This window comes from Bradyrhizobium sp. 18BD, assembly GCF_054185225.1.
Map to the genome: position 1 here is coordinate 388,892 of NZ_JAVAYL010000003.1, position 102,387 is coordinate 491,278.

The 102,387-nt window shown below is 64.7% G+C and carries 92 protein-coding genes, 1 tRNA gene and 1 pseudogene; 27 read left to right on the plus strand and 67 right to left on the minus strand.

What is annotated here, in order from left to right:
* Positions 1-154 precede the first annotated feature (154 nt).
* A complete protein-coding gene (locus tag RAD16_RS07995; RefSeq protein ID WP_025035676.1) occupies positions 155-394 on the minus strand; it encodes a hypothetical protein in 240 nt (79 codons plus the stop codon).
* A 398-nt stretch (positions 395-792) separates the two neighbouring features.
* Between RAD16_RS07995 and RAD16_RS08000 the strand changes: the two genes are divergently transcribed.
* The 3 genes from RAD16_RS08000 to RAD16_RS08010 all read left to right on the plus strand — a co-directional run bounded on the left by RAD16_RS08000 (position 793) and on the right by RAD16_RS08010 (position 5,745).
* Complete coding sequence (locus RAD16_RS08000) at positions 793-1,965, plus strand: efflux RND transporter periplasmic adaptor subunit (protein ID WP_458157316.1); 1,173 nt, start codon at positions 793-795, stop codon at positions 1,963-1,965.
* Positions 1,962-5,108 carry an efflux RND transporter permease subunit gene (locus tag RAD16_RS08005; protein ID WP_458157317.1) on the plus strand — a complete coding sequence of 1,049 codons (3,147 nt, stop codon included), beginning with the start codon at positions 1,962-1,964 and terminating at the stop codon, positions 5,106-5,108. Before RAD16_RS08000 ends, RAD16_RS08005 begins: the two co-directional genes overlap by 4 nt.
* A gap of 64 nt (positions 5,109-5,172) precedes the next feature.
* Positions 5,173-5,745: an invasion associated locus B family protein gene (locus RAD16_RS08010; RefSeq protein WP_458157318.1), complete on the plus strand. Its 573-nt coding sequence runs from the start codon at positions 5,173-5,175 to the stop codon at positions 5,743-5,745.
* Between the two features lie 356 nt (positions 5,746-6,101).
* Here the strand turns inward: RAD16_RS08010 and RAD16_RS08015 are convergent, their stop codons facing one another.
* From RAD16_RS08015 to RAD16_RS08040, 6 genes are all read right to left on the minus strand, one after another.
* The gene (locus RAD16_RS08015) at positions 6,102-6,821 is read right to left on the minus strand and encodes an ABC transporter ATP-binding protein (protein ID WP_458157319.1); all 720 of its coding nucleotides are present in this window, start codon (positions 6,819-6,821) and stop codon (positions 6,102-6,104) included.
* Positions 6,818-7,585, minus strand: a complete 768-nt coding sequence (locus RAD16_RS08020; RefSeq protein WP_326901966.1) for an ABC transporter ATP-binding protein — start codon at positions 7,583-7,585, stop codon at positions 6,818-6,820. Before RAD16_RS08020 ends, RAD16_RS08015 begins: the two co-directional genes overlap by 4 nt.
* The gene (locus RAD16_RS08025) at positions 7,575-8,546 is read right to left on the minus strand and encodes a branched-chain amino acid ABC transporter permease (protein ID WP_458157320.1); all 972 of its coding nucleotides are present in this window, start codon (positions 8,544-8,546) and stop codon (positions 7,575-7,577) included. The genes RAD16_RS08020 and RAD16_RS08025 overlap by 11 nt, the downstream gene beginning before the upstream one ends.
* Entirely contained in the window at positions 8,546-9,409 is an 864-nt protein-coding gene (locus RAD16_RS08030; protein ID WP_458157321.1) for a branched-chain amino acid ABC transporter permease, read from the minus strand. Before RAD16_RS08030 ends, RAD16_RS08025 begins: the two co-directional genes overlap by 1 nt.
* Before the next feature lie 66 nt (positions 9,410-9,475).
* A complete protein-coding gene (locus RAD16_RS08035; RefSeq protein ID WP_458157322.1) occupies positions 9,476-10,729 on the minus strand; it encodes an ABC transporter substrate-binding protein in 1,254 nt (417 codons plus the stop codon).
* Between the two features lie 337 nt (positions 10,730-11,066).
* A complete protein-coding gene (locus RAD16_RS08040; RefSeq protein WP_458157419.1) occupies positions 11,067-11,429 on the minus strand; it encodes a DUF1428 domain-containing protein in 363 nt (120 codons plus the stop codon).
* Positions 11,430-11,642: 213 nt separating this feature from the next.
* On the opposite strand from RAD16_RS08040, the gene RAD16_RS08045 reads away from it, so the two are divergent.
* Positions 11,643-12,728, plus strand: a complete 1,086-nt coding sequence (locus tag RAD16_RS08045; RefSeq protein WP_458157323.1) for a DUF3616 domain-containing protein — start codon at positions 11,643-11,645, stop codon at positions 12,726-12,728.
* Positions 12,729-12,819: 91 nt separating this feature from the next.
* Here the strand turns inward: RAD16_RS08045 and RAD16_RS08050 are convergent.
* From RAD16_RS08050 to RAD16_RS08090, 9 genes are all read right to left on the minus strand, one after another.
* Positions 12,820-12,893, minus strand: a tRNA-Gln gene (locus RAD16_RS08050).
* Between the two features lie 169 nt (positions 12,894-13,062).
* Positions 13,063-13,266, minus strand: a complete 204-nt coding sequence (locus RAD16_RS08055) for a hypothetical protein (RefSeq protein WP_458157324.1) — start codon at positions 13,264-13,266, stop codon at positions 13,063-13,065.
* A gap of 154 nt (positions 13,267-13,420) precedes the next feature.
* Positions 13,421-13,741, minus strand: a complete 321-nt coding sequence (locus RAD16_RS08060; RefSeq protein WP_458157325.1) for a hypothetical protein — start codon at positions 13,739-13,741, stop codon at positions 13,421-13,423.
* Positions 13,742-14,080: 339 nt separating this feature from the next.
* The gene (locus tag RAD16_RS08065) at positions 14,081-15,052 is read right to left on the minus strand and encodes a Bug family tripartite tricarboxylate transporter substrate binding protein (RefSeq protein ID WP_458157326.1); all 972 of its coding nucleotides are present in this window, start codon (positions 15,050-15,052) and stop codon (positions 14,081-14,083) included.
* Between the two features lie 57 nt (positions 15,053-15,109).
* Positions 15,110-16,240: an iron-containing alcohol dehydrogenase gene (locus RAD16_RS08070; protein WP_458157327.1), complete on the minus strand. Its 1,131-nt coding sequence runs from the start codon at positions 16,238-16,240 to the stop codon at positions 15,110-15,112.
* Positions 16,241-16,256: 16 nt separating this feature from the next.
* Positions 16,257-17,291, minus strand: coding sequence for a 4-hydroxythreonine-4-phosphate dehydrogenase PdxA (gene pdxA, locus RAD16_RS08075; RefSeq protein ID WP_458157328.1), 1,035 nt, complete (start codon positions 17,289-17,291; stop codon positions 16,257-16,259).
* On the minus strand, positions 17,288-18,394 hold the full coding sequence (locus tag RAD16_RS08080; RefSeq protein ID WP_458157329.1) for a four-carbon acid sugar kinase family protein: 1,107 nt from the start codon (positions 18,392-18,394) through the stop codon (positions 17,288-17,290). Before RAD16_RS08080 ends, pdxA begins: the two co-directional genes overlap by 4 nt.
* Positions 18,391-19,836: an FAD-binding oxidoreductase gene (locus tag RAD16_RS08085; protein WP_458157330.1), complete on the minus strand. Its 1,446-nt coding sequence runs from the start codon at positions 19,834-19,836 to the stop codon at positions 18,391-18,393. The genes RAD16_RS08080 and RAD16_RS08085 overlap by 4 nt, the downstream gene beginning before the upstream one ends.
* A gap of 27 nt (positions 19,837-19,863) precedes the next feature.
* Complete coding sequence (locus RAD16_RS08090) at positions 19,864-20,784, minus strand: dihydrodipicolinate synthase family protein (RefSeq protein ID WP_458157331.1); 921 nt, start codon at positions 20,782-20,784, stop codon at positions 19,864-19,866.
* Between the two features lie 122 nt (positions 20,785-20,906).
* On the opposite strand from RAD16_RS08090, the gene RAD16_RS08095 reads away from it, so the two are divergent.
* A complete protein-coding gene (locus tag RAD16_RS08095; RefSeq protein WP_458157332.1) occupies positions 20,907-21,740 on the plus strand; it encodes an IclR family transcriptional regulator in 834 nt (277 codons plus the stop codon).
* Positions 21,741-21,755: 15 nt separating this feature from the next.
* On the opposite strand, the gene RAD16_RS08100 is transcribed toward RAD16_RS08095, so the two are convergent.
* From RAD16_RS08100 to RAD16_RS08120, 5 genes are all read right to left on the minus strand, one after another.
* On the minus strand, positions 21,756-22,658 hold the full coding sequence (locus tag RAD16_RS08100; protein ID WP_458157333.1) for an MBL fold metallo-hydrolase: 903 nt from the start codon (positions 22,656-22,658) through the stop codon (positions 21,756-21,758).
* 52 nt (positions 22,659-22,710) lie between these two features.
* Complete coding sequence (locus RAD16_RS08105; protein WP_458157334.1) at positions 22,711-23,694, minus strand: antibiotic biosynthesis monooxygenase; 984 nt, start codon at positions 23,692-23,694, stop codon at positions 22,711-22,713.
* Between the two features lie 10 nt (positions 23,695-23,704).
* Positions 23,705-25,102 carry a guanine deaminase gene (gene guaD, locus RAD16_RS08110; RefSeq protein ID WP_458157335.1) on the minus strand — a complete coding sequence of 466 codons (1,398 nt, stop codon included), beginning with the start codon at positions 25,100-25,102 and terminating at the stop codon, positions 23,705-23,707.
* A gap of 15 nt (positions 25,103-25,117) precedes the next feature.
* Positions 25,118-26,335: a multidrug effflux MFS transporter gene (locus RAD16_RS08115; RefSeq protein WP_458157336.1), complete on the minus strand. Its 1,218-nt coding sequence runs from the start codon at positions 26,333-26,335 to the stop codon at positions 25,118-25,120.
* 387 nt (positions 26,336-26,722) lie between these two features.
* Positions 26,723-27,496, minus strand: a complete 774-nt coding sequence (locus tag RAD16_RS08120) for an alpha/beta fold hydrolase (protein ID WP_458157337.1) — start codon at positions 27,494-27,496, stop codon at positions 26,723-26,725.
* A gap of 158 nt (positions 27,497-27,654) precedes the next feature.
* On the opposite strand from RAD16_RS08120, the gene RAD16_RS08125 reads away from it, so the two are divergent.
* The 4 genes from RAD16_RS08125 to RAD16_RS08140 all read left to right on the plus strand — a co-directional run bounded on the left by RAD16_RS08125 (position 27,655) and on the right by RAD16_RS08140 (position 32,945).
* A complete protein-coding gene (locus RAD16_RS08125) occupies positions 27,655-28,305 on the plus strand; it encodes a GntR family transcriptional regulator (RefSeq protein WP_458157420.1) in 651 nt (216 codons plus the stop codon).
* The gene (locus tag RAD16_RS08130) at positions 28,302-29,831 is read left to right on the plus strand and encodes an aldehyde dehydrogenase (protein ID WP_458157338.1); all 1,530 of its coding nucleotides are present in this window, start codon (positions 28,302-28,304) and stop codon (positions 29,829-29,831) included. The genes RAD16_RS08125 and RAD16_RS08130 overlap by 4 nt, the downstream gene beginning before the upstream one ends.
* Before the next feature lie 75 nt (positions 29,832-29,906).
* The gene (locus tag RAD16_RS08135; RefSeq protein ID WP_458157339.1) at positions 29,907-31,274 is read left to right on the plus strand and encodes an MFS transporter; all 1,368 of its coding nucleotides are present in this window, start codon (positions 29,907-29,909) and stop codon (positions 31,272-31,274) included.
* Positions 31,275-31,460: 186 nt separating this feature from the next.
* Positions 31,461-32,945 carry an amidase gene (locus RAD16_RS08140; RefSeq protein ID WP_458157340.1) on the plus strand — a complete coding sequence of 495 codons (1,485 nt, stop codon included), beginning with the start codon at positions 31,461-31,463 and terminating at the stop codon, positions 32,943-32,945.
* 22 nt (positions 32,946-32,967) lie between these two features.
* Here RAD16_RS08140 and RAD16_RS08145 read toward each other — a convergent pair whose 3' ends face one another.
* Complete coding sequence (locus RAD16_RS08145) at positions 32,968-33,573, minus strand: TetR/AcrR family transcriptional regulator (RefSeq protein WP_458157341.1); 606 nt, start codon at positions 33,571-33,573, stop codon at positions 32,968-32,970.
* A gap of 202 nt (positions 33,574-33,775) precedes the next feature.
* On the opposite strand from RAD16_RS08145, the gene RAD16_RS08150 reads away from it, so the two are divergent.
* Both RAD16_RS08150 and RAD16_RS08155 read left to right on the plus strand, forming a co-directional pair.
* On the plus strand, positions 33,776-35,020 hold the full coding sequence (locus tag RAD16_RS08150; RefSeq protein WP_458157342.1) for an efflux RND transporter periplasmic adaptor subunit: 1,245 nt from the start codon (positions 33,776-33,778) through the stop codon (positions 35,018-35,020).
* Between the two features lie 140 nt (positions 35,021-35,160).
* A complete protein-coding gene (locus RAD16_RS08155; RefSeq protein WP_458157343.1) occupies positions 35,161-38,352 on the plus strand; it encodes an efflux RND transporter permease subunit in 3,192 nt (1,063 codons plus the stop codon).
* On the opposite strand, the gene RAD16_RS08160 is transcribed toward RAD16_RS08155, so the two are convergent.
* Positions 38,349-39,077 carry a sulfite exporter TauE/SafE family protein gene (locus tag RAD16_RS08160; protein WP_458157344.1) on the minus strand — a complete coding sequence of 243 codons (729 nt, stop codon included), beginning with the start codon at positions 39,075-39,077 and terminating at the stop codon, positions 38,349-38,351. The two genes, RAD16_RS08155 and RAD16_RS08160, sit on opposite strands and share 4 nt — an antisense overlap.
* A gap of 173 nt (positions 39,078-39,250) precedes the next feature.
* On the opposite strand from RAD16_RS08160, the gene RAD16_RS08165 reads away from it, so the two are divergent.
* Positions 39,251-39,502, plus strand: coding sequence for a hypothetical protein (locus tag RAD16_RS08165; protein WP_458157345.1), 252 nt, complete (start codon positions 39,251-39,253; stop codon positions 39,500-39,502).
* 247 nt (positions 39,503-39,749) lie between these two features.
* Here RAD16_RS08165 and RAD16_RS08170 read toward each other — a convergent pair whose 3' ends face one another.
* The 13 genes from RAD16_RS08170 to RAD16_RS08230 all read right to left on the minus strand — a co-directional run bounded on the left by RAD16_RS08170 (position 39,750) and on the right by RAD16_RS08230 (position 51,364).
* On the minus strand, positions 39,750-40,868 hold the full coding sequence (locus RAD16_RS08170) for a helix-turn-helix transcriptional regulator (RefSeq protein ID WP_458157346.1): 1,119 nt from the start codon (positions 40,866-40,868) through the stop codon (positions 39,750-39,752).
* A 113-nt stretch (positions 40,869-40,981) separates the two neighbouring features.
* Positions 40,982-42,100: a helix-turn-helix transcriptional regulator gene (locus RAD16_RS08175; RefSeq protein ID WP_458157347.1), complete on the minus strand. Its 1,119-nt coding sequence runs from the start codon at positions 42,098-42,100 to the stop codon at positions 40,982-40,984.
* Positions 42,101-42,329: 229 nt separating this feature from the next.
* Entirely contained in the window at positions 42,330-42,578 is a 249-nt protein-coding gene (locus RAD16_RS08180) for a DUF6894 family protein (protein ID WP_458157348.1), read from the minus strand.
* 41 nt (positions 42,579-42,619) lie between these two features.
* On the minus strand, positions 42,620-42,796 hold the full coding sequence (locus tag RAD16_RS08185; RefSeq protein ID WP_458157349.1) for a DUF3455 domain-containing protein: 177 nt from the start codon (positions 42,794-42,796) through the stop codon (positions 42,620-42,622).
* A gap of 88 nt (positions 42,797-42,884) precedes the next feature.
* Positions 42,885-43,856, minus strand: a complete 972-nt coding sequence (locus RAD16_RS08190) for a helix-turn-helix transcriptional regulator (protein ID WP_458157350.1) — start codon at positions 43,854-43,856, stop codon at positions 42,885-42,887.
* 233 nt (positions 43,857-44,089) lie between these two features.
* On the minus strand, positions 44,090-45,247 hold the full coding sequence (locus tag RAD16_RS08195; RefSeq protein ID WP_458157351.1) for a helix-turn-helix transcriptional regulator: 1,158 nt from the start codon (positions 45,245-45,247) through the stop codon (positions 44,090-44,092).
* A 298-nt stretch (positions 45,248-45,545) separates the two neighbouring features.
* A complete protein-coding gene (locus RAD16_RS08200) occupies positions 45,546-46,058 on the minus strand; it encodes a hypothetical protein (protein ID WP_458157353.1) in 513 nt (170 codons plus the stop codon).
* Between the two features lie 99 nt (positions 46,059-46,157).
* Positions 46,158-46,565: a MaoC family dehydratase gene (locus RAD16_RS08205; protein WP_458157421.1), complete on the minus strand. Its 408-nt coding sequence runs from the start codon at positions 46,563-46,565 to the stop codon at positions 46,158-46,160.
* A 456-nt stretch (positions 46,566-47,021) separates the two neighbouring features.
* Positions 47,022-47,444, minus strand: coding sequence for a hypothetical protein (locus RAD16_RS08210; protein WP_458157354.1), 423 nt, complete (start codon positions 47,442-47,444; stop codon positions 47,022-47,024).
* A gap of 12 nt (positions 47,445-47,456) precedes the next feature.
* Positions 47,457-47,678 carry a hypothetical protein gene (locus tag RAD16_RS08215; protein WP_008137329.1) on the minus strand — a complete coding sequence of 74 codons (222 nt, stop codon included), beginning with the start codon at positions 47,676-47,678 and terminating at the stop codon, positions 47,457-47,459.
* A gap of 111 nt (positions 47,679-47,789) precedes the next feature.
* Positions 47,790-48,602 carry a lytic murein transglycosylase gene (locus RAD16_RS08220; protein WP_458157355.1) on the minus strand — a complete coding sequence of 271 codons (813 nt, stop codon included), beginning with the start codon at positions 48,600-48,602 and terminating at the stop codon, positions 47,790-47,792.
* A 120-nt stretch (positions 48,603-48,722) separates the two neighbouring features.
* The gene (locus RAD16_RS08225; RefSeq protein WP_458157422.1) at positions 48,723-49,526 is read right to left on the minus strand and encodes a shikimate dehydrogenase family protein; all 804 of its coding nucleotides are present in this window, start codon (positions 49,524-49,526) and stop codon (positions 48,723-48,725) included.
* A 5-nt stretch (positions 49,527-49,531) separates the two neighbouring features.
* Complete coding sequence (locus tag RAD16_RS08230; RefSeq protein WP_458157356.1) at positions 49,532-51,364, minus strand: flavin-containing monooxygenase; 1,833 nt, start codon at positions 51,362-51,364, stop codon at positions 49,532-49,534.
* A gap of 178 nt (positions 51,365-51,542) precedes the next feature.
* Here RAD16_RS08230 and RAD16_RS08235 point away from each other — a divergent pair.
* The 3 genes and pseudogenes from RAD16_RS08235 to RAD16_RS08245 all read left to right on the plus strand — a co-directional run bounded on the left by RAD16_RS08235 (position 51,543) and on the right by RAD16_RS08245 (position 55,798).
* Positions 51,543-53,167, plus strand: a pseudogene (locus RAD16_RS08235) (long-chain fatty acid--CoA ligase).
* A 220-nt stretch (positions 53,168-53,387) separates the two neighbouring features.
* Positions 53,388-54,506 (plus strand): glycoside hydrolase family 172 protein, encoded by a 1,119-nt coding sequence (locus RAD16_RS08240; protein WP_458157357.1) that lies wholly within the window; start codon positions 53,388-53,390, stop codon positions 54,504-54,506.
* Between the two features lie 80 nt (positions 54,507-54,586).
* Positions 54,587-55,798 (plus strand): acyl-CoA dehydrogenase family protein, encoded by a 1,212-nt coding sequence (locus RAD16_RS08245; protein ID WP_458157358.1) that lies wholly within the window; start codon positions 54,587-54,589, stop codon positions 55,796-55,798.
* Between the two features lie 670 nt (positions 55,799-56,468).
* Here RAD16_RS08245 and RAD16_RS08250 read toward each other — a convergent pair.
* The 4 genes from RAD16_RS08250 to RAD16_RS08265 are packed head-to-tail and all read right to left on the minus strand — an operon-like array spanning position 56,469 to position 60,059.
* Positions 56,469-57,335, minus strand: coding sequence for an efflux RND transporter periplasmic adaptor subunit (locus tag RAD16_RS08250; RefSeq protein ID WP_458157359.1), 867 nt, complete (start codon positions 57,333-57,335; stop codon positions 56,469-56,471).
* On the minus strand, positions 57,332-57,538 hold the full coding sequence (locus RAD16_RS08255; RefSeq protein WP_458157360.1) for a DUF1656 domain-containing protein: 207 nt from the start codon (positions 57,536-57,538) through the stop codon (positions 57,332-57,334). Before RAD16_RS08255 ends, RAD16_RS08250 begins: the two co-directional genes overlap by 4 nt.
* Positions 57,535-59,583 (minus strand): FUSC family protein, encoded by a 2,049-nt coding sequence (locus RAD16_RS08260; protein ID WP_458157361.1) that lies wholly within the window; start codon positions 59,581-59,583, stop codon positions 57,535-57,537. The genes RAD16_RS08255 and RAD16_RS08260 overlap by 4 nt, the downstream gene beginning before the upstream one ends.
* A gap of 2 nt (positions 59,584-59,585) precedes the next feature.
* Entirely contained in the window at positions 59,586-60,059 is a 474-nt protein-coding gene (locus RAD16_RS08265; protein ID WP_458157362.1) for a MarR family winged helix-turn-helix transcriptional regulator, read from the minus strand.
* A gap of 90 nt (positions 60,060-60,149) precedes the next feature.
* Here RAD16_RS08265 and RAD16_RS08270 point away from each other — a divergent pair, with 90 nt between their 5' ends.
* Positions 60,150-61,376, plus strand: a complete 1,227-nt coding sequence (locus tag RAD16_RS08270) for an MFS transporter (RefSeq protein WP_458157363.1) — start codon at positions 60,150-60,152, stop codon at positions 61,374-61,376.
* A 71-nt stretch (positions 61,377-61,447) separates the two neighbouring features.
* On the opposite strand, the gene RAD16_RS08275 is transcribed toward RAD16_RS08270, so the two are convergent.
* The 5 genes from RAD16_RS08275 to RAD16_RS08295 form a co-directional block, all read right to left on the minus strand.
* Positions 61,448-62,356 carry an amino acid ABC transporter substrate-binding protein gene (locus tag RAD16_RS08275; protein ID WP_458157364.1) on the minus strand — a complete coding sequence of 303 codons (909 nt, stop codon included), beginning with the start codon at positions 62,354-62,356 and terminating at the stop codon, positions 61,448-61,450.
* 146 nt (positions 62,357-62,502) lie between these two features.
* Positions 62,503-63,942 (minus strand): amidohydrolase family protein, encoded by a 1,440-nt coding sequence (locus RAD16_RS08280; RefSeq protein ID WP_458157365.1) that lies wholly within the window; start codon positions 63,940-63,942, stop codon positions 62,503-62,505.
* A 16-nt stretch (positions 63,943-63,958) separates the two neighbouring features.
* Positions 63,959-64,984 carry an ABC transporter substrate-binding protein gene (locus tag RAD16_RS08285; RefSeq protein WP_458157366.1) on the minus strand — a complete coding sequence of 342 codons (1,026 nt, stop codon included), beginning with the start codon at positions 64,982-64,984 and terminating at the stop codon, positions 63,959-63,961.
* A gap of 40 nt (positions 64,985-65,024) precedes the next feature.
* Positions 65,025-65,801 (minus strand): ABC transporter permease, encoded by a 777-nt coding sequence (locus tag RAD16_RS08290; protein ID WP_458157367.1) that lies wholly within the window; start codon positions 65,799-65,801, stop codon positions 65,025-65,027.
* Positions 65,801-66,658 (minus strand): ABC transporter ATP-binding protein, encoded by an 858-nt coding sequence (locus tag RAD16_RS08295; protein ID WP_458157368.1) that lies wholly within the window; start codon positions 66,656-66,658, stop codon positions 65,801-65,803. The genes RAD16_RS08290 and RAD16_RS08295 overlap by 1 nt, the downstream gene beginning before the upstream one ends.
* 198 nt (positions 66,659-66,856) lie before the next feature.
* On the opposite strand from RAD16_RS08295, the gene RAD16_RS08300 reads away from it, so the two are divergent.
* Positions 66,857-67,612: a GntR family transcriptional regulator gene (locus tag RAD16_RS08300; RefSeq protein ID WP_458157369.1), complete on the plus strand. Its 756-nt coding sequence runs from the start codon at positions 66,857-66,859 to the stop codon at positions 67,610-67,612.
* Between the two features lie 85 nt (positions 67,613-67,697).
* Here RAD16_RS08300 and RAD16_RS08305 read toward each other — a convergent pair whose 3' ends face one another.
* Positions 67,698-68,114: a nuclear transport factor 2 family protein gene (locus RAD16_RS08305; protein ID WP_458157370.1), complete on the minus strand. Its 417-nt coding sequence runs from the start codon at positions 68,112-68,114 to the stop codon at positions 67,698-67,700.
* Positions 68,115-68,262: 148 nt separating this feature from the next.
* Between RAD16_RS08305 and RAD16_RS08310 the strand changes: the two genes are divergently transcribed.
* The 3 genes from RAD16_RS08310 to RAD16_RS08320 all read left to right on the plus strand — a co-directional run bounded on the left by RAD16_RS08310 (position 68,263) and on the right by RAD16_RS08320 (position 71,262).
* Positions 68,263-69,504, plus strand: a complete 1,242-nt coding sequence (locus tag RAD16_RS08310) for an amidohydrolase family protein (protein ID WP_458157371.1) — start codon at positions 68,263-68,265, stop codon at positions 69,502-69,504.
* An 80-nt stretch (positions 69,505-69,584) separates the two neighbouring features.
* Positions 69,585-70,790, plus strand: a complete 1,206-nt coding sequence (locus RAD16_RS08315) for an amidohydrolase family protein (RefSeq protein ID WP_458157372.1) — start codon at positions 69,585-69,587, stop codon at positions 70,788-70,790.
* A 115-nt stretch (positions 70,791-70,905) separates the two neighbouring features.
* Positions 70,906-71,262, plus strand: coding sequence for a hypothetical protein (locus RAD16_RS08320; RefSeq protein ID WP_458157373.1), 357 nt, complete (start codon positions 70,906-70,908; stop codon positions 71,260-71,262).
* 7 nt (positions 71,263-71,269) lie between these two features.
* On the opposite strand, the gene RAD16_RS08325 is transcribed toward RAD16_RS08320, so the two are convergent.
* From RAD16_RS08325 to RAD16_RS08355, 7 genes are all read right to left on the minus strand, one after another.
* On the minus strand, positions 71,270-72,190 hold the full coding sequence (locus RAD16_RS08325) for a DUF1932 domain-containing protein (RefSeq protein ID WP_458157374.1): 921 nt from the start codon (positions 72,188-72,190) through the stop codon (positions 71,270-71,272).
* Positions 72,190-73,059: an ABC transporter substrate-binding protein gene (locus RAD16_RS08330; RefSeq protein ID WP_458157375.1), complete on the minus strand. Its 870-nt coding sequence runs from the start codon at positions 73,057-73,059 to the stop codon at positions 72,190-72,192. The genes RAD16_RS08325 and RAD16_RS08330 overlap by 1 nt, the downstream gene beginning before the upstream one ends.
* A 21-nt stretch (positions 73,060-73,080) precedes the next feature.
* Positions 73,081-73,764 (minus strand): 4-carboxy-4-hydroxy-2-oxoadipate aldolase/oxaloacetate decarboxylase, encoded by a 684-nt coding sequence (locus tag RAD16_RS08335; RefSeq protein ID WP_458157376.1) that lies wholly within the window; start codon positions 73,762-73,764, stop codon positions 73,081-73,083.
* Entirely contained in the window at positions 73,761-74,474 is a 714-nt protein-coding gene (locus RAD16_RS08340) for a PIG-L deacetylase family protein (RefSeq protein WP_011086622.1), read from the minus strand. Before RAD16_RS08340 ends, RAD16_RS08335 begins: the two co-directional genes overlap by 4 nt.
* A gap of 66 nt (positions 74,475-74,540) precedes the next feature.
* Positions 74,541-75,839, minus strand: coding sequence for a C4-dicarboxylate transporter DctA (gene dctA, locus RAD16_RS08345; protein WP_458157377.1), 1,299 nt, complete (start codon positions 75,837-75,839; stop codon positions 74,541-74,543).
* Positions 75,836-76,720 (minus strand): amidohydrolase family protein, encoded by an 885-nt coding sequence (locus RAD16_RS08350; protein ID WP_458157378.1) that lies wholly within the window; start codon positions 76,718-76,720, stop codon positions 75,836-75,838. Before RAD16_RS08350 ends, dctA begins: the two co-directional genes overlap by 4 nt.
* A 30-nt stretch (positions 76,721-76,750) precedes the next feature.
* Positions 76,751-77,461 carry a TetR/AcrR family transcriptional regulator gene (locus RAD16_RS08355; RefSeq protein ID WP_458157379.1) on the minus strand — a complete coding sequence of 237 codons (711 nt, stop codon included), beginning with the start codon at positions 77,459-77,461 and terminating at the stop codon, positions 76,751-76,753.
* 116 nt (positions 77,462-77,577) lie between these two features.
* Here RAD16_RS08355 and RAD16_RS08360 point away from each other — a divergent pair, with 116 nt between their 5' ends.
* The gene (locus tag RAD16_RS08360; RefSeq protein WP_458157380.1) at positions 77,578-78,558 is read left to right on the plus strand and encodes a tripartite tricarboxylate transporter substrate binding protein; all 981 of its coding nucleotides are present in this window, start codon (positions 77,578-77,580) and stop codon (positions 78,556-78,558) included.
* A gap of 10 nt (positions 78,559-78,568) precedes the next feature.
* Positions 78,569-79,363 (plus strand): ABC transporter substrate-binding protein, encoded by a 795-nt coding sequence (locus tag RAD16_RS08365; protein WP_458157381.1) that lies wholly within the window; start codon positions 78,569-78,571, stop codon positions 79,361-79,363.
* Between the two features lie 17 nt (positions 79,364-79,380).
* Here the strand turns inward: RAD16_RS08365 and RAD16_RS08370 are convergent, their stop codons facing one another.
* Positions 79,381-80,526, minus strand: coding sequence for a mechanosensitive ion channel family protein (locus RAD16_RS08370; protein WP_458157382.1), 1,146 nt, complete (start codon positions 80,524-80,526; stop codon positions 79,381-79,383).
* A gap of 124 nt (positions 80,527-80,650) precedes the next feature.
* Here RAD16_RS08370 and RAD16_RS08375 point away from each other — a divergent pair, with 124 nt between their 5' ends.
* The gene (locus tag RAD16_RS08375; RefSeq protein ID WP_458157383.1) at positions 80,651-81,904 is read left to right on the plus strand and encodes a DUF763 domain-containing protein; all 1,254 of its coding nucleotides are present in this window, start codon (positions 80,651-80,653) and stop codon (positions 81,902-81,904) included.
* A gap of 6 nt (positions 81,905-81,910) precedes the next feature.
* Here the strand turns inward: RAD16_RS08375 and RAD16_RS08380 are convergent, their stop codons facing one another.
* From RAD16_RS08380 to RAD16_RS08395, 4 genes are all read right to left on the minus strand, one after another.
* On the minus strand, positions 81,911-82,144 hold the full coding sequence (locus RAD16_RS08380) for a hypothetical protein (protein ID WP_458157384.1): 234 nt from the start codon (positions 82,142-82,144) through the stop codon (positions 81,911-81,913).
* A gap of 95 nt (positions 82,145-82,239) precedes the next feature.
* Complete coding sequence (locus tag RAD16_RS08385; protein WP_458157385.1) at positions 82,240-83,493, minus strand: cytochrome P450 family protein; 1,254 nt, start codon at positions 83,491-83,493, stop codon at positions 82,240-82,242.
* 97 nt (positions 83,494-83,590) lie between these two features.
* Positions 83,591-83,917, minus strand: coding sequence for a hypothetical protein (locus RAD16_RS08390; RefSeq protein WP_458157386.1), 327 nt, complete (start codon positions 83,915-83,917; stop codon positions 83,591-83,593).
* A gap of 106 nt (positions 83,918-84,023) precedes the next feature.
* Positions 84,024-84,797: a ferredoxin--NADP reductase gene (locus RAD16_RS08395; protein ID WP_458157387.1), complete on the minus strand. Its 774-nt coding sequence runs from the start codon at positions 84,795-84,797 to the stop codon at positions 84,024-84,026.
* A 157-nt stretch (positions 84,798-84,954) separates the two neighbouring features.
* Here RAD16_RS08395 and RAD16_RS08400 point away from each other — a divergent pair, with 157 nt between their 5' ends.
* Positions 84,955-86,151, plus strand: a complete 1,197-nt coding sequence (locus RAD16_RS08400; RefSeq protein ID WP_458157388.1) for an amidohydrolase family protein — start codon at positions 84,955-84,957, stop codon at positions 86,149-86,151.
* Between the two features lie 280 nt (positions 86,152-86,431).
* Here the strand turns inward: RAD16_RS08400 and RAD16_RS08405 are convergent, their stop codons facing one another.
* From RAD16_RS08405 to RAD16_RS08440, 8 genes are all read right to left on the minus strand, one after another.
* A complete protein-coding gene (locus RAD16_RS08405; RefSeq protein WP_458157389.1) occupies positions 86,432-86,887 on the minus strand; it encodes a MarR family winged helix-turn-helix transcriptional regulator in 456 nt (151 codons plus the stop codon).
* A 24-nt stretch (positions 86,888-86,911) separates the two neighbouring features.
* A complete protein-coding gene (locus RAD16_RS08410; RefSeq protein ID WP_458157390.1) occupies positions 86,912-87,616 on the minus strand; it encodes an ABC transporter ATP-binding protein in 705 nt (234 codons plus the stop codon).
* Positions 87,613-88,404 (minus strand): ABC transporter ATP-binding protein, encoded by a 792-nt coding sequence (locus tag RAD16_RS08415; RefSeq protein WP_458157391.1) that lies wholly within the window; start codon positions 88,402-88,404, stop codon positions 87,613-87,615. Before RAD16_RS08415 ends, RAD16_RS08410 begins: the two co-directional genes overlap by 4 nt.
* Positions 88,401-90,290 carry an ABC transporter permease gene (locus RAD16_RS08420; RefSeq protein ID WP_458157392.1) on the minus strand — a complete coding sequence of 630 codons (1,890 nt, stop codon included), beginning with the start codon at positions 90,288-90,290 and terminating at the stop codon, positions 88,401-88,403. The genes RAD16_RS08415 and RAD16_RS08420 overlap by 4 nt, the downstream gene beginning before the upstream one ends.
* Before the next feature lie 70 nt (positions 90,291-90,360).
* On the minus strand, positions 90,361-91,563 hold the full coding sequence (locus RAD16_RS08425) for an ABC transporter substrate-binding protein (protein ID WP_458157393.1): 1,203 nt from the start codon (positions 91,561-91,563) through the stop codon (positions 90,361-90,363).
* Positions 91,564-91,644: 81 nt separating this feature from the next.
* Positions 91,645-92,229: an amino acid synthesis family protein gene (locus RAD16_RS08430; protein WP_195798716.1), complete on the minus strand. Its 585-nt coding sequence runs from the start codon at positions 92,227-92,229 to the stop codon at positions 91,645-91,647.
* Positions 92,230-92,244: 15 nt separating this feature from the next.
* On the minus strand, positions 92,245-93,141 hold the full coding sequence (locus RAD16_RS08435; RefSeq protein ID WP_458157394.1) for a UPF0280 family protein: 897 nt from the start codon (positions 93,139-93,141) through the stop codon (positions 92,245-92,247).
* Positions 93,138-94,595: a 6-hydroxynicotinate reductase gene (locus RAD16_RS08440; RefSeq protein ID WP_458157423.1), complete on the minus strand. Its 1,458-nt coding sequence runs from the start codon at positions 94,593-94,595 to the stop codon at positions 93,138-93,140. The genes RAD16_RS08435 and RAD16_RS08440 overlap by 4 nt, the downstream gene beginning before the upstream one ends.
* Before the next feature lie 270 nt (positions 94,596-94,865).
* On the opposite strand from RAD16_RS08440, the gene RAD16_RS08445 reads away from it, so the two are divergent.
* A complete protein-coding gene (locus tag RAD16_RS08445) occupies positions 94,866-95,348 on the plus strand; it encodes a (2Fe-2S)-binding protein (RefSeq protein WP_458157395.1) in 483 nt (160 codons plus the stop codon).
* Entirely contained in the window at positions 95,348-98,860 is a 3,513-nt protein-coding gene (locus tag RAD16_RS08450) for a molybdopterin cofactor-binding domain-containing protein (RefSeq protein ID WP_458157396.1), read from the plus strand. Before RAD16_RS08445 ends, RAD16_RS08450 begins: the two co-directional genes overlap by 1 nt.
* Positions 98,861-98,873: 13 nt before the next feature.
* On the opposite strand, the gene RAD16_RS08455 is transcribed toward RAD16_RS08450, so the two are convergent.
* On the minus strand, positions 98,874-99,842 hold the full coding sequence (locus RAD16_RS08455) for a catechol 2,3-dioxygenase (protein ID WP_458157397.1): 969 nt from the start codon (positions 99,840-99,842) through the stop codon (positions 98,874-98,876).
* 439 nt (positions 99,843-100,281) lie between these two features.
* On the opposite strand from RAD16_RS08455, the gene RAD16_RS08460 reads away from it, so the two are divergent.
* Positions 100,282-102,021 (plus strand): ATP-binding protein, encoded by a 1,740-nt coding sequence (locus tag RAD16_RS08460; RefSeq protein ID WP_458157398.1) that lies wholly within the window; start codon positions 100,282-100,284, stop codon positions 102,019-102,021.
* The last annotated feature ends 366 nt before the right edge of the window (positions 102,022-102,387 follow it).

The following is a 102,387-nucleotide window of genomic DNA, read 5'->3' on the forward strand; positions in this document are numbered from 1 at the left end:
ATAGTGGGTCAATCCGCGCAGGCCGCGAGAACACCGGAATAGGTCCAGTTCAAAACGATTCTAAATTTCAGTTTGAAACAGTTCTAAATCGTTGTTTGGACTCGTTCTAAAACACGCGCAAAAATATCGAGAAATCCCGCTTCGCAGAACAATCTCAATCGCTGCTCGGCGGCTTCATCAGCGAGAACAATTCATCGACGGTCTTCTGCGCGACCGCGCGCACGCGATCGGTGTTGTCCATGCCGGCGATGTTGACGCCGTTGACGACGGCTTTGATCTCGTCGCGGAAGTCGGTGAGGAAGCGCAAGGGATCACGCTGTTCGTTGGCAACGCGCGCGATCAATCCCGTGATCAGAATCTGACACGCAATCAGCTTGCCGTTCAGCTCGTCCATTCCTGCGCTCCCCCTTTTGGCGGGGCCGATATGACCGATGCCGATTTTCCTGACAACCGAAACGCCATGCGCGCGATTTAGAACCGTTCTCATCGGCGCCAATCCGGACGTTCAGTCCCGCTGTCGTCGCAACACCTACGGCACGGCTCCGCTTCCGCCCACACCGGTTCCGAGCAGTGCCTGAAGTTTGCACGCAGATCGTTCGCGCCGGGAAAATGCAGCACTGCACACCGTAGTGACACGGAGCTGCCTAGGCAGTGCAAAGCTTTCCAATTGTTTAGGATTCTCAACCCATAGTGCTGTTTACACTGGAACTTGGCGTGTATTATACAAGCTCGCTGGAACCCTATGATTGCCCCACAATTCGTAGTTTTGGGCATACGAGCCAACGAGCCGATATGAAAAAATCACGGCCGATATTTTGGATTGTCGTCATCGCGGCCGTGGCCACCGCGGGTTACTATGGTTGGCAGAAATACGGCTCAGCAGATGCCGGAAAGGCCCAGACAGCACAAAAGGGTCCGCCCCGCCCGTCCGCCATCCCGGTCAGCGTTGCGCCGGTCCAGAAGGTCGATTTTCCGGTCTATCTGACCGGTCTCGGCACGGTTCAGGGGTTCAACACCGTCCAGGTCCGCTCCCGGGTTGACGGCCAGATCGACAAGATCGCCTTCACGGAAGGGCAGATCACCAAAGAGGGCGAGCTTCTCGCCTCGATCGATCCCCGCCCCTATCAAGCCACGCTCGACCAGGCCAAGGCCAAGAAGGCGCAGGACGAGGCGAATCTGGCCAATGCCAATCTCGAGCTCCAGCGCGCCATGAAGCTCGGTGAATTCGCGACCGTGCAGCGGGTCGACACCCAGCGCTCCACCGTCGCCCAGCTCACCGCGCAGATCGCTGCCGACGAGGCCGCGATTTCCAATGCGCAGACCCAGCTCGACTACACCCAGATCAAGACGCCGATCACCGGCGTCGCCGGCCTGCGTCTGGTCGACGTTGGCAACATCGTCAACGCCTCGACGCAGACGGGCATCGTCACGATCACGCAGGTCGAGCCGATCACGGTGATCTTCACCGCGCCCGAGGATCAGCTCCCTTATATCAGCGAAGGTCAGAAGGACGCCGCCCTCAAGGTGATCGCCTTCAGCACCGACGGCAAGAAGACGCTGGCCGAGGGCAAGCTCTCGGTCATCAACAACCAGGTCGACACGACCAGCGGAACTATTCGCCTCAAGGCGGTGTTCGACAACAAGGAACACACGCTGTGGCCGGGCCAGTCGGTTTCGACGCGGCTTCTGGTGCGCACGTTGAAAGACGCCACCGTGGTTCCCGATGACGCGGTTCAGCATTCGACCAACGGCCTCTACGCCTATACCGTCAATCAGGACAACAAGGCCGAGGTGCACAAGATCAAGGTCAGCTACGCCATCGACGGACGTTCGGTCGTCGATGAAGGCTTGACCCCTGGCCAGCAGGTGATCACCGGCGGTCAATTCAAGGTTCAGCCCGGAAGCCTCGTCTCGACGGCGGTGGCAAGTTCGGATCCGGCCCAGAGCAAGGTACGACAGGAATGACCGAGGGCGGGATTTCGGCACCTTTCATCCGTTATCCCATCGGCACCTCGCTGCTGATGGCCGGCATTCTCTTTGTCGGTCTCGTTGCCTATCCCCTGCTGCCGGTCGCACCGCTGCCGCAGGTGGACTTCCCGACCATCCAGATCACGGCCAATCTGCCGGGCGGCAGCCCGGAAACGATGGCCTCGTCGGTGGCGCAGCCGCTGGAACGCCAGTTCGCGCAGATTCCCGGCATCGCGCAGATGACGTCGACGAGTTACCTGGGCACCGCGTCGATCACCATCCAGTTCGACCTCAACCGCAGCATCGACGGCGCGGCCAACGACGTGCAGGGCGCGATCAACGCCGCCAGCGGCCAGCTGCCGAAGAACCTGCCCTCGCCGCCGACCTACCGTAAGGTCAACCCGGCTGACGCGCCGATCCTGCTGCTGTCGGCGACGTCGGAGACGCTGCCGCTGACCAGCGTCAGCGACGCGGTCGACGCCCAGCTCGCCCAGCAGATCAGCCAGCTCTCGGGCGTGGCGCAGGTCTTCATCGGCGGCCAGCAGAAACCCTCCATCCGGATTCAGATCGACCCGGCGAAGCTCGTCGCCAAGGGCCTGTCGATGGAGGACGTGCGCAGCCAGATCGCGATCACCACGGTCGACAGCCCCAAGGGCAATATCGACGGGCCGAAGCGCGCCTACACGATCTACGCCAACGACCAGCTCACCCAGTCCAAGGACTGGAACGACGTCATCATCGCCTATCGAAACGGCGGTCCCTTAAGAATTCGCGACATCGGCCAGGCGGTCAGCGGCGCCGAGGACGCCAAACAGGCGGCGTGGGCCAACGGCAAGCGCGGCGTGTTCCTGGTCATATTCAAGCAGCCGGGTGCCAACGTCATCGAGACGGTCGACCGGATCAAGGCGACCCTGCCCCGCCTCGTCGCGGCGATTCCGCCGGCGATCAAGATCGAGCTGATCAGCGACCGCACCACGACCATCCGCGCCGCGGTCGAGGACGTCCAGTTCACGCTGCTGCTGACCATTGCCCTCGTGGTCATGGTCATCTTCATCTTCCTGCGCAGTTTCTGGGCAACCGTCATTCCCACGGTCACGGTTCCATTGGCGCTGCTCGGCGCATGCGCCCTGATGTGGGTGGCCGGCTATTCGCTCGACAATCTGTCGCTGATGGCGCTCACCATCGCGGTCGGTTTCGTGGTCGACGACGCCATCGTGATGCTCGAAAACATCACGCGCTACATCGAGGAAGGCGAATCCCCGATGGCGGCGGCCTTCCGGGGTTCCAAGGAAATCGGCTTCACCATCATCTCGATCAGCGTCTCGCTTGTCGCGGTGCTGATCCCGCTGCTGCTGATGGGCGGCATCATCGGCCGCCTGTTCCGCGAATTCGCGGTCGTGCTGGCGATGACCATCTTCGTCTCGATGTTCGTGTCGCTGACGCTGACGCCGATGATGGCGTCACGCTTCCTGCGCGCCCACGGCGAGGTCACCCACGGCAAGTTCTACCAGTGGAGCGAAGCCGCCTTCGACGGTATGCTGCGCGGCTACGAACATGTGCTCGACCTTGCCCTGTCCTGGCGGCGCACCACGCTGGCGATCTTCTTCGCTACGCTCGCTTTGTCGGTCTATCTGTTCGTCCTGATCCCGAAGGGCTTTTTCCCGCAGCAGGACGTCGGCCTGATCACCGCGACCTCGGAGGCTTCCCAGGACATCTCCTTCGCGGAAATGCAGCGGCGGCAGGTCGAGCTCGGCAAGATCGTGATGGAGGACCCCGACGTCGCCACGATCGCGATGAACATCGGCGGCAGCGGCCGCGCCGGCAACAACGGCAACATGTTCATCACCTTGAAGCCGCGTGACCAGCGCGACGCCTCGGCGCAGCAGATCATCGCGCGCCTGCGTCCCAAGCTCGAGAAGGTGTCCGGCGCCCGCCTCTACATGCAGGCGGCCCAGGACGTCCGGCTCGGCGGCCGGCCGACGCGCACGCAGTTCGAATTCACCTTGCAGGATGCCGATCTCGCCGAGCTCAACGACTGGGCGCCGAAGATCCTCGCCAAGATGCAGACGCTGCCGGAGCTGCGCGACGTCGCGACCGACCAGCAGACCCAGGGCACCACGGTCCAGCTCAAGATCAACCGCGACACCGCGGCACGCTACGGCATCCAGCCGCAGCTGATCGACGACACGCTGTATGACGCCTTCGGGCAGCGCCAGGTCACGCAGTATTTCACCCAGCTCAATACCTACAAGGTGATCCTCGAGATCCTGCCGGAGCTGCAGGGCAGCCTCGAGAGCCTGAACAAGCTCTACGTGAAATCGCCGCTGACCGGCGACCAGGTGCCGCTGTCGACCTTTGCGACCTGGACCACCGATCCGGTCCGCCCGCTCTCGATCAGCCACCAGGGCCAGTTCCCGGCGATCACGATCAGCTTCAACCTCGCGCAGGGCGTCGCGCTCGGCCAAGCGACCGAGGCCGTGCAGAAGGCGATGGCCGATCTCGGCGCGCCGCCGACATTGAATTCGAGCTTCCAGGGCACCGCGCAGGCGTTCCAGCAGTCGCTCGGCACCGTGCCGCTGCTGATCCTCGCCGCACTCGTCGTGGTCTATCTGATCCTCGGCATTCTCTACGAGAGCTACATCCACCCGATCACGATTCTGTCGACCCTGCCCTCGGCCGGCGTCGGCGCACTCGCGATCCTGATGGCGGCCGGCTTCGAGTTCAGCCTCATTGCCTTGATCGGCGTCATCCTGCTGATCGGCATCGTGAAGAAGAACGGCATCATGATGGTCGACTTCGCGATTGCCGCGGAGCGCGACCACCACAAGACGCCGGAAGAGTCGATCCGGCAGGCTGCGCTGCTCCGCTTCCGCCCGATCATGATGACGACGATGGCCGCATTGCTCGGCGGCGTGCCCCTGATGCTCGGCCACGGCACCGGCGCCGAAATCCGCCAGCCGCTCGGCTACGCCATGGTCGGCGGCCTGATCGTCAGCCAGGCGCTGACGCTCTTCACCACGCCCGTCGTCTATCTCTATCTCGACAAGCTCAACAACTGGTTCTCCGGTTGGGGCCGTTCGGGTGACGGCGAAGGCCACGAGGTCTCCGAGCACGGCGCCGTTAAGCAAGCCGCCGAGTAAACTTGCGCCGCGGCTCCCGCGACGCTACAGCGAAGCCCCCGGTTCACGCCAACGCGGTTTCGCCATGCTCATGCAATCCAGACTTGCCGCCCTCGCCGCCGCTCTGCTGCTCTCAACCGGCGCGGCGTACGCCCAGCAGGGCGCCAAGAAGAACGCAGCTCCCCCGGCCGCTGCTGCGCAGCCCGCGCCGGCTCCGGCGCAGCCACAGGGTGACGCCGCTCAGGCGCAGCAGGCCGGCTGGGTCGTGCGCTGCACCAGCGTCAGCCGCGATGCGCCGCTCGAATGCGCGATGGAGCAGAACGCGGTGCTGACCAAGACCGGCCAGACCATCGTCCTGATCAACATCCGCATCGCGCCCGACACCCGCACGCCGATCGCACTGCTGCAATTGCCGCTCGGCCTCAATTTGCCCGTCGGCGCCAAGCTCCAGGTCGACGAGGGCAAGACGGTCGACCTCCAGATCCAGACCTGCGAGAACCGCGGCTGCTACGCCTCGACGCCGATCGCAGCGGACCTGCTCGCGGCCTTGCGGTCGGGCAAGCAGCTGAAGGTCTCCTTCCAGAACATGGGCAAGGAGACGATCGCGATCCCGATGCCGCTCGGCGACTTCGCCGCGGCCTACGACAAGATCAAGTAGCGACTGCCCTAGAGTTTTTCTGCTCGCGCGCTCGCCTCTCTCACCTAGTCATTGCGAGCGCAGCGAAACAATCCAGAGTCTTTCCGCGGAGGGATTCTGGATTGCTTCGCTGCGCTCGCAATGACGGCGTGGGTGCAGCTCCCCTACAGCCGCTCCATCTGGGCATTCGCGCGCGCGACGCCAGCAACGGCTGGGCGAGATCAGGCGGCCGTCACCGGACAAGCGCCTCGACAAGCTCTGCCACATCGTCATCAGCCGCATCGTGGCCTGGATGCGCGACCATGAAGGCGTGCTGCGCGCCGCGCTTCAGCGCGGCTTGCCGCCTGCCTGTTGCTGCTGTTGCAGGCGGAGATTGATCAATCCACGCCGAGATAGGCCTTCTGCACCTGTGGATCCTCCGCGAGCGCGGCGGCCGTGCCCGACAGCACGCTTTTGCCGACCTGAAGTACGGTCGCAAAATCCGACACTTCCAGCGCGAGCTCGATCGACTGCTCGGCGAGCAGGATGGTCAGGCCCTCGCGATGCAGGCGGCCGAAAGTCTCGTACATGGATTCGACCACCGCTGGAGCCAAGCCGAGCGACGGCTCGTCCAGCATCAAGAGCTTCGGGTCGCTCATCAGCGCGCGGCCCACCGCGAGCATCTGCCGCTCGCCGCCGGACATGGTGCCGGCGCGCTGGTTGCGGCGCTCCTTCAGGCGCGGGAATATCTCGTAGACGCGCTCGAGCAGCGTGGCCTGGCGCGACTTGTCCTGCAGCGGCGTCGCGCCGAGCATGAGGTTGTTCTCGACGCTCTGCTGCACGAACAGCCGCCAGCCCTCCGGCGACAGCGCCAACCCCTTGCGCACGATGGAGAACGCATTCTGGCCGACGATCTCCTCGCCGCGAAAGCTGATCGAGCCGGCATGCACGGGAATGAGACCCGCGATCGCGTTCAGCGTCGTGGTCTTGCCGCCGCCATTGGAGCCGAGCAGCGCGACGACGCTGCCTTCCGGCACCTCCAGCGACACGTCGGAGACGCCGATGAGGTCGCCATAGCGCACCTCGAGGCGCTCGATCCTGAGAAGCGCTCCGCTCATAGGTCCGGCCCGCCCATCAGCTCGACCGGCGTATGGCCCGCGGCCGCCTTGGCCGCGCGCGTGCCGAGATAGGCCGCGATCACCGCAGGGTTCGAGGTGACCTCGCGCGGCGAGCCGCGGGCGATCTCCTTGCCCTGGTGAAACACCATCACGCGGCTCGCGAGCGACATGATCACTTCCATGATGTGCTCGACGATGACGAGCGTGATCCCGGAGCGGTGGATGTCGCGGACGAGATCGATCGCGAGCTTGACCTCATGCGCGTTGAGCCCGGCCATGGCCTCGTCGAGCAGCAGCACTTTTGGCTCGGTCGCGAGCGCGCGGGCGATTTCCAGCCGCTTGCGGCCGGGCGTGCCGAGCGATCGCGCAGGCGCCTCCGCCAGCCTGCTCATGCCGACCCGCTCCAGCACGGCGCGCGCCTTGCTCTCGGCCTCCTTGCGATGCGAGGTGCGCAGGAATGCGCCGATCATGACGTTCTCGAGCACTGTCATGCCTTCAAACGTCTGCGGCACCTGGAAGGTGCGCGCGAGCCCGAGCCCGGCGCGCTGCTCCGGCGCGAAGTCGGTGATATCGGTCCCCTCGAACAGCACGCGGCCCGAAGTGGTCTTGAGGTCGCCGGTGAGGCAATTGAAGAAGGTGGATTTTCCCGCGCCGTTCGGGCCGATCAGGCCGAGAATGTCGCCCTGCTCCAAGGTCACGGACGCATCGTCCACCGCCTTGAAGCTGCCGAACGCCTTGGTGATGCCGCGAGCTTCAAGGAGCATGGCTTGCTCCCTTATCGGACTTTGTCTTGCTCCGCCGCGTGAACAGGCTGAGCAGCCCACCCGGCTGGAAACGCGCGATCAGCACGATGATCGCGCCATAGACCACGAAGGTGAGACCTGCGCCCTTGCCGCCGAGCCAGCTGTTGGAGATCTCCTCCAGCGGCACGAGGATCGCGGCCCCCACCAGCGGCCCGAACAGCAGCCCTGCCCCGCCCAGCGCCGCCATGATCAAAATCTTCACCGAGATCAGGATGCCGAGACCGGACTCGGGATCGACGAAGCCGAACATCATCGCATAGAGCGCACCGGCAACGCTCGTCAGAGCCGCGCTCAGCATATAGGCGTAGAGCTTGGTGCGGCTGGCCGGCGCGCCGAGCGAGCGCGCGGCGCGCTCGGAATCCTTGATCGCGCGCAGGTAAAATCCCATCCGGCTATTGGTCATCCACCAGGTGATGAGGAGCGTGATCACGAGCACGAGCAGGAAGAGATAGTAGTACGGCAGCGATGACAGGAACGAGAGATCGAAGATGTTGCGCGGCACGGTCGGCCCCGAAAGGCCGACGGCCGCACCCAGCCATTCCGTGTTGGTCACGATCAGCCGCATCGTCTCGGCGACTGCGATCGTCGCCATGCTGAAATAATGGCCCGAAAGCCGCAGCGTCGGCACGCCGACGACCGCGGCAAGGCCCACCGCCAGCACGATGCCGCCGGGAATACCGAACAGCGGCGACAGGCCGAATTTGGCGTAGGAGCCCATTGCGGCATAGGCGCCGCAGCCGAAGAACACGACATGACCGACCGAGACCTGCCCGGCATAGCCGCCGACGATATTCCAGGCGGACGCGGCGATGGCGTAGAGCAGCACCAGCGCGCCGAGGCGCTGCTGGAACGGGGAGGACAGCAGCAGCGGATAGGCGATCGCAAAGGCTGCGACGACCGAGAGCCAGATCCAGCGACGCATCACATCTTCCCCATCAGGCCCTGCGGCCGGAACCAGAGGAAGAACAGGAACAGCACGTAGACGACGATGTCCTTGTAGATCGCACCGATCAGATAGCCTGACAGCGACTCGATCACGCCGATCAGGAGCCCCGCGACGAGCGCGCCCGGCACGCTGCCGAAACCGCCGAGCGAGACGGTGACGAAGGCAACGATACCCAGCGTCTCGCCGACCGTCGGCACGATGTAGAAGAAATTCGCGATCAGCGCGCCGGCAAGGCCGGTGGCGCCGGCCGCGATCGCCCAGGCGACCGCCTGCATGGTGTCGGGCCGGATGCCCATGAGCTGGGCCGCAGTCTGGTCCTCCGCCACCGCCAGCATTTTCGAGCCGAGCGAGGTGCGCGTCAGCAAGAGATGCAGCCCGAGCGTCACCAGCAGTGCGACGACGCCGGCGAGCAGCCTGGAGGCCTCGATGCGCAGGCCGGCGAAGGCATAAGTGCCGCCGACGATATTCGGCGGCATCGACAGGAAATTGGCACCGAACCACCAGAACACGGAATAACGCAGCAGCAGCGCGAGCCCGAACGTGCCGAGGATCTGCGCCAGCATCGGCCCTTTCATGATGCCGCGGATCAGGGCGAAGTAGACGATGACGCCGAGGGTGGCGAGCCCCAGCGTCGCCAGCGGTGCGCCGAGGATCGGCCCGCCGCCCATCAGCGTGTACACGACATAGGCGACGTACATGCCGAGCATGACGAAATCGCCATGCGCGAAATTGACGATGTTCATCATGCCCCACACCAGTGTGAGGCCGGAGGAAAACAGGGCGTAGACGGCGCCAAGCAGAAGCCCGCCGACGATCACCTGCACGAGGACAAAGGACATGAGCCGCGTTGCTCTGATCAGATCATTCCGGGAATGGCGGGGCGCGCGGCCCCGCCCTCAAAAATCTTACCAGCCCTTATAGGGCAGCACCGGCGGCTTCTCGGCATTGGCCTTCGGCCACACCGCGACGTAGTTCTCACCGTCCTGAAGCTGGATGATGGCGCCGGAGGCCAGGATGTTCTGGCCCTTGTCGTCGAACTTCACGCCCTTGTAGCCGATCATGAGCTGCTCGGGCTTCAGGTCCGTCGCCTTCAGCGCCGCCTGGATTTTTGCGGGCTCGGTCGAACCGGCGCGGTCGATGGCTTCGGCCAGCACGAAGAAGCCCTGCATCTGGCGGGCGACCGTGTCGTCCATCTCCTCGCCGCTCTTCTTCTTGTACATGTCGGCGATGATGGCCGACGGCGAGCCCGACGGCCCCACCACCCAGGACGAGCGGTTGAACACGCCCTGCGAGATCTTGCCGACCGCCTTGGTGAAGGACGGATCGGAATAGCCGGCGTCGTCGGCGAGCAGCACGGGCGGCTTGTAGTCGAGCGACTGCATGGTCTTTGCGAACAGGATCGCGTCCGACGTGTAGCTGATCATGATGATGACGTCGGGCTTCTTGTCCTTGAGCTGGAGCACCTGCCCCTGCAAATCGGTCGCGTTGACGGGATAGGCGACGTCGAGGGCGATCGGCTGGCCCTTCTCCTTGAAGGCGCCGGCGATGGTGTTCGCGACCGAGGTGCCGTATTCGGTGTTGTCATGCACCAGCGCGACGTTGTCGGTCTTGGCGCCCTGCGCCTTGATGTCGGCGAGGAAGTCGACATAGATCTTTGCGAAGTCGGTCGCGATCGGCGTGGTGCGGAAGAACCATTTGAAGCCGCGCTCGGTGAGATTGGCGGCGACCGACTCGGAGTTCAGGAAGGGAACGCCGTATTTCTCGGCGATCGCGCTCGAGGTCAGCGTCACGCCGGATTGATAGGAGCCGAACACCGCGGCCACCTTCTCTTCCGTAATCAGGCGCAGCGCCTGGTTCTGGCCGGTCGCCGGGTTGCCCTGGTTGTCGGCGATAATCACCTCGACCTTGGCACCGCCGAGGCCGGCAAGACCGGCATTCTTGGCCAGCGGGAAGTTGCCGAGCTCCGGATGGGCGTTGTTGATGATGTCGGTGGCGACATCGAGCGCCGCCTTGGCGTGCGCGCCGATCGAGGCGGTGCCGCCGGACATCGGCATGATCACGCCGATCTTGACGACCTTGTCCTGCGCCTGCGCGCTATAGCCCAGCCCAAAAGACATCGCGGCCGCGCAAAGCAGCCCGGTGACGTGCTTCAAATTCATGAAATCAGACCTCCCTAAAGGGTTTCCCCAACCAAGATTTTTTGGAAGCTTTCGGCTTAAGCGCCTGCTTCCGTTTGTTTATGCCTGGCTGGCCATAGGATGGCATGTCAGCCGGATACCGGCAAGGTGAAACGAATTGCCACGATGCTGCATCGGGCCGCATCGATTACGCGCGAAAATGCGCGCAGCGTTCTATCTGGCGTCGCTCACCTCAAGCATAGCAACTGCAGCGGTCGACTGGATCATAGCCCGGGTGAGCGCAGCGATATCAGGGGCAACTGGGGTACCACCCGGATGTCGCTTCGCTCATCCGGGCTACGGGTCCCCTGCTACATCCTCAACCAACCACGTCGCTCGCCCTCAGCAGCGTCGTGAAGCCGCCATAGATCATGCGCTTGCCGTCGAACGGCATATCGCCGCCCTTCAACCGCGCATCCGCCATCACCTTCTTGTTGACGGCGTCACGGGTCTCGCGATCGCGATAGACGATCCAGGAGAACACGACGACCTCGTCCTCCTTCGCCAGCACCGCGCGGGGAAACGATGTCAGTTCGCCATAGGGCACGTCGTCGCCGATGCATTCGACATAGTCGAGCGCACCGTGCTCCATCCAGACCGCGCAAGCCGTTTTCGCCAGCGCCTTGTAGGCCTCGATCTTGTTCTTCGGCACGGCCAGCACGAAACCATCGACATAGGGCATCATGGATCTCCTCGGGTTGTGTCTCCCAAGGACGATGGGCGGCGCGGCAATCCGACGGCGACAATGTGATTTCACATGAGGCAAACCGTCGCGAGCGGCGGGGTGCGAAGCATGGGACGATCCGACGCACTTGCCGGTTGCGCTGCATCGTTTGACACGCCTGCGATGCACGTGCATGCTGGTCTTTTTATTGCTTGTTTTGAGGAATTGCGCATGGCCCGGATTGCTTACGCATTGCGCTTGCTGGTCATCACCTCTTTTTCGTCGAGCATGGCCGTTGGACTGGCGGCAGCACAAACGGTCGGCGATATCGTCATCTATCGCGGCGCTTGCGACGGCTCTGCGGCAGTCGCTCTCGATCAAAACCGTTTTGCCGTCGCCGACGACGACAGCAATGTCCTCAACACCTACGAGATCGGAAAGCCGGACGCTGTCGGGCTCAATCTCGATGGGTTCCTCGACGCACCGTTAAAGAAGAAACAACCCGGACCGGACGGCAAACCGGCGTACAAGGAAGCCGATATCGAGGGCGCAGCGCGGATCGGCGATCGCATCTATTGGATCGGCTCGCACGGCCGCGATTCCGACGGAGACGCCGAGCCGGGCCGCGCGCGTTTGTTCGCGACGCGGATCGTGCCTGATCCGGCGGGACCCCGCCTCGAGCCGGTCAATTCCACGGCCGACAAGACCAAACCCGCAGTCTACACGAATCTGCGCGAGGACATGTTCGTTGACGAAAAGCTGAAACCGTTGATGCTTGCCGAGGCCTATGCGCCGGACAAGAAGAAGGATGGGCCGCCCCCGGAATCGGACAACGGGTTCAACATCGAGGGTCTCGCTGCGACGCCGGATGGCCGCCTCCTGATCGGATTTCGCAATCCGCGCCCCGGCAACAATGCCGTGGTGATCCGTCTCGACAATCCGGCCGAGGTGGCGGACGGCAAGAAGCCCGTCTTCGGCCAATCATGGCAGCTGGAAAATCTCGAAGGACGCGGCATCCGCAGCATCGAGCGGATCAACGACACCTACGTCATCGTCGCCGGCCCCCATCTCGACGCCGACAAGTCGAGCATCAAGCCGCCGTTCGCGCTGTACACCTGGAGTGGCCAGGAGGGCGACGCCAAGCCGGTCAGGATGAAGGACGTGGCGATGCCCGCCGATTTCACACCTGAAGCGGTGTTTGCGATTCCGGGCAGCGCGAACATGATGCTGTTGTCCGACGATGGCAGCAAGATTTGCAAGAAGGCGGACAAGCCCGACAAATCCTTCCGGGCGTTGACCCTGCTGGCGCCAAAATAACGGCTGGCTGTCGGTGATTGGCCTGATCAACTTCGCGGGGCCCGCAGGCCGGGCGCGCCGCCGATCTTCGGCCGTGTCTCGGCCGGAGAGCTGGCTGGGGAACCTGGATTCGAACCAAGACAAACAGAGTCAGAGTCTGTTGTGCTACCGTTACACCATTCCCCAACGGAATAGTCGAACAAATTCAATAACTTGATGATTTGTCCGACTGCGGCCGGAAGCGCGTTTGGCGCAAATCACGGCTCAGGCGTGGCAGCGTTCTACCCGCTCGCATCTGGGCTGGCAAGCGCTGCGGTGCAAGGAGCTGTTGACCCGTCCGCGGGCCACGACAGGCCTATTCCGGCGCGATCGTTGCGAGCCCGGCTTCGATGATCGTGATCTCCTCGTTGACCTGCGCGATGGCCTGCGTTGGGTCGACGCCGGTGACCGACACCAGCTGCCGCAGAAGATCCTGCCGGTGCGCCAGAATATCGTGGAGCGCATCGCGATCCTTCAGCCGCACATATCCTTCGACGATCAATTCAACCGAACGGGACATCGTACCCTCAATCTTGGGTTACTCTTCGGATATCCAAAATAGAACGATTGGGGCGCCGGCGTGAGCACGATGTCCCGTCAACCTTGACCGGTAAGGCTAACAATGCGGGCGCAAACCCGCATTTGATCTGGATCAAGCCCCTACCCGGCCCGCATCAGTGCGGACGCCCGATGTTAACGACGATCTCGCGCCGGCCGTTTGCGATCATCACCTGACCGTATTCGTCCTGCGGCGGGCTTTCCTCGTAGCGCAGCGGGATCGTGGTGATCTCCTCGTGCGCCGAGCCGGCCGGCTGCTCGGCGCTCACGTCCAGGATCAGGATCTTCGGATTGATGCCCTGCGGCGAGCGCTTGGTCAGCCGGGCCTGCCAGCCATCGGTCGGGACCCGCACGTCACCGGTCATGACCAGCTTGGGCGGCGCGCCCGGCGCACGGTCGATCCAGGCCCTAAAGGTGTTTCTCAGCAGGACGGTCATGACACGCGTCTCCTTTGCCAAGTTGCGCGATCCTTCAGTCGCGGGCGCAACATGGCGGGCGAGGCGAAACCGAACGTGAATTGCCCGTGAATTCGACGCGATCGCAAATCCGCCCGGCGACGGCCGGACGCCCCGGCCGCTCACGCTGGCCGGTCGGCTGCGGGCCGGGAGGCTCTTTCCGGGGATCGGCCGCCGACATGAAGAAAGAATAGCATCTTGTTGCAATGGCTGCGGAATTCGCCTTCGCAGCCTATCGCGCACCGATTTCGATCCAGCCTTCCGCCCCCTGGTTGGCGGCGCGTGCCCGGGAGCATGCCCCCGGGTTGGGCAGCCCCCCGCCTACTCCAGCTTGATGTTCGCGGCCTCGATCACCTTCTTCCACCGCTCGGTCTCGGAGGCGATGTAGGCCTTGAAGGGTTCGGAATCGATCGCGACCGCGGAGGCGCCGAGCTCAGCCATCTTCTGCACCGTCTCGGGCTGCTGCATGAAGGCGCGGATCTCGGCCGAGAGCTTTTCGACGATCGGCTTCGGCGTGCCAGCCGGCACGAAGAAGCCGTGCCAGGCGACGGCCTCGAAGCCCGGCAGGAATTCGGCGACGGCCGGGACTTGCGGATCGAAATCGGCTCGCTTCGGTGTTGCGGTCGCCAGCATCGCGAGCTGGCCGGTCTTCACCTGCGGCAACAGCAGCGGCACATTATCGAAGGCCAGATCGATCTGGCCGCTGAGGAGATCCGTCAGCATCTGGCTCGAGCCCTTGTAGGGCACGTGCACCATCTTGGTGCCCGTCATCTGCTGGAACAGCTCACCGGCGAGATGCTGCGAGGTGCCGACGCCGGCCGAGCCGAACGAGACCTTGTCCGGGTTCGCCTTGAGGAACGCGATCAGCTCCGGCACGGTGCGCGCCTTGATCTTGTTGGGGTTGACGACGAGCACGTTGGGCACGACGCTGATCTGCGCGACCGGGGTCAGATCCTTATCCGGCTGGTAGCTGAGCTTCGGACCGTAGAGCGACGGGTTGATCGCGAGCGCGGAGGTGCTGGCGAGGCCGAGCGTGATGCCATCAGGCGCCGACTTGGCGAGCCGCGTCACGCCGAGGATCGAGCCGGCGCCGCCGACATTCTCGACCACGAAGGGCTTGCCGAGCTTGACCAGCAGATGGTTCGAGACCATGCGCGCGAAGATGTCAGCCGTGCCGCCGGCGGCGAAGGGAACGATCACCGTCACCTGCTTGGACGGATAGCCCTCCTGCGCCTGCACCGGTGACGTCGCCAGCAGCACCGCCGACACAAGACCAAGCCACATCGATCTCATCGAAGTTTCCTCTACTTTCACTGTGTTGTTGATTGGCTGCGGCGCGCCGCAGAAATGTCAGAACGCGACCTCGTACATGTTCAGGATCGCATCACGGTTCAAATCGCGCGGGTTGTTGTCGAGCAGGCGCCTGATAGCGTGCGCCTCGTCGGCCATCACGCCGAGATCGTTCTTGGGTACGCCGAGCGCGGACAGCCGCATCTCGATGCCGAGATTTTTGCAGAACCCGTAAGTGGCATCGAAAGCGAGCTTCGGATCGCCGCGCGCCGGCAGCCCCAGCGCGCCGAGCACGGCCATCGTCTTCGCCTCCACCGCCGGCATGTTGAAGGCCAGCGTGTGCGGGAAGATCAGCGCGCAGGCGAGCCCATGGGCGACGTGATGGCGCGTGCCGAGCGGATAGGCCACGGCATGGCCCGCGGTGGTGTTCACCGGCCCGAGGCAATAGCCGCCATAGAGCGACGCCAGCGAAAGGCCGGCGCGGGCCTCGCGGTCATCGCCGTCGGCGACGGCGCGCGCGAGATAGCGGCCGACCAGCCGCGCGCCCTCGAGCGCATAGAGATCGATCGCCGGATGCGCCTTGCGGCTGGTATAGGCCTCGACGCAATGCGCCAGCGCATCGACGCCGGTTGCGGCGGTGACCTCCTTCGGCACGGTCATGGTGAGGTCGGGATCGACGATGGCGATATCGGCCATCATGAAGCGGCTCTGCACCGCCTGCTTGTTCTGGCTGACGGGATCGGTGACCAGCGCGCGGGTGCCGGCCTCGCTGCCGGTGCCGGAGGTGGTCGGGATCTGCATCAGCGCCACACTGCGCCCTGCGACTTTCTCGGGCCCGACGATGTCGGCAAAGGCCACATCATTCGTGCAGAGCGCCGCGACCAGCTTGGCGAGATCCATCGCGCTGCCGCCGCCGAAGCCGACGACGAGATCGGGCTTGACCTCCTTCGCCATCGCCACCGCCTTCTCCAGATTGGGCAGATCCGGCTCGGGCTTGACGTCGCCGAACACTTTCACCGCGCCCGGCAGCGCCAGCGTGTCGACGCGGCGCGCATTGAACGGATCGGAAATCACCAGCGGCCGCCTTGCACCGATCCGCTCGGCGAAGCGCGCCGCAGCACCGATCGTGCCGTTGCCGAACTCCAGGATGCCTGGACGTTGGATTTCGATGGGCGTGAAAGCGTTGGTCATTGTGCGTACGATCTCGTCACTTTGCTGCGGAAGCGCCGGCCGACAACTGTTCGGCATAGTCGATGGCCTCGATCAGGCTGTGCTCGTTGGCGATGCCCTTGCCGGCGATGTCGAAGGCGGTGCCGTGATCGACGGAGGTACGGATGATCGGCAGGCCCAGCGTGATGTTGACGCCGGAGAGCTCCTGCCAGCGGCCGGTTGCGGGATCGACCTGGAAGCCGAGCAGCTTGACGGGAATGTGCCCCTGGTCGTGATACATCGCGACCGCGGCGTCATACTGGCCCGCGCGCAGCTTGACGAAGATGGTGTCGCCGGGCACGGGGCCGACGACGTCGAGGCCGTCGGCGACCGCTTTCGCGATCGTCGGCGCCGACACGTCGATGTCCTGCCGGCCGAACAGACCGCCCTCGCCAGCATGCGGATTGAGCGCTGCGATCGCGATCTTCGGCTTCGCGATGCCGAGCCGCAGCAAGGCATCGTTGGTGAGATCAATCACCATGCGCAGCCGCTCCGGCGTCAGGCGCTTCGGCACGTCCTCCAGTGCGACATGGGTCGAGACATGGCTGACGCGCATGTTGCCGTGGGCGAGCAGCATCACCGAGCCGCGGACGCCGGTGAGATGCGCCAGCATTTCGGTATGGCCGGGGAAATGATAGCCGGCCTTGTTGAGGGCTTCCTTGTTCAGCGGCGCGGTGACGATGGCCGCGGTCCGGCCGGCCTGCGTCAGGCGCACGCCCTGCTCGATCGCCTTGTAAGCGAAGCGGCCGCCATCGGCGCTGAGCACGCCCGGCTTGATCGGATCGCCCTCGGCGTCGGCCTGCAGGTAGCAGAGATTGGGCCATTCGCGATCGTCGGCCGTGACCTCCGGGATCGCGACGTCGGCGCCGAGCGCAGCCTTCGCACCATCGAGCGCCGCGCCGCTGCCGATCACCAACAGACGCAGATCGCCCTTTGCGATCCTGTCCTTCAGCCCGACACAGGCCTTGACGATGATCTCCGGCCCGATCCCGGCGGGATCGCCCATGGTGATGGCAAGATGACGAGAGGTCATGTCGGACTCTCCATTCTGAGCAGATGATTGTCCCGGAGCAAGTCGCGCCACAGCTCGCTGGGACCGAATGCACCGGATTTCGAGATGACGTCGACCCCGGCCCAGCGACCGCCTTGCAGGATCGAGCGCGGCAATCCCGGCACGATACGCCCTGTCACCTGGAGGGCGTGCGCGTCAAGGGCAACACATGCGGCCTTCAAGGTCTCGCCGCCGGCAACAATCAACGTACCCGGTGGTTCGAGAGTTGTGATCAGCGCCGCCATTTCGCGTGCGATCCGCTGCGCTGCCTCGGCGCGTGACAGGCCATCCGGAAGCGCGAACTGTACCAAGGCCACACCGTCGTCGGCCAGCTTGCGCTGAACTCCGGCGCCGCCCTCGCCTCCGGCCAGCGCGATGGTGGCTTCGCCACAGGCCGCGAGTTGAGCGGCCGTGGCGGGCTGGTCGGAGCCGAACAGTCCCAGCACCGGCCGCTTCAGTTCAGACGGGGTATCGGCACGGTGGCTGCGTGCCAGCGCGCCGGCCAATCCGCCGCTGCCGCACCACAGCACCGGCCCAGGCATGCGCCGAGCCATCTCGACGACGCGGTCAAGGCAAATGTCGCTCTCGGCGTCGAACACCTGAACGCCGCCCTGCGACAGCGTGTCAGCTCCAGCCAACAGTGCCTCGATGCCGTCCTGCCTGAGTTGATCCAGCAGATTGTCGCCGACGCGATGCCATTCGCCTTGCACCGTGCGCGCGAATTGCTGGCCACCAGCGGTGCGGCGCCCCTGATAGTCGAAGGCCGGTGCAACCACGCAGGAGGCCCACTGGCCTCCATGCAGACAGGCGCCGAGCTCGGCCGCCCACGCACCGCGCAGCAGGCTGTCGACCTTCTTGTAGGCGATTGTCGCGCCCTGAAGCTGCGGCGCCAGTCGTCCGACGATCTCGACGCTCTCGGCCTTGGATCGCTCGCGGGTCCCGCTGTCGATCGCGAGGCTCTGCGCCTTTGGCACTGCAGGTGCATCCGCCCAAATGACGTCGAACGGTCCGCACAGGCCGACGAACTCCGCCGCAGTATCGAGCGCACCGGTGAGATCGTCGGCAAGCAGGCGGACGCTCGTCATCGCTGCACGCCTCCCCCGGCAAAAATCTTGCCCGGATTCATCAGGCCGTTCGGATCGAGCAACCTCTTGATATCGCGCATCAGCTCGACATCGAGGGGATCGGTGACGCGGGCCAGCCGGCCGCGATTGGTGATGCCGATGCCGTGCTCGGCGCTGATCGCCCCGCCCTGCGCCGCGGTCTCATCGTCGACGATCTCGTTGATCTCGGACACCAGCTTCGCCGTCGCTTCCGGATCCTGGCAATGCACGCGATCGATCAGGGCCACGACATGGATGTTGCCGTCGCCGATATGGCCGTGCATCACAACATTCGCATGCGGCACAGCGGCCTTGATCCGGGCCTCGACATTGTTGACGAAGGCCGCCTGGCGCTCCAGGGGCACCACGCTGTCATGCGACACCACATAGCCGCTGCGCTTGTTGCCTTCGGACACGCTGTGCCGCACGGCCCAGATCGCTTTTGCCTGAGCGAGGCTGGTGGCCAATATCGCGTCCTCAGCGAGCCCGGCCTCCATCGCATCCGCAAGCACCGTGGCGAGAGGCTCGTCAAGATCGACGCCGGCAAGCGTATCGGTCAGCTCGACGATCAGGTACCACGGCGTCGTCAGCTCGAAGGGAATGGTCACATGCGGCACGGTCGCGGCGATCGCCTCGATCTGCGAGCGCGACATGATCTCGAGGCTGCCGAGGCGGTCGCCGACCGCACCGCGCAGGCGCGCCATGATCTCGAGCGCCTGCTCGACGCCCTGAAGTTTCAACAGCGCCAGGGCCGAGCTGCGCGTCGGCGCGAACAGTTTCAGCACCGCCGCGGTGACGATGCCGAGCGTGCCTTCCGCGCCGATGAAGAGCTGCTTGAGCGCGTAGCCGGTGTTGTCCTTGCGCAGCGCGCGCAAGCCGTTGAAGATTCGCCCGTCCGGCAGCACGACCTCGAGACCAAGCACGAGATCGCGCGTCGGCCCATAGCGCAGCACCGCCGTGCCGCCGGCATTGGTCGAGATGTTGCCGCCGATCTGGCAGGTGCCTTCGGCGCCGAGGCTCAGGGGAAAGTAGCGATCGACGGCTTTCGCCGCGTTCTGCACCTCGGCGAGGATGCAGCCGGCCTCGACCGTGATCGTGTTGGCGAGCGGACTGACATTGCGCACGGCGCGCATGCGATCGAGCCGGATCACGACATTTCCCGATCCGTCATCGGGCGTCGCCGCCCCGCACATGCCGGTATTGCCGCCCTGCGGTACGATCGCTAGCCGCCTTTCGGCGCAGAACTTGACGACGGAAGCGACCTCTTCGGTTGAGCCCGGCTTCACCACCGCGACGGCGCGGCCGTGATAGCGCCCGCGCCAGTCCACGACATAGGGCTCCTGGTCGGCTCCGGACGCGATGACGTGCTTGTCGCCGACGATTGCGGCAAGCCCGGCCAGCGCATCCTGGAAAGAGTCGGACATCGGGTCGCCTCGTCGTCCGTGCCGAACCTAGGCGGAAGCCGCGAATGCCGCAGCATTCGCGAGCAGCTCTTTCAGCTGGTCCGGCTGCAAGGACTCCAGCGGCGGCCGCAGACGCTGCCAACCGGCATGCCTGGTACGATTGGCCACCAGCGCCTTCAGCGACGCCATCTGCGGGAAGCGCGAGACCAGCTCGCGGCCCTTCACGATGCGCGCCTGGGCCGCCTTCAGTGCCGGGTCGTCATCGCTATCGCCGAAGTGCTTGTAGACATAGGCAAGGCTGCGCGCGACGACGTTGGAGGTCGCAGTGATGCAGCCGGCGCCACCCTTGCGCAGCAGCGGCAGCATCAATGGATCGGCGCCGCCGAGGACCGCGAATCCGGGGAAGCGCTCGACCATCGCGGTCATGTTGGCGAAATCGCCAGACGAATCCTTGATGCCGGTGAACGTCGCAGGATAGGTCTTGCGCAGCCGCTCGATCAGCGCATGCGAGATCGGCTGCGCCGACATCTGCGGGTAGTGATAGAGGACGACTTTCAGGCGCGCATCACCGATACGCTGCACCACTTCGCTGTAGGAAGCGAAAACGCCGTCGTCGGTGACGTTCTTGTAGTAGAACGGCGGCAGCATCACCACGGTGTCGACGCCGACCGACAGCGCGTGACGCGTCAGCGCGATGGTCTCGGTGAGCGCCGTAACGCCCGTGCCGGGCAGAAGCCGCTGCGGCGCGATGCCGGCGGCCACCACGGCCTCGAGCAGTGCCGTGCGCTCGGCCACCGAGAACGAGTTCGCCTCGCCGGTGGTGCCGAGCATCGCGATACCGTGGCAGCCCTCGTCCAGGAGATAGCGACAATGCTCCACGAAACGCGCGTGATCGGGCGCGAGCTCGGCGTCGAGCGGCGTCAATGCGGCGGAGAACACGCCATGAGGGTGGAGCGACGATGTCGACAAAACTTCCTCCGATCGCCAGAACGATGTTGTTCGGAATGCGAACATTTGTTATTTGCTGATGTTGTCGTAAAATCAGCGCGCCCCCGCGTCAAGGGCGATGCTGTCATGGCGGGCATTCCAGCATGACCAAGGTGCAAAAGAAGGCCGCGAAGCGCAAAGCTGAAGCTAACTCAAAGAATCCCAAGAATTATGTCGCTTCGGTCGGCAAGGCGTTTGGCGTGCTTCAGAGCTTCACCAGCGAGGCTTTCGAGCTCACCCTGAGTGAGATTGCCGCACGGGCCGATCTCGATCGTGGAACCGCGTTCCGGCTGATCCAGACCCTGGTCGAGCTCGGCTATCTCCAGGCCATTCCGCAGAGCCGCCGGTTCCGCCTGGGCCTCGCCTGTCTCGACCTCGGCTACACCGTGCTGTCGCACGGGTCCTTGCGGACCATCGTCGAGCCCCTGTTGCGCGACCTCGTGCCAGATGTCGGCGATGCCGCCTCGCTCGGCATCCTCGACGGCGGCGACGTAATCTATCTCGCGCGCATCGGCGCCGGCCTCGACCGCCACAAGATGGATCGCCGGCCGGGCACGCGCATTCCCGCCTACAGCGCCGCGCTCGGCCATGTCATGCTGGCGCATCTGGCGCGCGACGAGCAGATCGCGCGATTGGAAGCGCGCCCCCGCGTCAAACTGTCGGAGCGGACGCTGACCGATCTCGATGCCCTGCTCGCGCGGCTCGACCAGGTCAAGAAGAAAGGCCATGCCGTCTCCGATGGCGAGAACGCCTATGGCTTGCGGACGCTGGCAACAGCGATCTTCGATGCCCAGGGTTTTGTGATCGGCGGCTTAAGTGTCACCGTCGATGCGATGCGCATGGACATGCCGGCCTTTCGCGACCAGGCGCTGCCGCGATTGATGCAGGTGACGAGCAAGGTGCAGGATCTCGCAATCAAGTCAGGATTGTCGAGCTGAGTATAGGCGCGCCTCTCAGATGACGATGTTGTCGAGATCGGCCGCGATCCTGCTGTTCGGGAAGATCGCTGCCGCCTCGGCGAGAATCTCTGCGTCCTCGTAGCGTCCCGACATGTGGTTCAGCACGAGCTGTCCCACATTGTTCGCAGCCGCGAAGGAAGCAGCCTCTGCCGCGGTGAGATGGCCGTAATCCCGCGCGGTCGATGCGTCACGATCGAGGAAGGTTGCCTCGATCACGAGCAGGTCGGCATCAGCCACATATTGCGAAAGCCCCTCGGTGGTCTCGATGTCGCCGATCACGACGAGCTTCTTGCCGCCGCTCGGCGGCCCCAGGACATCCTCCGGATCGATCGTCCGATCGGCGATGACGACCGGTCGCCCCTGCGCCAGCTCGCCGCGCAAGGGACCGTCGGGCACGCCGAGCGCCGCGAGGCGATCGGACCGAAGATGGCGACGTGCGGGACTTTGGAAGACGAATCCAAAACTGTCGGTGTCGCGGTGGCGGACCGGAAAGCAGTCGATGCTGAAGTCACCGGCGTCGATGAACCGTCCTTCGGTCAGCGCCGCAAACTCCGCCGAAAGCGGCGCCCTGCCCGCGCCCCAGATGCCCGCCAGCATCTGGATGACGGTGTCGAGCGTCGCCGCTCCGCCGTGAAGGGTCATCACCTCGGCGCTCTGCCGCAGGCGCAGCGTCGAGAACAGGCCGGGGATGCCGAGCACGTGATCGAGATGTGCATGCGTCAGGAGGATGCGGTCAAGCCGCCGAAAGCCGGCGCCACTGCGCAGCAATTGCCGCTGCGTGCCCTCGCCGCAATCGACCAGGATGCGCTGACCGGCCGCCTCCACCAGGAGAGCGGGGTGATTGCGTTCCGCCGAGGGAACGCTTGCGGAGGTCCCGAGAAATGTCAGGGCGAACATGGCCGTCAGTGTCCAGCGACCGCCCTTCTCCGCGACAGCACGGTGGACGGTCTCACCGACCCCAATGCCACGCGAGCAGCCACGCGTACAGGCCCATCGACGCAGCGTAGAGCGCAGCAAGCAGCGCGTATCCCGCGATCTGGCGACCGAGCGCCGCCTTCGGCGTCACCCACCAGTCGAGCGCCCTGAAGGCGGCGGGCACCAGCCACCAGCCGAGCAGCTGGGTACTGACGAGATTGCCGACGAACAGCGACAGCCAGATCGGCACGCCGTGGCTGTCGATCAGCGGCCGGCTGATGAAAAAGCCCCAGAGATAGACCACGGGATAGAGCACGAGGAGCACGATGAGGTTGCTCTTCCAGATCAGGCCCGCACTTTGCTCCGGCGTCTGGGTCTTTCCCGTCGGGAACCAGAAATTGAAGCCGTAGCTGGCGCGCTTCACATTCATGCCGGCGTTGAAGCGCTCGCCCTCCTTCAGCAGCGCCTGCCGCAAGGGCGAGCCGAGCCATGCGTTGAGATTGGCGTCGCCGTCGAACGACAGGATGACGATCCATTCGTCGTGCAGGCCCGGAAGCGGCCGCTCGATCTTGTGGCGCAGGAAGCCCTTGAACTCGGCTTCAGCTGCCTGGATGCGCTGCTGCCATTTCAGGAACGCGTCCTCGAGCCCGTCAGGCACCATGAAGGAGATGACGGCGGAGACTGCGGTGTCGCGCTGAACGCCGGTGTCGGGCAGGATGTGGACATCCTCCGAACCGACGAAGTGCCGCTGCACCTCAGCGATCAGCTTCGCCCGCACCTCGCTCTGAAGCCAGGCGCGTGCCGCGCCCGGGTTCGCGAAGCGCAGGATCGTGACCCAGTCCACATGCGCCGGCGGCTGCGGCGGCACTACCTCCTGGCTGAGGAAGCCCGGCCAGGTCTTGAGCACCTCGCCGACCTCGCCGTTCCAGCGCGCGAACGCGGCAAAGCCGTCGTCCGCAATGCGGCGCTGGATGACGAGGGCGACCGGCTGGCCGGCTGTCTCAGGAGATGCGCTCATCGCGGCGGCTTCAGCTCTTCTTGTAGAGACGCTTGCCCATCACCCAGGTCTCGTCGACGCAGCGATCGTCGCCGACCATCATGACGGCGAACAGCATGCTCGCGGCCTCGTCCATCGTGCGCGGGCCGGCGCCGTCGGCAATCAGCGACTGATGCCAGGGTTGCGCCGTCGGACCGCCGTTCGGATCGAGCGCGACGAAATCGGCTTCCTTGCCCGGCTCGAAATTGCCGAGCTTGTCGTCGATATAGAGACCCTCGGCGCCGCCGAGCGTGATCGACCAGAAGCCGCGATAGGGCGAGAGCTTGTTGCGCTCGGCTTCCGCGAGATCCTTGCGCGTGGGATCGATGCTGCCGTCGAGCAGCGTGTTGTTGCACATCCCGACCTTGTAGGCGTCGTCGAGCACGTGGATCATCGAGAAGCGGTTGCCGCCGCCGACATCGGTGCCGAACGACATCTTGACGCGATGCTCGGGATCAGTGGCGCGGCCGAGGCGGAACAGGCCACTGCCGAGGAACAGGTTCGAGCACGGGCAGAACACCACCGCCGCGCCCTTCTTCGACATGCGACGGAACTCGCTGTTCGAGAGATAGACGCCGTGGCCGCCGGAGAATTTTGGGCCGACCAGGTCGAACTTCTCGTAGACGCCGAGATAGTCCTGGCAATCCGGATGTTCGACCAGCACACCGCTGCATTCGGCCGGGTTCTCGGAGATGTGGGTGTTGACCCAGCAATCCGGATGCTCGTGCTTGAGGCGCTGACACGCCTTCAGCAGCTCCGGCGAGGCGCCGAAGGCGAAGCGCGGCGTGATGGCGTAGAGGTTGCGGCCCTTGTTGTGGTACTGCGCGATCAGCCGCTTGCTGTCGCGATAGAAATTCTCGGGCGTATCGACGAAATCGGCCGGCGCATTGCGGTCGATGCCGGTGAGGCCCGCGATGACGCGCATGTTGCGGCGGGACGCTTCCTCGAACAGCTCTTCGGTGGAGACCGGCGAGGAACTCGTGAACGCCTGGCAGGTGGTGGTGCCGGAGGCCAGCAGCGCATCGAGGAAACGCTTCACGCCTTCGCGCGCGTAATTGCGGTCCTTGTACTTCAGCTCCTCCGGATAGACCCACTTCTGCAGCCACGGCAGGAGCTGCTCGCCATAGGCGCCGAGCACGCGGGTCTGCGGCAGATGGATGTGGCCGTCGATGAAGCCCGGGACGATGATGCGGTCCTTGATGTGGATGATCTCGACACCCGGATGCGCGGCGGCGATCTTGTCGTAGGGACCGAACGCCTTGATGACGCCGTCCGTGACGATCATCAGGCCGTCCTGATGAAAGCGCGCGGCGGCCTGCTCGTTGCCGACGTGCTTCCAGGGATCGTCGACGAAGTCGAAAAACGTGCCGCGAATGCCAACAGTGGTCATGAACTGGTTCCTTCCTTAAGTCTGTGTGGCCTGGCGCGCCGAGGGCAAAGAGATCGCGAGCAGCGTGCCCGCAACGGCGCAGAGGCCGAGATAGAGCCAACCGATCGGCGCCTGCGTGGCTTCAGGCAGCACCGCCGCGATCGCCATGGCGCCGCTGACCGCGAGATAGCAAAGCGCGCTGATGAGACCGCCGATCAGGCCGTGGTCGCGCTCGAACAGGCCGAGCGCCATGCCGTACATCATCGGGCACAGCACGCCGCAGCCGCCGAGCACCAGCGCGCCACCGAGGGTGATCGACGCGAAATCGAGACCGACGGTCATGCCTGTTACGGTCAGGACCGCAGCACCGGCGAGAAACAGCGCGAAGGCGCCAAAGCCCATCACGCGCGCCGGCATGAAGCGCGCGAAATGCGCGCAGCCGAGCTCGCCGGCGAGATTGACGCCGCCGAGGCCGAGCGCGACCAGGCCGTAGATGGCCGCCGAATAGCCAAGGCCGGTCTGGTAGAAGAACGGGGCGACGACGCCGAACGCGAGCTGCGCGCTCGCGGCCGCAGCGAACACCAGCACGAAAGCGAGGAAGCCCGGACGGACCAGCGCATCGCGCAGGATACCGGCGGTGCGGCGCGGATCGAACGGCGCCCGCCGCTCGGCCGGCAACGTCTCGGGCAAGAGAAATACGACGATCGCAACGACGATGGCCGCGGCGATGGCGATAATGACGAAGACGCCGCGCCAGGACGTCAGCTCGACGATGAAGCCGCCGGCGGCAGGCGCAAGCACGGGTGCAAGCCCCCAGGCCGCGCCGAGCAGGCCGGAGATCGCCGTCAGCTCACCGCCGCGATAGCAATCCGCTGCGACGGCATAGGCGACGACGAGGCACGTACAGCCGCCGATACCTTGCAGAAAGCGCAAGCCCAGCAGCAGCGAGGCGCTGGTGGCGAGCGCGCAGGCGATGCTCATCGCGATCAGGACCGACAGCCCCGCGAGCAGGACATTGCGGCGGCCGAGCGTATCGGAGGCGATGCCGACCGGCACCAGCGCGAGACTCATGCCGAGCATGTAGGCGGTGACGGTGTTCTGCATCGATGCGGAATCGGTTGCGAGATCCACCACCATCTGCGGCAGGCCCGGCGTATAGGCATCGAGCGGGATCTGGCTGAATGGCACGACGCACAGCAGGATCGGCACGATCCCACCCTTCGCGCGACCGGCGTCGGAAGCAACTGCAGTCATGGCTTACGCCCCCTCGATGCCCGCGGCTCCCGTCTTTTCGTGCGCGCAATGAGACGCCACGATGCGGGTTGCGGATCTTGACGCGCGGGAACGTGCCAGAACTGTGTGTAAAAACTCTTAGGAGTTCCGGCTCAATGCGGACGGCGGATGAATTGATTCTTACCGCCTGAGGTTGCTCCGACAAAAAGTGCGAAAACAACCCCATGCACAGTACAAATCATTGAAGAAATTCGCGCGGGCGCCGTCCTCGGCGAGGTTTGACTCGTCGGGCAAAACAGGAGCAGAATGACATGATCCCGCGTTTGTGAACTCTCCGCCCGGCCGAACCATTAACCGTTCGGAAGGCATCGCCGTGTCGAACATCGTCCGGCTTCGGCGAGGCTCAGGTCAGAGCAGGAACCCCTCGAGAGCTTCGAGAAACTGCCACGGTGACTGAAGCTGCGGCACGTGGGCGCAGCCTGCAATGATCTTCAGCTCGGCGTGCGGCAATCCGGCAGCGAGCTCATGCGACATCGGCGGAGGCGTTGCTTCGTCGTGCTCACCGACCATCACGAGCACCGGGATGTTCACCGCGGCAAGTTGCGAACGGAGGTCGAGGCTTGCCAAGGAATCGCACGCGGCACGAAACACGTCGGGACCAGTGCGCAGAAAGGCCGCACGGCGATCCTGCATCAGTTCCGGATGCTGCTCCTGGAATTCGGGCGCGAACAGGCGCCGCATGGCGACGTCGGTGATGGCCTCCAGTCCCTTCTCGCGCGACACCTTCGCCATGTTGCGAAACGCCTCGCGGCCGGGCTCCGAGAACGCCGCGCCGCTGTCGGCGAGAACGAGCCGGCTCGCGATCTCCGGATGCCGGATCACCATCTGCAGCGCGACGAAGCCACCATAGCCATTGCCCAGCACGATCGCCGGCGCGCCGGCCGCGGCATCGCGCACCGCCTCCGCCATCCGGTCCGCGACCGCCGCAAGCCCGCCTTCGACGGCGCGTGAGCGGCCGAATCCCGGTAACTCCGGCACGATGGTGCGAAACGATTGCTGAAGCTCCGGCACGATCGCATCAAAACTCGCGCGATCCGACAACAGCGAGTGAAAGAGGAACAACGGCGGCCCCTCGCCCGATTGCGCAGCGTTGACGGTGCCGTTGGCAAAAAGCCTGTCCATATCCGGTCTTTCCTTCACTTCGTCGTGCCGTTCGCGTGCCGTTTCGCCCGCACCAGACGCCCTGATTGATAAATCAACTGTCAGGGGATTCAAGCATCTGGCCCTTGACGTGAAATATCACGACTGGGATATTAACGCCAAGGAGCCGGGCCAAAATGATGCTTTTGCGCGAAAATATCTACGATCGTCTCAGGTCTGATATTTTAGCTTGTCGCCTTGCGCCGGGCGATGAAATGCGCGAGCAGGACCTGGCCGAACGCTATGACGTGAGCCGGCAACCGGTCCGGGATGCGCTGCTGCGGCTGCAGCGCGAGCACCTCGTGACGGTGCAGCCGCGCCAGGGCTATCGGGTCACGCCGATCTCGCTCTCGGATGCCCGCGACCTCCTGCGCTTCCGCCTCGCGCTGGAGCCGGCCTGCGTCGCGGAAGCGATCGAAAGCGCGCCCGACTCCGTTCTGAAGTCGCTCGACGAATTCCGCCGCTTCTCGGGCAACCACGAAGACTTCATCGCCTACAATCGCGGCTTCCACACCGCGCTGGCGCACGCGTCCGGCAATCGCCGCATGGCAGCCGCACTGTGCGACCTGATCGGCCAGGCCGATCGCCTCGTCCGCGTCAGCATCTCCAATCTGAAAGGCCACGATCCGGCGAAGCTCGTTGCCGAGCACGTCGCCCTGATCGACGCCATGCAGCAGCGCGAGACGCGAACCGCCGCGCGCATCATCAAGGCCCATATCGGGGCTACCGAAAAACGCGTTCTGCCGGCGCTCAAGCGTAACGCCGTCATCGTCGAGGAGAGATCATCATGAACATTCCGTCAAAACCCGCGTCGATCGACGTCGAGATCCACGGCAATTTCATCGATGGGCGTGAAGTCGAAGCCGGCGCCGGCGCGATGCTTGATGTCCGCAATCCCGCGACCGGCGACGTGATCGCCCGCATTCCCAATTCAACCACTGAGGACATCGACCGCGCCATGAAAAGCGCGCGCGCCGCGTTCGAAGGCAAGGCCTGGGGCGGCATGGACACGCGTGCGCGGGCTCGGCTGGTCAACAAGCTCGCCGATGCGTTCGAGGCCAATCTCGACAGCCTGTACCGGCTCGAGACCCTCAACAACGGTCGCCCGGTCAACGAGACCCGCGCCCAGCTCTCCCGCCTGCCCGATTTCTTCCGCTACTTCGCCGGCGTCGCGCTGTCGCGCCGCGACTCCGTGATCCCGGTCGAAGGTGCGTATCTGAACTACACGCTCCGCACGCCGATCGGCATCGTCGCCAATTGCACCCCGTTCAATCACCCGCTGATGATCCTGTGCAAGTCGCTCGCGGTGGTGCTGGCGACCGGCTGCGTCACCGTCGTCAAGCCGTCGGAATACACGCCGCTGACGACCTTGAAGCTCGCGCAGATCTTCACCGAAGCGGGCCTGCCGCCCGGCGTCTTCAATATCGTGCTCGGCCTTGGCCAGAGCGCCGGCAAGATGCTGGCCGAACACGGCGACATCAACAAGCTGGTCCTGACCGGCGGCACCGAGGCCGGCCGCATCGCCGGCAGCGCCGCCGCAAAGGTGTTTGCACACCAGACCATGGAGCTCGGCGGCAAGACGCCGGTGATGGTGTTCGACGATTTCGACGTCGACCGCGCCGTCAATTATGCCGCGTTCGGTGCTTTCATCGGTGCGGGCCAGACCTGCGTCTGCGCCTCGCGCCACATCGTCCAGGCCTCGATCTACGACGAGTTCGTCGAGAAGCTGCAGGCCAAGACCCGCACGATCCGCGTCGGCGATCCCTTCGATCCCGGCACCCAAATGGGTCCCGTGATCTCAGCCAAGCAGCGCGACCGCGTTCTCACCTATGCGGGCTACGGTCACGCCGACGGCGCGCGTCTCGTCACCGGCGGCGTCGCCGCGAAGGTGCCGGGCCACGACAACGGCTATTTCGTCGAGCCTACGGTGTTCGCCGACGTCAAATCCGACATGCGGATATTCCAGGAGGAAGTGTTCGGTCCCTTCACCTCGGTGACGCCGTTCAAGGACGAGGCCGACGCACTGCGGCTCGCCAACGACTCCCCGTTCGGCCTTGCCGCTGCGATCCGCACCCGCGACGTCGCCCGCGCGCACCGCGTCGCAGCGTCGGTCAAGGCCGGAATCGTCTGGATCAACGATCACCACCGTCTCGACCCGGCCTCGCCCTGGGGCGGTGTCGACGATTCCGGAATCGGCCGCGAATGCGGCACCGAGAGCTTCAACGACCATTTCAACACCAAGAGCGTGATGGTCGCGACCCACGAGCAGCCGTTCGACTGGTACCGCGACACGGCCAACCAGAAGCGACTGAATTAGCAGAAACGACTAGCGGCAGATCGCTCAGAGAAGGCGGGCCGCATCACTCAGAACGACAGTCAAGGGAGAGCGCAAATGTCGACATCGGTGAACGCAGGCAGCCGTCTTGATCGGCTGCCGATCGGGCCATTCCATCGCCGCATCATGCTGCTGATCGGCATCGGCATGTTTTTCGACGGTTTCGACATCTACATCGCCGGGACCGTGCTCAGCGTGACGCTGAAATCAGGCTTTTCGACCCTCGCCCAGAACGCCGCCTTCATCTCCGCAACCTTCGTCGGCATGATGCTGGGATCGTTCGGCACCGGCTTCCTCGGCGACCGCTACGGACGCCGCTTCACCTATCAGTTCAATTTGCTCCTCTTCGGCCTTGCCTCCCTCGCTGCGGCATTCTCGCCGAACATGGCCTTCCTGATCGCCTGCCGCTTCGTGATGGGCGTTGGATTGGGCGCAGAGAACGTCGTCGGCTATTCGACGATGACGGAATTCGTGCCCGCGCGCACCCGCGGCAAGTGGCTCGGCTTCACCACGGTGTGCGTCGTCACTGGTTTGCCCGTGGCGCTGCTGGTGGCGTCCGTGCTGGTGCCGCAGTTCGGCTGGCGCTCGATGTTCGTGCTCGGCGGCATCGGTGCGCTCGTGGTGTGGTACATGCGCAAGTCGCTGCCGGAATCGCCGCGCTGGCTGGAAGCGGTGGGGCGCACCGCGGAAGCGGAAGCGCTGATGCAGGCCATCGAGAAGGAGGCGTCGCAAGGCCAGCCCCTGCCTGCTCCCGCGACCGTCACGTCAGCTCCTGTCGCGGCCGATCTCGGAACGCTGTTCACCGCGCCCTTGCTGTCGCGGATGATCGTCGGCTCGGTCTGCCTGATCACGATCAACACCCTGCTCTATGGTTTCGTGACCTGGCTGCCGGTGTTCTTCGTCAAGCAGGGCCTCTCGATTGCGACCTCGTTCGGTTATTCGCTGCTGATGGCACTCGGTGCACCGATCGGCTCGGCCATCGGCGCATTGACCGCCGACCGCTGGGGCCGCAAGCCGACCATCATCGGCGCGTCGCTGATCACGGTGGCCCTGGGCATCCTCTATCCCATGATCTCGGATCCGATCCTGCTGCCGGCTGTCGGCTTTGCGCTGACGGTGCCGATCTACGTCCTGGTCGCCCTGCTGTTCGGCATCTACATCCCAGAACTGTTTCCGACCGAGGTCCGGCTGCGCGCCTCCGGCATGGTCAACACGCTGGGGCGCGGCGCCACGATCGTTACGCCGTTCCTCGTCGTCTCGCTGTTCGAGACGCGCGGCGTGGCCGGCGTGATGGCGCTGATGATCGGCCTCCTGGTGGTGCAGATCATCACGGTCTGGGCGATGGGCATCGAGCCGCGGCATCGCAGTCTCGAAGAATTGAAGGCAGAGGAAACGGCGGCTCCGGTTCTCAAGGAAGCGTCCTGAGAGTCTGCCGGACGAGCACGGCCTGTATGGCTCGGGACGCCGCTTAGGCGGGCGTCTATGCAGCCTCGTAGCCCGGATGGAGCGATAGCGTAATCCGGGTCCCGCGTCCGTGTCGGGACATGTCCCGGATTGCGCTGCGCTCCATCCGGGCTACAAGGTCTCGGCCGGGATATAAGGGAGCACGTGATGACCGCAGATGCTGCTGACCTGAACTACGGCTCGATCGGCGAACTCCTTGGCGCCCTGCATGCGCGCAAGATCTCTGCGTCGGAATTGCTCGCGCACACGATCGCCCGCATCGAGGCGCTGGACGGACCGATCAACGCGATCATCGTTCGCGATTTCGACCGCGCCAGGGACGCCGCGCGCGCCGCCGACGCCGCGCTTGCCCGCGGTGAGCGACTGCCGCTGCTCGGCATTCCCGTGACGTTGAAGGAGCCATTCAACGTCGCCGGCCTGCCGACGACATGGGGCTTTCCGCACTTCAGGGATTTCAAGCCGGCGGAAGACGCCCTCCTCGTTGCGCGGCTGAAAGCGGCGGGCGCCGTCATCATCGGCAAGACCAACATCCCGATCGGCCTCCGGGACTTCCAGAGCTACAACGAGATCTACGGCGCGACCAAAAACCCGTGGGATCTCGGCCGCTCGCCCGGCGGCTCCTCGGGCGGATGCGGGGCGGCGCTGGCCGCTGGCTTCGGCCCGCTCTCGATCGGCTCGGACATCGGCGGCTCGATCCGGGTGCCCGCGCATTTCTGCGGCGTGTTCGGACACAAGCCGAGCCTCGGCCTGGTGCCGCTGCGCGGATACAGCCTGCCGCCGGCGCCGCCCGTCCCCAGCCAGGGCGATCTCGCCGTCGTCGGGCCGATGGCGCGCACCGCCTCGGACCTCGCTCTGTCGCTCGACGTGATTGCCGGCCCCGACGAGACGCGCGACGGGATCGGCTATCGCCTGGCGCTGCCCGCGCCGCGCCATGGCCAGCTCAGGGATTTCAGGATCCTCGTGATCGATACCCATCCGCTGATGCCGACGGGAGACGTCGTGCGTTCTGCCATCGGACGGTTAGCTGAGCGGCTCGAACGATTGGGCGCACGCGTCGCACGCGCGAGCGCGTCGCTGCCCGATCTCGCCGAGTCCGCACGGCTCTACATGAAGCTGCTCAACGGCGCGCGAAGCCCGCGCCTGACACCGGCCGCCCTCGCCGAGGCACAAGAAGCTGCCGCAGCACTCTCGCCCGACGACCGCAGCCTGCAGGCCGAGCGCGCCCGCGGCTGGGGCATGATCCACCGCGATTGGCTGGTGCTTGATGCGGCCCGACTGCAGTTGCAGCAGAAATGGTATCAGCTCTTCCGCGAGTTCGACGCGGTGGTCTATCCCGTCGCCGCCGTGCCGGCCTTCCCACATGACCATTCCGAGCCGTTCGACGCGCGGAAACTCGACATCGACGGAAAGCTCTATGATTACTCCGATGCCTGCTTCATCTGGGCCGATCCCGCCTCGACCTGCGGACTGCCGGCAACCGCCGTTCCGATCGAGCGCACGCCTTCCGGCCTGCCGGTCGGCGTGCAGATCATCGGGCCATACCTCGAAGATCGCACGACGATCGCGCTGGCCGGACTGATCGAACGCGAGTTCGGCGGCTTCGTCCCGCCACCGGCTCTGGCTGCGAAGTAGTCTGCGCGGTGAAAGAGGCCGACTACGTTCTGTCGGCTGACTGCGCCTCGACCGCCTGCACGGCGACGCTCGCCACTTGCCGCAGCGCTTCGCGGTCCGCACCCGAAGAGGCCATCACGCCCATGCCGACTGAGACTGCCGAGACATAGCGCGCGAGCGCGGCGGGATCGGCGCCCGGCTTGAGATCGCCGTCGGCCTGGGCGCGCACAAAACGGTCGCGGAGCTGGTCCTCGTTCTGGGCGCGACGGGCGGCGAGCTCGAAGGGGACATTCTCGGAGCCGGTGCCGCAGGCGATGCCGCCCTGCACGAGCAGGCAACCGGGCGGATTGGCGGGATCGGTCTGTTTCTCGGCGATGCCCATCAGCATACGCTCGGCAACATCACGGGCGGTGGGTGCAGCGACCACCTCGTCCATCCAGACGCCGCGCAGTTTGGTGTAACGGTCGAGGGCGGCCTTCAGCAGGCCCTCCTTGTTGCCGAAGCAGGCATAGAGGCTCGGCGGATTGATGCCCATGGCCTCGGTGAGCTGGGCGATGGTGGCGCCCTCATAGCCATGGCGCCAAAAAACTTCCATCGCCTGATCCAACGCGACGTCGGCGTCGAATTCGCGGGGGCGACCCATGCCCATGTGCCTGTTCTCCTTACGAATCCGCGCTATCCCTCAGGTTAACGCCAGACCCTATCTATTTGTTCTGTCTTTCTTTTCTCTTTCGCCTTCCAATTCTTGCGGTAAGCGGCTACAATTTTCTTAGTGAATGGTACATAAGTATCTTGCACTGCGACATCCAGCTCCACATCTGTAGTGAACACTACATATCTGGAGCGCGCAAATGCATCCCGCCCAAAATACCGCCCGCACCGGCCGTTTCCGCCGCCTTCTCGGTGGCGTCGCCGTCGTGGGCGCCCTCGCCGTAGCCGGCTCGATCGCGACCGGCCACTACTTCCGAGCAGCCCAGGCGACGGCAACGGCCGCTGCGGCTGAGCAAGCCGTCCCCGTCACCGTCGCGCTGATCGAACCCAAGCAGACCGTGCTGTGGGACGATTTCTCCGGCCGGCTCGAGGCCATCCAACGCGTCGAGCTTCGCCCGCGCGTGGCCGGCGCGATCCTGGCGACCAACTTCACCGAAGGCGCGCTGGTGAAGGCCGGCGATGTCCTGTTCAAGATCGATCCGGCGCCCTACGCCGCGGAGGTCGACAAGGCCGCGGCCCAGCTCGAGGCCGCCAAGGCGCGTGTCGTGTTCACCCAGAGCGAGCTCGAGCGCGGCGCACAGCTGGTCGGCAACGCGGTGGTCACGCGGCGTGACTACGACCAGCGCGACAATGCCAACCGCGAAGCCATTGCGAACGTGAAGGCCGCCGAAGCAACGCTCCAGACCGCAAAGCTCAATCTCGACTACACCGAGGTGCGCGCGCCCGTGGACGGCCGCGTCGGCAAGTTCGAGATCACCGTCGGCAATCTCGTCGCCGCCGGCACTGCCTCCCCGGTGCTGACCTCGCTGGTGTCGGTCAATCCGATCTACGCCTCGTTCGACGCCGATGAAGAGGTGGTGCTGCGGGCGCTGAACTCGATTGCGGATGCCACCGGCCGGCGCGGCAATCTCAACCAGATCCCGGTGGAGATGGCGACGTCAGGCGGTCTCTCCGCCAAGGGCCACATCCAGCTCATCGACAACCAGGTCAACGGCCAGAGCGGCACCATCCGTGTCCGCGCGGTGTTCCAGAACGAGGACGGGCGCCTGATCCCCGGCCAATTCGCGCGCGTGCGCATGGGCCAGCCGAAGCAGCAGACGCTGGTGATGATCGACGAGCGCGCGATCGGCACCGACCAGGACAAGAAGTTCGTGATGGCGGTCGGCGACGACAGTCGCGCAGTCTACCGGCCGATCACCCTTGGGGGTGCAGTCGATGGACTTCGCATCGTCACCGCAGGCCTTAAGTCTGGCGACCGCATCGTCGTCAACGGTTTGCAGCGCGTGCGTCCGGGCGCCCTCCTCAAGACCGAGGTGGCGGCAATGGGCGCGCGTGGGCCGCAACAGGCATCGAACCACAGCAACCAGGACGTGGTGCAACGCTGATTACCTCATTCCGGGCGGCGCATGACGCGCGCCCGGAATGATCAAAGAACGACCAAGACATCGCATCTCGCTTCCGGGTTCGCGGGCATTTGCCGCGTCCCGGACAACGGGAGAGCTGTCTCTCGCGCAGGGGCAAAGCCATGAATCTCTCAAAGTTCTTCATTGATCGTCCGATTTTCGCCGGCGTGCTGTCGGTGCTGATTTTCCTCGCCGGCCTGATCTCGCTGTTCGCGATGCCGATCTCGGAATATCCCGACGTCGTGCCGCCCTCGGTGGTGGTGCGGGCGACCTATCCCGGCGCCAATCCCAAGGTGATCGCGGAAACGGTGGCGACGCCGATCGAGGAGCAGATCAACGGCGTCGAGAACATGCTGTACATGTCGAGCCAGGCGACCACCGACGGCGCGATGACGCTGACGGTGACGTTCCGCCTCGGCACCGACCCCGACAAGGCGACGCAGCTGGTGCAGAACCGCGTGCAGCAGGCCGAACCGCGCCTGCCCGCCGTGGTGCGCCAGCTCGGCATCATCACCAAGAAGTCGTCGCCCGACCTCACCATGGTCGTGCATCTCTTGTCGCCCAACGGCCGCTACGACATGACGTATTTGCGCAATTACGCGGTGCTCAACGTCAAGGACCGGCTGGCGCGGATCGACGGCGTCGGCGACGTCCAGCTCTATGGTGCCGGCGACTATTCGATGCGGGTCTGGGTCGATCCGCAGAAGGCGGCCGAGCATGGCCTGACCGCCAGCGACATCGTCAAGGCGATCCAGGCGCAGAATGTCGAGGCCGCCGCCGGCGTGGTCGGCTCCTCCCCCAACGTCAAGGGCATCGACCTGCAACTCTCCGTTAACGCGGAAGGCCGGCTCGCCAACGAGGAGCAGTTCGGCGACATCGTGGTCAAGACAGGCACGCGCGGCGAGGTCGTGCGCCTGCGCGACGTCGCGCGCGTCGAGCTTGGCGCCTCCGAATACGGCCTGCGCTCGCTGCTCGACAACAAGCAGGCGGTGGCGATCCCGATCTTCCAGGCGCCCGGCTCCAACGCGCTGGAAATCTCCGACCACGTCCGCGCCACCATGGCCGAGATCAAGAAGAACATGCCGGAGGGCGTGTCCTACCAGATCGTCTACGACCCCACCCAGTTCGTGCGCTCCTCGATCGAGGCCGTGATCCACACCCTGCTGGAGGCGATCGCGCTGGTGGTGCTGGTCGTGATCCTGTTCCTGCAGACCTGGCGCGCCTCGATCATCCCGCTGCTGGCGGTGCCGGTGTCGATCGTCGGCACGTTCGCGGTGATGCACGTGTTCGGTTTCTCCATCAATGCGCTCAGCCTGTTCGGCCTGGTGCTCGCCATCGGCATCGTCGTCGACGATGCCATCGTCGTGGTCGAGAACGTCGAGCGCAACATCGAGGGCGGGCTGTCGCCGCGCGATGCCACCTATCAGGCGATGCGCGAAGTCTCCGGCCCGATCATCGCCATCGCCATGGTGCTGATCGCGGTGTTCGTGCCGCTCGCCTTCATCTCCGGCCTTACCGGGCAGTTCTACAAGCAGTTCGCGCTGACGATTGCGATCTCGACCGTGATCTCGGCGGTGAACTCGCTGACCTTGTCGCCTGCCCTGTCGGCCCTCCTGCTCAAGGGCCACAACGAGCCGAAGGACAAGCTGACGCTGATCATGGAGAAAGGCCTCGGCTGGTTCTTCCGCGGCTTCAACAAGGCCTTTACCCGCTCATCCGAGAACTACAGCGGCACCGTCACAAAGGTGATCTCGGGCAAGGCCGCCGTGATGGGCCTCTATGTGGTGCTGGTCGGCGTCACCGCCTTCCTGTTCCAGCAGGTGCCGAGCGGCTTCGTGCCGGGTCAGGACAAGCAATATCTGGTCGGCTTCGCGCGCCTGCCGGATGGTGCGACGCTCGACCGCACCGAAGAGGTGATCCGCAAGATGAGCGACATTGCGCTGACCCAGCCCGGTGTCGAGAGCTCGGTGGCCTTCCCCGGCCTGTCGATCTCCGGCTTCACCAACTCGTCCAACGCCGGCATCGTGTTCTCGACGCTGAAACCGTTCGACGAGCGCAAGGGTGCGGCGCTGAGCGGCAATGCCATCGCGGCCGATCTCAACAAGAAGTACGCCGGCATCCAGGAAGCCTTCATCGCGATGTTCCCGCCGCCGCCGGTCAACGGCCTCGGCACCATCGGCGGTTTCAAGCTGCAGATCGAGGACCGTGCTGGTCTCGGCTATGAGGCGCTGAACGACGCGACCAAGGCATTCATGACTGCGATGCAGAAGGCGCCGGAGATCGCAGGCGTGTTCTCGAGCTTCCAGGTCAACGTGCCCCAGTTGTTCGCCGACATCGACCGCACCAAGGCGCTGCAGCTGGGCGTGCCCGTGACGGAGGTCTTCAACACGCTGCAGATTTACCTCGGGTCCTACTACGTCAACGACTTCAACAAGTTTGGCCGCACCTATTCCGTCTATGTCCAGGCCGATGCGCCGTTCCGCGCCCGTGCCGACGACATCAGGCAGCTGAAGGTGCGCTCGTCCTCCGGCGACATGGTGCCGCTGTCGGCGCTGCTGAAGATCCGCCAGAGCGCGGGGCCCGAGCGTGCGATCCGCTACAACGGCTTCCTGTCGTCCGACATCAACGCCGCGGCTGCGCCTGGCTTCTCATCGGGCCAGGCGCAGGAGGCCGCAACGCGGATCGCGGCTGAGACGTTGCCGCCCGGCTTTGCCTTCGAATGGACCGACCTGACCTATCAGGAGTTCATCGCCGGCAATTCGGGCCTCTGGGTGTTCCCGCTGGCGATCCTGCTGGTGTTCCTGGTGCTGGCTGCGCTGTATGAGAGCCTGACGCTGCCGCTGTCGATCATCATGATCGTGCCGATGGGTCTGCTCGCGGCGATGTTCGGCGTCTGGATCTCCAAGGGCGACAACAACGTCTTCACCCAGATCGGCTTGATCGTGCTCGTCGGCCTCTCCGCGAAGAACGCGATCCTGATCGTCGAATTCGCGCGCGAGCTCGAATTCGCCGGACGCACGCCGATCCGGGCCGCGATCGAGGCGAGCCGCTTGCGGCTTCGCCCGATCCTGATGACGTCGATGGCGTTCATCATGGGCGTGCTGCCGCTGGTGCTCTCGACCGGCGCAGGCTCTGAGATGCGGCGCGCGATGGGCGTTGCGGTGTTCTCCGGCATGATCGGCGTCACCGTGTTCGGCCTGTTCCTGACGCCGGTGTTCTACGTGCTGCTGCGAACCGTCACCGGCAACAAGCCGCTGGTGCATCACGGCAGCGACATCAGCGCGGCGCCGGTCGTCCACACCACCGGTCACTAGACCAACGAAATCCCTGAGATCAGCAACAGAACGAGCACGGTCTTGCGAAAGACCGTCTCGTTGACCCTGTGGAAGGCGATCACCCCTAACGCGGATCCCGCAAACAGTGCCGGCAGGCTGATCGCGAGGTCGACGAAGACCTTTGACGACAGATCCTGATGCGCGACCAGCAATGCGATCGCAAAGAGCTGCATCGCGGCGATGAAGGGCTGCACCAGACCGCGCTGCTCGCTCTTGGGCATGCCGCGCATGTCGCACCAGATCGTCGGGATCGCGCCCGGCATCGCGGTGAGCCCGCCGACCAGTCCTCCCCCAAAGCCGATCAGCGCGACCCAGTGACGGCCGACGGCCTCGCCGGCCGTCACCAGCGTCGGCCGCAGCAGCATGTAGGCGGCATAAAGCGCAACGATGATGCCGAACCCACGCCGCAGCAGATGCGTGTCGGTGGACTGGAGCAGCGAGACCGCGATGGGCACGCCGATCAGGCCGCCGACGATCAGCAGCAAGCTGCCTTCCCAGCGGATGCTGCGCCGGAGCGCCCAGAGGTTGGTCGCCTGCACACCGATGCTGCACGCCATCATCAGCGGCACCGCCTCGAGTGGCTGAAACACGCGGAGCAGGATCGCACCCGCGACCGCCGAGAAGGCAAAACCCGAGAGCCCCGAGACGAAGGCGCCGGCAAACACGGCGATGCTCACCAGCAGGCTGGTCGTGATGTCAGGCACGCTGCGTCCTCCGTCAATCGTAGGGCGTATGGGTCGCGGGAGCCTCAGTGCTTCCGCCACAGAGCGCCGCATCATGCGCTTGGATGAGAGGCTGGGAGACCGGATGGGCGTGAGAGCGCTCCAGCATGGCAAGCCCTGCCAATTGAAGCGTGACGAGCGCCGCGGTCAGCGCGATGGCGACGATGTTCAAATTGCGCGCGTTCGAAGGTGGGCTGGCCGGTCGCGCGCTCGCGCGGATCAATTCGGTCGGCATTGTCCAAGACATCCTCTTCATTGGAGACGGGAATAGTTTCACCCAAACGCGATATGTCTTCCGACTGCTGCAGCAAGTGGCGATAGCGCTGCAGCGCGCGCTGCGCCTCGATTTCTCGTTGCGCGCGGAATGCCGCACCGACGCGGGCGACGATGTCGCGGAACTTTTCTGACAGGACTGAAGAGGCCATTCGCATGACGATCTCCTTTCAACCTGCACGAGAGCTTGCTGGGATTCACTTCCGCCGGCAGTGAGCTGCTTCACACTGATCGCTGATACGCCGAACAACAGAACAGGTGACGTCTCGTAAGTGAGAACGCGCACAATCGCGTCATTCGATCGAACGACCCGCGATAACTTTCTAATGATGCTCCTGATTGAACCTGTTGCGAGCTGCTGCGAGTCGCAGCGCGCACTCGTCAGTGCACGAGCGGATTGGAGAATCCGGCTGCGAGCTTGACGAGATCGGCCTGACGGCTGACGCCGGTCTTGGCGAACACGCGATGCAGATGCGTCTTCACCGTCGTCTCGGCGATGCCGAGTGCCGCCGCCGTCTCCGGCACGCCGCCGACCGCGACGATCGACTGCAACACCCGCAGTTCCGCCGGCGTCAGATCGAAGGTGCGGTCGATCAATCCGGCCGAGGAGCGGCTGTCGAGTTCCGCTTTCCAGACGAAGAGAGCGCCGACGGCGGATGTGCGCTCCGCCGCACCTTCACGCAGCAGCGACGGCAGCGCGATGACATGCGCGACGTAGTAGGCGCCGTCATGCGACGTCAGCGGTATCTTGCGTCCCGAGGCCGCGGCCAGAGCCACCTCGCCTGCGTCGCGGAAGGTTTCGCGCAGGGCCGCACTTGCCGCGGATGACCTTGCGACCAGCCGGCCCGCGACGGAGCGCAGAAAATCGTCGGCTGCGAGTATAGTCTCCGCGGCCGGATTGCTGTGGACGATGTTGCAGGCGGTATCGAGCAGGATCACGCCGGCATTCAACCGGTCGACGACGTCGGCGAGCGCGATCGACCGCTGCTGCTTGCGCTCGATCGCCTTGTTGATCAGCAGCGCCCGAGTCGCATGCGGAACCAGAGACTGCATCCGCGCCCGCTTCTCGGCGTCCAGCATGCCCTTGCCCGGGATCACGGTCAGCAGCATCGGGCACGGCGACTTCGATTGCTCCAGCACCACGTTGGCGACATCGATAGAGCTCTGGGGCCGCAACCATTCCTGATAGAAGCGCCCGCGTCGATACTCGTCGTAATTCACGAGATCGGGGATGTTGCGTACCTCGCCGTAGCGCGGCAACCGTGCGAGCGGATCGTACTGGGCGTAGGTCTCGGCATAGAGCTTGATGTAGTGCGGGTCGACCCCGCAGTAGTAATGCGTCGCGCCCGATTTGCTGACAGGGTCCTTCGAGATCAGGCCGCAGGCCCGGCTTCCGATGAAATCATTGAGCATGATCACGACATCGCTCCACAACTCTGGGTGGAGACCGGCATCATAGATGCTCTCGATGAGGTCGGACTGCTTCGGAGATCGGGGCATCGGGGGAGCCAGTATTGATACATGGAGAGGACGAGACGGTCTTCATGCCTCGCGGCTCCTGTGAGTCTATCGCGGAAGCAAAAGGTTCAGCTCCGGCAGCCCTGAACAACCGATCAGTTGACTAACGGATTGGAAAATCCAGCCGCCAGCTTGACGAGATCCGCCTGACGCGAGACGCCGGTCTTGGCGAAGACGCGATGCAGATGCGTCTTCGTCGTCGTCTCCGCGATCCCGAGCGCGGCCGCCGTCTCCGGCACACCGCCGACCTCGACGATCGACAGGAACACGCGCAGCTCGGCCGGCGTCAGGTCGAACGTCCGCGCGATCAACTCGCCATAGGACGGCCCGCCGAGCGAGACCCTGCGCAGCAGCAGCGCGCCGGCGGCATCGACCACCCGCTCGCTGCCGTTACGCAGCACCGACGACAGCGGCAAGATATGGGCGACGTAGCGCTCGCCGCTGGGCGACAGCAGCGGTATAGCGCGATCCCTCGCGGCAAGCGGGGCTGCATCGTTACGGTCCGCAAACGCTTCGCGCAGCGTCTGATTGGCCTCCGGGCTGCAGGTCACGAGCTGGCCGGCAACCGACCGCACCACGTCGTCGGCCGCGAGCAAGGCATGCCCCGCGGAATTCGCGTGCACCACCCGGCAGAAGCCATCGAGCAGGAAGATGCCGGACGCCAGATTGTCCAGCACATCGGCAAGCGCGGTGGCCAGCGTCAGTTGCGAGGTGATGGCGCGGTTGATCAAGAGCGCGCGGCTGGCATGGGGCACGATCAGCGAGAGACGTTGCTTCATCGCGGGATCGACCATGCGCCGGCCCGACAGCACCGTCATCATCACCGGGCAGCTCGCATTCGATTTCTCGAGCACGACATTGGCCGCGTCGCTGCAGCCCTGCGGCTGCATCCATTCCTGGTAAAAGCGCCCTCTCCGATATTCGTCGAAATTGACGAGATCGGGGATGCTGACGATCTCGCCATGCGGCGGCAGCACCGTCAGCGGGTCGAACTTCGAATGGGTCTCGGAATAGAGCTGGATGTAGTGCGGATCGGCGCCGCAATAATAATGCGTGACGCCGAACTTGCTGATGGAATCCTTGGAGAACAGCCCGCAGGCCTGGCCGCCGACGAAATCGCGGATGCCGGTGACGGCATTATTCCATAGCGTGGGATCGAGCCCGGCATCATAGATGGACTCGACCAGTTCGGGCAGTTTCCGCGGTCCGTGCATCGTTGTAAATGGCCTGAGTGATCAATATCACCCAGCATAACACAACCTGAGCATGCGACATCCTCCGATCGGAGGAGACCGCTCTTGCGAATTTGGATTCGCTGAACGCCAACGTAGAAAGGGGTGCCGGTTTCGACTTGGACGGAGGCGACCGGCTTTCGGCCCAGAACGAACTGAAGACGCTTGGCTTCGAACTGGTGCAGCCTTGCTACACCATCCTTCGAAGGGACTACGCCTGATCCCAGCCGACCTTCTCCGGACTCTCGGCCCAGACGGCGGTGCGATAAACCTCGCGCCCACCGGCATCCCTGACGCGGATCCAGGCGTCGCGATCGCGCAGATCGTCACGCCAGACGAAGAGGTGCCGCGCCATCTCGTCGGCCACCACGATCGTAGCCCTGGCATGTTCGAACACCATCCCGCCCGGATCGATCTTCACGACGTTGTCGACCAGGAGATCAAAGAAGAAACGGCGCATTCCAAAACTCCAACTCGCCGCACGAAGCACGGCGTCATCACCTACTCCGCGCGCCAGAAGACGTAGTCGGCCGAATACGACACGCTGCGATGGGCACCGGGCTGATTGCATGGACCGCGTACGAGGCCGCCCTGCGTGTTGATGCGCTGGACGTGGGTCACGCCGTAGAACTGGCCATTGCCGGTCTGCGCGATGACCATGAACTGCGATAAAGCCACTGAGCTGAAGTCATGACTCCACGATCAAGGATCATGTCAAATTCTTCCCTGCTTAATGCGATATTTGGCTGAAACTCAGTCGGGCCCGTTACAGCGTCCCGCCGCTCCGGACGTCGGTCGGCGTTGCGCCATAGGCCCGCCGGAAGCAGCGATTGAAATAAGAGAGATCGCCGAAGCCGACGTCATAGGCGATCGAGCTGACCGGCCGCTCGGCGAAATCGGGCTCGCGCAGCATGCGATGGGCACGCTTCAGACGCTGCTCGGTCAGGAAGGACGAAAAGGTCTTGCCGTCGGCCTCGAACAGCCGCTGGAGATAGCGCGGGGTCACGCCGAGCTCGTGGGCCACATTCGCCACCGAAATATCCTGCTGCCAGCAATTGTTGACGATGAGGAATTTCGCCTTCTGGAGCCGCGCCGCCTTGAGGCCGCGCCGTCCGGTCGATTCCCGGGCGTGATCCGTGGCGCCGAGAACGAGCGCCAGCAAATCATGCAGATGCGCGACGCCGAGCTGCCGCATCGCAGGCACCTCCAACGTCTTCTCGCGCAGCAGCGCGATTGCGTAATCGACGAGCAGCCGAAGTCCGATGGCATTCTCCGGGATGATGCGCATCACCGTATCGTCGACATCGACGATCATAGGGGCCAGCACGCGCCGCGGCACGCGCAGCGAGAACCCGTTTCCGAGCGCCAGGCGCTCGAAGGTCGTGACGTCCTCCGCGCTGGTCAGGGCCGCCTCTCCCGCCCGGAGCCTCAGATCGTGCCCTCGCTCGGATATCCCGAGAACGCCTGATCTGTTGACGATCAGGGCGAGGCTGTCGTCGCCATCGGCAACCAATTGCTTCGTTCGAATGACCCGCGCTCCGCACAATCCTCCGAGCAGCAACTGGGCTTCCGGCAGGACGTGCGAGGTGAAGCGCGCGGCCGGCTTTGCTTCCTTCGCCTCGACCTCCGCCTTCAGCACGCCACGGCAATAGAACTCCCGCAGCAACGGCACGCGCTCGTCTTCGGGAATGTGGTCCGTTGAAACATTGAAAATGGAAAATTCGTCCTTGCCGCTCACTGCAATCTCTCCAACCAACGAGCAAGCCTTGGCCATCCACCACCGTCCGCCGCGCTCCGCGCTCGATATGCATCGCGCTTTATTCGTCGTGGCGCATGCCGCCCTCAGCATTTCGCGTGGCGCATATACGAAAGTCTCAAACGATGCGCGTCGTACGTTCGGAGGACTCACGCGCCTTGCTCATCACGATGGATTGAGATTGCGCGGTCTCAGCCCTCACGCTGTGAAATGGATCACACCGCGTCGTTGCCGCGATCCGTCCGCTGAACGAACGGCGCGGCAAAGCCGGCCGCGATCTTGACGAGATCGGCCTGCCTGCCGGCGCCGGTCTTTTCGAACAGCCGGCCGAGATGCGTCTTCACCGTCGTCTCGGCAATGCCTAGTTTTGCTGCAATATCCGGCACACCGCCGATCTCGACGATCGCCATCAGCACGCGCAATTCGGACGGCGTCAGCCGAAAGGCCGAGGCGATTGCGTCGGGCACGAGTGACGGCAGCATCGAGGCCTTCTGAACGAACAGCACGGTGGCCGCGATGTCGCGCGGCAGATGGTGTTCCCGCTTCAACGCCGCGGCGTGCAGCAGATAGTGTTCCCCGTCGACGGAGGTCGCGAGCCCGAATTGACGGCGAGCGACGGAATCAGTTCCGCGGTCCGAAACGATTTCGAGCATGTTGCGGAATAATTTGTCGGCTTGGGTGTTGCGGGCCACGATCCTGTCGCCGACCATCGCGAGCAGATTGGCATCAGCGAAGAGCTGACGGCACGCGGCGTTGGCATGGACGACCCTCCCCTCCGCGTCGAGCAGGCAGATCGCCGTGCTCAATCCATCGAGAACATCGGCGAGATCGTCCACGGTATGCGTGCGCGCCCTGATCTGGCGGCCCATCACCCGCGACCGCTGGATGTGAGGTGCGAGCAGCCGCATCCGCTCGCGCATCGCCTCGTCGACGGTGCCGCGCGAGCGATGCCGCAACACCTGCAGAATCGTGGTGCGCGCGTCCGATCGCTCGAGCGTCACCGTCGCAAGATCGATCGCGCCCTGCGGTTCCAGCCAGTCGCGATAGAAGCTGGTGGCCGCGAAATCCGCATGCGGCATGATGTCGGTCACGCCGACGGCCTGTTCCGTAGCGAGACCGAGATGGTGGTCGAGCAGCGGATCGAGCTCGACATATCGGTCGCGATAGAGCTGGCGGAACCGGGACTCGGTGCCGAAGTGCTGGTGAATCTCGAGCGAGCGCCTTGCCTCATCCCGGGACAGGATGGTGGCGGCACATCCGCCGACAAAATTCGAAACCTGCTCCAGCGCGGCGCCGCGCAGTGCGGGATTGGCCGCCCCATCGTAGATCTCGCCGACGAGCGAGGAGAAGCGGTTTGCCTGGAGCATCGTCATCGATCTTCGGCCGCGATCTGCGCGATGTCCCGATCGCGGTTGCACCGGGAACTCACGAAGGCGACGGGCCGGCCGATCGCCGCTTTGGACGAGGAAAAAATCTTGCAGTGAGATTCTGGAATATCGAACATCGTCCTTGCGTAACGGCAAGCGCAAAAAGCGGCTTGGACGTTTTCGCCAAAGACTAGGATAAATACGAACAGCGATTGGGCTGTGTGTGCCGGATCACGCACCCTCTCGCTGCAGCCATCGCCCGTTGCCGAAATCTCCCGCGAGATCAGCCGCGGAAGCTGGCAATTTACTTCCGGTTCTCCTCGCAGAATTTCAGCGCGGCGATCGCCTCGCCGGCACGCGGGATCTGCATCTCGATGCTGTCGTCGTCATCGTCGTCGAAGTCGAGCGTGAGGCGCTTGGCCTTCGACAGCCGGTCCATGATCGACTGATCGTATTCGAAGATGCCGCGCACGGTGGTCTTGTCCATGACCTCCCACTTGGCCTTCTTCATGATGTCGGCATCGTCGGTGCCGACATCGGCGCGGAGGATCTCGCCGACCGTGTCCCACTCCCAGCCATCATAGATCATCACGATCACGATGGCCTTCTCGGAATAGGTGATGACGATGACGTAGTCCCGGTTCTCGTCGTCCTTGTCCTTGTAGCCGCGGCTCGCATTGCAATGCGTGTCCTGCGTGCGCTTCTCGATGGTCCAGTCGCCGACCTTGGACTGCTGCGCAAGCGCAGGCCTTGTGCTCAAGGCGGCGGCGCCGAGGACGCCTGCGAGAAGTCCGGCGACGAGAAGGAATCGTCTCATGTCAGCCTCCAGCATGTCCCCCACGCGGAGAGGACCATCTCTCCCGGCAGCCCGCAAGGGTGTCGGGCGCGGCGGCAAGGCCAGGCGAACGGCGGGGCCCTACCCTCGCCGCGGCACGATCGCGATCGGGGTGAAGGTGTAAACCTCCTCGCCGTTCTGGTTGAACATGGTCCATTTCACCAGCGCGATGCCCTGCGGCTTCGACTTCGAGGGCGTCAGGCTCATCACCTCCCCGACCAGATGCAGCCGGTCATTCGGGCGCACCGGCATGGTCCAGCGCAGGCCGTCGACGCCGGCACCGATCAGCGGATGCGGGCCGAACGGACGGGCCTGGATCGCAAGGTTCATGGCGATCGCGGCGGTGTGCCATCCCGACGCAGCGAGCCCCTTGAACAGGGTGTCCTTGGCGGCCTCGTGGTCGAGGTGCATCGGCTGCGGATCGTACTCGGCGGCGAAGCGCTTGATGTCGGCCTCGGTAACCACGACCTCCGGCGATTCGAACCGCATTCCGATGGTGAGATCGTCGAACCACTCAACTTGCGCCGGGATCTTTTGCGCCACAATTTTGCCTCGCAATGTGATGCGCCGCCCGCCGGGGCTGCGGCTGAAAGGATTGCCAGAATCTGGATGTCCAGAAGCGGGACATAGCGGCTTCGCGTCGCACAAGCCAGCCCTCCGGTTCCCCGAGAAACCCCTTTCCTGATGCGACGAAACACGCCTGAAACAGATCGCCGGTTAGGTGGTTATCAAAATAAATAGACAGGGACGGCCACCATGCAGTTCTTTCTGGACCTCATCCGCGACTATGCCTGCTGCCAAAATCTTGTCGCCCTCCGGCTGGAGGAGGACGAGCTATGATCGAGCTGATCTCAGGCCTGCTCGCCCTTTGCAGCATCGGCGTCTTCGCCGCACATGCGCTGGATGCCTATCGCACCACGCACTGATCGAAGCGGCCGGCCAGCGCTAGAACGGCCGGCGGTAAAAATGTTCTGAGTGCGTTGCCGGCGGAAACCGGTTGGCGAGCGCGAGCGCGCCGTTCTCGTCGGTCTCGAGCGCAATCTTCTGCGCCAGCATGACATCGCCCGGCACCAGGAAGCCCGAGGGCACGAAACACCACCCCATCGTCGCGTGCCCGTCGCCGTCGATCTCATGGACGTTGGCGGCGGTGCCGTAATGGATGCGATAGGTCTTGCCGCTATCGCAGCCGATCACATCGAAATAGCGATGCTGCTCGAATTGCGCGCGCTGCGCCGGCGTCAGCCAATCCGCGAGCAGACGGCGGCCGCGCGCATCCGGCGTGTTCTCGCCGAAGAAGCGCCGGTAGAGTTCGCGCAGCGCATGCAGGCGGGCACGCGCAGGCGCGCGGAACCACAGTGCCGCGAACATGAGCAGCTCAGATCAGCCGCCGACCAGGCGAGGATAGAACAGCGTTTCCTGCGCGGTCGGGTCGAACGATTTGATACGGGTCACTTCGCCGGGCCCGGTGCGGAAGGCGGCGGTAAAGCCGGCTCCCGTCAACTCCCGAAAGCGCTGTTCGGCCCGCGCCAGTGCTTCGGCATTGCCAGGATCAAACTCATGGCGCGTATCGCCAGTCTGGTCCATCACGATCTGGGTTGCCATCGTTGAGTCTCCTCATGCCCAGCCCCGAACCTGATCAAAGCAAACCTCGTGCCGTCAGTTCCCAATGGCAACAACTTTCTCGCGCCGGCGCATCACGCCTTGCTGAGCAGCTCAGCGCGAAGCCGCCGCGCCGCCCTCGTCGATCTGCCGTCCCATCAGCGCGATCGCCTTCTGATAGACGCCCGCGGCATTCCAGGCTTCGATGGCGGCGAAATTCGGCTCGCCCGGCTGGTAACCGGCTCCTGCACGCCAGCCATGGGCCTTCAGGAAGTTAGCGGTGGAGTTCAGCGCGTTGGCGGCGACATCGAGATTGCCGGTGCCGTAAGCCAGGATGTTCTTGGGCATGAACTGGGTCTGGCCGACCTCGCCATGCATGGAGCCGCGGGTCGCCCCCGTGAGCGCGCCGCGGTCGATCAGCTTCAGCGCGGCATAGAGCTGGTCGGTGAAGAATTCGGGACGGCGGCAATCATAGGCAAGGGTCGCGATCGACGACAGCATGTTCTGGTTGCCGCGCTGGCTGCCGAAGCCGGTCTCCATGCCCCAGATCGCGATCAACGGCCCGGGCGGAATGCCGTAGCGTTGCTGGATCGAGGCGAACAGGGCCGCCTGCGACTGCTTGAGCTGCCGCCCCTTGGCAACGATGGTGGTGGCACCGCGCTTGGCGAGGAACTGGTCGAGCGACAGCGAGAAGCTGCGCTGGCCGCGGTCGGCCGCGATGGTGGCGCTGGCGTAATTGGTCTGCATCAGCGCCGCGATCGCGGTCTGGCCGATGCCCTTGCCTTGCGCCTCCGCGCTGAACTCGCGCTTCCAGGCCTCGAAGCCGGCCGGCGAGCTGCCGCATTGCGCGGCGTTCGCCACGGGCAGAGAGAGTAACAGCGCGGTCGCACCGATCACTGATGTTGCGACTGTCCTGCCCTTGATCATTGCTCATTCCTCTCACTGCCGCGCGACCGGCTCGCGCAGGCGCATGATCCTACGTCATTTGCCGTCGCTCAAGCCCTGCTGGCACCAATCGAACCAAGCAAAGCGCTTGACAGCGGCAACTCACGCGCCGTCCGCGCCCAGCAGGAAATCCACCATGATGCCCTGTTGCTGCTGGTACATGTCGGTGCCGGTCCCGGTGACACAACCGATCCTGCGGGCCGCGGCGATGAAGGGCGAGATCTCGGGCTTGGTGATCACGCAGCCGCAATAGGAAGCCGGCGCCAGGTGCGCGACGTCGACCGGCAGCGGGTCGCCATCCTTCATCCCCACCGGGGTCGCATTGGCGACAAAATCGAAGCCCGCGGGGTCCATGGTGCCGGCCCGCACCGGCGCCTTGCCGAGGGCGTTGAGCCGGCCGATCAGCGCGTCGCGGCGTTCGGGTGCGCTGTCGTGGATGGCAAGCTCGCGGACGCCGGCCTCGACCAGCGCCAGCGCGATCGCCGAGCCCGCGCCGCCAGCGCCGACCAGGAGCGCCCGCATGTCGCGCGGATTGATCCCCTTGGCCCGCGCCGCGCCGACGAAGCCGAGACCGTCCACCATGTCGCCATGCCATGATCCATCGGCGCGGCGGCGCATCAGGTTCACGGTGCGCAAAAAGTGGGCGCGCTCGGTCGCGCTGGTGCAGGCCTGATAACAGGCAAATTTATGCGGGATGGTCACGACGATCCCGTCGAGATTCTTCAGCCGCGTTGCCACCGACAGGAAATCAGGCAAATCCGCCGGCGCGACCTGCGCGGGCACGAGAATGCCGTCGTGCCCCCGCGCAGCAAACGCCGCCGACACGCCCGCCGGCGAGCGCACCTGCGCGATGGGATCGCCGACGATGACGTAAAGCCGGGTCGCGCCTGACGGGGCCGGGATCATGCCGCTCAAGCCGCGCCCTCAGCGGTCAATTCCAACCCGTCCAGATTGCCCTCCTTGCGCCATTTGTCGAGCAGCCGCAGGAACGCCATCGGGCCGCGCCAGTACTGGCTGTTTCTCGCCGCGATCGGATCGAACACGCCTTCGTTGTTGTAATAGCCCGGCGTGCATTCGGCCAGATAGGTCTGGCGGCCGACCGCGGCCTTGACGACCTCGTCGACCCAGGCGTTTTCGGCGGCCAGCGTCGGCTCCAGCGTCCGCGCCTTGCGCTTGCGCGCCTCGGCGATGACATAGGCGATGTGCTGCGACTGCTCGTCGATGATGTGCGGGAAGTTGGCACTCTGGCCAGCCTGCACCGTGACGATCAGGAAGCAGTTGGGGAAGCCGCGGCTGTAGAAGCCGTGCAGCGTCTTGACGCCGCCCTGCCAGCGCTCGGACAGGCTCACGCCGTCGCGGCCGTAGACCTCAAACCCCATGCGGCGAGCGTAGTCAGTGCCGACCTCGAAACCACTGGCATAGATCAGGCAGTCGAGCTCGTAGGCCTCGCCGTCAACGACGACGGCATTCTCGGTGATGCGCTCGACGCCCTGCCCCTTGGTGTCGACGAGATGCACATTGGGACGATTAAAAGTGTCGAGATATTCGTCATGAAAGCATGGCCGCTTGCAGAACGCCTTGTACCAGGGCTTGAGCGCCGCAGCGGCCGCCTCGTCCTTCACGACGGCGTCGACGCGGGCGCGGATCTCCTCCATCTTGCGGTAGTCGGCCCGCTCGATGACCTTCAGCGCCTCCTCCATCGAGCTTACCGGCTGCGGCTGGCGGCGCGGCGCCAGCAGGATCTCGCCGAGCAGGCCAGTCCAGCCGTCCTGCACCAGATCCCGCTCGAACGGCTCACCCGAGATCACCGCCGTGAAATTGTCCATGCGCTCGCGCTGCCAGCCGGGCTTGAGGCTCTGCGCCCAGCCCTCATCCGTCGGCCGGTCGTCGCGGACGCCGATCGCCGATGGCGTGCGCTGGAAGACGTAGAGCTCCTTCGCGGCGCGGCCGAGATGCGGCACGCATTGCACGGCGGTGGCGCCGGTACCGATGATTCCGACGCGCTTGTCGACGAGACCGGTGAGATCCCCGTCGGCGGTGCCGCCGGTATAGCCATAGTCCCAGCGGCTGGTGTGGAAGCTGTGGCCCTTGAACGTCTCGATGCCGGGAATGCCCGGCAGCTTCGGCCGGCTCAACGGGCCGCCGGCGAGGATGACGAAGCGCGCATGAATGCGATCGCCGCGATCGGTCTCGACCAGCCAGCGAGCCTCCTGCTCCTGCCAACTCATCCGCGAGATGACGGTCTGGAATAGCGCTCGCTCGTAGAGGCCGAAGTGACGACCGATGCGGCGGGAGTGCTCGTAGATCTCCGGCGCCCGCGCATATTTGCGCACCGGCATGTAGCCGGTCTCTTCGAGCAGCGGCAGGTAGATGTAGCTCTCGGTGTCGCAGGCCGCACCGGGGTAGCGATTCCAGTACCAGGTGCCGCCGAAATCGGCGGCCTTTTCCACCATGCGAAAATCATCGATCCCGGCCGCGCGCAAACGCGCGCCGCACAACAGGCCGCCGAAGCCGCCGCCGACGATGAGCACCTCTGTCTCTTCAGTGACAGGTGCGCGCGCAAATCCGGGATCGGCCCAGGGATCGTCGAGGTAGCGACTGAAGTCGCCTTTGACCTCGACATATTGCGCCTTGCCCTCGGCGCGCAGGCGACGGTCGCGCTCGTCGCGATAGCGCGCACGGAGTGCGGAAACATCGATCGTAGGTGCGCCGGCTGTACCGGTCTTGTGTCTTTCCGCTGACATCCATTTCCTCCACGGCGCGCGCTGCTTCGCCGACAGCTCGGCGCACGTTAGCCCTGAAAAAGTGACGCATGCAATCACGTCTGCCGTTTTTTGCGTGAACGCCGCGTGACGTTCCGCTAACCTCCCTCGCAAATCACGAACACACGCCACGCAACGACGCGGCGATCCGGAGGAGACCATGCAGGGATTGATGATGGATATGCCGCTGCTGATCAGCGGCCTGATCCAGTACGCCGCCGACTATCACGGCGAGGCCGAGATCGTCGCGCGCGAGATCGAAGGCGATATCCATCGCTATACTTATGCGGACGCCCATCCGCGCATCAAGCGCATGGCGCTGGCGTTGAAGCGGCTCGGCATGAAGCCGGGCGACCGCGTCGGCACGCTGGCCTGGAATACGCACCGCCATTTCGAGATGTTCTATGCCGCGCCGGGCATGGGCTATGTGCTGCACACCATCAATCCCAGACTGTTTCCCGAGCAGCTCGTCTACATCATCAATCACGCTGAAGACCGGCTGCTGTTCATCGACCGCGCCACGCTGCCGCTGGTCGAGGCGATCGCGCCGCAACTGACGACGATCGAGGCCTTCGTCGTGATGTCCTCGCGCGAGCGGATGCCGGAGACCAAGCTCACCAACGTACATTGCTACGAGGAGCTGCTGGCGAAGGAAAATGAGGCCGGCTTCGCCTGGCCGGAGTTCGACGAAAAGTCGGCGTCGACGATCTGCTACACTTCGGGCACCACAGGCAATCCGAAGGGCGTGATCTATTCGCACCGCGCCGCGATCCTGCAGACCATGACCTGTTGCAATTTCGACTTCCTGCCGGGCCATGTCGAAGGCGTGCGCGAGGTGATGATGCCGATGGCGCCCCTCTTCCACGGCAACGGCTGGAACATGCCGTTCACCGCGCCCTATACCGGCTCCAAGCTGGTGCTGCCCGGCCGCAATTACGAGCCGGACAAGCTCTACGAGCTGCTCGAAGGCGAGAAGGTGACGCTCTCGGCGGGCGTGCCGAGCTTCTGGCTGATCCTGCTCGACTGGCTCGGCCGCACCGGTAACAAATTCACGACGCTGCGCACGACGCTGTCGTCGGGCTCGGCGCCGCCGCGCGCGATGGTCGAGAAGCTCAAGCGCGAGTACAGCATCGACTACATCCAGGCCTGGGGTATGACCGAAGCGCTGGGCTGCTCGATGCCGGGCCTGCGGCCCGGCTCGGAGCATCTCGGCGACAAGGAGAGGTTCGACCGGCGTCAGGTCTCGGGCCGCGCCTGTTTCGGCACCGCCTTGCGCATCGTCGACGATGGCGGCACCGAGCTGCCGCGCGACGGCAAGACCGTCGGACATTTGCGCGCACGCGGACCATGGGTTGCTTCGGGCTACATGAAGCTCGATGAAGGCCTCGATCGCGACGGCTGGCTGATCACCGGCGACATGGCCGTGATCGATCCGCAGGGCCACGTCACCTTGACCGATCGCTCCAAAGACGTGATCAAATCCGGCGGCGAATGGATCTCCTCGATCCAGCTCGAGGACATCGCGCTGTCGCATCCCGACGTGCTGCAAGCCGCCGTCGTCGCCATCGCGCATGAGAAGTGGCAGGAGCGTCCCCTGCTCCTTGTCGTCCGCAAGAAGGGCGCGACCGTCGACGGCAAGACCCTCTTGATCACATGCGGCCGAAGATCGCGAGCTGGTGGATGCCGGACGCCGTCGAATTCCTGGACGAATTCCCGATGACCGGCACCGGCAAGGTGCTGAAGTCGGCGCTGCGCGAAAAATTTAGGGAGTATCGCGTCGCTTGAACCGCGTGCGATCAGCCCGTAGCCCGGATGAAGCGCAGCGTAATCCGGGGCCAGACCAACCGCATCGCACAACCGCCCGTGCGGACGAATCCCGGATTGCGCTGCGCTCCATCCGGGCTACGAAGGCGGCACAAGGTCTTTTCGTGCGCGATCGTCTTCATCTTTTGGTCAGTTCGGGAGCGATATATCGGGACGTCGCTAACCCCTTATCGAGGACACCATGGCGTTTTCCGGATTGGGCCTGCATCTCGGCAATCTGTCGCGCCTGTCGAACGCGCAGTCGCGCTCGATCAGCCCGGAGAATTTTTCGGGCGAGAAGGGCAAGGGCGGCATGTCCGTCGACGGCCCCGCGGCGCGTCAGGCGCGCGATCTCGGACAGGGCTGGAAGGTCTCGCCCTATGTCCTGATCGAGCCCGGTGCGACCTTCACCCTCGCCGACATCGAGGGCCAGGGCGCGATCCAGCAGATCTGGATGACGCTGGCGCGCGGACGGCTGCGCCATTCGATCCTGCGCATCTACTGGGACGACCAGACGCTGCCGAGCGTGGAATGCCCGGCCGGCGATTTCTTTGCTTGCGGCTGGGAGGAGTTCGCACAGGTCTCCTCGCTCGCAGTCTGCGTCAATCCCGGCCGCGCCTTCAACTGTTATTGGGAAATGCCGTTCCGCAAGCGCGCGCGCTTCACGCTGGAGAACCGCAGCGAGGAGCAGATCACGATCTACTACCAGATCAACTACACCCTGACCGACGTACCGGAAGACTGCGCCTATTTCCACGCACAGTTCCGCCGCACCAACCCGCTGCCCTACAAGGAGGTCTACACCATCCTCGATGGTGTGGCCGGCGCCGGCCACTATGTCGGCACCTACATGGCCTGGGGCGTCAACAACAATGGCTGGTGGGGCGAAGGCGAGATCAAATTCTTCATCAACGGTGATGGCGCCTTCCCGACCATCTGCGGCACCGGCACCGAGGACTATTTCTGCGGGGCCTATAATTTCGATCCCTATGTCGCCCATTCCGGCCAGGGCGAGGCGAAGCAATCGCGCTACCAGGAATTCACCACGCCCTATGCCGGCCTGCCGCAGGTGATCCGCCCCGATGGCGTCTATAGATCGCAGCAGCGCTTTGGCCTGTATCGCTGGCACATCCCCGACCCCGTGCGCTTCCAGAGCGACCTGCGCGTGACGATCCAGGCGCTGGGCTGGCTGCCCGGCGCGAGGGACGGAAAATATCTGCCGTTGCAGGACGACATCGCCTCGGTCGCGTTCTGGTACCAGACGCTGCCGACGGCGCCCTTCCCGGAACTGCCCGGCCCGGACTATCTGGAAATCGCATAGAGCGTGATCCGGAAAAGTGTGCAGCGGTTTTCCGGAAGATCACGCTCAAGACAATTCGCCGATCGCTCAAGGAGACGATGATGCTCTACCCGATGGCGCCCAAAGTCGTTGAGCTCAAGCGCAAGCTCGAAAGTTTCATGGACCGGCACATCTATCCGAACGAGGAGCAGTTCTATCGCGAGGCGGAAGAGCTCGGGCCCTGGAAAGTCTATCCCGTCGTCGAAGAGCTCAAGCCGCTCGCGCGCGCCGAAGGCCTCTGGAACCTGTTCCTGCCGGAGTCCAGCCACGGCGCCGGCCTCACCAATCTCGAATATGCTCCGCTCTGCGAAGTCATGGGCCGCTCGCATCTGGCGCCCGAAGTGTTCAACTGCTCGGCGCCCGACACGGGGAACATGGAAGTCCTCGAACGCTACGGTTCGGAGAAAGACAAGGAGCGCTGGCTGAAGCCCCTTCTCGCAGGTGAAATCCGCTCCTGCTTCGCCATGACCGAGCCGGCGGTCGCGTCATCGGATGCGACCAACATCGAAAGCTCGATCGTGCGCGACGGCGACCATTACATCATCAACGGCCGCAAATGGTACACGACGAACGCGACCGACCCGCGCTGCAAAATCTGCATCTTCATGGGCAAGACCGACCCTGACAATGCCGACCGCCACAAGCAGCAATCCATGATCCTGGTGCCGATGGATACGCCCGGCATCGAGGTGAAGCGTCCCCTGCCCGTGTTCGGCTTCTACGGCGTGCCCGACCGGGCCTCCGAAGTCATCTTCACCAACGTGCGGGTGCCGAAGGACAACATGCTGCTCGGTGAAGGCCGCGGCTTCGAGATCGCGCAGGGCCGCCTCGGCCCCGGCCGCATCCATCACTGCATGCGGCTGATTGGCCTGTCCGAACGCACATTGGAAAAGATGTGCCGCCGCGTGCGTAGCCGCATCGCTTTCGGCAAACCCGTCTCCGAGCAGACCGTGACCCAGGAGCGCATCGCGGAAGCCCGCATCATGATCGAGCAGGCCCGGCTGCTGACGCTCAACGCGGCCTATGCGATGGACACGGTCGGCAACAAGGTCGCGAAAGCCGAGATCGCGATGATCAAGGTCGCCGTGCCCAACATGGCCTGCCAGATCATCGACTGGGCGATCCAGGCCCATGGCGGCGGCGGCACGTCGAATGATTTCGGTTTGACGCAGGCCTATGCGACGGCGCGGTTGCTACGGCTGGCGGATGGACCGGATGAGGTTCATCGCAACCAGATCGCACGGTTCGAGCTGAAGAAGTATTCGAATGCCTGAGGCGGCGTTGGCCGGTCAGTAAAGAATGAAGCCGACGCGTTGGGATCGGAGTCTAGTCGAAGCTTGGCGGCTCATCGACGGATACCGGCACATTCTCTTGCTCCGCAATTGCTTCAAGCATCGCGTTTAAGATTATGATTGGCAGATAAAACATAAGCATGATCGTAATCCTCCTGCTCCAACAACCTTGGGTTACAGGGCCAAGTTCCTCGAACTAATGCTCGCTGGCCTCGGAACATTCTCGTGGCTTACTCGACTACCGACCAAAGCGATTCTCGAAGAGCATCAGGAACGCATCGCGTCAATCGCATGAGCGATCAACACCATTGCACTCGCGGCGATGATCAATACAAGCAACCAACTCACGTCCGCCTCCAACGCCGGGAGTGAACGCGCTCATCCTTGCACAGTCAAAAACCATTCGACTGGAACCGCTATTCAGCGGTTCGATGATGCTTCGCAGCAACAAGTGCATCCGCTGTCGGTCCTATCGGCAGAATGCCAAGAGGAGCAACGCGCCAACCACGCAGGCCGCGAGGAATAAAAACCAAACGCCCAATGCAGCTCCCCCGACTCACACACGCGAGACAGGATTAGCTCCACTATTTGGCATGGAAACGCTTGTTGCCAGTTTTTCCCCAACCCAAACGCGACTCCGCCCGCGCCAGCGTTAGTCCAATACCTCCACCGTCGCCGAACGTCCGGCCACCAGCGACATGGCTTCAGGCACCGGATCCAGCGCGATGCGTACCGGGACGCGCTGGGCGAGGCGCACCCAGCTGAAGGTCGGGTTGACGTTGGCGAGCATGCTGGCGCCTTCGGCGCGGTCGCGGTCCTCGATGCCGGCGGCGATACTCTCGACATGGCCCGGCAGCGTGACCTTCTCGCCCATCAGGCGCACCTGAACCCTGTCACCGATGCGAATGCGCGCGAGTTTCGTTTCCTCGAAATAGCCCTCGACATGCAGCGTGTCGGTGTCGACCAGCGCCATTACGCCCTTCCCGGCCGTGACGTAGGCGCCGGGGCGCAGATCCATGTTGGTGATCACGCCGTTCACGGAGGCATGGACCTCGCTGCGATCGAGGTTGAGCTGGGAAACGGCCCGGTCGGCGACGGCTGCATCGAAGGCCGCCTTGGCCTGGAGCTGGGTCGCCAGCACCTGCTCCTGCTTCTGCTGCGACACCGCATCGGTCGTCAGCGCACTGTAGCGCTTCAAATCGGCATTGGCCTGATCCAGCGTGGCCTGATGACCCGCGACCGACGCGTCGGCCTGCCGCAGCGCCAGCGCAAAGCGCTCGCGATCGATCTTGAACAGGACATCGCCGCGGCGGACCTTCTGGTTGTCCTTGACCAGCACTTCCGTGACGAAGCCTGATACATCGGGCGCTACCTGGACCACGTCGGCGCGCACGCGGCCGTCGCGGGTCCATGGCGATTCCATGTAGTAGACCCAGAGCTCGCGGCCAACGCCGACCGCGGCGACGACGGCGAGGATTGTCAGCGCGAGGCGGGCAAGCCAGGCAAAATTCCCCTTCATGAGAGATACTCCGAGAGATAGACGACGACGCCCAGAAGGCAGACGAAAATCGAAAAATCGAACAGCGCGCGGTGCCAGACCAGCCGGTAGAGGTCGAAGCGCTGCATGAGACGGCGCAGAAATGCGCTGAGCACATAGGCGACGATGATCCACAGCAGCAACGCCGGCACCAGCACGCCGTAAATGTCGATCACATATCTCATGCCGCAACACTCTCCGCGCGCGGCCGATAGGCCGGCGCATCCGGGAACAGGCCGCGGCGGATGCCGACGAGACCGATCAGGGCGTCTTCGCGCGCGCTGTCGTTCGGATCTTTCACGGCCTGGGCCAGCGCCCGGTCGACGCTCGTCAGCAGCGCGGCCGGCATCCCCTCGCCCGCATAGCTGCGGCAGGCCATGGCAAGCTGATCGAGCATGTCGTCGATGACAGCGATGGTCGATACTGCAAGGCCGTAGCGCGCCCGGCGCAAATCGATGATGTTGATGCCGATACGAAGCTGGACGAGACTGTCGGTATCGCGGCGATCACTCTCCGACAGGAACGCGATCCGCTGCACCAGAAGCCCGAGCCGGTGCAGCATGAGGCCGGCGAACTCCGCGCGGTCGCGCTTGCCGCGCCGCTCGGCCGCAACCGCGATGGTCTTCCAGTTCGACAGCACCAGCCGATTGGCGATCCACTCCGCCCCCACCCCGCGCGCAATCCGCGTCACGATCTCGGCGATGAGGACGCCGACGAAGAAGGCGACGGCGGAGTTGGCGTAGGACGCGAAGTCCGCGCTGTAGGTCGACTGGATCGCGAGCAAGGTCGCGGTGTTCGCCGCGAGCGCCATGCCGGTGCCCGCCGTCGCCGGCCGGCCGATCAGGAAGCCATAGAGCAAAAAGGTCGGCGCCAGCGCGACGATGAGGACCTCGAGATGGGAGATCGCCGGCACCAGCGCGAACAAATAGATCGCGACCACGACGATGGCGACCAGCGACCACAGGCCGAAACTGCGGATGAAGCGCGCGGGCTCATCTTGCGCGGCGAAGAACGAGCAGGCCACCGCGGCCATCATCGGCGCCGATGCACCGTCCGGCCAGCCGGTGCCGATCCAGAACGCGCAGCAGATCAGGATCGCCGCGGCGGCGCCCGCCGCGGACCACAGCGCAAGGCCGCGATCCCGGTGGCGCACGGGCGCGGCGCCGGCTTCGGATTGGAAGGCAAGTTTGAGGGTCGAGACGTTGCGGTTGTCGGCGATCGCCTCGGTCAGCTCACGGCAATCGCGCGAGAGGTCGACCAGCTCGCGCAGCCGCGACAGCAGGCTGGTGGTGATGATCCGCTCCCAGGACGCGCTGTCGTCGAGCACCGCCTGCTGCTCGGCGATCATGGCGCGGATGCGCTCGGCGGGCTGGCGTGCGCTGACATCGCTCACGATCCATTGCGCGAGGTCTTCCAGGAGCCGTTTCAGCTCGGGCTGCCGGCGCAGCGCCTCCTCCCCGAGCGCAGCCAGCCGGTCCTCGAGCGAGGCGATCACCGGCAGCAGCATCAACATGCGCAGGCGGATCTCGCCGAGGCCCGTCACCGCGTTGCGGTCGGTCAGCCGGTCATAGGCAAGATGGGTGGATAGCGTGTCGATCTCGACGATGTCGGTCGCAAGCTTGAGGCGCTTGCCGCGACGGGTCTCGTTGGTGCCCTCCTGCAGCAGCACGACCTGGCTGAGGCGGCGTGCGTCCGCAAGCCAGGTGTCGACGCGGTGCGCCACCGCCGGCGCGACGCTGCGCGGGAACACGATGGTCGAGACCAGGCTGGCGCAGATGATGCCGAGCGAGATTTCCTCGAGCCTTGCCACGGCGGTGTCGAAGATGGCGCCGGGCTCGGACACCGAGGGAAAGCCGATGAGCGCCACCGTGTAACCGGCGAGCATGAAGACGTAGCTGCGCGGCGTGCCATCCAGCAGCGACAGATAGAGGCAGAGCCCGACCCAGAGCGCGATGGCAAGGCACAGTAATTCGGGCGCATCGATCAGGTTCGGCACCAGCGCCACCGTCATGGTCGCGCCGATCAGCGTGCCCAGCACGCGGAAGAACGCCTTCGAGCTGGTCGCGCCCGCCAGTGGCTGCGAGGTGATGTAGACGGTCGCCATCGCCCAATAGGGCCGCGGCAAGTCCATCGCGAGCGCGATGACGAGCGCCAGCATCGCCGCGGCGAACGTCTTCAAAGCAAAAATCAGGTCCGCATGGCGGACCAGAAACGACTCATCCGTGCGCATGGCTATTTCGCCTCGGGACCAGTCTTTAACTCGTGCAGGCGACTGGCCCGCTGTTCGATGCGCTGAAGCGTCTCGAAGGTTATCGCAAGTTCGTCCGCGCCGATATCCTTGAGCAAGCTGGCCCGCACCCGCCGCAACACGCGGTTGGTCTCCTCGACCTTGGCCTCGCCCGCTTTCGTCAAATGTAGCGTTTTGGCACGACGGTCGGTCGGGTCCTCGCGGCGCTCCACGAGGCCCTCGGCCTGGAGCAGGTCGATCAGCCGGACCAGCGACGGCCCCTCGATGCCGAGCTCGTCGGCGAGCACACCCTGGCGCACGTTTTCGCCCTGGCGCGACAGCACCAGCAGCGGAATCGCGGTCGCGTAGGATAGGCCGTGATCGGACAGCGCCTGATCCGACTCGCGACGCCAGATCCGGCCGAGGCGCGTGATGAGCCGGCCGATCTCGGCGTGGATAAAGCCTTGCGAGGGTGCCATGCAAATTAGATAGGACACGAACTATTAGGGTGCAACTATATAACCCGGTATCGCCGCAGCGATCACGCAAAAGCGAACGAGGACGGCACGATGGGACCGGGTTCCCCGGCACAGGCAGCGCAGACGACCGCCGGCGACAGCGCATTGACGCTGATGCCGACCTTCGTCGTCGTCGCCGTGGATGCCACGGGCATGGGGATCATCCTGCCGCTGCTGCCATTCTACTCGCAGCGGCTCGGCGCGACGCCGTTCATGATCGGCGCCCTGATCTCGGCCTATGCCGTTTGCCAGCTCATCGCCGGGCCCGTGGTCGGCATGCTCTCGGACCGCTATGGCCGTCGGAAGGTTCTGCTCGTCAGCCAGATCGGCACGCTGATCGGCTTCGTCCTGCTCGCGCTCGCGGGCAACCTCACGCTGGTGTTTCTGGCGCGGATCATCGACGGCCTGACGTCAGGCAACATCTCGGTCGCCCACGCCTATGCCGCCGAGCACAGCGCGCCGGCTACCCGCAAGCAGGCGCTCGGCATGACCAGCGGCGCCATCGGCACCGGGCTGCTGCTCGGCCCCGCCCTGTCGAGCTTTCTCGTTCATTACGGCCAGACCGCGCCGGTGTGGGCCGCGGCCGCGCTCTCTTTGATCAGCATCGTCGCGACCATGGCCCTGCTCCCGCCCGACCATCCGGGCGCCGAGCCGCTCTACCAGCATCGCGTGCCGGAGCCGACGCTGGCCCGCAGCCTCTTCGGCATGCGCTACGCCTGGCGGCTGCTCGGCCTGCTCATCGTGTTCTTCTTCGTCAACTCGATGTTCCTGTCGCAGATCGGCCTGTTCCTGTCGGCGCGGTTCTCCTGGGACGGGCATCCTTTCGGCGCGCGTGAGCTCGGCTGGATGTTCGCCTATGCCGGCTTCATCAATATGGTGGTCCAGGGTCTGCTGATCACCCGCGCCAACATCATCGCCTCCGACCGCAGCATCGTGGTGGCGGCGTTCGCCTGCATGGGTCTCGGATTTGCGGGCCTTGCGGCCGGCAGCAATATCAGCCTGCTCGCGATCGAGCTGACGCTGATCATCGTCGGCACCATGTTCGCGCGGAGCACGCTGACGGCGGAGCTGTCGCGCTCGACCGCGATCAACCGCCAGGGCATGATCATGGGCCTCAACCAGTCGCTGATGTCGGGCGCGAATATCAGCGCCCCGCTGCTGAGCGGCGCGCTGATCGGTCATCGGCTGTTCGCGACTTGGGCGCTTGCCATGGCCGCCATCGCGGCGGTCGGCGCAGCGCTGGCGGGGCAACTGCTGGACACGCCGCGCGCCCGCTAGAGCATGATCCGGAAAAGTGCGAAGCGGTTTTCCGAAAAGGTCATGCTCCAATAAAGCCTAAAGCCCTCGCCTCACTTCACTACGTACACGTCCGGATCGGCGCTTGAGCTCGGGTTCTTGAAGGCGTTGCGCAGGGCCGGCGAGATCGGGACATTGTAGTTGATGCCATTCGGCGGCGTCGGCGATTCCAGCCACTTCCGATAGAGCACCTCGATCTCCGGGCTCGCGTAGAGCTCGGCGGTGGCGCGGTCGGCCAGCGTCTTGAACGGCGCGTCCTCCCGTCGCAGCATGATCCCGAACGGCTCGGCTTTCGCAAACGCCTCCTCGCTCATCATGTACAGGGCCGGCTCCTTCGAGCGCGCGATCGCGACCGCGAGCTGGACGTCGTCGAGTGCGTAGGCCTGGGCGCGATCGGTCTCGAGCAGCAGGAACGCCTCGGCCTGATCCACGGCCGGCATGATCCTGATGCCGAGATTGCGCTCTGTATTGACCTTGGCGAGCTGGTTCAGGTTGACCGATCCCGCCACGGCCGTGACGGCCTTGCCCTTGAGATCGTCGATGGTATTGATCTTCGAAGCCTTCTTGGCGGCAAAGCGCGTCGCGCTGAGGAAGTGCGTGTTAGTGAAAGCCACCTGCTTCTGACGGTCGGCATTGTTGGTGGTGGCCGAGCAATGCAGGTCGAGCGTGCCGTTGACCATCAACGGGATGCGGTTCGACGAGGTCACAGCGACATAGTCGACGGCAATGTCGGGCGTGGCGAGCTGCCTCTTTACCGCGTCGACGATCTTCAGGCAGATGTCCATGGCAAAGCCGACAGGCTTCTGGTTGCCGTCGAGATAGCTGAACGGGACCGACGCTTCCTGATAGCCCAGCGTGATCTTCTTGGTCTCCTTGACCTTCTGCAGCGTGCCGGTGAGGTCTTCGGCAGACGCCGCGCCGGCAAGACAGGTGACGGCCAGGAGAACGGTGGGAAGACGCATCGGGGGCTCCTTGATGGGGTCATCGACTCGTGTCGAGACGCGGTCGCGGAGGTGTTAGCCCAGACAGGCGCCCGCCGCCAGACGAGGCGGCGTCTAGCAGCTATCGCTCTTTTATATACAACCCGGTCGCGTAATCCCCGGTTGCGTCACTCGCATGTCAGCTGCTGCTCGAACCAGCCGCCCAGCCGCTCCGACAGCGGCGGCCATAGCCGCTGAAAACCTTCGAGCTTGCCGACATTGGCGCGGTACATGCCCCGCAACTCCTGCTCGATCGCCGGCAGGTCAACGCCGAGACAGACCCCGTCCCTCACGATCGTCCGGCCAGCGACCACGACCTCCTTCACCAGCGACGCATTGCCCCGCGCGAACAGCAGCGCCATAGGATCGACCGGCATGATCCGGTCGCGGTCGAGCCGGTCGAGATCTATCACGACGTAGTCGGCGGGGTTGCCGGCCACGAGCTCGCCGCTCCCGGGCGCGCCGGTCGCGCGGCGCCCATTGCGGATGGCGAGCGCGAACAGTTCCGCCGGCGTCCAGGTCTGCTTGAAGCCGAGGCCGCCATGGGCCATCTGCACCAGCCGCATCTCGCGCAGGATGTCGTCGTCCTCGTCCAGCGCGAGGCCGTCGACGCCGACCGCGATGGCACAGCCGCATGTGTGCGCGGCGGCGATCGGGGCGAGACCCGAGCGTAGATGCATGTTCGAGCTGAAATTGGTGACGATACGTGCGCCTGACGCGGCGATCATCTCCAGCTCGTCCGGCCTTGCATGGATGCAATGCGCCAGCGTCAGCCGCTCCGAGAGGAAGCCGATGTCGCGCAGCCACCGCACCATGTCCGGAAAATGCTGGTCGGCCCAGGCGCGCTGATACACGGTCTCCAGCAGATGCATGTGGATGCGGCGGCCGGTCCGCGCCGAGTTCTCCGCCACCGCTTCCAGCAGCGGCTTCGAGCACCATTGCACGCCGGCAGGCCCGAGCTGCACATCCACCATCGGGCCGGCGATGGCCGCGGCGATCGCGTCAGTTATCTCGATATAGACCTTCGGCGACATCGGCGCGCGGACGAAGAGCTCTTCGATGGTCTTGCGGTCGTCGCCGGGAAGTCCCGCGAGCAACGGCTCGGCGTCACCATAGACGATCGGATTCTGGTCGCGCACCGCGAGCGCAAAGGCGATGCGGATGCCGACGTCGGATGCGGCCTTGGCGATCGCCTTGGCCTCATCAAGCAGCGGCATCGTCCCGCTCGGGCGGGTGTAGTGCACCATCATGGCCGCGCAGCCTGCCTTGGCCGAGCGGGCCAGCGCGGACGCTGCCGTCATATAGGGATCGACCGGTGTGCCGAGCGCGGTTCGCAGGATCCAGCCTTCCAGGGGCATGCCGACCGCGCCGAAGGACGACGCGGTCGCGCGGGCGTGATCGTGGGCGTTGACGAAGGCCGGAATGACGAAGGAGCGTGGGTCGCTGCCAGGCCCCGCTCCTTCCGCAATGTCTGTGATCACACCGCCGTCGTGCCGCAGCACGACTCTATCGCTGACGCCGTGATCAGGGCCACGGAACAGGCTGGTTGCCGAAATCTCCGTGGCCATGACCGTCTCTCCAGGTTTAGTTGGCAGTATACACCAGCTCCCGCTCCGCGCGCGGCGGCAGGAATTCGCGCGAGAACACTTCGGCCGGCGTCGGGGCGCGGGCGAGCTGATAGCCCTCGACCACGATGCCGATGGCGCGCGTCATGCGGTCGTCCTTGATGTCGCCGATGCCGATCTCCTTCATCTCCGGCGAGACGATGAGCTTGTCGAAGGAATATTGCAGCCGGCGCTTCTCGACCGCGACGTCGATCAGATTGTCATAGTTCAGCGCGGCCTTCATGCCCGCGTTCTGGTCCTTGGCGACCGCAATCGCGCCCTTGTTGATGGCGCGGACGAGGCCCGCCACCGCCTTCGGATTCGACGCGATCAGTTTCTTCGACACCATCACGCCGTTGGAATAGAGGTCGAGGCCGTACTCACCGAACGAGAACCATTTGAAGTCCTTGTCGGGGTCCTGGCGGTTGAGCACGAGGTTGAAATAGCTGGTGATGTTGAAGACAAGGGCTGCATCGATGTCGCCCTTGATCAGCATCGGCTCCTGCAGGTTCGGCGCCATGTTGGAGATCTTGATCTTCTCGTTGTCGAGGCCGTTCTTGCGCGTGAACACCGGCAACAGGCGCGTCGTCGGCGTGCCCTGCGCGCCGCCGAGGGTGTGGCCCTCAAAATCCTTGATGGTGTTGATGCCGCTGGTCTTCTTGGCGACGATCGCGAAGGGCGGCTGGTTCCACATCATGTAGACCATGACGGGTGCGTCCTGCGGCTTGGTCGAGGCGTTCTGGATGATGGCGTTGACGTCGCCGAATCCGGCGTCATAGGCGCCCGACATGATCCGCGTGACGGTGGCTCCGGAGCCCTCGCCCTGGTCGATGACGACGTTGAGGCCTTCCTCTTTGAAATAGCCGTTGTCCTTGGCGTAGAAGAACGCGGCGTCGCTGCCTTGGGTCTTCCAGCCCAGCGTGAACTTGATCGTGGTTTCCTGGGCCATCGCAGCGCCCGTGGACAGGGCCAATCCCAGCAGCGCGGCAGTTACTCTTCTCAACATCGAGACCTCCTCAAGATTCATTGCGTGACGGTTGGAAAAATCAGGTGGCGATCACGTCGTTCTTGCGCGTCGCCCAGCCGGTGACGCGCCCTTCGATCAGCGAGAACACGACGTAGAGCGCGACGCCGAGACCGGCGAGCACGAACAGGCCGGCGAACACCAGCGGCACGTTGAAATTGGACGACGCGGTCATCATGACGTTGCCGATGCCGCGGTTGGAGGCGACCGTCTCCGACAGCACCGCGCCGACGAAAGCGTAGGAGATCGCAACCTTCAGCGAAGCGAAGAAGAACGGCATGGTCCTGGGCAGACCGACATTCCAGAGAATGTCGAGCTTGCTGGCGCCGAGCGCCTTGAGCACATCCTCGAGCTCGGGCTCTGTGGTCGCAAGACCCGTGGCGATGTTGACCACGATCGGGAAGAAGCAGATCGACAGCGCGGTCAGCACCGCAGGCACCGTGCCCGAGCCGAACCACAGCACGAAGATCGGCACCACCGCGACCTTGGGGATCGAGGAAAAGCCGATCAGCAGCGGATAGCAGGTGTCATAGGCCGTCTTGGAGACGCCGATGATGGCACCAAGGGCGACACCGAGCGCGACGCCAAGGACGAAGCCGAACATCGTGGTCGCCAGCGTCTGCACGATATGCGGCCACAGCACCGGAAAACGCTGGAACAGCGTCACGAACACCTGCGAGGGCCGCGGCAGCACCAGGTCCGACATGCCCGTCATCAGGCAGAGCAGCTCCCAGGCGACGAAGAACAGCACGATCAGCCCGGCCGACCACGCCTTCTGCCTGATATCGATTCCGAACATCAGCCTGTCCCCTGCCGGCTAGCGCTGCGCGCATCCTCGATGAAGGCGCGCAGCTTCTGGTTCAGCGCGACGAAATCCGGCTCGAAGGTCATGGCGACGGTACGCGGCCGCGCGAAGTCGACGCGGCTGTCGTCGAGAATGCGGCCGGGACGCGCGCTCATCACGCAGATGCGGCTGGCAAGGAAGCCGGCCTCGCGCAGATCGTGGGTGACCAGCAGCACCGTCGGCTTGTGCGTCATCCAGAGGTTCTGGAGGATCGCCCACAGCTCCTCGCGGGTGAACTGGTCGAGCGCGCCGAAGGGCTCGTCGAGCAGCAGCATGCGCGGCTCGTGGATCAGCGCGCGGCAGAGATTGGCGCGCTGGAGCATGCCGCCGGAGAGCTGCCAGGGATAGCGATTGCCAAAGCCTTTGAGGCCGACCTGCTCCAGCAGCGCATTGGCCTTGTCGCGAAACTCGGTCTTGCGCAGCTTGCGGAAATTGGAGCGGAACGGCTCGACGATCTTCAGCGGCAGCATGATGTTCCGCTCGATCGTCATCCACGGCAGCATGGTCGGGTTCTGGAACGCCATGCCGACCCGCATCGCCCGCGCCGCCACCTCGCGGCCGCCGACGATGACGACGCCGCTGGTCGGCTGCACCAGGCCGCTGACGAGACGCAGGATGGTCGATTTGCCGCATCCGGACGGGCCGACCAGTGCGACAAACTCGCCGTCGGCGATCCGCAGCGTGGTCTGCGACAGAGCGGGCACGGCGCGGTCGCCGCGCCCGAAGGTCACGGCGGCCTCCGACAGCTCGATGGCGGTCGCGGCGGGTCCCTCGGGAACGGGCTGGCCGTCAAATTGGGTGTGGGGTTGCATGCGCATCACAGCCAAAGTGCATGCAAGCTGGGTGCCAATCGTCCGTCCCGGCAAAATCAATGATTTGCCCAATTGACCCGCTGGATGGCCGGATTCGATTTAGGCAATCTGAATATCAAACTGCATGCAATTGGAGCGCTGGATTGCGCCGGGGCTGTGCTAAAGAGTGCTTTCGACCCTCCCCTCAAGGATTCGCCGATGGCGGCGCGCCCCACCAGCAAGACGTCTGAACCATCCGACAAGGTCAGCGTGATCTGCCGCGCGCTCAGGCGCGCGATCATCGAGCAGGCGCTCGAGCCCGGCGCAAAGCTGCCGGAGGATTCGCTCGGCGAGCGCTTCGGCGTCAGCCGCACCATTGCCCGCCACGCGCTGGGGCAACTCGCCGCCGAAGGCCTGGTCGAGCTCCGCCGCAACCGGATCGCTGTCGTGGCGACGCCAAGCTGGCAGGAGGCGCGCGATGCCTTCGATATCCGCATCCAGCTCGAAGGCCTCGTCGTCCGCCAGCTCGCGGGCAAGCTGACCAAGGCCCAGATCGCCGAGCTGAACGCCCATGTCGACGCCGAGGACGGCGCACGCGGCGGCACGGATGCGGTCTCGATCCGGCTCGCCACCGAATTCCACATCCTGCTCGCGCAGATGACGAACAGCCCGATCCTGGTGCGCTATGTCAGCGAGGTCGCCTATCGCTGCTGCCTGACGCTATCGCTCTACAGCCGGCCGCACTCGACCGAATGCGCCATCAACGAGCACCGCGCCATCATTTCAGCGCTGGCCAAGGGCGATGAGGCCAAGGTGATGGACTTGATGCATCATCACCTCGATTCCGTGGCCAATCGCGCATTGGTGGCGCCCACCCCGCAACGCGGCCGCGACCTGCTCGATATTCTGGCGCCCTATGCGGACGAAGTGACAAGCGACCGCGTCGTCAAGCTGCCGAAGGTCGCACGACGCTAAAGCGCAATGAATTGCGCTTTGGCCTTTCTTACTTTGCGCATGATCTTGTCGGAAAACCGCTGCGCACTTTTCCGGATCATGCGCGCTAGGCTTCAATGCCTCGCTGAACCAGAATGCGTTCGGCACTGTCGTTCCAGACATCCATCTTCACGATCTGGCCTCCTCTGACGACGAAGCGGTCGACATAGCGGTTGCCCTCGAACGGCGTGCCGTCCATCCACTCGCCATAGAGCGTGCCGACGCTGTAGACCACGGTCTCATCCGTGCCCGGACAGACGTCAAACCGGTCCATCCTCTTCTTCACCCAGCGATAGCGTTTGGCGTTGAAGCCGGTCGGCCCGCGCGGATGATCGAACTCGCGCCCGCCGGTGAACGTGATCACCGTGCCCGGCTTCATATAGGCCGCGGCCGCGTCAGGATCGGGTATCATCGAGGCCGTCAGATACGCCTCCACGATCTCGGCGTCGGTCATCGGGCGTTCGGCTTTGGCGGGGGCGGACATGACGGGTTCTCCGGGCTGCCGGCATTCTACAATTCGCGCCTCAAACGGCATGCACATTTTTTGAACAATTTGCTGGCAGAACTGCACACAATCTGGAGCTGCCCGCCCCAGAACCTTCCGCTAGGCTATCCCAGCTGAATTTGATGCCATGACCACGCAGACCGCCTTCGACCTGATCTTCCGTAACGCGCTGCCGCGCTCATCCGCCGCACCCGTCGATATCGGCGTGAAAGGCGGGCGGATCGCCGCGATCGCGCCGCATCTGGCCTGCGAGGCCGTCGAAGTCGATGTCGGCGGGCACCTCGCCCTGCCCGGCTTCGTCGATACCCACATCCATCTCGACAAGGCCTGCCTGCTTGGCCGTTGCGGGCACAATCACGGCAGCGTCTCGGAAGCGGTCCGCGCCGTCGCCGGGATGAAGAAGGATTTTACCGTCGAGGACGTCTACGCGCGCGGCGCCCACGTGCTCGAACGGGCGATCGTGCACGGCACGACGCGGATGCGGACGCATGTCGAGATCGACCCGCGCATCGGCCTGCGCGGCTTCGAGGCCGTCAAGTCGCTGAAGCGCGACTACGCCTGGGCGATCGATTTGTCGCTCTGCGTCTTCCCACAGGAGGGCCTGACCAACGATCTCGGTAGCGAAGAGCTGCTGATCCAGGCGCTGCGCAACGGCGGCGAAGCGATCGGCGGCTGTCCCTACATGGACACCGACCCCAACGCCCATCTCGAGCGCATCTTCGATCTCGCTCAGGAGTTCGACGTCGATGTCGACCTCCATCTCGACTTCGACCTCGATCCCTCCTGGTGGCATCTCGACGAAGTCTGCCGGCAGACCGAGCGGCGCAATTATCAGGGGCGCGTCGCGGTCGGCCACGCCACGAAGCTGTCGGCCTTGCCGCCGGAGCGGCTGAAGGCGGCCACCGCCCAATTGGCAAAGGCCGGCGTCGCCGTCACCGTGCTGCCCGCAACCGATCTTTACCTCATGGGCCGCGACGCCACCCACAACGCGCCGCGCGGACTGACGCTCGCGCACAAGCTCGCCGGCGACGGCGTGCTGTGCTCGGTCGCGACCAACAACGTCCTCAATCCCTTCACGCCGTTCGGCGATGCCTCGCTGCTGCGGATGGCGAACTTCTACGCCAACGTCGCGCATGCCTCGGTCAGCGATTTCGACACCTGCCTCGACCTCGTCACCGACCTGCCGGCACGGCTGATGAACCTCGGCGATTACGGCATCAAGGTCGGCAACCCCGCCGATCTCATCGTGCTGGACACACAGGACAGCCGCTTTGCCATCGCCGAGCTGCCTGACATCGTCATGGGCTTCAAGGCGGGACGGCAGACGTTTGAGCGGCAGCGCCCCACGCTGTTCCGCCCCGGACGCTGATCGGCCCTCGCCGTCCCGCGTCTTGCGCCTGACGCGCAGCTCGCGCGACACTCATCGCAATCCATCAACGGAGGAACCAGATGGCCTTCGACACGATCTTCCTCAACGCGCGTTTCGACGGCGGCGCCCGCCATCACATCGCGGTCAAGGACGGCCGCATCGCCGCGATCGCGCCCGTTGACCAGCCGCCGGCGGGTGCCGAGACGATCGACCTCGACAACGCCCTCGTCGCGCCCGGCTTCGTCGAAGGCCATATCCATCTCGACACCAGTTTCTATGGCGATGTCTGGCGGCCACACAAACCATGCACGGATGGATTCAATGTGCATGAGCGCGTCGCCTTCCAGGCCGAGAACATGGCCGAGGCAGCGCCGATGGATGTACGTGCGCGCAACCAGCTCGACCTCTGCATCGGACACGGCACCACGCAGATGCGCAGCCACGTCATGGTCGACGGCTCGGTCGGCCTGAAATCGCTCGAGACGATTTTGCGCGTGCGCGAGGAATACAAGAGCCTGATCGACATCCAGCTCGTCGCCTTCCCCCAGAGCGGCATTCTGGCAAGCCCCGGCACGCCGCAATTGCTGGACGAGGCCATCGGCCTCGGCGCCGATCTCGTCGGCGGCCTCGATCCCGCGAGCTTCGACCGCGACGTCGAGAAACATCTCGATGTCGTGTTCGGCGTCGCCAGCAAGCATGGCGTCGATGTCGACATTCATCTGCACGACATGGGCACGCTCGGCGCTTTCGAGATCGAGCAGATCGCAGCGCGCACCCGCGCGCTCGGCATGGAGGGCCATGTCGCGATCAGCCACGCCTACGGGCTCGGCGATATCGCGGCCGACTATCTCAAGAAGATCGCGGACGTCCTGGCCCGGTCCGGCGTGGCGATCATGACCAACGCACCGGGCGCCCGGCCCTTCCCGCCGATCCTCGCGCTGCGCAGCGCCGGCGTCACCGTCTTCAGCGGCAACGACAACATCCGCGACTCCTGGTGGCCCTATGGCGACGGCGACATGCTGCGCCGCGCCACCACGCTCGGCTATCGCTCCGGCTTCAACATCGACGAAGAGCTGCGCGCCGCCTTCGATGTCGTCACCATATCAGGCGCCAAGGCGCTGCGGCTCGAAGGCTATGGGCTACACGTCGGCGCCAAGGCCGATTTCGTGACGTTGAAGGCAGCGCATGTACCCGAGGCCGTAGTCGCGGTGCCGCAGGGCCGCGCTGTTTACAAGGCAGGTATGCCCGTGGCGTCTGACGGTAAGATGATCGGGAGACATCGCTGATCACCGGGCCTTTGCGGCCCGATTCAGCGCCAATTCGCCCCCGAATCCGGTCCCGCAGAATCCCGGACCGTAGCTCCCCGCGTTGCGAGGCAGGCCGCGCTGATCATACTAGGACGTGCGCACTGATCATCTGCGTTCTTTTGGGGAAGTTATGGATATGTTCAGCGCATTCAGCAGCATCGATGACGACTCGATCCGGACACGGACTCCCGTTGACGCCGCTGCCAAGCGCCTCGACGGCATCGGACACGTCTTGTCGGATCTCGATATCTCCGCGATCCACACGCAGGACGACGCGAATCGCACGCTCTGGACGCTCGACGCGGCCATCAAATGCGTACGCGCCGTAGTGGCCGAATTCCGCGTGCAGCCGGCCACGGACCAGCTCATCCGTAAATCGCGAAACCTGATCGATCTGATCGAGCAGGCCCGCGATGAGGTCCTCAACCATCGCGGCACGATCGTGAACTGAAGCGGACTTAAGTCTCGCGCTTGATCTTTGCGAGGATGCGGTCCGCCTCGGTGCGCCAATCGGCGCTGCGGGCAAACTCCTTCGTTCCCCTCGCTCCGAACAGCCCTTCATCGGCGAGATCGGCAACCCACGCTTGACGCTCGGCGGTGCCCTGCGCCGACCACGGCGTCAGCCCCGCCTCGCGCACGGTCTCGGCGACCTCGCGCACCTCCTCGGCACGGCGGCGGCCGTGCTCGATCACGCGCTGGAAGAAATACGCGCCCTGCTTCTCCCAATTGATGGCGGGAAAGGTTTCCGTGAGCGAAGCCAGCACGGCATCCTCAACGCCATAGGCACGCGCGGTCGTAAAGCTTTCGATCACCATGGCCTCGAGGCCCTTGATCATGATGCTGCGGCACATCTTCACCGCCGAGGACACGCCGAGCTTGTCGCTCGCAACCTTCGCCGCGAAGCCGATCGCATTCAGCAGCGGCTCCAGCTCCCGCGCGCCGGGACCGCCGAGCAGCAGCGGCACCTTGATGCGATAAGGCGGCACCGAGGTCATCACCGCACCCTCGACATAACGGCCGGCCGCGCCATCGATCAGCGCCGCGGCGCGCTGCTTGGCGCCTGGTGAAGCCGAGTTGAAATCGAGAAACCAGGTGCCCTGGTTGATCGCGGCAGCACAGGCCTTTGCGACCGGAACAGCCTGGCTCGCAGTCACGGCGGAGATGATGAAATCCGATTTGGCGGTCAGCTCGGCATGAGACGCAGCAAGCGTCACGCCGCGTTTCGCCGCATGCTCCTTCAGCGGGGCGTCCTGCTCGCCTCCGAGTTTGATGTCATAGGCCGAGACCTTGATGTCCTGCTGGCGCAAATCCTCGGCCAGGATACGGCCGACCTCGCCATAGCCGACCAGCCCGATGTGCCAGCGCTTCGGATCTGCCATCAGTTCAATCCTCGTGTCGTCGCGTCGAAGAGTTCCTCGACCGCATAGCGGCGCGGGATCAGCGCCTGCTGGAATGCGTAGTCGACGATCAGTTCCAAAGGCTTTCTGCTGACCTCGATGCCAAACGGCACAAGATCAGGCGTCGCCGCCGGTCCCATCTGTGCCTTGTTCCGCTTGAGCAGATCATAGACGCCCGCGACGACGTCGGGACGCGACTTCGCGAGGCTCTCGGTCACGACCACGAGATGATTGACCGGCACGACGCCGCGGCGGGCATACCATGTGGCGGCTTCCGCGGCGGGATCGGGAAAGAGCGGCTTCAGCTTGGGATCATCAGAGGTCTCGCCGAGGACGGCGTCGAGCTCGCCGTCGAGCAGCATCTGCAAGACCTTCTTGTCCTTCGGCGCGCGCTCGGTGGTGTCGACATATTCGGCGACGTGCGGATCCTCGAACGTCACCCATTTGATCTTGTCGAGATTGACGCCGTAGTCGTTGGCGAGGATGCCCCTGATCCAGGCGCCGGTCGTTGTCGTGAACGAGCGGATGCCGACGCGCTTGCCTTCGAGATCCGACGGCCCCAGCGTCCCCTGCGCTGGATTGTAGAGCGCATAGGAATGCTGGAAGCGGCCCATCATCGTCGCGGGCAGCAGCACCAGCGGCTTGCCGTGTGCCTTCGCCATCAGAACAGTCACGATCGCCATCTCGCAGACGTCAAACGCCTGCTCGCGCACCATCGGCTTGAACGCCGTGTTGGTCGGCGTGTACTCGATGAAGTCGAGGTCGAAGAGGTCGGAGCGGAGTTCGCCGCTCTTCACCGCCCAGACGTGGGGGTGGCTGCCGAGCACGGCCTTCAGCTTGAGACGATCCATCGGTGCGCTCCGCTTCTCGCTTCAGACGTCCTCGGGGTTGTCGACATAGACGAGCCCCGCCTTCGCCAGCGCCTCGCGCATGCTGTACATGTCGAGGCCCAATTCGCCCGAAGCTAGACGCTTGCGCTTGCCGCCTTCGTCGGCGTTGCGCTTCTTCGCCTTCTCCGCGACCTCGGCCGCGTAGCGCTTCGGCACGACCACAACGCCGTCGTCATCGGCGACGACGATATCGCCGGGATCGACGTTGGCGCCGGCACAGACCACGGGGACGTTGACCGAGCCAAGCGTCGCCTTGACCGTGCCCTTGGCCGAGACCGCGCGCGACCACACCGGGAAATTCATCTCGTGCAGCGCTTTGACGTCGCGGCAGCCGGCATCGATGATCAGCCCCTGCACACCGCGCGCCTGCAGCGAGGTCGCCAGCAGCTCACCGAACATGCCGTCGGTATTGTCGGTGGTGCAGCCGACGACGAGGATGTCGCCTTTTTTGCACTGCTCGACCGCGACATGGATCATCCAGTTGTCGCCAGGTTGCGCCAGCACGGTGACGGCGGGACCTGCAATCGACGCACCCGCCCAGACCGGCCGCAGATACGGCTTCATCAGGCCGATGCGGCCATAGGCCTCGTGCACGGTCGAGACGCCATACTCCGCCATGCCGGCGGGATCGGCTCGCTCAATGTTACGAACGACGACGGGCTTCATGCCAGCTCCTCCGCAACCGTCGGGAACAGGCGCTGATAGGCCTCGCCGTAGGTCATGGGCACACCGGTGTTGCGGCTGCCCTGGATGCCGCGGTTGAGCGCGACGCGTTCGTAATAGCCCCAGAGGTGCTTTTGCGCGGCCAGGATCTGGAACGCCTCGTACTTCTCCTTCCAGACCTCGTCGATCTTGAGCAGCAAATCCGGCTTGTAGTTGCACTGCTCGGGCTGGTGCGGCTCGAACAGGAACACCGGCGGCGCCGAATATTTGTACTGCGCGCCGGGCTTGTGGCCCATCGCCTGCGCGACCACGCGGGTCTCCTGCGCGAAATGCGCGGCGTTCGGATGGTCGAAATTATAGGGGTCTTCCAGCGCGTGGGTCAGCACGAAGCTCGGATTGAGCTCGCGGTAGATGTCGACCATGCGATCGAAATGCGCCTCGGTCAGCTTGAGCGGATAGTCGCCGCAATCGAAGAACTCGATCTCGGCGCCGAGCAGCTTTGCGGCCCGCTCCGCCTCGTCCTTGCGGCCGGCCTTGACCGATTCCAGCGTTGCGCCCTTTTCCTTCCAGGCGAACTGGCTCTCGCCGCGCTCGCCGAAGGACATGCACACGATCTTCATGCGATAGCCCTTCTTCGCATGCAGCGCGATGGCACCGCCGGCGCGCCAGACGAAATCGCCGGGATGGGCGGTGACGACAAGACCTGTTTTCATGGAACTACTCCCCTCTTTCGTTCGTAAGCATCTTAAGCCTCCCGCCTCATGCAGGAAGCCAATTCATCAGGCGGCGACGGCTTGTTCCTCGCCGTCGAGCACGCGTTTCAGGCGCTCGCCGTCGAGCGCCCCTTCCCATTTGGCAATCGCGATGGTCGCAACCGCATTCCCGATCAGATTGGTCGGCGTCAAGCCCTGCGACATCAGACGATGGATGCCGAGCACCAGCGCGACGCTCGTCACCGGAATCGTGCCGGTCGCGGACAGCGTCGCCGCCAGCACGACGAAGGCAGCGCCCGCAATGCCCGCCGCGCCCTTGGAGGTGACGAGCAGGATCAGCAGCAGCTCGATCTGCTCGGCGAGCCCGAACGGCGTGTTGGTCGCCTGCGCGAGGAATACCGAGGCAGCGGCAAGGTACAGACAGGTGCCGTCGAGATTGAAGGAATAGCCGGTCGGGATCACGAGTCCGACCACGCTCTTCTCGCAACCGGCCCTTTCCAGCTTGGTCAGCATCCGCGGCAGCACCGTTTCCGACGACGTCGTGGCGACGCAAATCAGCAGCTCTTCCCAGATGTAGCGGATCAGCTTGAGCAGCGAGAAGCCGCAGAGCCGCGCGACGGGGCCGAGCGCCACGATGATGAAGATCACGCAGGTAAGATAAAAGCCGCCCAGCAGCTTGCCGAGCGAGGCCAGCGAGCCCGCGCCGAACTTGCCAACCGTAAACGCGATGGCACCGAACGCGCCGATCGGCGCCGCCCACATCACGAAGCCGACGACGGCGAACACCATTTTGGCCGCGATGTCGATCAGATGGACCAGCGGCGCGGCGCGCTCGCCGAGCTGCACCAGCGCGAAGCCGCACAGCACCGAGATGAACAGCACCTGGAGGATATTGCCGTCGGCAAAGGCGCCGATGAAGGTCGCCGGCACGATGTTCATCAGGAACGGCACGAAGCCGATGGCGCCGGTCTGCTTGACATAGGGCTCGATCGCGCTGGCATTGATGCCGGCGGGATCGATGTTCATGCCGACGCCGGGCTTAACCAAGTTCACCGCGATCAGACCGATGATCAACGCGATCGTGGTCATGATCTCGAAATAGACGATCGCCTTCACCGCGACGCGCCCGACCCGCGCCATGTCGGCCATGTGCGCGATCCCATGCACGACGGTGCAGAAGATGATCGGCGCGATCAGCATCCGGATCGCCTTGATGAAGGTATCGCCGAGCGGCTGCATCTTGGCGCCCGCCTCGGGATTGACGATCCCAAGCGCAATGCCGGCCGCCATGGCGATGAGCACCTGGATCCAGAGCTCCTTCCACCAGGCCCGCCCGCGCGGCTTGTCGATCGCCATTGCCGTCATCGGTCGAACTCGAACAGGCGCGCGGGATTGTCGACGAGGATCTTTTGCTGGAGCTCCGGCTCCGGCGCGAACAGCGGGATCAGATCGACGAGGTCGCCGTCGTTCGGCATCACCTTGACGTTCGGATGCGGCCAGTCGGTGCCCCAGATGACGCGGTCAGGCGCGGTCTCCACGATTTTTCGCGCGAAAGGCACGGCGTCCGTGAAAGGCGGACCGGCCGAGGAGACGCGCTCCGAGCCGCAGATCTTGACCCAGCACTTCTCGTCGCGCTGCATCAGCTCGATCAGGATTCGGAACGGAAGCTGATCCAGCCCCTCGGACGCCTTCACCCGGCCCATATGGTCGATGGTGTAGCTCAGCGGCAGCCTCGCCAGCATATCGGCATATTCGGGCAGGTCGATCGCGTCGAAATGCAGGTCGATGTGCCAGCCGAGCGGCGCGACCATGGCGATGACACGGTTGAACACGCTCTTGTCGGGGACGCCGCCGAGGTGACGGACGAAATTGAACCGGCAGCCGCGGAAGCCACCATCGTGCAGCACCTGGAGCCCGCGCTCGGTGATGGTGTCGTCGATATTGGCGACGGCGCGATAGGCGCCGTTACTCTGCGCGATCGCATCGAGCGCCACCATGTTGTCGGTGCCGTGCACGCTGGCATTGACGATGACAGCCCGCTCCACGCCGAGCTTGGCATGCAGGATGCGGAAATCCTCCAGCGGCGCATCCGGCGGCGTGTAGGAGCGATCAGGCGCGTAAGGATATTTCGCGCCGGGGCCAAAGATGTGGCAATGCGCGTCGCATGACAACTTCGGCAGCTTGAATTCTGGCGTGCGCGTATTGGGGTCTGGCGGCGGAATGGTCGGTGTGTACATCATCGTCACCAGGTAAGCCGCCCAACGTGAGCGTTGCTTTCAAGTCTTGCTGCTGACGACAGCCCGCCGGCGCGCCGGTGCGGTCTGGTCGAGCGCCGGCGCCTGGAATGCGGCAACGGTGGCCTGCACCAATTGCTCGATCGCATTGGCGGCATCGCTGCCGTCGGCCTCGCCGCGCGACAGGCGGGAGACGCGATCAGGCGTCACCAGCGAGTAATAGAGTGCGCCGAGCAGGAAGTGGCTGCGCCAGACGATGTCCGTGCGCGGAATGTGCGGCAGGCTCTCATGGATCGCATCGATGAAGGCGTGGCTGGTGTCGTCAAAAGTCTGCGCGATGATTTTTCGCGCGACCTCGTTACCCTCGGCCGACATCACCGCGCGCAGCCGCGTGAAACGCGCCCCGCCGCCGGCGAGATCGCTGCCCGAGGTGAAGGCCGGCACCACATAGGCCCGGACGATCGCCTCGAGCCGGTCCTGCAGATCGCGCACGCGTTTGGCGGCGGCGAGCAGCTCGGAGCGACGCAAATTCATCGGCCCGCAATGGCGCCGGTAGATCTCCAGCAGCAGGCCGTCCTTGGTCTTGAAGTGATAGGTGACGCTGCCGGGATTGGCGCCGGCGGCCTGCGCGATGTCGCGCACCGAGACGGCGTTGAAGCCGTTTGTGGCAAACAGCTCCTCGGCCGCGGCGAGGATCGCCTCGCGCATATTCGGCTTGCGGGCCGTTTCCTTGCTGGTGGGCTTGCGTACCATGCGATTTGTACTATCGTACAAAAGATCAGGTCTCGTCAACAAAAACGATGGGCAGTGTCCGGAACGGCCCGATGGACCGCGGGCCGGGACGCAAACGCCCTCTAGGAGTGCTGGGAATGCTGGGTTTGAAAACGAAGATCGGCGCTTGGATGCTGGGCGCCGGCATGCTGCTCGCGGCCAGCGCCGCGCAGGCCGCCGACACCTATCCGAGCAAGCCGGTCCACATCCTCGTGCCCTACGCCGCCGGCGGCGCGGTCGACGTCCTCGCCCGCACGCTGGGCCAGGCCCTCGCAAAAACCTGGGGCCAGCAGCCCGTGATCGACAACCGTCCCGGCGCCGGCGGCATCGTCGCCTCGCAGACGCTGGCGCAGGCCGCGCCCGACGGCTACACGCTGATCCTGGTCGCGAGCGGACATCCGCTCAACCAGTTCATCTATCCGAGCGTGCCCTACGACACCTTCAAGGATTTTACCGCGATCACCGAAGTAGCCTCCTCCCCGCTGGCCATCGTGGTCGCGAAGGACAGCCCGTACAAAACGCTCGGCGATCTCCTGGCGGCGGCGAAGAAGGAGCCGGACAAGCTCTCCTACGGCATGTCCGGCAACGGCACGTCCGCACATCTGGCCGGCGAGCTGTTGAAGCACATGTCCGGCACCAAGATCGTCGCGATCCCCTACAAGGGCGGCGCGCCGGCGCTGACCGCCGTGATCGCCGGCGAGATCCCGCTCAGCATCAATCCGCTCGCGGAAGCGATCGGCCAGCTCGAAGGCGGCCCGGTCCGCGCGCTCGCAGTGACCTCGGCTGAGCGCTCCAAGGCGCTGCCGGATGTGCCGACCGTGGCCGAAGCCGGCGTGCCCGGCTACGACGTCTCTGTCTGGTGGGGCGTGCTTGGACCCGCAAAGATGCCGCCGGAGATCGTGGCGAAGCTCGAAACCGATCTCAAGGCCGCCCTGCAGGACGCAAGCGTGCTGTCGACGCTCGGCAAGATCGGCGCAGCCCCGGTCGGCTCCTCCGCCAAGGACTTTGACGCCTACATGCACGCCGAGGCGACCAAATGGGAGCCGGTGCTGAAGGCCGCCAACATCCGCGCGCAGTGAGGCTCGTCCCATGAGGATCTCTTCTGGACGCCTTGCGCGTACCGCCCTGCTCGCCTTGGCGATCATCGGCCTCGTCGGCGCGTCCGCGCGCGCCGATGGCGAGGCAAAACTGCTGGCGCCGAGCGGCACCTTGCGCGTCGGCATCTATCCGGGCAGCCCGACCTCGATGGTGACGGATGCCACCGGCAAGCCGCACGGCCTTGCTTACGATCTCGGCGGCGAGCTGGCCAAGCGGCTCGGCGTCGGCATCGACTATGTCAGGTTTCAGCGCGTCGCCGACATCGTCACCGCGATCCATGACGGCCAGGTCGACTTCACCGTCACCAACGCCACGCCGGCCCGTGCCAATGACGTCAGCTTCACCCAGCCCGTGCTGGCGATCGAGCTCGGCTTTCTCGTCCCGGCGAATTCGCCGATCGGCAAGGTCGAGGATATCGACCGGCCGGGCGTGAAGATCGGCGTCACCAAGGGCTCGACCTCGGAGCGGACACTGCCGGCGAAATTCAAGAACGCCACCATCGTCCCCGCCGAAAGCGTCAAGATCGCCATCGCCATGTTCGGCCGCGGCGAGATCGATCTCTACGCCACCAACAAGCCGACGCTGTTCGAGATGTCCGACCAGATGACGGGCGCGAAGATCCTCGACGGCAATTGGGGCCTCGAGCATATGGCCATCGCGATCCCCAGGGAACGCGAGGACGCGCTTCCTCTGCTGAACAGCTTCGTGGCGGAAGAGCAGTCATCGGGCGCGCTGGACACGATCCAGCAGCGGGCGGGCTTGCGCGGCGCGACCAAGGCTCAGTAACGGAAGCGCCGCGCGGCTCAATTGCGGGCGCTCGCCCGCATCTTCTCCGGCGCGGTGGAGCCCTGGAGGAGCTCCGTGTCGTCGCCGCCGCCCTGCGGGATCAGGATGGCGCGCTCGCGCGGCAGGGCTTCCGGCATCTCGTCGCGGATGTAGGCGATCAGCTTCTCCCGCATCTCGCAGCGCAGATCCCAGGATTGCGGCGCATTCCGTGCGCTGACCAGCGCGCGCAGCTCGATGGTGCGGGAATCCGCATCGATCACCTGGAGATTGACCACCGCGCCGTCCCAGAGCTTTGATCCCTTGACCGCTCCCTCCAGCCAGCGCCGGATGCGCGGCACGTCGGCACAGTAGTCGACATGGAGCGCGATGACGCCAATCAGGGACGCGGTGTCGCGCGTCCAGTTCTGGAACGGTTTTTCGATGAAGTAGGACAGCGGCACCACCATGCGGCGCCAGTCCCACAGCCGGATGACGACATAGGTCGCGGCGATGTCCTCGACCCAGCCCCATTCGTTCTCGATGATGACGGCATCCTCGATGCGGATCGGCTGGGTGATCGCAATCTGCAGGCCCGCGATCAGATTGCTCAGCAGCGGCCGCGCGGCTAGACCGACGATGATACCGGCCGCACCTGCGGAGGCGAACAGGCTGACGCCGTATTGCCTGACCGAGTCGAACGTCATCAGAGCAGTCGACACCGTGATGATGACGATGATGATGTCGGTGACGCGCTTGAACACGCGCACCTGCGTAACGTGCTTGCGCGCGACAAAATTCTCCGTGACGTCGCGAAAATTCTGCAAGTACCGCGCCGCGCTCATGTCGACGACCCGGATCGAGATCCAGCCGATCAGCGCGATGAAGGCGACGACGAACAGGCTCGTCAGCGGCGTGCGGAAGGCATCGCTGAGCGGTGCGAGCGGCAGCACCAGCGCGACCGCGGCAAGGCACAGCGCGAGCTGGGCCGGGCCGGAGGTGCGCTCGATGAACACGCCGAGCAGTGGAAGCCGGGCTCCGAAGGCCCGGTTGAGCAGCCAGACCGCAGGCCGATACATCGAGAGCGCAATCAGGATCGCCCCGGCAACCAGGCCGAGACCGATGATCCATGACGGTATCCACCCGAACATCTTTTCGAGATCGGCCATAAGGGCCTGCCTGGTCATTCACGTCCCCGGACTTGCATTGCTTCTCGCCAACGCGTTCCCGTCAGCTTTCGCTCCCCCGCCCGGTGCAACGCAGCATTCCGCTGGTGCAACCGTCAGCCGATTGCGCTAATTTGAGGCGACAATGACTCGTCGTACCGGCAGCGCTGATCTTCCTCTCCACACCGGGCGGGTTCCGCCGTGGCTGGCGAGCCGCATGGCTTCGCTCGGCGCGATCGTCACCCAGGCGATCGTGCTTCATTACGGGCGCGACGCATTCATGCAGCGCCTGTCGCATCCGTTCTGGTTCCAGTCATTCGGCGCCGTGATGGGAATGGATTGGCACTCCTCCGGCATCACGACGTCCGTGATCGGCGCGCTGAAGCGCGGGCTCGGCCCACTCCAGGACGAGCTCGGCATCTATGTCTGCGGCGGCCGCGGCCAGCATTCGCGCAAGACCCCGGACGAGCTGCTGCAGCTCGGCGACCGCGTCGGCTTCGACGGCGTCAGCCTGACGCGCGCCAGCCGCCTGGTGGCGAAGGTCGACAGCGCCGCCGTGCAGGACGGCTTCGACCTCTATCTGCACGGCTTCTTCGTCACCGCCGACGGCAAGTGGACGGTGGTGCAGCAGGGCATGAACGGCGACAAGCGGCAGGCCCGCCGCTATCACTGGCATTCGGAAGCACTGAAGAGCTTTGTCGATGCGCCGCACAGCGCGATCGACGGGCCGCAGCAGGGCGAGATCGTGAATCTCACCGACCATCGCGCCGACGTCTCGCGCACCGCGCAGCTCGAACTGCTCGCCGATCTCGGTCCCGACCGCATCCTCTCCGAATTCGAACGGCTCACCGGCACAGCTGTCGAGCCAGCGCAGGCGATGCTGCCGCATCTGATCATGCCTGCGCATCACGATGTCCGACCCAAGGATGTGTTCGCAAGACGCCTGCACGGCACGCTCGCAGCCGCGGCCGAGCGCGGCCCGGTCGATTTCCCGGACCTGCTGCTGACGCCAGGTGTTGGCGCGCGCACGGTGCGCTCGCTTGCGATGGTCGCCGAGGTCGTGCACGGCGCGCCGTATCGCTTCAGGGATCCCGCGCGCTTTTCGCTCGCCCATGGCGGCAAGGACCGCCATCCCTATCCCGTCCCGATCAAGGTCTATGACGAGACCATTCGCGTCCTGAAGGGCGCGATCCAAAATGCAAAACTCGGGCGCGAGGAAGAGATGCAGGCGGTCAAGCGCCTCGACGACCAGGCGCGGCGGCTGGAGCGCACCGCGCGCGGGCCGTCGGTCGAGGCCTACATTGCCGGCGAGCGCGCGGCCTCACCCGATCTCGATGGCCGTTCCGTGTTCGGCTGGGAGCGCGATCTGGTCGCGGCGAAGAAGTCGACCGGCTCCTGAGCGCGCCTACTCCTCGGCCACTTCGTCGTCGGTGAGCCGGTTGGCCGAATGGTCCTGATATTGCTCGGTCTGGATGAACTTGCTGTCCATGCCCCTAATGTCGGAATGCTGCGCCTTGTCGCGGTTCGACAGGATCATGTTCTCGCCGACCTTGTCCTTGGGAATGTCCGTCATTGCGCCATTGCCTGCGCCCTTGCCGTGCGCGCCTGAACCGATATGCGTCTTGCCTCCGTGGGGCATGGATTGCTCCATCATTGTTGTCATCACTGGGCCAACGCCTGCACCACCTTGTTTGTTTCGCGGGTTGCATGAGGGAACGCCGATTACGGTTCCCGTCAGCTTGCGAGCAGATGCTCTGCCTCGCGCGGCTGCCGTCTCTCGCCGGCATCGGCAATCACGGGCAGTTTCGCGATCATGCGAATCCCCGGCCGCTTGCGCCAGTGAATCTCGGAAGGCTCGACCGCAAGGCCAAGCCGCGGCCAACGCGTGAACAGGGCCTGCAGCGCGCAAGTCGCTTCGATCCGCGCGAGCTGATGTCCGAGGCAGAAATGGATTCCCGTGCCAAAAGACATGTGGCGGTTGGGCTTGCGTTCGAGATCGAGCCGCTCCGGCTGGTCGTGCACCGCCGGGTCCATATTGGCCGCGGCGAGCATCACCATGACGCGGTCACCCTTCTTGATGCGCACGCCGGCAAGCTCGACATCCCGCCGCACATAGCGCGGCTTTGAGAACTGCACCGGCGAGACGAACCGCAGGAATTCCTCGACCGCGAGCGAGATTCGGCTCCAGTCTTCTTCCAGCCAGTCCCGCAAGCGCGGATTCCTGAGCAGTTCGTAAACGGAGCCGCTGATGAGATGGGTCGTGGTCTCCGAGCCCGCCGCGAGCAGCAGGAACACCATCGCCACCATCTCGTCCGGCGTGATCTTGCCTCCCTCACGTTCGACCTGGACCAGCTCGGCAATCAGGCCCTCGCCACCCCGCACGCGCGCGACTTGCAGCTGTTCTTCGAGATAACGCCGCATCTTGCGGAACGCGAACAGCAGGCGAAAGAAGCTAACGACGTTCGTCAACGAGGACATCGCATTGGCCCAGGCGATGAAGCGCGGGCGATCGGCCATGGGCAGGCCGAGCAGCTCCGAGATTACCGACAGCGGCAGGATGCGCGCATAGCGTTCGACCAGATCAGCCGGGCTTCCGCTCGCGAACAGACCGGCGGCGAGGTCATCGGCAATGGCGCGGATGCGCGGCTCCATCGCGACGATGGCGCGGCGGCGAAAGGCCTCGTCCACGATGCTGCGCAGGCGCGTGTGGTCCGGCTCGTCCATCGTCAGCATGTTGTTGGCGATGGTCCTGATCAGCCTCGGCATCCACCAGCGCAAGCCGGCAACGTCGCCGTCTTCCTTGCGCAGCGTGAAGATCCTGCTGTCCTTCAGCACCTGCGCGGTCGCATCGTGCGTGGTCGTGATCCAGACGTCTCCAACGAGCGGAAAACGCGTCGCGACCACCGGGCCTTGCGCGCGCAACGCGGCGATGGCCTTGGGTGGATCGCGAAAGAAGGCCTCGCTGGTGAAATCGAGGCGCGGTGCCATGGGATCACCGGATTGGTTGTTGGCGCCTCAACCAGATGGATGCGGGGCAGCCGGCGCAAGGGCCGGAACCGCCTCGCCTCACACGACGAAGGAGCGTCTAGCCCCGCCCCGACGAACGCGGTCCGGTCTTGCGCTGCTGCTGGTTGGTATAGGAGTCCCAATGGCTCCAGCTGCCGTTGCTGAGGCTCTGCATGTCGGTGCCGAGCGGTCGGCGCGTGCGCTTGTCGTAATCGGCGATCACACGTTCCGACAGCGTGATCTTGCGCTTGAGTTCCGCGATGGCCTTCTGGGTCTGGCCGTTGCGCTTCGAGGACGCGATCTCGCCCATCGTGAAGCGCGCAGTCTCCAGTGCCTTCAACTCGGCGCGGTTCTTCTTCAACTGGACCCGGTGCCAGGCGATATTGCTGTCGCTGTCCGCAACCATGTGGGAACTCCGCTGATTCGTTCCCATAGTGTATCAAGCGCCGAATCGGCGGGGCAACGCCCGCCCGACGGCGAAAATACGGTCTTATTGGGCAGGAATTCCGAGGCTACCGCTCGGCAAAGGCCTTTTCGACCACGAACTGGGCGGGCTCGCCGTGGTTGCCTTCGGCAAAACCGCGCTCGCCGAGGAGCACGCGGGTGTCCGCCACCAGCGCCGGGCTCCCGCAGATCATGACGCGGTCATGGGCCGCTTCCAGCGCCGGCAGGCCGATATCGCTGAACAGCTTGCCTGTCGTGATGAGGTCGGTGATGCGGCCGCGGTTGCGGAAGGGATCGCGGGTCACGGTCGGGTAATAGATCAGCTGCTCGCGGATGTACTCGCCGATCAGCTCATCCTTCGGCAGGTGCTCGGTGATCATCTCGCCATAGGCGAGCTCCTTCACATGCCGGCAGCCGTGCAGCAGCACGACCTTCTCGAACCGCTCGTAGGTCTCGGGGTCCTTGATCACGCTCAGGAAGGGAGCGAGGCCGGTGCCGGTGCCGATCAGGTAGAGGTTACGCCCCTCTTCGAGGTTGTCGATGACCAGCGTGCCGGTGGCCTTGCGGCTGACGATGATCTCGTCGCCTTGCTTCAGGTGCTGGAGCCGCGAGGTCAGCGGTCCGTCCGGCACCTTGATCGAGAAAAACTCGAGGGTGTCCTCGTAATTGGCGCTGGCGACGCTGTAGGCCCGCAGCAAAGGCTTCTCGCCGACCTTGAGCCCGATCATGGTGAATTCGCCGTTGCGGAAACGGAAGGTCGGGCTGCGGGTAGTCTTGAAGGAGAACAGCGTGTCGGTCCAGTGGTGGACGCTCAAAACGCTTTCCTGATTGAAATTGCTCATCTCACCTTCCCTGTCGCGTCAATTGCGGTTCCGAGGCGGGCAGCTATGCGTCGTTTGTACACGATCATTCGTATACTAATGAATAATCCTGCTTGATCCCGCGGTCAAGGCTGCCCAAGATCGAAAGCGTTGCAGTTAGGAATAAGGAGCCCCTTCCATGGCGCATGACGCACCCCAGGCCACCGGACCCTCGAAGCTGGTGATCCGTAATATCGGCCTGATCCTGTCCGGCGCGCTGGAAAAGCCGATCCTGGACGGCGACACCATCGTCGCCGAGAACGGCAAGATCACCGCGATCGGCCGCTTCAAGGACGTCAACACCGACGACGCGACCACCATCGTCGAGGCCAACGGCACCACGGTGGCGCCCGGCCTGATCGACAGCCACGTCCACCCCGTCGCAGGCGACTGGACGCCGCGGCAGAACCAGATCGGCTGGATCGACAGCAACCTTCACGGCGGCGTCACCACCATGATTTCCGCCGGCGAGGTTCACATGCCTGGCCGCCCGCGCGACGTCGTCGGCCTGAAGGCCATGGCGATCTTCGCCCAGCGCGCATTTTGGAATTTGCGGCCCGGCGGCGTGAAGGTTCACGCCGGTGCCCCCGTGATCGAATGCGAGATGGTCGAGGAGGATTTCAAGGAGCTGGCGGCAGCCGGCGTCAAGCTGCTCGGCGAAGTCGGCCTCGGCGGCGTCAAGGACGGCCCGACGGCGCGCAAGATGGTCGGCTGGGCACGCAAATACGGTATCCAGAGCACGATCCACACCGGCGGCCCCTCGATCCCCGGCTCCGGCCTGATCGACAAGGACGTGGTGCTGGAAGCCGACACCGACGTGGTCGGTCACATCAATGGCGGCCATACCGCACTGCCCGACGACCAGATCCGCTGCATCTGCGAGGGCTGCAAGCGCGGGCTCGAGATCGTTCACAACGGCAACGAACGCTCGGCGCTCTACACGCTGCGCATCGCGCGCGAAATGAACGATCTGCACCGCGTCATCCTCGGCACCGACGCGCCCGCCGGCTCCGGCGTGCAGCCGCTCGGCATCCTGCGCATGGTCTCGATGCTGTCTTCGCTCGGCGATCTTCCGGCCGAACTCGCTTTTTGCCTCGCCACCGGCAACACCGCGCGGATGCGGCAGCTCGACTGCGGCCTGATCGAGGTCGGCCGTTCCGCCGATTTCGTCGTCATGGACAAGGCGCAGCACTCGCCCGGCAAGACCATCCTGGAGAGCGTCCAGCTCGGCGACCTTCCCGGCATCGGCATGACCATCATCGACGGCATCGTACGGACCCAGCGCAGCCGCAACACCCCGCCCGCCGGCCGGGTGCCTGAGGTGGTGGCGAAGTAGAGCGCGGCAAGAAGCTCTCGACCCGTCATCCTGAGGTGCTCGTCTTGCGCAGCAAGGCGAGCCTCGAAGGATGCACGGCCGAGCCGCAGCCGGGCCGTCGCCCTTCGAGGGCCGCTAAAGAAGCGGCCACCTCAGGGTGACGGTGAGAGAGCGGATTTTGTCTCAGCTTGTTCGGTATGGTAGGGTGGGCAAAGCGAAAGCGTGCCCACCATTCGTCCTCAAGCCGCAAAAGAACGTGGGCACGGCGCTTCGCGCCTTTGCCCCCCTTACGGGACCGGCTTCACCGCAGCTTGTTCAACAGCGCCATCAGCGTCTCGCGCTCCTTGGCATCGAGCGGTGCCAGCGTCTCGCGCGTGATCGCCAGCGCATTCGGCGCCAGCTTCTCCGCAAGCTGCTGGCCGGTGCGCGTCAGGCTCACCAGCAGGCGCCGCCCGTCCTCGGGATCCTGGCTGGTCTCGGTGAGGCCACGTGCCGTGAGGCGATCGATCACGCCCTTGATGGTCGCGACGTCCATCGCGGTCAAGCGCCCGAGCTGGTTCTGCGAGCACGCGCCGGTCTCGGCGAGCTTTGACAGCGCCGCCCATTGCGTCGGCGTCAGATTGGTGCCGATGTCGCGGGAGAAGATCGAGCTGTGGCGCTGCCAGACCTGCCGCAGGATGAAGCCGACCTGCTCGTCGAGCACGTAAGGCGGTTTCGCCAGTTTGACGCTCTTCTTCGCCGCAACGCTTCTCGCCATCCCCGCCCGCCCCTTCCCTTGCCCTCACAACGACAGATGCGCGTCGCGGATGTCCGGACGCGCGTCGAGCTCGGCCATGGTGCCGCCGAAACAGATGCGGCCGCGCTCGATGATGTAGGCGCGATCGGAGATCAACCGCGCGAAATGCAGATTCTGCTCGGAGACGACGATGCTGACGCCTTCCTTCTTCATGGTCAGGATGGCATCGACCATCTGCTCCACGATTTTCGGCGACAGGCCCTCCGAGGGCTCGTCGAGCAGCACCAGCGACGGATTGCCCATCAGCGTCCGCGCGATGGTGAGCATCTGCTGCTCGCCGCCGCTCATGCGCCCGCCCGGTCGGCCCTTCATCTCGCCGAGGTTCGGAAACAGCGCGAACAGCTTTTCGCGCGTCCAGTACGGCGCGTTTGGACGCTTGGGCTGACGGCCGACCTCGAGATTCTCCTCCACCGTGAGATCGGTGAAGATGCGCCGTTCCTCCGGCACGTAGCCGAGGCCTTCGCGCACGATCTCGTGCGTCGGACGCGCCGTGACATCCTTGCCCTCGAACGTGATGCGGCCGGTCCGTTGCGCGACGAGGCCGACGATCGAGCGGAACGTCGTCGACTTGCCGGCGCCATTTCGCCCGAGCAGCGCGACCACCTCACCCTCGCCAACCTCAAAGCCGATGTCGAACAGGATGTGTGCCGGGCCGTAATGGCTGTTGAGGTCTTGCACCGTGAGCTTCATGCCGAGGTTCCCTCGCGATGCTGGGCATCATAGAGAAGGCCCTCGCCGAGATAGATCGCCTGCACCTGCGGATTGCCGCGCACCTCGGCCGGCGAGCCCTCGGCGATCAGCGTGCCGCGATTGAGCACGATGATGCGGTCGGCGTGCTCGAACACGACGTCCATATCGTGTTCGGTGAACAGTACGCCGATCGACTCTTCCTTCGCGATCTGAGCCGTGAGCCGCATCAGCTCGACGCGTTCGCGCGGCGCCATACCTGCGGTCGGCTCGTCCATCAACAGTAGCTTTGGATCGTTGGCGAGCGCCACCGCAAGCTCGAGCCGCTTGAGGTCGCCATAGGCAAGCTCGCCGCAGGGACGATCCGCATAGCCGCCCATGCCGACCAGCTCGAGCAGCCGGCCGGCCTCGTTGCGGTCGAAATTCGGCGCTGAGCCGAAGAGATTGAACAGCTGCTTCCCGTGCGAGATCAGCGCGACCTGCACGTTCTCGCGCACCGTCATGGTGGCGAAGGTCGCGGTGATCTGAAAGGTGCGTCCGACGCCCATGCGCCAGATATCGCGGGGCTTTTTGCCGGTGGTTTCTTCGCCGAGCAGGCGGACATGGCCGCTATCGGGCCGGTTCTGGCCGTTGAGCATGTCGAAGCAGGTGCTCTTGCCGGCACCGTTCGGTCCGATCAGCGCCAGAATTTCGCCTGATCGCAGCGAGAACGAGACGCCGCGCACGGCATGGATGCCGCCGTAGGATTTGGTCAGGCCTTCGACCGCGAGAAGTGGGGGTGCAACGCTCATTCGGCGGACTCGATCGGCTTGGCAAGCAAGGAGGATCCCGGCGGTGAGGATTTTCTGCGGCGCTGTGCCAGCATCTCCAGCATGCCGACGATCCCCTTGGGGAAGACGACGACGATCAGCACGATGAAGCCGCCGAGCACGAGCTTTGATAGATCGGTCTGGCTCACCAGCCAGATGTTGAGCGCCTTGTAGACGATGGCGCCGATCACCGCGCCGGACACCGTCTCGACGCCGCCGAGCAGCACCATGACGAGTGCATCGACCGAGAGCGAGATGCCGAGATTGTCGGGGAAGACGCTGCCCTTGAGGTACGCGAACAGCGCGCCGCCGATGCCGGCGGTCGTGCCTGCGATCACGAAGGCCGTCCACTGGATGCGCTTGGCATTGATGCCGACCGCCTCGCTGCGCAGCAGCGAGTCGCGCGTCGCCCGCAGCGCGTAGCCGAACGGCGAGAACACCATGATCCGCAGCGCGATGGTGACGAGCGCGGCGACGCCCAGCGCCAGCCAGTAAAAATGCGACGGGCTCGCCGCCCACTTCTCCGGCCAGACGCCCAAAATGCCGTTGTCGCCACCCGTCACGCTCACCCACTGGAACGCGATCGACCAGACGATCTGCGCGAAGGCGAGCGTCAGCATGGCGAAGTAGACGCCGGAGAGCTGCACGGCGAAGAAGCCGAACACGGCTGCGCCCATGCAGCCGAGCAGCGGCCCGAGCAGCAGGCACACGATCATCGGCAGCCCCGCCATCTTGGCGAGGAAGGCGACGCCGTAGGCGCCGAGGCCGAAATAGGCGGCGTGGCCGAACGATGCGAGGCCGCCGACAGACATCAGGAAATGCAGACTGACGGCGAAGATCACGAAGATCGCGATCTCCGAGCCGACGGTGAGGACATAATTGCCGGCGAACAGCGGCAGCGTCGCCGCGATGACAAGCGCTGCCAGCGAAGCCAGCCGCTCGTTCGAGGTCAGCGGCCGCCAGGGATTGACGGTGAGGCCCGGCGTCTTGCGCGCGGCCGCCTCCGGCTTGCCGAACAGGCCCCAGGGCCGGACGATCAGCACCACCGCCATCACCAGGAAGACCAGGATGATCGAGATCTTCGGAAAGATCAGGATACCGAAGGCATTGAGTTCGGAGACCAGCACGGCCGCGACGAAGGCGCCGACGATGCTGCCGAGGCCGCCGATCACGACGACGACGAAGACCTCGACGATGATGCGCAAATCCATCGCGTGATGCACGGCATCGCGCGGGATCTGGAGCGCGCCGCCGAGGGCGGCAAGGAAGACGCCGACCGCGAACACCGACGTGAACAGCCATTTCTGGTTCACGCCGAGCGCTGCGACCATGTCGCGGTCCTGGGTCGCGGCGCGCACCAGCACGCCCCAGCGCGTGCGCTGGAACAGCAGCCAGAGAATGCCGAGCACGACGGGGCCGAGCACGATCAGGAACAGATCGTAGCTCGGGATGTTCTGGCCGAAGAAATCGATCGCGCCCTTGAAGCCCGGCGCGCGGCGACCGACGAGATCGTCGGGCCCCCAGATCAGCACCACGAGGTCCTCGACCATCAAGGTCAGGCCGAAGGTCGCAAGCAGCTGGAACAGTTCAGGCGCGTGATAGATGCGGCGGAGCAGCACCATCTCGACCAGCACGCCGATCAGCGCCACCGCGAGCGCGGCCAGCACAATGCTGCCCCAGAAGCCGAATGCGCCCGACAGCCGCTCGGTCAGCGTGAAGGCGATGTAGGCGCCGATCATGTAGAAGGCGCCATGCGCGAAATTCACGATCCGCGTCACGCCAAAGATGATCGACAGGCCCGAGGCCACCAGGAACAGCGACGCTGCGCTGGCAAGACCTGTCAGAAACTGTACGACGTAAAAGGCCATCGGCGGTCCGGGTTAGGTTTGAAGTCACCTCTCCCCGCAAGAGCGGGGAGAGGGAGAGATAAAGGAGAGATCAATCCTTCGGACGCAGCTTCTCGACTTCGGCGTCGCTCGGCAGATAGTCCGAGCCCTTCTTGTAGGTCGAATCCACCATCACGCCCTTGCCGTCCTTCAGCGCGGTCTTGCCGACATAGGCCCCGAGCGTCGACTGGTGGTCGATCTTGCGGAAGGTGATCTCGCCGAACGGCGACGGCATCGAGAGCCCTTCCGCCGCGGCAATCAGCTTCTCCGGATCGGTCGAGCCGGCCTTCGCCAGGATCGCCGCGGCCGATTTGATGGTCTGGTAGCCGACGATCGAGCCGAGGCGCGGATAGTCGTTGTACTTGGCCTGGTAGGCCTTCAGGAACGCATCATGCTCGGGCGTCTTGATCGAGTACCAGGGGTAGCCGGTGACGATCCAACCCTCGGGAGTCTCGTCCTTCAGCGGGTCGAGATATTCGGGCTCGCCGGTCAGGAACGAGACGACCTCGCGGCCCTTGAACAGGCCACGGGTGTTGCCTTCGCGCACGAGCTTCACGAGGTCTGCGCCGAAGGTGACGTTGAGGATCGCCTCGGGATTGGCGGCCGCAACCGCCTGCACCACCGGACCTGCGTCGATCTTGCCCTGCGGCGGCCACTGCTCGTCAACCCACTGGATGTCAGGACGCTTTTCCGACATCAGCTTCTTGAACACCTGCACCGCCGACTGGCCGTATTCATAGTTCGGCGCGATCGTCGCCCAGCGCTTGGCGGGGAGCTTCGCGGCCGCCTCGACCAGCATCGCCGCCTGCATGTAGTTGGAGGGACGCAGGCGGAAGGTGTACTTGTTGCCCTTCGACCAGGTGACCGCGTCCGTCAGCGGCTCGGCTGCGAGGAAGAACACCTTCTTCTGGTTGGCGAAGTCGCTGACGGCAAGGCCGATGTTCGACAGGAACGTGCCCGTGAGCATCGCGACGCCTTCACTGGAGACGAGCTCGTTGGCCGCGGTCTGCGCATCCGCCGGCTTGCCGCCGTCATCCTTGGAGATGACGACGAGCTTCTTGCCGTTGATGCCGCCGGCGGCGTTGATCTCTTCCACCGCGAGCTGCCAGCCCTTGCGATAGGGCTCGGTGAACGCCGGCAGCAGCGAATAGCTGTTGATCTCGCCGATCTTGATGTCCTGCGCCATGGCCGACTGCGCCATGCCGCCTGCCAGAAGCGCGAAGGCCGCGCCCACAAAATAGTTTCTTGCTCGCATCCCAACCTCCAGTTTTTGAACTCTTGACGTCTTCAGCGTGATCTTGCCGAAGAGGCTGTGCCCGCCTCCCCGGCTCGAGCTTCATTTCAAACCGTCTTCACCTTTGATCTCCGCAACCGTCAGCCCGCCGACCCGTGGCAGCGGACGGCCGCTGTCGGTGACGGCGACCGCGACCATGATCTCATTGGCGCGCGGCGCGTCGTTGATCTGCACTTCCATGCCGTCGAAATGGCTGCGCACGAAGGCCGCATCCTTGTGCCCGAGCGGAATGTCGAGCGTCGTCCCGGGGCCGCTGCGCTTCTTCGACGACGGGATCAACGCCGCGCCCTTGCTCAGGACTTTACGCACCGGCGCGCCCATCTTCGGGTGGAGAATGGCGGCGGCATGCTCCAGTTCGCCGTTCTCGCCGACGGCCGCAGCCTTGCCGTAGCTCTGCGCCTTCGCGCCGTCGATGCCGAGCGCGGCCACCGCGCGCTTCGACAGGAGCTCGCCGAGCTCCTCACCGATCGCGATCAGCGGTGAGAGGTCCTCGACATATTTTCCGGCAAAGGGATTTTCGATCACGGCGATCGCCGCGGCGCGCCGGGTCGGCGGCGAGACCTGGCGGCCCATCTCCATCTGCGTCTCTTCGACGACGGTGACGATCTTGCGGATGATCGCGCTCATGCTTCGCTTCCCCGTTCAGGCATCGACCGCGTTCTCCTGCACAAGCGGGCGCGATCGTTGCTCTTCTATATCCTTGGTTCCGATGACAAGCATATCACCACAAAGCCTGAGCATGGCACCCTCGATCAATCCGCGATCGAATAATTGCCGTGCACATTCCGCGCCAGATTCCAGCGCGGCGGCGATCTCGTTTTGCGACAATGCACCGACATCGCGGGTGACGAGACGCGCACCGAGATCGCTGTCAGGCTGAAGCTCGTTCGCGGGTTGCCGGATGATGGCGGGATGTCCGGGAAGATCGACCGCATTGGCAATGATCGTCGCCGCCGCATCGGCCTGAGATGCCGTCGCCGCCAGCACCGTCACCGCATCTGCGATGCCGAGCGAAAAGCTGCGGCCGTGACGGCCGCTGGTCGCAATGCCGCGCACGGGATCATTCGAATCGACCTTCATCGCCCGCATCACACCGTCGCGATCGGGACGATCCACCAGGCCGACAGAAAAATGCTCGCCCCTGCCGAGGTGAAGCGCGATATCGCCACCATTGTTGACGTAAGCCTGATCGAGCGTCGCAGCGCCGAGCATCGCGCCCAAAATTTCCTCCGCCACGCTGCCGGCAACGGCCGCCATCGGCGTGATGAAGCAATCGGCAGCATAGGGCGCGACAGCGGCGTGCATGCGGCGCGCCACCACGCCCTTCAGCGAGGTCCGCACCGCCGCGGCCGCCCGCAGTTCCGGCAATTCCGCACAGAGCTCGTCGAGCAGCCCGGTGAAACGTTGCGCCGCGGCCTCATAGGCCGCACGGACCTCGTCCGCGCGCCCCCTCGCCTCAATGATCAGATCAATCGGTCCATCCTGCAAATGCAGCCGCCGGCCATCAGACAGCAATGCGATTTGCGGGAGCCGTGTCATGCCCGGCGTCCCGGGATCGGATTCTGCCAGGGCAGTTGGCGGACGTCCTCGCCGTTCTGCACCTCGGACAGCGGCTTGACGTAATCCATGTGCCCGCCGAGCGCGGCATAGTCCGACAGCTTCATCGTGAACTCGATCGGCGCGACCAGCGCCGGCGTCGGAACATAGCCGAACGCGCCGGCCGGCATCTGCGTCACATCGACCATGTAGGTGATGCCGCCGCCCGGCCAGACGTAAACCGGCGCACCGCCGCTGGTGACGCGCGTCAGCGCGTCCTTCACCGAGCGCGTCAGCCGCACCGGATTGTCGGTTACGCCCGCGCGCAACGAACCGCCCGCGCCCGCCATGAACAGCACCGTGCATAGCGCCGGCTCGCAATTTTCCTGAATGCGCTCGACCGAGAATTTCAGGTCGGCGGGCATTTCGGTCTCAACCGGCTTCAGGGCCTCGTCGAGCACGTAATAGGACGAATGCTCACCAGTCGTGGACACCATCAGCATCGAGAGGCCGGCCTTGGCCTCCTTGGCGTCGAACGGCCCGAGGATCGAGAGCGGATCGGAGATGTTGGTGCCGCCCCATCCCGTACCGGGATCGGCGACCTGGAAATAGCGGCCGGGCGTCGAACGGCGCCCCTTCATCTTGATGCCGGTGTCGGCGATGTCGAGCAGCTTGCCGGCCTGGTGCTCGCTGAGCACGCCGGTGATGTGGTCGTCGACGACGACGACCTCGTCGACCTTGCCGCGCCACTGTTTGGCGAACATGCCGATCGTCGCCGAGCCGCAGCCGACCCGCATGCGCTCTTCTTTCACGCCATTGACGATCGGCGGCTGACCGGCCTGCACCACCACGCTGGCGCCGCCGTCAATGGTCAGCTCCACCGCCTTGCAATTGGCGAGGTCCATCAGCGTGTCGCAGGTGACGCGGCCCTCCTTCTTGGAGCCGCCGGTGAGATGATGCACGCCGCCGAGCGACAGCATCTGCGAGCCGTATTCGCTGGTGGTGACATGTCCAACCGCCTCGCCCTGCGCGCGGACGGTCGCGGTCTCAGGGCCGAGATAGCGGTCGGTGTCGATCTTCACCTTGATGCCGCAATAGGAGAAGATGCCCTCGGTGACCACGGTCACCATGTCGACGCCATCGACCTCCGCGGAGACGATGAACGGCGCCGGCTTGTAGTCGGGATAGGTCGTGCCTGCGCCGATCGCGGTGACGAAGGTCGAGGGCTCGTGGACGATCTTGCCGTCCCAGTCTTCGGTGCGGCTGAACGGCACCAGCTTGCCACCGTGCTCGACGGTGCGCTCCAGGATCACGTGGGGATCGACGCGGACCAGCTTGCCGTCGTGGTTGGCGTAGCGATCGCAGGCGCCTGCCGCGCCCGGCTTGATGTAGCACATCACCGGACAGGCATCGCAGCGGATCTTGTCGATGGCAGCGCTCGTTGTTTCCATCACCATGTCAAAGCCAGCGGACAATCGCGGTTATCATTCGTATACGAACGATGTTGCGCGCGCTCCCCCGCGGCTGTCAAGCGGCGGTGCGCCGCAAAAGATGCCGCTGCCGCATAAAACCTCATTTGCCTATCCGCTCTGTCCACAAACAAGGCAGTCGCGCTGCACTGCGGCATGCACGGCTTGCACGTTTGTGTACAAACGGTATCGTCGCGACGTAGATTTCGAGCGGTTTGGATTTTTACGATCGCTTGGTCGCGAAGCTTGGGAACGAGGATGACGCAGGCACCGATCCGCCTCACCGTGAACGGCAGGATCCACGAGGTCACAGCGGCGCGCGATACGCCGCTGCTCTACGTGCTGCGCAATGATCTCGCGCTCAACGGTCCGAAATACGGCTGCGGCCTCGGTGAATGCGGCACCTGTACTGTCCTGATCGACGGCGCCGCCGCGCGCTCCTGCGTGATTCCGATCGGCGGCTGCGCCGGCCGCGACATCGTGACGCTCGAAGGCCTCGGCACCCGCGACAAGCCTGATGTGGTGCAGCAGGCCTTCATCGACGAGCAGGCCGCGCAATGCGGCTATTGCCTCAACGGCATGATCATGACCACCAAGGCGCTGCTTGCGATCAACCCGCAGCCCACCGAGCAAGAGGCGCTGGCGGCGCTGCGCTACAATCTCTGCCGCTGCGGCACCCATGTCGAAATCCTGCGCGCCGTGATGCGCGCATCGGGCCAGTTCGCCGAGGCCGCTGATTGATGGCCTCCCCTCTCTCGAACGAAGCTGAGCGGGGCTCGCTCGTCGTCGTCCGCACCGTGGACGAGGTCACATCTGAAACCTTCATCCGCATCACCGCTGACGGATCGGTCATGGCCTATAACGGCCATGTCGATCTGGGCACCGGCATCCGCACCGCACTCGGCCAGATCGTCGCCGAAGAGCTCGACGTGTCCTTTGCGCGCGTCGTCGTGGTGCTCGGCGATACTGCATTGGTGCCGAACCAGGGCGCGACCATTGCGAGCGAAACCATCCAGATCACCGCCGTGCCCCTGCGCAAGGCGGCGGCGCAAGCGCGCCACCTCCTGATCGAGCGCGCGGCGGAGCGGCTGGAGCTGCCGGCCTCCGAGCTGAAGATCGAGGACGGTCTCGTCCGCGGCCACAATCGCAGCGTCAGCTATGGCGAGCTGATCGGCGGCGAGACCATTCGCCTCGAGCTTGCCGACGACGTCGCGGTCAAGGCCGTCGGCGACTACGCCATCGTCGGCCAGTCGATGCCGCGCGTCGACCTGCCCGCCAAGGCCACGGGTGAATTGACCTTCGTGCATGATATCCGCGTGCCCGGCATGCTGCACGGCCGCGTGGTGCGCCCGCCCTACGCGGGCGTCGATGCCGGGCCGTTCGTCGGCACCAGTCTGATCGCGGTCGACAAATCCTCGATCCGCGACATTCCCGGCATCGTCGCCGTGGTCCACATCGGCGATTTCGTCGGTGTCGTTGCCGAGCGCGAGGAGAATGCGATCCGCGCGGCGGAACAGCTCGCGGTGAGCTGGAAGCCGACGCCGGCGCTCACCGATCTCGCCGATGTCGAGACCGCCCTGCGCGCCAATCCGTCCACGCCTCGCACGCTGATCGACAAGGGCGACGTCGATAAGGCGATTTCAGGTGCGGCCAAGCCGATGCAGCGCACTTATGTGTGGCCATATCAGATGCACGCCTCGATCGGCCCGTCCTGCGCCGTCGCCGATTTCCAGGACGGCAATATCCGCGTCTGGTCCGGCACGCAAAACCCGCACGTGCTGCGCAGCGACCTCGCGCTGCTGATCGAGCGTCCCGAGAGCGAGATCGATGTCATCCGTCTGGAAGCCGCCGGCTGCTACGGCCGCAACTGCGCCGATGACGTCACCGCCGACGCACTTCTGCTGTCGCGCGCGGTTGGCCGGCCCGTGCGCGTGCAGTTGACGCGCGAGCAGGAACACATTTGGGAGCCCAAGGGCACCGCGCAGCTCATCGACGTCAATGGCGGCCTCGACACCGAAGGCGGCATCGCCGGATACGATCTCGCCACGCGCTATCCTTCGAACGCAGCACCGACACTCGCCCTTCTGCTCACCGGGCGCATCTCGTCCGAGCCTGCCGTGCTGCAGATGGGCGACCGCACCGCGATCCCGCCCTACGATTACGACAACATGCGCGTGGTCGCGCATGACACGCCACCGATCGTGCGCGCCTCCTGGTTTCGTGGCGTCTCGGCGCTGCCGAACACTTTTGCGCATGAATCCTATATCGACGAGGCCGCGAGCGAGGCCGGCGTCGATCCGATCGAGTACCGCCTGCGCTATCTGAAGGACCAGCGCGCCGTCGATCTCGTCAACGCGGTCGCCGAACGTGCGTGCTGGACGCCCCGCCCCGTCCGCGAAGAGAAGGACGGCGAGGTCGTGCATGGGCGCGGCTTTGCCTATGCGCTCTACGTCCACAGCAAGTTTCCGGGCTATGGCGCGGCATGGTCGGCCTGGATCGCCGACGTCGCGGTGAACAAATCCACCGGCGACGTCAGCGTCACGCGCGTCGTCGCGGGCCAGGATTCCGGCCTGATGATCAATCCGGACGGCGTACGCCACCAGATCCACGGCAACGTCATCCAGTCCACCAGTCGCGCGCTGATGGAGGAGGTCTCGTTCGAGCGCGGCGCCGTGGCAGCGCGCGAATGGGGCGGCTATCCGATCATCCCGTTCCCCGACGTGCCCAAGATCGACGTCTTGATGCTGCCGCGGCCGGACCAGCCGCCGCTCGGCGTCGGCGAGTCCGCGTCAGTGCCGAGCGCGGCGGCGATTGCCAATGCGATCTTCGATGCCACCGGCGTGCGCTTTCGCGAGCCGCCGTTCACGCCGGAGCGCATCCTGAAGGGCCTGCACGGTGAGGCGTCACTGGCGCCGCAGGCCCTGCCCGCGCCCGCTACGTCCAAACCTTCGCGCATCTGGGAGAATCCGTTCGCCAAACGCGCCGGCCTTGTCGCGACGATCGCAGCCCTTTGCACCGCGGCGATCGGCATCGGCGCCGCGCTCCTGCCCGGCCGCGCCATCGCGCCGATCGCGCGGCCCGACGCCTCGGTCTATTCCGCGGCGACCATCGCGCGCGGCCAGCAGCTTGCCGCGCTCGGCAATTGCGCGGAGTGCCACACCACGATCAACGGCGTGCTCAATGCCGGCGGCCGTGCGCTGGAAACGCCGTTCGGCACGATCTACTCAACCAACATCACGCCCGACGTCGAGACCGGCATCGGCGCCTGGTCCTATCCCGCCTTCGCGCGCGCCATGCGCGATGGCTTGCATCGCGACGGACGCCAGCTCTATCCCGCCTTCCCCTACACGCACTTTGCGAAGACTGGCGATGCCGACCTGCAGGCGCTCTACGCCTATCTGATGGCGCAGCCAGCGGTCCGCGCGAGCGCGCCGGCGAATGCGCTCCGCTTCCCGTTCAATCTCCGCCCGCTGCTGGCGGGCTGGAACGCGCTGTTCCACGACACAAGAGAGTTCAAGCCCGATCCCGCCAAATCCGAGGCCTGGAATCGCGGCGCCTATCTCGTCGAAAGCCTCGGCCATTGCAGCGGCTGCCATTCGCCGCGCAACGCGCTCGGCGCCGAGCAGCGCCAAGCTTATCTCGCCGGCGGATTTGCCGAGGGCTGGGAAGCGCCGCCGCTCACTTCGCTCTCGCACGCACCGATCCCGTGGAGCGAGGACGAGCTGTTCGCCTATTTGCGCACCGGCCATTCGCGCTATCACGGCGTCGCCGCCGGCCCGATGGCGCCTGTTGTCAGGGACCTCAAAGCGCTGCCCGACCAGGACATCCGTGCGATGGCGGTCTATCTCAATTCATTCAACGACGCCGCGGCCGACGCGCCCGTAATCGCCGCCAAGCTAGAGACCGCAACGCAGGTCACCGTCGCCTCGTCCACTGGGGCGCGGCTCTACCAGGGCGCCTGCGCCGTCTGTCACGAGGTCGGCGGCCTGCCGCTGTTCGGCAGCCGGCCCTCGCTCGCGCTCAACAGCAATCTGCACAGCGCGTCGTCGGATAATCTGGTGCAGGTGATCCTACACGGCATCGCCGATCCCGTGTCGAGCGACCTCGGCTACATGCCCGCATTCGGGAATAGCATGAGCGACGCGCAGATCGAGGAGCTCGTCAGTTTCCTGCGCAAGCAGTTTGCACCGGATAAGCCGGCCTGGAGCAGCATCCGCGAAACAATCGCGCGGGTGCGATCGTCAATGCACTAAGCGAAGCGCGCGATCACGCGTGCTTCTTCGCCTCCACCGGCGGCGTGCCGTGGGTGTGGAAGGACTCGATCGTCTTCAATCCCCAGGCCTGGCCCTTCTTGCGCTCCTCCTCGGTCCACACGATCGGCTTCCAGTCCGGCGCGAGAATGAGGCGGGCGCCGGCATTGGCGACCTCGACGCGGTTGCCGCCGGGTTCGTAGACATAGAGGAAGAAGGTCTGCTGGATCGCGTGCTTGTGCGGGCCGGTCTCGATGTGCACCCCGTTCTCCAGGAAGATGTCGGCCGCGCGAAGAATCTCCTCGCGGCTGTCGAGCGCGTAGGTGACGTGGTGGAAGCGGCCGCGCACGCCGGAATGGTCGAGCGAATAGGCGAAGTCGTAGCTCTTGTTCGACATCGTCAGCCACATCGCGGCTTCCCGTCCGTCATTGAGCACGATCTGCTCGGTCAGCCGGCAGCCGAGATAATTCTCGAAGAACTCGCGGTTGGCCTTGATGTCGGTGGCGAGGCAGTTGAGGTGGTCGAGGCGGCGGACATTGACGCCGCGCGCGGGAAAGCGCTGCGCCTGGTTCTTCAGCGCGGGCTTCAGCTCCGGCGGGGCCTGGTACCATTCGGTCTCGTAATAGAGCTCGACGATGTGCCCGTCGGGGTCTCGGCAGCGGAAAGTCGGCCCCTGCCCCATGTCGCCGTCGATCCAGCCGATGTCGAAGCCGGAGCCCTTCAAGGCGGCGACGCGACGCTCCAGCGCCTGCTGGCTGCGCGCGCGCAGCGCCATGTGCTCCATGCCTGAGGTCTTCGACGCCGTGAGCTTGAGCGAATAGCGCTCATAATCGTCCCAGCCGCGCAGATAGACCGACTCGCCCTTCTGCCCGCTCACGGTCATGCCCATCACGTCGACGAAGAATTTCAGACTCTCGTCGGGCTTCGGAGTCAGCAGTTCCATGTGGCCGAGATGGGCGAGATCGAGGATCGGTTCGGGCTGCATGGTTTCCTCCTGGCGAAGCTGGCGACCCGCTGCAGCGGATCGTGCAATCGAGCGCGGAGCCGCAAAAGGCTCGAGCGCCCGGGGCGGCATCGGGGCCGCGGGTTCATTTGTACTAATGTACAAATGATTAGGTCCCGTCAACAAATCATGCACCGTCGCCCCTTGCCGCGCATGGCGCCAACCCAGGGAACCGGCAATCCGCCAAACGGCGGACAGACTGCCCGGATGGTAAAATCTTCCTTAAGCGCTTCCGGTCTCAACGGCCTAGAAAAGCGCCAGTTTCCGGACGTTTCAGCCCACAAGTATGCATGAGCAACAAACTTCCCGGCCGAATTGTCGCGGATTTAACAAAGCGGCCGCGCCTGCCGTTTAACCGTTTGTCCAGCGACGGCCGCGCATAGTCCGAACAAACCCCTCGCTCTTGCCAGGTTCATTCATCGTGACATCCTTTGGACGCGTGATTTCGGTTCGCGGATCGCTCGCCCGGGTCGGGCTTTTGGCGGCAAACCAATTGTCGATCTCGGAAGTTCGGGCGACCGTCGGCCGCTTCGTCAGCATTCGTTGTTCGAGCTCGGTCATCGTCGCCATGATCACCGAGGTCTCCTGCGAGAACCTGGGGAGCACCGACAATTACATCGCCATCGCCTCGGTCGATCTGCTCGGCGAAATCCTCAATGCCGCCGACAAGGCTAAATTCCAGCGCGGCGTCACCAATTATCCGACCATCGGCGATGCCGTGGACCTGATCACCAGCCAGGAGCTGCGCACGATCTACGCGCCGACCGGCTCGGACCAGATCAATGTCGGCTTCCTCCAGCAGGACCGCTCGGTCGTCGCCTATGTCGACGTCGAGGAAATGCTGTCCAAGCATTTCGCCGTGCTGGGATCGACCGGCGTCGGCAAATCGACCGGCGTGTCGCTGCTGCTCAACGAGATCCTGAAGGCGCGCCCGAACCTGCGCATCTTCCTGCTCGACGTCCACAACGAATATGGCCGCTGCTTCGGCGACCGCGCGCTGGTGCTCAACCCGCGCAATCTGAAGCTGCCGTTCTGGCTGTTCAACTTCGAGGAAATCGTCGACGTGCTATTCGGCGGCCGCGCCGGCGTGCCGGAAGAGCTCGACATCCTCGCCGAGGTGATCCCGCTCGCCAAGGGCGTCTACACCCAGTACCAGAATGCCGACCGCATCGGTCTGAAGCGCATCGATCCCAAGCAGATCGGCTACACCGTCGACACCCCAGTGCCTTATCGCCTAGTCGATCTGATGTCGCTGATCGACGAGCGCATGGGCAAGCTGGAAAACCGCTCCTCGCGCATCATCTATCACAAGCTGATTTCGCGCATCGAGGCGGTGCGCAACGATCCGCGCTACGCCTTCATGTTCGACAACGCCAATGTCGGCGGCGACACCATGGCCGAGGTCATCAGCCATCTGTTCCGCTTGCCCGCCAACGGCAAGCCGATGACGGTGATGCAGCTCGCCGGCTTCCCGGCCGAGGTCATCGATTCCGTCGTCTCGGTGCTGTGCCGCATGGCCTTCGATTTCGGCCTGTGGAGCGACGGCGTCTCGCCGCTGCTGTTCGTCTGCGAGGAAGCGCACCGCTACGCCTCCGCCGACCGCAATATCGGCTTCGGCCCGACCCGCAAGGCGGTGTCGCGCATCGCCAAGGAAGGCCGCAAATACGGCGTCTATCTCGGCCTCATCACCCAGCGTCCGGCCGAGCTCGATGCCACCATCATCTCCCAGTGCAACACGCTGTTCACGATGCGTCTTGCCAACGACCGCGACCAGGCGCTGCTGCGCGCCGCGGTGTCGGACGCCGCCGCGAACCTGCTCTCCTTCGTGCCGTCGCTCGGCACCCGCGAGGTGCTGGCGTTCGGCGAAGGCGTCGCGCTGCCGACGCGGCTGCGCTTCAAGGAAGTGCCGCCGCACCAATTGCCGCGTGGTGAGGCCACCATCTCGAGCGTGCCGTCGGTCACCTCCGGCCACGACATGCATTTCGTCAGCGCCGTGCTCGAACGCTGGCGCGGCGCCACGTCGCAGCGCGACGTGCCGAACGACCCGGTGTTCTCCGCGCCCCCCGCCAAAACGCTCGGCGCCGCCGAAGCCCCGATGCTGCAACCGTCGATGGGCCTCGACCCGGATCGCTTCTCGCTGCTGAAGAAGCCGCTGCGGTAGGGCCACGCTCGTTCACCAACCTCGTCATTGCGAGCGCTGCGAAGCAATCCAGAATCCCACCGAGGAAAGGCTCTGGATTGCTCACATGGGGATTTGGTGTGTCAAGGTTTATGGTCAGCTTTTTGTTCGATTGCGGGCCAGCTCTTCGTCCCGACCGCGGGAAGTTTGGGATGGCGCGCGCAGATCAGGTCAAGACCGGCCCGTGAGGGCCGCCGCGAAGCGGCTTGGTCTTGACCTGAGCGAGCACGCCTTCAGGCTCGTTAGGTTGGGAAGAGCGGCGTGAACTACTCCTATGGTTGGCGATCCAAGGGTCGAGCCGGTTTTGGCAATCTGGTTTGCATGCCAGATCAAACTCACATTCGGTCG

Excerpts from the sequence above, each read along its gene's own strand:
- RAD16_RS07995 (WP_025035676.1), bottom strand. The coding sequence starts at position 394 with ATGGACGAGCTGAACGGCAAGCTGATTGCGTGTCAGATTCTGATCACG.
- RAD16_RS08000 (WP_458157316.1), top strand. The coding sequence starts at position 793 with ATGAAAAAATCACGGCCGATATTTTGGATTGTCGTCATCGCGGCCGTG.
- RAD16_RS08005 (WP_458157317.1), top strand. The coding sequence starts at position 1,962 with ATGACCGAGGGCGGGATTTCGGCACCTTTCATCCGTTATCCCATCGGC.
- RAD16_RS08010 (WP_458157318.1), top strand. The coding sequence starts at position 5,173 with ATGCTCATGCAATCCAGACTTGCCGCCCTCGCCGCCGCTCTGCTGCTC.
- RAD16_RS08015 (WP_458157319.1), bottom strand. The coding sequence starts at position 6,821 with ATGAGCGGAGCGCTTCTCAGGATCGAGCGCCTCGAGGTGCGCTATGGC.
- RAD16_RS08020 (WP_326901966.1), bottom strand. The coding sequence starts at position 7,585 with ATGCTCCTTGAAGCTCGCGGCATCACCAAGGCGTTCGGCAGCTTCAAG.
- RAD16_RS08025 (WP_458157320.1), bottom strand. The coding sequence starts at position 8,546 with ATGCGTCGCTGGATCTGGCTCTCGGTCGTCGCAGCCTTTGCGATCGCC.
- RAD16_RS08030 (WP_458157321.1), bottom strand. The coding sequence starts at position 9,409 with ATGTCCTTTGTCCTCGTGCAGGTGATCGTCGGCGGGCTTCTGCTTGGC.
- RAD16_RS08035 (WP_458157322.1), bottom strand. The coding sequence starts at position 10,729 with ATGAATTTGAAGCACGTCACCGGGCTGCTTTGCGCGGCCGCGATGTCT.
- RAD16_RS08040 (WP_458157419.1), bottom strand. The coding sequence starts at position 11,429 with ATGCCCTATGTCGATGGTTTCGTGCTGGCCGTGCCGAAGAACAAGATC.
- RAD16_RS08045 (WP_458157323.1), top strand. The coding sequence starts at position 11,643 with ATGGCCCGGATTGCTTACGCATTGCGCTTGCTGGTCATCACCTCTTTT.
- RAD16_RS08055 (WP_458157324.1), bottom strand. The coding sequence starts at position 13,266 with ATGTCCCGTTCGGTTGAATTGATCGTCGAAGGATATGTGCGGCTGAAG.
- RAD16_RS08060 (WP_458157325.1), bottom strand. The coding sequence starts at position 13,741 with ATGACCGTCCTGCTGAGAAACACCTTTAGGGCCTGGATCGACCGTGCG.
- RAD16_RS08065 (WP_458157326.1), bottom strand. The coding sequence starts at position 15,052 with ATGAGATCGATGTGGCTTGGTCTTGTGTCGGCGGTGCTGCTGGCGACG.
- RAD16_RS08070 (WP_458157327.1), bottom strand. The coding sequence starts at position 16,240 with ATGACCAACGCTTTCACGCCCATCGAAATCCAACGTCCAGGCATCCTG.
- pdxA (WP_458157328.1), bottom strand. The coding sequence starts at position 17,291 with ATGACCTCTCGTCATCTTGCCATCACCATGGGCGATCCCGCCGGGATC.
- RAD16_RS08080 (WP_458157329.1), bottom strand. The coding sequence starts at position 18,394 with ATGACGAGCGTCCGCCTGCTTGCCGACGATCTCACCGGTGCGCTCGAT.
- RAD16_RS08085 (WP_458157330.1), bottom strand. The coding sequence starts at position 19,836 with ATGTCCGACTCTTTCCAGGATGCGCTGGCCGGGCTTGCCGCAATCGTC.
- RAD16_RS08095 (WP_458157332.1), top strand. The coding sequence starts at position 20,907 with ATGACCAAGGTGCAAAAGAAGGCCGCGAAGCGCAAAGCTGAAGCTAAC.
- RAD16_RS08100 (WP_458157333.1), bottom strand. The coding sequence starts at position 22,658 with ATGTTCGCCCTGACATTTCTCGGGACCTCCGCAAGCGTTCCCTCGGCG.
- RAD16_RS08105 (WP_458157334.1), bottom strand. The coding sequence starts at position 23,694 with ATGAGCGCATCTCCTGAGACAGCCGGCCAGCCGGTCGCCCTCGTCATC.
- guaD (WP_458157335.1), bottom strand. The coding sequence starts at position 25,102 with ATGACCACTGTTGGCATTCGCGGCACGTTTTTCGACTTCGTCGACGAT.
- RAD16_RS08115 (WP_458157336.1), bottom strand. The coding sequence starts at position 26,335 with ATGACTGCAGTTGCTTCCGACGCCGGTCGCGCGAAGGGTGGGATCGTG.
- RAD16_RS08120 (WP_458157337.1), bottom strand. The coding sequence starts at position 27,496 with ATGGACAGGCTTTTTGCCAACGGCACCGTCAACGCTGCGCAATCGGGC.
- RAD16_RS08125 (WP_458157420.1), top strand. The coding sequence starts at position 27,655 with ATGCTTTTGCGCGAAAATATCTACGATCGTCTCAGGTCTGATATTTTA.
- RAD16_RS08130 (WP_458157338.1), top strand. The coding sequence starts at position 28,302 with ATGAACATTCCGTCAAAACCCGCGTCGATCGACGTCGAGATCCACGGC.
- RAD16_RS08135 (WP_458157339.1), top strand. The coding sequence starts at position 29,907 with ATGTCGACATCGGTGAACGCAGGCAGCCGTCTTGATCGGCTGCCGATC.
- RAD16_RS08140 (WP_458157340.1), top strand. The coding sequence starts at position 31,461 with ATGACCGCAGATGCTGCTGACCTGAACTACGGCTCGATCGGCGAACTC.
- RAD16_RS08145 (WP_458157341.1), bottom strand. The coding sequence starts at position 33,573 with ATGGGCATGGGTCGCCCCCGCGAATTCGACGCCGACGTCGCGTTGGAT.
- RAD16_RS08150 (WP_458157342.1), top strand. The coding sequence starts at position 33,776 with ATGCATCCCGCCCAAAATACCGCCCGCACCGGCCGTTTCCGCCGCCTT.
- RAD16_RS08155 (WP_458157343.1), top strand. The coding sequence starts at position 35,161 with ATGAATCTCTCAAAGTTCTTCATTGATCGTCCGATTTTCGCCGGCGTG.
- RAD16_RS08165 (WP_458157345.1), top strand. The coding sequence starts at position 39,251 with ATGGCGACGATGTTCAAATTGCGCGCGTTCGAAGGTGGGCTGGCCGGT.
- RAD16_RS08170 (WP_458157346.1), bottom strand. The coding sequence starts at position 40,868 with ATGCCCCGATCTCCGAAGCAGTCCGACCTCATCGAGAGCATCTATGAT.
- RAD16_RS08175 (WP_458157347.1), bottom strand. The coding sequence starts at position 42,100 with ATGCACGGACCGCGGAAACTGCCCGAACTGGTCGAGTCCATCTATGAT.
- RAD16_RS08180 (WP_458157348.1), bottom strand. The coding sequence starts at position 42,578 with ATGCGCCGTTTCTTCTTTGATCTCCTGGTCGACAACGTCGTGAAGATC.
- RAD16_RS08195 (WP_458157351.1), bottom strand. The coding sequence starts at position 45,247 with ATGACGATGCTCCAGGCAAACCGCTTCTCCTCGCTCGTCGGCGAGATC.
- RAD16_RS08200 (WP_458157353.1), bottom strand. The coding sequence starts at position 46,058 with ATGAGACGATTCCTTCTCGTCGCCGGACTTCTCGCAGGCGTCCTCGGC.
- RAD16_RS08205 (WP_458157421.1), bottom strand. The coding sequence starts at position 46,565 with ATGCGGTTCGAATCGCCGGAGGTCGTGGTTACCGAGGCCGACATCAAG.
- RAD16_RS08210 (WP_458157354.1), bottom strand. The coding sequence starts at position 47,444 with ATGTTCGCGGCACTGTGGTTCCGCGCGCCTGCGCGTGCCCGCCTGCAT.
- RAD16_RS08215 (WP_008137329.1), bottom strand. The coding sequence starts at position 47,678 with ATGGCAACCCAGATCGTGATGGACCAGACTGGCGATACGCGCCATGAG.
- RAD16_RS08220 (WP_458157355.1), bottom strand. The coding sequence starts at position 48,602 with ATGATCAAGGGCAGGACAGTCGCAACATCAGTGATCGGTGCGACCGCG.
- RAD16_RS08225 (WP_458157422.1), bottom strand. The coding sequence starts at position 49,526 with ATGATCCCGGCCCCGTCAGGCGCGACCCGGCTTTACGTCATCGTCGGC.
- RAD16_RS08230 (WP_458157356.1), bottom strand. The coding sequence starts at position 51,364 with ATGTCAGCGGAAAGACACAAGACCGGTACAGCCGGCGCACCTACGATC.
- RAD16_RS08240 (WP_458157357.1), top strand. The coding sequence starts at position 53,388 with ATGGCGTTTTCCGGATTGGGCCTGCATCTCGGCAATCTGTCGCGCCTG.
- RAD16_RS08245 (WP_458157358.1), top strand. The coding sequence starts at position 54,587 with ATGCTCTACCCGATGGCGCCCAAAGTCGTTGAGCTCAAGCGCAAGCTC.
- RAD16_RS08250 (WP_458157359.1), bottom strand. The coding sequence starts at position 57,335 with ATGAAGGGGAATTTTGCCTGGCTTGCCCGCCTCGCGCTGACAATCCTC.
- RAD16_RS08255 (WP_458157360.1), bottom strand. The coding sequence starts at position 57,538 with ATGAGATATGTGATCGACATTTACGGCGTGCTGGTGCCGGCGTTGCTG.
- RAD16_RS08260 (WP_458157361.1), bottom strand. The coding sequence starts at position 59,583 with ATGCGCACGGATGAGTCGTTTCTGGTCCGCCATGCGGACCTGATTTTT.
- RAD16_RS08265 (WP_458157362.1), bottom strand. The coding sequence starts at position 60,059 with ATGGCACCCTCGCAAGGCTTTATCCACGCCGAGATCGGCCGGCTCATC.
- RAD16_RS08270 (WP_458157363.1), top strand. The coding sequence starts at position 60,150 with ATGGGACCGGGTTCCCCGGCACAGGCAGCGCAGACGACCGCCGGCGAC.
- RAD16_RS08275 (WP_458157364.1), bottom strand. The coding sequence starts at position 62,356 with ATGCGTCTTCCCACCGTTCTCCTGGCCGTCACCTGTCTTGCCGGCGCG.
- RAD16_RS08280 (WP_458157365.1), bottom strand. The coding sequence starts at position 63,942 with ATGGCCACGGAGATTTCGGCAACCAGCCTGTTCCGTGGCCCTGATCAC.
- RAD16_RS08285 (WP_458157366.1), bottom strand. The coding sequence starts at position 64,984 with ATGTTGAGAAGAGTAACTGCCGCGCTGCTGGGATTGGCCCTGTCCACG.
- RAD16_RS08290 (WP_458157367.1), bottom strand. The coding sequence starts at position 65,801 with ATGTTCGGAATCGATATCAGGCAGAAGGCGTGGTCGGCCGGGCTGATC.
- RAD16_RS08295 (WP_458157368.1), bottom strand. The coding sequence starts at position 66,658 with ATGCAACCCCACACCCAATTTGACGGCCAGCCCGTTCCCGAGGGACCC.
- RAD16_RS08300 (WP_458157369.1), top strand. The coding sequence starts at position 66,857 with ATGGCGGCGCGCCCCACCAGCAAGACGTCTGAACCATCCGACAAGGTC.
- RAD16_RS08305 (WP_458157370.1), bottom strand. The coding sequence starts at position 68,114 with ATGTCCGCCCCCGCCAAAGCCGAACGCCCGATGACCGACGCCGAGATC.
- RAD16_RS08310 (WP_458157371.1), top strand. The coding sequence starts at position 68,263 with ATGACCACGCAGACCGCCTTCGACCTGATCTTCCGTAACGCGCTGCCG.
- RAD16_RS08315 (WP_458157372.1), top strand. The coding sequence starts at position 69,585 with ATGGCCTTCGACACGATCTTCCTCAACGCGCGTTTCGACGGCGGCGCC.
- RAD16_RS08325 (WP_458157374.1), bottom strand. The coding sequence starts at position 72,190 with ATGGCAGATCCGAAGCGCTGGCACATCGGGCTGGTCGGCTATGGCGAG.
- RAD16_RS08330 (WP_458157375.1), bottom strand. The coding sequence starts at position 73,059 with ATGGATCGTCTCAAGCTGAAGGCCGTGCTCGGCAGCCACCCCCACGTC.
- RAD16_RS08335 (WP_458157376.1), bottom strand. The coding sequence starts at position 73,764 with ATGAAGCCCGTCGTCGTTCGTAACATTGAGCGAGCCGATCCCGCCGGC.
- RAD16_RS08340 (WP_011086622.1), bottom strand. The coding sequence starts at position 74,474 with ATGAAAACAGGTCTTGTCGTCACCGCCCATCCCGGCGATTTCGTCTGG.
- dctA (WP_458157377.1), bottom strand. The coding sequence starts at position 75,839 with ATGACGGCAATGGCGATCGACAAGCCGCGCGGGCGGGCCTGGTGGAAG.
- RAD16_RS08355 (WP_458157379.1), bottom strand. The coding sequence starts at position 77,461 with ATGGTACGCAAGCCCACCAGCAAGGAAACGGCCCGCAAGCCGAATATG.
- RAD16_RS08360 (WP_458157380.1), top strand. The coding sequence starts at position 77,578 with ATGCTGGGTTTGAAAACGAAGATCGGCGCTTGGATGCTGGGCGCCGGC.
- RAD16_RS08365 (WP_458157381.1), top strand. The coding sequence starts at position 78,569 with ATGAGGATCTCTTCTGGACGCCTTGCGCGTACCGCCCTGCTCGCCTTG.
- RAD16_RS08370 (WP_458157382.1), bottom strand. The coding sequence starts at position 80,526 with ATGACCAGGCAGGCCCTTATGGCCGATCTCGAAAAGATGTTCGGGTGG.
- RAD16_RS08375 (WP_458157383.1), top strand. The coding sequence starts at position 80,651 with ATGACTCGTCGTACCGGCAGCGCTGATCTTCCTCTCCACACCGGGCGG.
- RAD16_RS08380 (WP_458157384.1), bottom strand. The coding sequence starts at position 82,144 with ATGCCCCACGGAGGCAAGACGCATATCGGTTCAGGCGCGCACGGCAAG.
- RAD16_RS08385 (WP_458157385.1), bottom strand. The coding sequence starts at position 83,493 with ATGGCACCGCGCCTCGATTTCACCAGCGAGGCCTTCTTTCGCGATCCA.
- RAD16_RS08390 (WP_458157386.1), bottom strand. The coding sequence starts at position 83,917 with ATGGTTGCGGACAGCGACAGCAATATCGCCTGGCACCGGGTCCAGTTG.
- RAD16_RS08395 (WP_458157387.1), bottom strand. The coding sequence starts at position 84,797 with ATGAGCAATTTCAATCAGGAAAGCGTTTTGAGCGTCCACCACTGGACC.
- RAD16_RS08400 (WP_458157388.1), top strand. The coding sequence starts at position 84,955 with ATGGCGCATGACGCACCCCAGGCCACCGGACCCTCGAAGCTGGTGATC.
- RAD16_RS08405 (WP_458157389.1), bottom strand. The coding sequence starts at position 86,887 with ATGGCGAGAAGCGTTGCGGCGAAGAAGAGCGTCAAACTGGCGAAACCG.
- RAD16_RS08410 (WP_458157390.1), bottom strand. The coding sequence starts at position 87,616 with ATGAAGCTCACGGTGCAAGACCTCAACAGCCATTACGGCCCGGCACAC.
- RAD16_RS08415 (WP_458157391.1), bottom strand. The coding sequence starts at position 88,404 with ATGAGCGTTGCACCCCCACTTCTCGCGGTCGAAGGCCTGACCAAATCC.
- RAD16_RS08420 (WP_458157392.1), bottom strand. The coding sequence starts at position 90,290 with ATGGCCTTTTACGTCGTACAGTTTCTGACAGGTCTTGCCAGCGCAGCG.
- RAD16_RS08425 (WP_458157393.1), bottom strand. The coding sequence starts at position 91,563 with ATGCGAGCAAGAAACTATTTTGTGGGCGCGGCCTTCGCGCTTCTGGCA.
- RAD16_RS08430 (WP_195798716.1), bottom strand. The coding sequence starts at position 92,229 with ATGAGCGCGATCATCCGCAAGATCGTCACCGTCGTCGAAGAGACGCAG.
- RAD16_RS08435 (WP_458157394.1), bottom strand. The coding sequence starts at position 93,141 with ATGACACGGCTCCCGCAAATCGCATTGCTGTCTGATGGCCGGCGGCTG.
- RAD16_RS08440 (WP_458157423.1), bottom strand. The coding sequence starts at position 94,595 with ATGGTGATGGAAACAACGAGCGCTGCCATCGACAAGATCCGCTGCGAT.
- RAD16_RS08445 (WP_458157395.1), top strand. The coding sequence starts at position 94,866 with ATGACGCAGGCACCGATCCGCCTCACCGTGAACGGCAGGATCCACGAG.
- RAD16_RS08450 (WP_458157396.1), top strand. The coding sequence starts at position 95,348 with ATGGCCTCCCCTCTCTCGAACGAAGCTGAGCGGGGCTCGCTCGTCGTC.
- RAD16_RS08455 (WP_458157397.1), bottom strand. The coding sequence starts at position 99,842 with ATGCAGCCCGAACCGATCCTCGATCTCGCCCATCTCGGCCACATGGAA.